Here is a 107,840-nt window from a genome sequence, read left to right on the forward strand (position 1 = left end):
CCGCAAACCCCCGACCCGCACCCCCGCCTCCCCCACCGCATAAGGCAACTTCAGCTCGTCCCGCGGCAGCCACATCCCCACCGCGCCCAGCCACCCCACCGGGGCGGCCCGCCAGTGCAACCGCCGCTCCCCCGGGCGCCACAGCGCCAGAGACTCCGCCCCGCCCGGGACTTCCGCCCGAAAGGCCACCACCGACGCCTCGGGCGCGAGGACGAGACCGGGCTGCGCGGTCACCGGCGTGAGCTGGACGCCGGGGACGCGCAGGGCGTCCGGGAAGCGCACCGGGTGCCGACTGCCGAGGACGCCCCAGCCGAGCCGCGCCTCGCCCGTCGCGTCGCTGCGCAGCACCAGCAGGCCGCTGTCGGGCTCGGCGAGCAGCAGCCGGTCGTCGCTGTCGTCGGTGAGATGGAGCAGCGGGCTGGTGCGCCCGGTGCCGAGGTCGGCGGCCACCGCCTTCGTACGGCCGCCGAGTTCGCGGTCGAGCGCGAGCAGCCGCCCGGTGCGGTCGAGCCAGACCCCGCCCGTGCAGCGGCCCTCGACGGTCATGACGGGCTGCGGGCCCTGCCCGTCCGCCGTGCCGTGCACGCGCCAGACGCCCGTACGGCCGGCAGCCGCGTCGTACGCGAGCGCGTACGCCACCGGCGGGGAGGCGGGGACGGGCGGCAGCAGCCGTACGTCGTCGCCGGTCAGCGAGCCGACCGGCAGCTCGCCGGTCTGCGGGCCCGAGGGGTAGAGCAGCACGAGGTCCCAGCGGTCGGCGACGCGGCGGCGTACGAGCACCCGCCCGTCGGCGAGCGGCAGCGCCTGCGTGTCGGCCTCCTCGGGTTGCCGTCCGGGCAGCGGTACGGCGTAGGGCTCGGGCCCGCCGAGGGTCCAGCGCTCGACGAGCAGGCCGCGCCCGGCGCCGTCGGGCGTGACGCCCTCGGCCAGGCAGGCCGCGTACGAGCCGTCCGCGGCGATCGTGAAGCCGGACCGGCGCACCGTCCGCGGCACGCCCGCCCCGGCTCCCGTCCCCGCGGCGCCGCCCTCGGCCCGCAGCACGCTCATCGCTCCCACAGCTGTGACGGTCATGTGAGTCGTCCACCTCCGGCGCAAGACCGTAGTTTTCGCACTTCCGGGCGATCAACGCGACCGGGGGTCATTCACCCGTAAGGGTGTTGGTGTGCACGATTCGCCCGCGGGGCGTACGCGGGTGTGCAAAACGGCGCCCGCCTGCGCGGAGGGGTCGCCGCCCGTGGAACGAGGGGGTGGGTGTACGGCGCACGAATGGATGAGGTTAGGCTCACCTAAGACAGCGTTTGAGCTTTGAACCACCAGCGCGGCCACGTGCACCGCCATCGGTCACGCGCACCTCCCACGGCCCCGCACGCCACCCACGCACCAGGAGTCCGCTCATGTCCCACCGGCGCCGCCGTACCACCGCCGCCGTCGCCCTCGCCGCAGCCGCCGGGCTCGCCCTCGCCGCGTGCGGCGGCTCCTCCGACGACGGGAAGGGAGCGGGCGGCACGGACGCGGCCGCCAAGGACAAGCAGGCGGTCGCCAAGGGCGGCAAGGACTTCGGGTCCGCGGGCGACAAGACCGCGCAGATGGGGACGGACGCGAAGCCCGGCCAGTGGCCGCGCACGGTCAGGCACGCGATGGGATCGACCGTGATCCCGAAGCAGCCCACCCGGGTCGTCGTCCTGGACGTCGGCGAGCTGGACAACGTCGTGTCGCTCGGCGTCAAGCCGGTCGGCTACGCGCCCACCGAGGGCTCGCCCTCGCTTCCGTCGTACCTGAAGAAGGACGGCGGCAGCCCGAAGAACATCGGCACGATCAACAACCTCAACCTGGAGGCCATCGCGGGCCTCCACCCCGACCTGATCCTCGGCAGCCAGCTGCGCGCGGCCACGCAGTACAAGGCGCTGGAGAAGATCGCGCCGACCGTCTTCTCCGTCCGCCCCGGCTACACCTGGAAGCAGAACTACCTGCTCAACGCGGCCGCGCTCGACAAGACCGCGCAGGCCGAGGCGAAGCTCGCCGAATACGACGGCAAGATCAAGGCGCTGGACGCGGCGCTCGGGGCGAAGAAGCCCACCGTGTCGATGGTCCGCTACATGCAGGACGGGAAGACGCGGCTGTACGCGAACCAGTCCTTCATCGGCACGATCCTGAAGGACGCGGGCATCCCGCGGCCCAAGAACCAGGACATCGACGACCTCGCCGCCGAGATCTCCGCGGAGAACATCGACCAGGCGGACGCGGACTACATCTTCACCGGCGTCTACGGCGACCCGAAGACGACGGACATGGCGCGGGCCCAGTCCAACCCGCTGTGGAAGAACCTGGGCGCGGTCAAGGCCGGCCACGCCTTCGACGTCCCGGACGAGACGTGGTACCTCGGGCTCGGCGTCACGGCCGCGGACCTGGTCGTGGCCGACCTCCAGCACTACCTGACGGCGTCCTGACCGCGTCCTGACACCGGCCCGAGAGGACAAGGCGTCCTCTGCGGGTAATCTTCGTAGACGTGCCACGTCTATCCGACCTCATCGACGCCCTCGACGCCCTGTGGCCGCCGGCCACGGCGGAGAGCTGGGACGCCGTCGGGCTGGTGTGCGGCGACCCGGCGGCGCAGGTCGGCCGGGTCCTCTTCGCCGTCGACCCGGTGCAGGAGGTCGTGGACGAGGCCGTCGCGGCCGGCGCCGACCTGCTCGTCACGCACCACCCGCTGTACCTGCGCGGGACCACGAGCGTCGCACCCGTGGGGCCCACCGGTTTCAAGGGGCGGGTGGTGCACGACCTCATCCGGGGCGGAATCGCGCTCTACGTCGCGCACACCAACGCCGACCGCGCCGACCCCGGCGTCTCCGACGCGCTCGCCGCGGCGGTCGGGCTGCGGGTGACCGGCCCGCTCGTACCGGACCCGGCCGACCCGGCGGGGCGCCGCGGGCTGGGCCGGATCGGTGTGCTGGACGAGCCGCTGAGCCTCGCCGAGTTCGCCGCGCAGGCCGCCCGCGGGCTGCCCGAGACGGCGACCGGGCTGCGGGTGGCCGGCGACCCGGCGGCCCCGGTCCGTACCGTCGCGGTGTGCGGCGGCTCCGGCGACAGCCTCTTCGCGCAGGTGCGGGCCGCGGGCGTGGACGCGTACCTGACCGCCGACCTGCGGCACCACCCCGCCTCCGAGGCGCGCCAGGCCGCGCCGCTCGCGCTGATCGACGCCGCGCACTGGGCCACCGAGTGGCCGTGGTGCCCGCAGGCCGCCCGCGAGGTCGACGCGCTCGCCGAGCGGCACGGCTGGGCGCTCAGCACCCAGGTCTCGTACGCCGTCACCGACCCGTGGACGGCACACGCACCCTCCGCTTCTCCCGTCCCTTCCAGCAGCCCAGGAGCCCCCCGCTGAACGCCGAGCCCGCCGACCAGATCCGCCTTCTCGAAGTCCAGGCCCTCGACTCGCGCATCGCGCAGCTGGACCACAAGCGCAAGACCCTCCCCGAGCACGCCGAGCTCGAACGCCTCGGCGCCGACCACGCGCAGCTGCGCGACCTGCTGGTGGCCGCGCAGACCGAGGAGAGCGACACCGCCCGCGAGCAGACCAAGGCGGAGCAGGACGTCGACCAGGTGCGCCAGCGGGCCGTACGCGACCAGCAGCGGCTGGACTCCGGCGCGCTCGGCGCGAAGGACCTGGAGAACGTGCAGCGCGAGCTGGCGTCGCTCGCCAAGCGGCAGTCCGACCTGGAGGACGTCGTGCTCGACGTCATGGAGCGCCGCGAAGCCGCGCAGGAGCGCGCCGCGGAGCTGAGCGGGCGGGTCGAGGCCGTGCAGTCCGAGACGGCGGCGGCGGAGGCGCGCAAGACGGAGGCGCTGGAGGCCATCGACGCCGAGGGCTTCACGGTCGCCAAGGAGCGCGAGGTGCTCGCCTCGGCCGTGCCCGACGACCTGATCAAGCTCTACGACAAGCTGCGCGCCCAGGGCGGCGGCATCGGCGCCGCCCGCCTCTACCAGAAGCGCTGCGAGGGCTGCCGGCTGGAGCTGAACATCACCGAGCTGAACGAGGTGCGCGCGGCGCCCGCGAACCAGGTGGTGCGCTGCGAGAACTGCCGCCGCATCCTGGTGCGTACGGCCGACTCCGGCCTGTAGGTCCGGTGACCGCGCCGGGTACGGGGGCGGCCCCGGATCTCGGGGCGCCGACCGTACTGCTCCTGCTCCGGCACGGGGAGACCGCGCTGACCGCCGGGCGCCGCTTCTCCGGGAGCGGCGGGGCGGATCCGGCGCTGTCCGCCCGCGGGCGCGAGCAAGCGGCGTGCGCGGCGCGGGCGTTGGCGTCGGCGCGGCCGCCGGTGGACGCCGTCGTGTCCTCGCCGCTCGCCCGCTGCCGGGAGACCGCCGCGGTCGTCGCGGGGCGGCTCGGTCTGCCGGTGGGGGTCGAACCGGGCCTGCGGGAGACGGCGTTCGGGGCGTGGGAGGGCCTGACCTTCGCCGAGGCCCGCGAGCGGGACCCGGCCGCGCTGGACGCCTGGCTCGCCTCCCCCGCCGCCGCACCGCCCGGCGGGGAGAGCTTCGCCGACGTCGCCGCCCGCGTCACCGCGGCCCGCGACGCGCTGCTGGCCGCGCACCGCGGGCGTACGGTCCTGCTGGTCAGCCACGTCACACCGCTGAAGACCCTGCTCCGGCTCGCGCTGGGCGCCCCCCACGAGGCGCTCTTCCGGATGGACCTCGACCCGGCGTCGCTGTCGGCGGTCTCCTGCTACGCGGACGGCAACGCGACCGTCCGCCACCTCAATTCGACCGCGCATTTGGCACCTTGGCCGTACGCGGGGGAGAGCGCCGGGCCACAATGACCGCGTGGACGGACGAGACGGGGAAGCGCGGGACGACACTGCCGCCCGGCGTGCGGGCACCGAGCGGCTCATGGAGCCGCTGCGGGCGAACATGCCCGCGGACAAGGACATCAGCTTCGAGGGCATCCGCAGCATGGGCAACCCCGTCCCCCTCCTGGTGCAGAACGACGGCACGGGCGTGCTCCAGCTGTGGCTCGAACCCTTCGGCCAGGACTACTGGTTGAACCCCGGCGAGTCGGTGTACGTGACGTCGTACGGCATGTGGAACGACCACCCCTTCGAGGTCGTCCACGAGCAGGACTGCATCACCGTGTGGGCGACGTCCTGGTTCGCGACCGTCTCCGACCTGAGCGGTGCCGAGTTCCCGGCGGGCAGCCGGAGTTAGCGGCCTGCGCGGGCCCGCCTCACGGCGCGAGCGCGGCCGCCTCCTTGGCGAGGGCGGTGATGCCCTCCCAGTCGCGGGCGGCGAGCAGATCCTTCGGGATCATCCAGCTGCCGCCCACGCAGGCGACGTTCGGCAGCTCCAGATACCGCGGGGCGCGGGCCGCGTCGATCCCGCCGGTCGGGCAGAAGCGGGCGCGTGGCAGCGGCGAGGCGAGCGACTTCAGGAAGGGCGCGCCCCCGGCGGGTTCGGCCGGGAAGAACTTCATGTCGGTGATGCCGCGCTCCAGCAGGTTCAGCACCTCGGAGGCCGTGGACACCCCCGGCAGGTACGGCAGTCCCGTCCCGCACATCGCGTCCAGCAGCGACTCCGTCCACCCCGGGCTGACCAGGAACCGCGCCCCCGCCGCGGTCGCCGCGGCCGCGTGGTCCGGCGTGAGCACCGTCCCGGCCCCCACGACCGCGCCGGGCACCCCGAGCGCCACCGCCTGGATCGCCTCCAGCGCGGCGGGCGTCCGCAACGTGATCTCGATGGCCCCGAGCCCCCCGGCGAGGAGCGCCCGCGCGAGCGGCACGGCGTCGTCGGCGTCCTCGACGACGACGACGGGTATCACGGGGGCGAGCCCGAACACGGAATCCATGCGCACATCCTGGCCGGAGGCTCCACTCCCTGCAACGCGCGTTGCACATGGCGCAACGCCACGATGGTCGCAGGGGCGAACGGGGGTGCCTCTTACGGTGGGATGCGCAGCTTTCCGCCGGTGAGTGGCTGGTCGCGCGGTTCTCCCCCAGAGCTTCGCCTGGGAGGTGCCCCCGCGCACGGGAGATCGCGCAAAGCACCCCCCGGGGGCACCCCGGAGCGGAACGGCGCACCCCGCGGGAGCTACACCTCGTGGACGAGGATGTCGAAGCGGGGCCCGTCCGTCTCGACGGCGAAGCCGAGGTCGCGGAGGTCGGAGGCGAGGGCCTCGGGGGTCCGGGGCCGGGCCCCGGCGGTGAGGAGGGCCCGCACGACACGGCCCTTCGTCGCCTTGTTGAAGTGCGAGACGACGGCGCGCCGCTCGACCCCCTCCACGACGGTGACCTGGAGCACCCGCACGGAGACCGTGCGCCCCGCGACCTCCCCCCGCGGCCGCCAGGCCGCCGCGTACGCAGCCGACCGCAGGTCGAGCACGAGCCCGCCCCCGGCGAGATCGGGCAGCGCCCGCTCCAGGTGCGGCTTCCAGTACGCGGCGAGCCCGCCCGCCCCGGGCAGCCGGACGCCCATGGAGCAGCGGTAGGCGGGGATGCGGTCGGCGAGCCGCACCGCGCCCCACAGCCCGGAGAAGACCAGCAGGGACTGCCCGGCGCGGCGCTTGGCGGCGGCGTCGAGGGTGCCGAGGCCGAGCGCGTCGTAGAGGACCCCCGTGTAGAGCCGTCCGGCGGCCACCGCGGGGGCGGTGCGCAGCGCGGCGTTGCGGGCGATCTCGCCGCGCAGCCCGGGGGTGAGCCCGAGGACGTCCGCGGCCTTGTCCTCGTCCCCCTCGCACAGCGCGACCAGCTCGTCGAGCACGGCCGCGCGCGGTGCGGCGAGCTCGGGCAGCGACAGTCCGTCGAGCGCGAGCGGCCGCCCGCGTACGGCGCCGGTCTTGCCCTCCGACGGCGGCAGCAGGACGAGCACGGTTTCTCCTTCACGGCGTGGGGTCCCGGCCAGCCTACGCGGCCGGGGCGCGGGTCCCGCGGACTGATCCACTACGATGGCGGGTACGGCAGACGAGCCGGGCGGACGGCCGCGTCGGGATCCCCGGATCCCGCCGAGGAAGGTCCGGGCTCCACAGGGCAGGGTGATGGCTAACGGCCACCCGGGGCGACCCGCGGGAAAGTGCCACAGAAAACAGACCGCCGGGGATCTCGGTCCCCGGTAAGGGTGAAACGGTGGTGTAAGAGACCACCAGTGCCCAGGGTGACCTGGGCAGCTAGGTAAACCCCACCTGGAGCAAGGTCAAGAGGACGGTACGGCGACGCACCGTCCGCGCGGACGTTTGAGGGCTGCCCGCCCGAGTCCGCGGGTAGACCGCACGAGGCTGCCGGCAACGGCAGCCCTAGATGGATGGCCGTCGCCCGGGCCGCCGCGAGGCGCCCGGTGCACAGAACCCGGCCTACAGCCCGACTCGTCTGCCGCCCCCTCCCTTCCCGGTCGGAGCGGCTTGCCGCCCGCTCCGACCGGATCCGCCGGGTCCGACGGCACCCGCGGGACCCGGCCGGGCGCCTGCCCCGCGGCCGAAATCGCGCGGAATCGTCGACGGCCGTCGCCGGCTCGTGCTGACGTAGGCCCTGCCCGAACGGCCGTGTTGCGGGCGGCACCAGGCGTGCTTCCATGGAATGGCCGGGAAGAAGCGCGGCCGCCTGCCTTCGCGGGTCCGCGGCCCGGGACCGAGTCACCGACCCCTCGGGGGGCGGAGGACTGCACCATGACCAAGGTCGTTCGGCACCCGGACGGAAAAGAGCGCCCGCGCAGCGCACCCTGGTACACGCTGTACCCGCGCCGCCTGGCGGCCCGCGCCGGCGGCGCGCTGGGCCGCCGCTGGCGGTGGTGGCTGACCCGCCGCGAGGCCCGCCGCAGCATCGTGCCCAACCGCCACTGGCGCAGGTGGCGGCTGTCGTTCGGCCGTGTGCTGCGGATCTACGCCTACGTGGGCACACTGCTGCTGGCCGCGTGGGTGGCGGCGATCGTCTACGACGCGGTGAACGGCGAGCACACCTTCTTCCACCGTCTGACGGACGAGACCTGGTTCTCGACGCTCATCGGCTACGCCGGTCCGTTCCTGGTGGCCGCCTTCGTGCTCACCCTGTTCCTGCTGTACTGGTTCCACAGGACGAAGCGGCCCCTGGTGAAGAAGGCCAGGACGGCCCCGCACGAACTGGTGCCCACCTCGGGCACCCTCGTCGACCGGATCGTCGGGCGCCACGAGCTGGCGCAGGTCATCGCGCAGACCCTGCGCGACCACCGGACCCGCAAGCCCTATCTGATCGTCGGTGGCGTGGGCGTGGGCAAGACCGCGGTCCTGGTGGAGCTGACCCGCATGCTGGCCCGGCAGGACGCCGTGCCGGTGCCCGTCCGGCTGCGCGACTGCGACGGCGGGGGCGAGCTGGACTTCGAGAAGCTGGCCCGGCGCCGTTTCGCCGAGGAGGCGGACCCGGGCGTGCTCGCCGAGGGCCAGATCGACAAGACCTGGCGGCAGCTGCGCCTGGACGACAAGGTCGTCGTCCTGGCGGACGGGCTGGAGGAGGCCCTGCTCGACGACGAGCACCGCGACGACCGCGACAACATCATCCGCCGGGCCATCGACCGGGCCGACCGGCAGCACCTGCCGGTCGTCATCGCGTCGCGCCCGCACGCCCCGCTGGAGGGCACCCGCGCCGCCATCACCGAGCTGGAGCCGCTGAGCGAGGAGGCGGCCCTGGAGTACCTGGCCAAGGATGCCGCCGAGGCGGACGAGCGGCGGCTGGACTGGATCGTGGAGACCGCCGACATCTCCGACTCACCGATCTACCTGCAGGTCGCCCGGGTGCTCGGACAGCACAACCTGCTGGACCACGCGTCGGCCGGCAGCCGGCGCGGCGCCCTCGACACCCGCAGCCACGATCGCTCGACCCTGCGCCTGTGGCTGCTGGACACCTACCGCGAGGCCGTGGAGGACGGGCGGCTGTTCGACCGGCTGGTGATGAGCCGCGAGGAGCGGCAGGACACCTTCTGGGTCGTCTCCGCGCTCGCCTGCCTGGGGCTGCTGGAGGACAGCCTCGACGTGAGCTTCGACAGCTTCGTCGGGCCGGACCGCCAGGAGCGGTCCCGGCAGATCTGGGCGGTCATGAGCCGGCATTTCGGAGACCGCCTCACGCACCCCCGCGGCCGCCCGGGCGGCGGCGACGCGCACTGGCTGGACCCCGAGCGGCACGCGGAGGAGTGCCGGACGGCGCTGGCCCGTTTCGCGGCGGGCGCCCAGCAGCTCGGTCTCGTCAAGAGCTACCGCAACCGGGTCCGCTTCCCGCACAGCATCATCCAGGCCTACCTTGGCCACCGCCTGCTGGACGGGATGGGCGACGGGGAGCTGTGCCGCGTCGTCGAGCCCGCCCTGCGCATGCCCGGCCCCAGTCGCGAACTGCTCATCGCCCTCGTCCTGCTGTCCCGTCGGCGGGCGGCCGGGGCCGGGGACGGGTCTCCCCGGTCTCCGGAGCCGGACGGCGCGGTAAGCGGGCTGTTCCCGCGCAGTCTGGTGCGGGCGCTGCGCGAGAACGCGGACGACCGGCAGGACGTGAAGTTCTTCGACTTGTACGCCACCGCCCTGGAGATCGGCAGTGTCGATCCGCACGAGGATCTGAACGACGTGGCCGTGTCGCTGCTGGGCAGGTGGCGGACGTTGGCCGTCGAGGGCGACCAGCAGTCGGTGGAGGAAGCGAAGCTGCGGCTGGTCGGCCGGTTCGGGGCCGCCCTGCACGCGGCGGACCGGCGCGCCCGCGGGAGGACCGGGGGCGACGGCTCGCCGGCGGTGTCGCAGCCGTACGACACGTTCTTCGACATCGGCACCTACGAGTCGTCGCACTCGGTGCGCTTCGCGATCGTGCGGGAGCTGGCCGCGGGAGGCGACGCGTCCTTCGACGTCCTGATCCGGCACTTCCCGAAGGGGGACGACCCCGTCGAGCTCTACCTGGGGTGGGTCCAGCAGCTGGCACGCAAGCGGGGGGAGGAGTACCGGGCGTGGCAGGAGGGCGGTCGCCGGGCCGACCCGCGCGACACGGCCAGCGCCGCCAGACGCGACGCGGAGCACCTGATGGCCGTCGAGCGCTACGACAATGAGCGGGCCCGCATCTGGCGCTACTGCGTCATGCGGACCTGGGTGCTGCCCATGTTCGTGGGGTCGGTGTCCGGGACCTACCGCGACGAGGCCAAGGAGCGACTGGAGAGGTGGCTGACGCACCTGGCCCCTGGCACCGGCCAGGGCGGGGCGGTGCCGTCCGGCGCCGGCGGTGCGGCACCCGACCTGCCGCTGTCGCTGGAGAACGCGCTCGCCCAGGGGCTCAAGAACACGGCCAACCGCAGGAGGCGACACCCCGACTCCCGCGACGAGACCCGCGCCTACCTGGTCAAGCAGGCCGAGCGGATGCTCGCCTGCAGCCGCTACTGGCACGCGCAGGTGATCCTGCTCCAGGCGCTGTGCCTGTGGCAGCTGCCGGAGGACGGCAGCGGGTGCGCGGCGCCGCCCGGGGGCAGTGGCGGACACGCCCCGGGCCGCGCGGCAACCGACGACCCGATGCGGTCGGTGGCCCGCTGGCTGTCCATGGCGGGCACCGCGCACGACCACCCGGCCGAGGACGGCACGGGCCGGCACGGGGGCGACCGGCTGCTCCACCCCTTCGTGGCCGAGACCGGGGACCTGGTGACGCTCGCCCTGGAGACCGGGCATCCCGAGCGGTTCCTGTGGATCGACGAGAAGGGCGCGGTCGGCAACGTGGGCTCCGCTCCCGCCGACCCGGAGCGCTATCGCAAGCACAGCCTGTGGATCGCGCCCTCGGTCGGGTGGAGCGTGCTGCACCCGCGTGCCCAGAGGCTGGTCGCCGACGTCCTGGTGATGCTCAACCTCACCGAGCGCAACAGCGGCCCCGACGACATCGAGGACCGGCTGGCGCGGGCCCACACCCATCTCCTGCCCCCGTGTGTCACGCACGACCGCACCCCGCTGCACCCCGAGCGCAGTGTCGGCCGGGCGGACGAGGACGAGCCGGGTGCCACCTGCGTGGCCACCTGCCGCTTCCGGCTGTGCCCGTACCCGCCCAAGGCCGGCAAGGCGCAGACCGAGATCGAGGAGCCGTTCTGCCGCCAGCAGCAGGCCCTCCTGCACAGCCGCTTCCGCTGGCGCCCGCCCGCGATCAGCCGGCGCACCGCACCCTGGGTGAGTATCCCCGTGCGGGAACTGCACTCGTTCTGGGAGGAGATGGCCAACCGCAACCGGACCACGTCCGGGGACGAGCCGCCCATGATCTGAGGCCTGCCGCGGACCGGTGGCGGCCGGCGCCCGTTCTCAGCCCGCCACCGTCCACTGCGGCGTCCACGTCCCCGGGGCTCCGTACCCGGGGGTCGTGGCGGCCAGGTGGGCGCGCAGCAGCGGGAGGGCGGGGTGGGGGTTGTCGCGGTGCCACAGGAGGGCGTGCGGGTAGACGGGGGTGGGGTCGGTGACCGCGACCAGGCGCAGGCCGCGGGGGTCGGGGTCGGTGGCCTGCGCCAGCCGGGGCAGCGCGGACTCGCTCATGAAGGTCGCCAGGTCGGGGGTGCCGGCGATGGTGTCCAGGAGCGCGTCGGAGCCGAAGTTGGGGCCGGTCGCCTCGATCGTGAGGCCGAACTCGGCGACCAGGTCGTCGTAGTACGCGGCCCACTCCGTGCCGGGAACGATGCCGGGCATCCAGATGCGGTGGCCGGCCAGCTCGGCGAGGGGCACCGAGCGGGCGGCCGCGAGGGCGTGGGCGGGGCCGGTCGCGAGCTGGAGCGGCTCGTCCAGCACACGGGCGTACGCGATGTCCTCGGGGAGCGGGCGGCCGGGCGCCGCGACGGCGCGGAAGGACGCGTCGACCGTGCCGGAGCGGATCGCGGCGACGGCCGCCTCGATCTCGAACAGCATCACCACGTCCAGCTCGACCCCGGGGTGCGCGCCGTGGAAGGCGCGCATCGCCCGGGAGGCGGCGCTGCGCGAGGCGATGATGTCGACGCGCAGCGGGCGGCGGCCGGGGCGGACGGACGCGGCCGCGCGCTCGGCGGCGCGCAGCAGCTCGCGCGCGTGGGGCAGGAACGCCTGGCCGTCGACGGTGAGTTCGGCGCCGCGCGGGGTGCGGGTGAAGAGCCGCACGCCGAGGCCGCGCTCCAGGGCGGCGATGCGCTTGGAGACGGCCTGCTGGGTGAGCGACAGCTCCGCGGCGGCCTCCTGGAAGCGCCCCGCGTCGGCCGCGGCGACGAAGGTCCGGACGGTGTCGAGGTCCATGCCTTCACCCTAGGGACACAACCACGGGTTGTGGCCCGGCGGCCCGCCGGTTGTTTGCGCCCCGCCGACCGCGCCCGCTTGGATGCTGCGCACCACGGACCTGCACCGATGCGGCACCGATCCGGCGCGCCACTGATCCGGTGCGGGCCGGCCCGCGTGCGGGCGGGCGTGGCACATCGGCGTACGCGGGCGGAGACGGGGAGGCGGACGGGTGGGCGTGGCGGGCACTGCGGGCGGACGGGGCGGGCAGCGGCTGGGGCGGCGGTTCGGTTGGCTGTGGGGGGCGTACGGGACGAGCGCGCTCGGGACGTGGCTGGCCTTCGGCGCCTTTCCGCTCATCGCCGTCCGGGTGCTGCACGCCGGGCCCGCCGCGGTCGCCGCGCTGTCCGCGACGGGCGCGGCGGTGGGGGCGGCGGTGGCGGTGCCGCTGGGGCCGTGGGTGGAGTTCCGCCGCAAGCGGCCGGTGCTGGTGGGGCTGGACCTGGTGCGGTGCGCGGCGTTGCTGACGATCCCGGTGGCGTACGCGCTCGGGGCGCTCACGTATCCGCAGCTGCTCGCGGTGTCGGTCGTGGTCGCCGCCGCGGACATCGGCTTCCGCACCGCCTCGGGCGCGTATCTGAAGACGCTGCTGCGGCCCGAGCAGCTGCTCACCGCCAACGCGCGCTTCGAGTCGACGGCGTGGTCGACCACGATCGTCGGGCCGCCGCTGGGCGGCATGGCGATCGGGCTGCTCGGGCCGGTGGCGACGGTGATCGCCGACGCGGCGAGCTACCTGCTGTCCGCGCTCGGCATCCGCGCGAGCGGCGGGCGCGGCGGCGAGGAGGAGCCGCGCCCCGAGCGTGGGAAGGCGCCGCGGACGCGGGCGCGCGACCTGCTCGACGGCTGGCGCTACATCCTCGCCGACCCGGCGCTGCGGCCGCTGTTCTTCTGCGCCGCCCTCTTCAACGGCCTGGTCATGGCCACCGAGCCGCTGCTGGTCGTGCTGATGCTGGGCCGGCTCGGCTTCACGCCGTGGGAGTACGGGCTGGCCTTCGCCGCGCCCTCGCTCGCGGGCCTGCTGGGCTCGCGGCTGGCCCGGCGGTTCGTGACGCGCTTCGGGCAGCACCGGGTGCTGGTCGCGTCCGGCACGCTGCGCGCGGTGTGGCCGGTCGGCCTGGCCTTCATCGGGCCGGGGACGGGCGGGCTGCTGCTGGTGATCGGCGTGGAGCTGGGGCTGATCTTCTGCTGCGCGGTCTTCAACCCCGTCTACGCCACGACCCGCCTGGAACGCTCCGCCCCGGACCGGGTCGCCCGCGTCCTGTCGGCGTGGGCGGTGACGACGAAGGTCTCGGCGGCGCTGCTGACGGCGGTGTGGGGCGTGCTGGGCGCGCTGATCGGCCTGCGCCCGGCGCTCGCACTGGCCGGCGTCCTCGTCCTGGCGACCCCGCTGCTGCTCCCCCGCACCGAGCCGGAGCCGCTGCCCGTACCGGCGTGAGGCACCGGCGGGAAGCGCCCTGGACGTCGGCACCCGCCTGAACCACCGGCGGGAGGTGCCGCCGGGAGGCACCCCGCGGGAGGCACCGGCCGGAAACGCCGGCCGGGTGGGAGCGCGGCTACCCGCGGGAGGCGCCCCGCGGCCAGACCACGTCCACGGGTATGCCCAGCGCCCGCGCCTCCTGGACGGTGTCGGCGGTGCCGCCGCCCCGGCCGGTGGGGGGCTCGCCGTTCCACACCGCGACCAGGCGCTGGGCGCGGTGCAGCAGCGCGCGGTTGGCGGTCTCGTACGCGCGCCGGTCGGCGGTGGCGTGGTCCATGACCTCGACCTCGGCGGCGGCGCCGAGCAACCGGTCGAAGCGCGGGGCGTGCTCGGGACCGACCTTGGCGGTGCGGTAGTCGCGGGAGGGTACGACGACGACGAGCCGGCCGCCCACGGCGAGCACGGCCTCGGCGAAGACGCTGTCGGCACCGGCCGCGATGCACGACACCCCCGTCAACTCCGGCCCGGTGTAAGGGGCGAGGAGGTCGTCGAGGGCGGCGCGCACGAGCGGGACGGACGGCGGTGTGAGGTCGATGTGCCCGGTCACGGCCAGCGTCACGGCGCGATTCGTCATGGCGTTCGCTCCCCTCGGTGGGTTCGGTTCGGTCCGGTCGGTCCGGTCGGCTCGGTCAGTTCGGTCGACCCAGTCCGCTCGGTCGGTTCGGTCGGCTCGGTCGGTCCGGTCGGTTCGGTCGGCTCGGTCGGTCCGGTCGGTCCGGTCGGCTCAGTCGGCTCAGTCGGCTCAGTCGGCCAGTTGCTCGCGGAGCCTAGCGCGCGCCTCCCGTACGGGCGCCGAGTGCCCGTGCCCGACGGTGCAGGAGTAGAGCCACTCCGCGCCCTCGCGGACCCGGCCGGAGCGCACGCCGGCCGCGGCGTCCACGGCGGCGTGCGTCTCGGCGACGGCGGCGGACAGGTCGCCGAGCAGGAAGTAGGTCTCGGCGAGGCCCAGCCGGTCGAGGGCGACGGCCCGCCCGGCGCCCTCGCCGCGGGTGGCGAGGGCGTGCCGGATCTCCTCGCCGGCCCGCTCGGCGTGCAGATGCGGGTCGTTGCGGGCCAGTTCGAGGTGCCGGCCACCGGTGGTGCCGGCGAGTTCCGCCTCGTCGAAGTAGCCGATCCAGTACGGCTCCTGGCCGCTGCCGGCCGCCGCGGACAGGGCGTGCCGGGCGTGCCCGGTGGCGCGGGTGAAGGCGGCGGTGCGGCCCATCGCGGCGAGCGCCCAGGCCTCGCGGGTGTGCAGCATGGCGCGCAGCCGAGGTCCGGCGACCTCGCGGGAGCCGTCCTGCGCGAGCCGGATCAGCTCCAGCGCGTCCGACGGCCTCCCGGCGTAGAGGAGTTGGCGGGCCATACCGGCCAGCACGTTGGCGCCCCACAGCCGGTCGCCGCCGGCGTGCGCGGCGCGCAGGCTGAGCCGGTAGTAGTCCTGGGCGCGGCGCTGCAGGCCGGAGTCCCAGGCCATGCCCGCCGCGGTGCCGGCCAGCAGGGCGAGCACCCGGTAGAGGCGCTCCTCGACGGCCGGGGCCTGGTGCTCGCCCAGCAGGGCGGTCACCTCGGAGAGCTGGCCGAGGACCGCGCGGCGCCGCAGGCCGCCGCCGTCATCGTGGTTCCAGGCGCGGAACGCCCGGGCGGTCTCCTCCAGTTGCCCGATGTCGCGCAGGCCGAGCCGGCCCGGGCGGACGCGCCGCCGCCCGGCCTCACCGGGGTGCATCCAGCCCTCCAGCGAATCCAGCAGGACGGGCCCGCTCATCGCGGTGGCGGCGAGCGCGCGGGCCAGTGCCCGGCGGTCCGTCGCGAGGTCCGCGTGGGTGAGCCGGGCGGCGAGGTCGACGGTCGCGGCGGCCTGCCACGGGGTGTCGACGCGCAGCGGCATCTCGGGATCGGGCGCGAACTGCGGTGCGCGGGCGCGCTCCCAGGGCCGGGAGGCCAGGCCGAGCAGATCACCGGGGACGCGCAGGCCGTCGGCGATCCGCCGCAGCACCTCGATGGAGGTGATCCGGGCGCTGCCGGACATGATCGTCGAGACCTTGCCGGGCGTGAGGCCGCACGCGAGGGCGATCTTGTTCTGGGACAGGCCCGCGTACTGCTTCAGCAGCCGGAAGGCGGCGGCGAAGTCGTGCTCGCGCAGGGCGTGCCGGAGATCCGGCCTGGCCAGGACGCGGGAGGGGATGGGCGGGGGGCTCACGGTGACCTCGGCGCTTCCTCGTACTCGTCGGGGCTCGTGGAAGCCGGCTGGGGCTTCGTGCACGGGGGTTACCGCCTCGGGAACCCATGACGGTACTACCCCCGTTCGCCCCGCTCCACGACTCTGGGTACATGCCTGATCACGAGACGGCCCCGGGGACCGCCGCGCACCGGGGTGCGCCCTCGGCCGCGCTGCCCGGCGCGGCGCGCCGCTGCGACCACTGCGGGCGGACCACCACCGAGTGGGCGGTGCGCGAGCGCGCCGACGACCGCGGTCCGGTGGAGCTGGTGTGGTGCCGCGACGCGCGGTCCTGCGGCACCGCCCGCCGCGCGATCCGCACCCGGCCCCGGACGTGGGGCAGGTGAGTTGAGCCGGGCCCCCGGCGGTTCGCCGTGCCGCCGGGGGCCCCGCCTGCGGGACCCGTGCTCCCCCGCGCCGGGTCACGCAGGCACCCATGACCGTCAGGGCACGGGCGGCGGCGCTCAGTCCTCGTCGGGGAGGGCCAGCCACAGGTCGACGTTGGACTGGAAGATCCGGCCGGGGCGCTGGTCACCGCTGTCGGGGATGGTCACCTTGACGTAGGGGAGGTCGCCGCCGTCGACGGTCACCTTGCTGCCGCCGTAGAGCTTCGGCTTCTTCGCGGCGGCCGCCTTCAGCCGGCCGGCGACGTCGTCGGCGGTGTCCTGGTCCTTGGTGACCACGCACATCACCTCGGTGTTCTTGCCGCCGTCGTCCGCCTGGCCGAGCACGGTCAGCTGCACGGCGTCCTTCGTGCTGAGCGTGTTGAAGTCGGCGCGGTAGACGTCGCCGAGGCAGTCCGCGGCGCGCCCGAACTGCTCCGAGCCGGCGAGGGAGTCGCCCTTGTCCGGGTCGGCGGCCAGGAAGGTCTTCGGGTTGCCGGAGTAGCGCACCTCGTCGTCGGTGACCAGGATCGTCAGTTCGCCGCTGTGGCTGTCGCCGTTGCCCTCGTACGTCAGGACGTCCTTGCCGTCCTTCTTCGTCGCCTTGTAGCCGGCCGCCTTGAGCTTCGCGATCACGGCCGCGGCGTCGAAGTCGCCCTTCCAGACGCCGAGTTCGCCGGAGTCGATCTCGCTCGTGATCTGGTCGGGCTTGAGCGTGTCGCCCCACGGCGGGCCCGCGTAGCTGTTCAGCAGCATGCTGGGCGGGTTCGCGACCGCGCTGTAGCGCTTCTTGTCCGACGCGCTCAGCTTCCGCACGCGGACCTGGTCGACGTAGCTCACCTGCTTCGACGCGGCGCTCTTCGGCAGGTGCCGGAGCGCGTCCTCCGTCGCCGAGCCACCGCCCGAATCGGACGAGCAGCCGCTGACGGCGGCTGCGGCCAGCAGGACGGCGGCGAGCGCGGGGGCGGAACCGCGGGTGACCGCGGAGACGGACGGGGCAGCGGATCTGTGTGGTCCTATGTGCATGGCAGAGCAGCCTAGGGGGAGTTGTCAGTCCAGGGCGGCGATTGCCTTGTGCACACGGGACGCCAGCGCGTCGGGCAGCGGGCCGAAGCCGACAGCGGCGGCGTCCTGCGCGCCGGGGGCGCCCGTCGCGTACGCCAGGAAGGCCCGCAGCGTGGTGAGGGTCCCGGCGGCGTTGCCCTTGGCGCACACGACGGCGTAGCTGACGGCGGTGAGCGGGTAGGCGCCCGGCGCGGTGCCGCCGTAGTCGGGGGTGAGCACGAGGTCCCCGCCGGGGCCGCCGCTCGCGGCCGCGTGCGCGACGAAGGCGGTCGCGGTGGCGGGGCCGACCGCCACCGGGTCTCCCGCACCGGTCGCGATCCGCGCGGTGGCGAGCGGGTCGGCGGACCCCGCGACGGAGTAGCCGATCGAGCCCGCTACCGTCCCGACCTCGTGCTCCTGGGCGATCGCGCCGGTGCTCCCGACACCGCCCTTGCCCGGCCACGAGCCGTCGGGGGTGTGCGGCCAGGCGGATACCGCGGCGGTATGCAGATAGGTGGTCAGGGCCAGGGTCGAACTGCTGTAGTCGGCTCGGTGGACGGCCCGGACGGCGGTGGAGGGGAGGGTGGCGCCCGGGTTGAGTCTGCCGATCGCCGCGTCGTTCCAGCGGGTGATGCGGCCGTCGAAGATCTTCGCGAGCGTGGCCGCGTCCAGGACCAGGTCCCGCACGCCGGGCAGGTTGTAGACGACCGCGATCTGCGTGGCGGCGAGCGGCAGGTCGACGGCCTGCCCGCCGCCCCGGCTCTGGCAGCGGGCTCGCGACCGGTCGAGGCCCTGCTGGTCGAGCGGGGCGTCGTCCACCGCGAAGTCCGCCTGCCCCGACAGGAAACTCGTGAGGCCCGCGTCCGGGCCCGTGCCCGTGTAGACGACCGTGGCGCCGGGGCACCGCGCCTGGAAGCGCGTGGTCCACCGGTTCATGAGCGGGCCGACGAGGTTCGAACCGTCTGCCCGGACGCGGCCCTGGGCGCCGGCGCAGGAGAAGGGGGCGGCGGAAGTGGAGGAGGAGGAGGACGGGGCGGCCGGGGTCTTCGGCTGCTGGGAGGCCGCCCCCTTGCCGGGGCTGTCGGCCGAGGCGTGACCGCCGCCGCGGTCGTGCAGGACGACCAGGGGTACGGTCACGGCCGCCGCGAGGGCGAGGACGGTGGCGCTGACGACGACCGCGGTGCGCTTCCGCTTCGGGGGCCGCGCGCCGGGGAGCGCGGCGCCGGGCACGAGGCGGGGGGCGGGGGGTACGGGCGCGGGTACGGGTACGGGGGGCGTGTCCGGCCTGGTGGGGGCGGCGTCTCGGGAGGTCGGGACGTCCCGGCGGGTCGGGGTGTCGGCGGCCGCGGGTACGGGTGCGGGTACGGGCCCGGCGGAAGAAGGTTCGGCGGGCACGGGCCCGGCGGAAGAGGGCGTCGGAACCGCGGGCGGCTCGCCCGTGGGCGCCGACAGCGCCGCGAGCAGCTCCTCCACCGTCGGCCGCCCGCCGGGCTCCTTCGCCAGGCACGCCGTGACGAGCGGGCGCAGGGTGCCGGGCAGCCCTGTCAGATCGGGGTCCTCGTGGACGACCCGGTAGCCGATGCCGTCCGAACTCATCCCGTCGAAGGGGCCGTGGCCGGTCGTGGCGAAGACCAGCACGGAGCCGAGCGCGAAGACGTCGGCCTCGGGGCCGGTGCCGCCGGTGCGCAGTTGCTCGGGGGCCATGTAGCCGGGCGTACCGATGGCGACGCCGGTCGTGGTGAGGGGGGCGGCGGCGACGGCGCGGGCGATACCGAAGTCGATGACGCGCGGGCCGTCGTCGGCGAGCAGGACGTTGCCCGGTTTGAGGTCGCGGTGGACCAGGCCCGCTCGGTGGATGTCGCGCAGCGCCTCGACGAGTCCGGCGGCCAGGCGGTGCGCCGCCGCGGCGGCGAGCGGGCCCGCGGAGGTGACGTGCTGGTGCAGCGTGGGGCCGGGCACGAAGAGGGTGGCGAGCCAGGGCTGCTCGGCGTCCGGGCCGGCGTCCACGACGGGCGCGGTGAAGGCCCCGCTGACCTGCCGCGCTGCCTCGACCTCGCGCCGGAAGCGGACCCGGAAGCCCTCGTCGGTGACCAGTTCCGGCCGGATGACCTTGACCGCGAGCCGCCGCCCGGACACCGAGCGGCCGAGGTAGACCACGCCCATGCCCCCGGCGCCGAGCCTGCGCTCCAGCCGATACCCGCCGATGACCGACGGGTCCCCCTCCTGCAGCGTCACCGTGCGCTCCCTCCCCTGTTCCCAGAGCAACTCCAGGATAGGGACGCCGGGCCCACCCGGCGGCCGCACCGAAAGACAGTCGACTTGTCCGTTTTACCGGTTAAGGCATAAATGACTTCTTCGGGAACTTAAGGACTTATTCATGGGATAAGACCGTGGAACGGGAGCCCACCAGGGCGTGACGCGCGTCACAGGACGCACATCACTTACTAACCCGCCTAGTGGAATCCCACCCCCTCTTCCGGGCCCATTCCGCAGGGAGTGCCCGCGTCCACCGCCTCCGCTTTCTACTAAGCCGCTTAGAACACCAGGTAATTGTCGCGTCAAATTCCAGCTGATACCAATGTGCTCGCCGCAGCGCACCGCAATGGAAAAGCGGGTCGGATTGGCATCGGCGGGGGCCGGCGTCTGCGGACAGGTAATAACTGGAACGAGGTCCGCACCATGCCGAAGCACGCCCGTAACCGCTCGCTCGCGAAGCGTATGGTCTCCGTGCGCGGAGCCGTCGTCGTCGGAACGTTCGCCGCGCTGTCCTGCGGGATCGTCACCGGTACGGCGAGCGCCGCCACCCCGGAAAAGGCTCCCGCCAAGTCGACCGTGACCGCGAAGCAGAAGGCCGAGCACAAGGCCGCCAAGCGCACGTACACGGTCAAGAAGGGCGACACCCTGATCGGCATCGCCCGGCACCACAAGGTGACCGGCGGCTGGAAGGGCATAGCCGCCCGCAACCACATCCACAGCCCGTACATCATCCACCCGGGCCAGGTGCTCCACCTCCCGCACGCCCCGGCGGCGAAGGCCCCCGCGGCCAAGGCCCCGGCGCCCGCCGCGAAGGCGTCCACCACGACCACCGCGCAGACGGCGAGCACCGCCACCGCCTACCCGGACAACCTGGACGGCTGGATCAACCACTCGCTGGCCATCATGAAGCAGCGGGGAATTCCCGGCAGTTACGACGGCATCTACCGCAACATCATCCGCGAGTCCTCCGGCAACCCCAACGCCATCAATCTCTGGGACTCCAACGCCGCGGCCGGCACCCCGTCCATCGGCCTCCTCCAGGTGATCCAGCCGACGTTCGACGCCTACCACGTCCCGGGCACCTCGACGAACATCTACGACCCGGTCGCGAACATCACCGCGGCGTGCAATTACGCGTACCACGTGTACGGCTCGATCGACAACGTCAACGGCCCTTACTAGGCCGCGATTTCGCAATAGCCCCGGCGCACCCGCGCCGCCCGTCGCAAAGACGGGCGGCGCGGGTGCGGCGGCTGTGGTCGGGAAAGGCCGCCGGGTCGGTCGGGTCAGTTCAGTTGAGGTCGGTTCAGGTCACGCCTGTCGGTTCAGGAGCAGGCCGTGCCGTTCAGCGTGAAGGCGCTGGGGGACGCCGTGCTGCCGGACGAGGTGCCCTGGAAGCCGAAGGACTGCGAACCGCCCGCCGGGATGGAGCCGTTGTAGGCCAGGCTGCTGGCCGTGACGGCGCCGGAGGTCGGGCTCACCGTGGCGTTCCAGGCGCTGGTGACGGTCTGGCCCGAGGGCAGGGTGAAGCCGAGCTTCCAGTTGCTGACCGCGCTGGAGCCGGTGTTGGCGATCGTGACGTTGGCGGTGAAGCCGCCGGACCAGGTCTGCGTCGCGTAGGTCACCTTGCAGGCCGAGCCGCCCGTACCGCCGGTGCTGCCGCCGCTGGTGGTGCCGCTGGACGTACCGCCGTTGCTGGTGCCGCCGTTGGTCGAGCTGCCGCCCACGTTGACCGAGGACGAGAAGCTCGTGACCGCCAGGCCCGCGCCGTTCTGCCAGGGCTCGAAACCGGCCTGGACGCTGGTGAGGTACCAGTTGTTCTGGGCCAGCCCGCGGCTGATCGTCTCGTTCGCGAAGGCCTTGACGTCGAAGCTCCAGCTGCTGATCGCCGAGGGCGCGACGAAGGAGATCACGTCGTTGCCGCCGTTGTTGCCGGTCCACACGTCCCAGCTGCGGCCGGCGACGTTGGCGGTGCCGACCTTGGAGCCCACCGGCTGGACCGACCCGACGTGGTTGAACCACACCATGATCTCGGTCTTGTTGACGCCGTCCGTCTTCGGCGTCGGGTCCAGCCAGATGTCGTAGGCCGCGTCGAACACCGCGTTGTTCACGAAGCTGTACGAGATGCTCGTCGGCGCGCTGCTGATCCCGCTGAGCTGCGCGGGCAGGTTGGTGCCGGGCGAGCAGTTGGTGTAGTGGCAGCCGTTGAAGATCGACGGGTACGACTTCGGCGCGCCGTTGGTCGCCACCGAGCCGTCGGCCGTGGTGACCTGGAAACCGCTGCTGGTGACGTTGATGCACTGGGTCGCGGATGTGCCCCAGCGGTTGTTCTGCACGACGTACTTGCCCTGGATCGTCGTCGACCCGTACTGGTCGCAGATCTGGGTGTCGGCGTGCGCGGCCGGCGCGGAGGCCAGCGTGACCAGGCCGCCGATGCCGAGGCCGAGCGCCGCGAGCGCGGCGACGGCGGTTCTGCGCGTGGAGCGGAGGGCTTGCTGTAGCGACTTCATGCTTGTCCCTTCGATGACAGGCACGGAGGTGGGGGGACCGAGCAAGCGCGGTGCGGGCGGGCTCCTTTCGACGCGGTTCGATCGTGGTTCGATTCGATTCGATCCGCATGGGAGCGCTCCCACAACTGCTTCGGAACAAGGACGGTAAGGGCGCCGTCCCACGCGTGGCAAGAGTCCCGTCCGACCCACGAGAGTAACCGCAGGTCGGCGCCCCGGCCGTCGCGGGACACTGCGCTGGACGGGGGCCGTACGGGCGCGTCGCGGAAGGGGTGCGCGGGCCGGGCGCTGCCCGCGGGTTGACTGGGCCGCCGGACGGGAGCGGGCGGAGGTGGCGCGGTGGCGGCGGGCGGTCAAGGGAGCGGCGACGGCGGCGCGGCCGCGGGGCGCGGAAACGGCGGCGGGGACGAGGGCGACGGCGGTACGGCCGCGGGGCGCGGCGGCGCGGGCGGGAGCGAGGGCAGGCCCTGCGGCCCGCACGGCCACGCGCCGGGCCCCCACCCCACCGCCGGCGAACTGGACTACGCAGCCCTCTTCGCCGCGGTCCCGGCCGCCTGCGTCGTCCTCGACCCCAACCTCACGATCATCACCTGCAACAACGCCTACACCGAGGTCACCGGCCGCACCGCCGCCGAACTGTCCGGCCGCAGCTTCTTCGACGCCTACCCGCCCGACCCGGACGAGCCGACGTCCCACGCTGCCGAGGTCCAGCGCCACGGGCTGGACCTGGCACTGCGGACCGGCGAGCCCAACATGCTGCTGCTGCACCGCTTCGCCATCCCCCACCCCGGCAAGCCGGGCACCTTCGACCCCCGCTGGTGGAACGTCACCAACCGCCCGCTGGTCGGCCCGGATGGTCAGGTGGAGCTGATCATCCACCGCATCGACGACGTCACCTCCTTCGTCCGCTGGGAGCGCGAGGGCGTCGAGCCCGTCCCGGACGGCGAGCTGATGAAGGCGCCGCGCGCGGAGCTGTTCACCCGGGCGCGCGAACTCCAGCAGGCCAACGCCCGGCTCCAGGAGATGACCAGCCGCACCCGCGACCTGGCACTGACCCTGCAACGCGCGATGCTCTCCACCCCCGACCTCGACACCCACCCCGAGATCGCGGTGCGCTACCGCCCCGCGATGCGCGACCTCAACGCGTGCGGCGACTGGTACGACGTGGTGGACCTGCCGGAGGGGCGGCTCGGCCTGACGGTGGGGGACGTCGTCGGCCACGGCGTGGACGCGGCGGCGGTCATGGGCATGCTGCGCAGTGCGCTGAGCGCGGCGATGCGCGTCGCGGACGGGCCGAGCGGCGCGCTGGAGACGCTCGGCCTGTACGCGCGGGCGCAGCCGGGCGCGATGTCGTCGACGACCTTCGCGTGCCAGGTCTACCCGGCCAGCACCCTCCTCACCTACAGCAACGCCGGGCACCCGCCGCCGGTGCTGATGCGCCCGGACGGCTCCTCCTGCTTCCTGGACCAGGCGACCGACCCGCCGCTCGGGGTGCGGCTGGAGCACGTGCCGCGCCCGCAGGCGACCGTGGAGTACGGGCGGGGCGACACCCTGGTGCTGTACACGGACGGCCTGATCGAGCGGCGGCACGAGGACATCGACGTCGGCCTGGACCGGCTCGTGGACGCCGTCCGCGAACTGCGCACCCTCCCGCCGGAGGAGATGGCGGACGGCCTGCTGGCGGCGATGGCCGATCCGGGGGGCCAGCAGGACGACGTGTCGCTCATGGTGGTCCGGCTGTGAGCAGGCCCCTCCGGGGCGGTGCCGCTCGGCCCGCGCCATGCACGCCGGGCAACGAGCCCGCCTGTCGCAGCACCTGACCGCGAAACCGTGGTTCCGATGCCATGGTCCTGTGTCCATGGTTGGTGTGCCATACTGCGGCCATGGCCACCCGTACGCGCAGGCGCAGGAAGCCCGCCGAGGAACACCCTGACTTCGACACCCCCGCCATGCGACGCGTAGCGGCGGCTCAGGCCGTGATCGACGAGCTGACCGAGAAGCTGGACAAGGCCGAAGCCGAGAAGGAAGCGGCCGTTCACGAGGCGATGGCGGGCGATACGCCCTACGGCCGCGTCACGCGCATCGCCCACCTGCTCCGGTTCAAGGACCCCAGCGGCGTGTACAGGATCCAGAAACGCGAGGCGGCCCGCCGGGACGCCGAGCGGGAGGAAGCCGCCTGACCGAGGCCCCGCCAGGGCCCCGCGCCGCGCACCGAAGCCCAGGAGACCGCCGCTCATGACCACAGCACCGCGCAACCCCGCCGAGCCGCTCATTCCCCTGCCCGAGAAGACCCCCGCCGCGCTCCGTATCGCCGTCGCCCAGCTCGACCCCTCCGCCGTCGCCACTTTCGACCGGCAATGGGACGAAGCGATGCGGCAGGCCCGCGACGAGTACACCCTCACGCCGCCCCGCGCCTTCGTCGAGAAGTGGGCGTCCTGGGTCGGCATCGCCCGCTTCCCCGAACGTCTCGCCCGCTTCCGCGAGTGCGAACGCATCGTCAGCGAATCCGGCGACCGTACCGCACGCCGCGCCGCCGCCGCCGAACTCGCCGCACTCCTCGCCCAGGCGGAGGCCAACGCCGCGTGAGTGACTGGACCTGGGAATACCTCCCCGATGCCGAAAACGTCGTCAGCGGCCTGACCGGGAAGCAGCGGGAAGACGTCGAATTGGTCGCGCAACGCATCGCGGATGCCGTCGGCGTGCGTCGCATCGGCAAACCCTTCGACATCACCGAAGCCGCCTCCGGCGTCATGACGTTCGCCGAGGGCCCCGTCATGGTCTGGTATCAGGAGGACTACCGCGATGACGTCGTGCTGATCCTCCGCGCTCAGCATTTCGGTGCCTGACACCCGTCCCGTGCCTCATCCCGCCCGGCGCGAGCTGCGCGGTTCGCCGGTCACGCCGGCGACCGTACGGACGGGTACGTGCCGAGGGCGGCGCGGAGGGCGGGCTCCCGGCCGGTACGGGCAGGCCGTTCAGGCGTCCCACTCCCAGGTGTGGCGCCCCGGGTGCGCCGCGAAGAGGGCGCAGCCGGTGGTGGGGCCGTGCGCGGGGCAGTCCGGGAGGACAGCGACCTCGCGCGGGCGGCCGCGCGTACCGGGCCACACAAGACAGGATCGAGGCGCTGGTCGCCGCACGGATGGCGCGACAGGCGATCTTCAGGGGAGAGGAGCCACCGTACTTCTGGGCCGTCCTGGACGAGTCCGTATTGCACCGCCGGGTCGGCGGGCCCGAAGTAATGGAGCGGCAGCTGGAGCGATTGCTGAAGGATTCCGCAAGCCCGAACGTGACGATCCAGATCCTGCCGTTCACGGCTGGTACCCAAGCCGCCATGAGCGGTGACTTCACCCTCTGGTCGTACCCCGATCGCTCGGACGTGCTCTACGTGGAAGGCCTCGCGGTGACGGCCCTGAAGGAAAGCGTGGCCGACGTCGAGAGCGCCCGACCGACATATGATCTGCTCCAGGCCGCCGCATCCTCGGGTGAGCAAATCGGCGGAGATGATCCGCAGTGCTCTGGAGGGCTATACCTCATGGCCAACCTCACCAGCGCGGCCTGGCGCAAAAGCTCGTACAGCACTGGCCAGGGCGGCGAGTGCATCGAGGTCGCCGACGGCCTCGACATCATCCCCGTACGGGACTCCAAAGACCCCCACGGCCCCGCCCTCACCTTCGCCCCCGCGGCCTGGACCGCGTTCATCGACGACGTCAAGGCGGGGCGCTACCCCGGGGCCTGACCCTCGCGCCAGGCCGCTGCTTTGGCGAGGACGGCGCGGGTGTCGGGGTGGTCCGCGCCCAGCACCCGCGTCATGTCGTCCACAAGTGCGGCGTAGGCGGCCAGCGCCGCCTCCGTGTCGCCCGCCCTGCCCAGGCTCTTGGCCAGGTCCTCGCGCAGGACGAAGGCGTTGCGGTGGTCGGGTCCGAGGACCCGCACCACATCGCTCAGCAGCTCGGTGAATGCTGCCACCGCCCCCTCCACGTCGCCCGCCCTGCCGCGCCACCGGGCGAGGATGTGGCGCAGGGCGAGGGTGCGCCGGTCGTCAGGGCCGAAGACCCGCACCACGTCGGGCAGCAGCCCGGTGAACGCCGCCACCGCGCCCTCCGGGTCTCCGGACTCACCCCGCCACCGCGCCAGGCCGAGCCGGGCGGAGAGGGTGTTGTGGTGGTCCGGGCCGTGGACGCGCCGGGTGTCGTGCAGCAGCTCGGTGTACGCCGCCACGGCCCCTTCCCCGTCACCGGACTCGCCGCGCCACTCGGCGAGGTCGAGCTTGGTGGCCAGCGTGCTGTAGTCGTTGCGGCCCAGGACCCGCGTCCGGTCCTCGAGCAGTTCCTCGTACGCCACTGCCGCGCCCGCCGCGTCACCCGCCCGGCCCCGCGCCTGGGCGCCGAGCTGCCGGGCGACGAGCGTGCACCAGTGGTCGCGCCCCAGGTGCCGGGTGGTCGCCTCGGTCAGCGCGCGGTAGAACTCCTCGGCCTCGGCGGCCTGCAAGGCGTCCTCCAGGCTCATGCCGTAGCGGAACAGCACCATATGGGCGCCGCTGCGCTCGTAAAGGCACCCGGTGGGCTCGCCCAGGGCGATGAGCGCGGCGGCGTTCGCGCGCAGTGCGGCGGCGAGGGCGATGTCGCGCTCGTTCTCCGGCCAGGCCTCGGCGAGCGCGTCCGCGGCCGCCCGGAGGCACGCGGCGAACCGCCGCGGGGTGAGGGCGTCGCGGGTTGTGCGCTGCACCAACGCGTGGACGTGGAGCGCCCGTTGCGGCTCCTCCGGGGTGTGGTCGACGAGGCTCAACCGGTGCAGGAGCCGCAGCGTCTCGTGGACCTGCCCGGCGGTGACGCGGCGGGTGCGGCCCCGCAGGAGACGCCCGCGGCCCTTCCGGGCGAGGAAGGCGCGGGTGGCCGGGGCGGTCAGGACGTCCGCGGGGATGCCGTTCGGGTCCAGCATCGCCGTCAGCGCGAGCAGCGAGCGGGCCAGGCCGCGGGGCTCGCAGGTGTCGGCCAGCTCGGCGGACAGGGACCACGCCGCCGCGACGGGGACGCGCTGGTCGTCGGGGAGGGCGTCCGGGGCGGGCAGGGCGTGCGCGAGGGTGCGGGTGCGGTCGGCGAGCAGCGCGCGGTACGCGGCGGCGCCGAGGGCCTGGTCCGCGAGGTACGCCGCCGCCTGCGACAGGGCCAGCGGCAGGCGGCCCAACTCCGCCGCGAGGGAGGCGAGTTCGCCAGCAGGCTCGGTACGCCCGTGGGCCGCGAGAACCCCGGCGAGGTAGGCGCTCGCCTCGTCCGGCGTGAAGGGGCCCACGTCGATACGGCGGCGGCCCGTACCGGTCAGGGCGGCGTCGCGGCGGCGGGTCGTGACGAGGGTGCGGCCGGCCGGGCTGTCCGGCGGCCACAGGCCCCTGAGGTCCGCCGGGTCGGCGACGTCGTCCAGCACGACGAGCCAGCGGTGCGGTTTGGCCCGCAGCCAGGCGAGGAAAGCGGCAGCGGCCTGCTCCGGCTCCGCCGGGTCCGCCCCGCACAGCTCGGCGGCGGCCTGCGCGTAGGACGCGACGACGGCGGGGCGGCCGGTGGCCGTGACCCACACGAGGACGTCCAGCTCGCGGGCGTCCCACGCCCGGTGCGCGTGCGCGGCGGCGAGCTGCGTCTTGCCGACGCCGCCCAGGCCCGTCAGGACGTGGCAGGGGCCCGGCGCCCGCAGCTCGGCGGATTCCGGCCGCGTCTGGAAGGACTGGGCCGGTGCGGGCACGACCCCGACCTGGTGCGGCAGCGTCGCGGGCTGCCGGGGCGCGGCGTACAGCGTGACGTGCTCGGCCGTCCCGACCGCGAAGCCGCCCCCGGCCGCCCGGACCTCCACGTCCCGCCCGGCCCTCAGCCCGTATCCGCGGTCCCGGCCGCGTCCGCCCCCGTGCCCGCGTCCGCCCCCGTGCCCGCCGGGCACCGTGTCCACCACCCCGCACCACCTCCGGCACCGATTCTCCCGCCGGGGGCTTCTCGGGGCGAAGGTTTCACAGGGGCCGGGTGGACCGATTAGCTCACTTATTGCCCATCCGAGTCATCATCTGCGCGTATTGCTCAAAAATTTGGCACAAAAGGGGATCTCTTTACCACGGGCTCGAACATACGAGCCCGACCCGCACAGAAAAAGGACCCTCACTCATGCGCGCACCCGCACGCCTGGCCAAGCTCGCCCTGACCCTCGGCTCGGCGGCCGTACTGGCCGTCGGCATGACGACCGACGCCCACGCCGCCACGGGGGCGATCCGGTACTTCGACTTCGCCCAGCACGAGTTCCGGATCGACAACCCGCCGGACAACGTCTGCCTCAACCTCCAGTTTCACGCCTGGCTGCTCGCCAACGACACGGACAAGACGCTGAGTTACTTCTTCGGCGCGAACTGCACCAACTTCACCGGGAATCTCGACCCGGGCCGGGCGGTGACCAACCAGAGCCCGCTGTCGGTGCGGATCATCGGCTGACGCCGCCCGTGGTCGGGGCCCGTGAGGTCCCGACCACGGCACACCGCCGGGAGCCGCCGGTTCAGCGCCGCCAGAACAGGTGGTGCACGACGCCGCTCGGGCTCGGGATCACCTCCAGGTGGAAGCGGTCCTCCAGGTCGTGCGGGGACTCCCACAGCGGCAGCCCCTCCCCCAGCTCCACCGGCGCGACCGCCACGTGCAGCGAGTCGACGAGGTCGGCGTCCAGGAACTCCCGGACCGTCGTGACTCCGCCGCCCAGCCGTACGTCCTTGCCGTCCGCCGCCTCGCGGGCCTGCGCGAGGACGGTCGCCGGGTCGGCGTCGACGAAGTGGAAGGTCGTGTCGGAGAGCGAGAACGACGGCCGGGGGTGGTGCGTCATGACGAAGACCGGCGTACGGAACGGCGGCTCGTCACCCCACCAGCCCTGCCACTCGTAGTCCTCCCACGGCCCGCGCTGCGGCCCGAACTTGTTGCGCCCCATGATCTCGGCGCCGATGTTGTTCAGGAAGTCCCGCGTGAAGTAGTCGTCAAGACCCCTTGTGCCGCCGGACTCCGTGCGGCCCACCCAGCTCGCCGTCGCCCCGGCCCAGCTGAACAGCCGCTCGGGATGCGGCAGCCCGAACGGCAACTCCAGACTCTGGTTCTCCGCGGCCGCGAAGCCGTCCTGCGAGACGCAGAAGTTCATGACCCTCAGTAGCTGACCCATGGCGTTGACCTCGCCGTTCCTTGTCGTGTGCGGTGTGCGGGACGGATGCCCCACACGTACATGCGTCGAACGGCGCGGCCCGGGATCGACACGGCACCGAAAGAGTTTTCCCGGCAGCGCGGACTGCAGGCCCGCAACCGGAATGCCCCGTTCCGACGTGACGACCCGTGTGTTCGCGCGTTGTCCCGTTCGGATGGCCCGTCGTTCTGTCCCACGATCTCGGCCTGCGGTCTCCGGGGCGAGTCGGACGGCGTCACCTTAGGCTTCCGTCTTCGCCAACTACGGCTCCAGGGGCGGGAACCCGTCGATTCGAGCAGGACAGCCGCAGCCGGTACATGGGAGCGGCTGCCCCTTCCGCGCCCCGTACTGAGTAGAAGCCCTTTGCGTACGCAGCGGCATCGGGCGGGTGAACGAGATCATGTGCGCCCGCCGCGGGAAGAGAGTCAGGCGCTCGCAGCGGTGAAGTGCTCCTCGATGAGTTCAAAGGAGCGAACGCGGGCGCGCAGGTCGTGGGTCGGTGTGTACAGCATCAGTTCGTCCGCCCCGGTCTCTACTGCTGGCTGCGCAAGGCGCCGCGCAACCTTCTCGGGAGCTCCGACAGCCTGCCACGTCCGACACAACCAGGCTTCCGGCAGGGGTCCGGAGCGACCTCATCGACCAGCGAAGGCAGGATCCCCGCCAGGTCTTTCCGGTATTCCGCATCTGTCTCCGGGCCAGCTCCGCGACGCAGGGCCCTTGCGGTGGCCTCGTCGAAGGTGCCGGAACCGGGACGGATGGCCGAAGTGGCGGCGCTGGCGGCCAGGGTTGCCTGGGCCTACATCCGTGACCTGCCTCTGTCGTCGAGGACTACTGCGGTCTGACGGATGAAGGTGCCTCCCACGGCAGAGCGGAGGAGGAAGTCGGCGACGTTCGTGCGAGAGGTCGAGGGGAAGATCGGCGTCTTCTTGACGTCCTCGAGCACAGCGGTGCTATAGCGCGTGCTGTCACCGTTGTTCAACGCTCCGGGATATTCGAGGGTCCACTTCAGATCGCTGGCCTTCAAGAGCACTTCCGAGGCGGCCTTGTCCGCGTAGGTTTTCCGGAGCACGGTTCGGAAAAGAGGGCCCACGAGGAATGAGGCCTTGGCGAGGGAGTCGCCGACTCCGAACGCGGACAGCACAACGAAACGGTCGACGCCAGAAGTCTTCGCGGACGTGATGACCGCGCGGACCATGTCGGTGATCAGGGTCGGGGTCTCGCCGGCGCTCTTCACCCCGAGCGTGCTGACGATCGCGTCGTGGCCCTGGGCCGCCTTCGCAATCACGGCGGCAGCGGTGACGTCACCGATGACGTTTTGAGCGCGCTGGTCGACGGAGGAACCAGCTCGCCGAACGAGGGCAGTGACTTGGTGTCCCTCGTCGAGTGCCTTCTTGACGAAGAGGACGCCGGTGCGCCCGGTTGCTCCAAGGACAAGAAACTTCACGGTACTTCCCTCTCTGGTGAAGGACGAATGGGTGTGCCGGTATTGCGGCCGAGCGGCAGGAGCCCAGTTCCCGCCCATGCCGTGTCGGAGCCGCCCCTGTCTCTGCCGGCGCCTGCCTGCGCATCGCGGCAGCCGCCTACCATCGCCGGAATATCGTCAGGATCATTCACAAATGTAGTCAGCTGAACTGACTATGTCAAACGGGAGTCGAGTGCCCGCCGACGCCGCACGCGGAGCGCTGGTACGCTCCGCAGGCTCGACCTGCACCACGACAAGCTCGCACCCGCCGCCGTTGCCATCAGTTCGGATGCATGACTATAGTAGTCACTAAAGCTGACTAGTTTGCATGGCGGATCCGCTGAAGGAGCGGGCGGTGCAACCCAAGGACTGCACACATCCAGAGGACTGAGAGAGAAGGGACCGATACTCATGATCTTGATTACCGGAGCCACCGGCACTGTCGGTTCGGAAGTCATCAAAGCGCTGCTCCCCGCCCAGGCCGGTAACCTGCGGGTCCTCACCCGCGATCCTGGCGCGGTCTTCCCCGACGGCGCCCAGAAGGTCGTGGCCGATCTCGGTGACAGCGATCTGGCACCCGCGCTGGACGGTGTGCACGCGGTGTTCTCGATAACCCACGGGCTCAACATCGCCGCACACGATCACCGGCTCGTGGCTGCGGCACAGCGAGCGGGCGTGGAGCGAATCGTCAAGCTGTCCGTGCGCAACGTCGGGCACGACGGCACCGACCCGATCACCACCTTGCACCGGGCCGGCGAGGAAGCGATCCGCGACAGCGGCATCGGGTGGACGTTCCTGCGTCCCACCGCGTTCATGTCCAACGCACTCAATTGGGCGGGAATGATCGCGGCCGGTCAGGTCGTGTATGCACCGTTCGCCGCCGGCCGGGCCGCTGTCACCGGCCGCCCGGCACACAGCTTCACCGACTGGGCGAAGGCCCACCGCGCCGAGTTCCCCATCCCCGACGTCGTCCAGGACGCCGCAACCATCGAGGAGTCACGATGAGCGCCTCCGGACCCCGCGTCGACACCCACGAGATGGTTCTGATCCACCGCGTCCTCCGGCGCGAGTTCGGTCAGCTACCCCGGCTGTTCCGCTCCGCGGCCGATGACCGGGCCCGATCCAAGGTCATCGGCGCGCATGCCCGCGAGATGTTGGACTTCCTTCACACGCACCACACCGGCGAGGACGAACTGCTCTTCCCCCTGCTGCGTGAGCGAGCGGCGCTCGACCCGGAGCTGATGGACCGGATGGATGCGCAGCACATGAAGGTCGACGAGGCCGTCAGGGCTCTGGAGGCGGAACTGCCGGCGTGGACCGCGAGCGCTGACGCCGCTGCCGGCGAGCGGATGGCGACCCGCGTCGAAGCCACGACGCCGACGTTGATCGCCCACCTGGCCGAGGAGGAGCAGCAACTGCTTCCCATCGTCTCGGTCACGGTGACGCAAAGTGAATGGGACGCGCTCGCCAGGCACGGCATGAGCGCGATCCCGCTCACCCGGCGGCTGGTCATCCTCGGCCACATCACCGAGGAGGCCAGTGACACCGAACGGCAGAAGTTCATGCAGGTCATACCGGCCCCAGCCCGTTTGGCCTACAAGCTGATCGGCCACCGCCAGTTCATCCGCGAAACCACCGCGATCCGCGGCTGACCGACCCGCGACCCGACACCACACCCTCTGGTGACGCGCCAGGGCCAGTGGGGGCGGCAGCACTGCTGGCTTGTCGAAGCCGCGTCGCGTCGTGCGGAACGCGACGCGGTGGTATTCGTGGGGCAGATCCAGCTCGTGGCCACGCTTGTCGCGGGGTGCCCGGTGCGGCCCGTCTGGCACCGCGCATTGTGGCAATCCCCCGTCCACGTCTGAGCATCGTCAGAATCATTGATGAAATGAGTCAACAGATCCGACTACGACAAAACGGGTTCGGACCTGCCGACCGCGCCGGCCCGGGTGGCTGGGGATGGGCGGGTCGAGTCCATCAGGCGTAGGGGTCGGTGATCTCGCGGAGTTGATCGAGGATCTGGTGCAGCAACGTGAAGTTGCGGGTGCCGAGGTAGGTCTTCCACTCCTCGTAGATCTCATCGAGCGTGGCCATGGCCACCTCGACCGCGCGCCGACCGCGTTGCTCGATCATGATCAGCCGGGCACGACCGTCCGTGGGGTCGGGGATTCGGCGGACGTAGCCCAGGCGTTCGAGCTGGTCGACCATCACACTCGCGCTCTGTTTGGTCATCTGCGCCTGGTCGGCGAGGTCCTTTAGGCGCGAGCCGTTCGGGGCGATGCGTTGGAAGACTCGGCACTGGGCGAGCGTCCAGTCGTCGAACCCGGCATCCTGCAGGGCCCGGAAGAGCCGGTCCTCGGTGTATCGGTACGGAATGAACAACGACACCCCTAGATCAACCCGTTGTCCGTCGTCCATGCCGCCCTCGGCTCCATCGCTCGCCCAGACCCACCAGCCTCACACCCTATGGCAACGCTGCCGTCAGCCTCTGGTCCCGCCGGGAACGGTTGGTCCTGTCACGCATCACGCGAACTAGTCAGGCATCGTTACTACTGCAGTGTACGGTAGCACCGACGGCAAATAGTCATGAACCCCGGTTCGCCGGCCGGAAGGCACGTGATGTCGCCGCACCACTTCGCCTTCGGGCACGCCGGCCCTCGAAGCCGCGTCCGAACAGGGGACGGTCCGGGTCCTGATCAACATTGCCGAGCGCAAAGGCGACTGCCCGCTGAGCAGACGTGCCACGCCAGCGGGCCCGGCTGCTCGTCGCGGCGGCCGCGGAGGAGGGGCGCGTGCGGACGCGGGCCACCGCAGCCCCGTCCTGCGCGTCGCCGCGACCGACGTGCTCGTGGCCGCACTGCTCGGCAGCGTCGTGCTCGCCGGGCTGCTCAAGCTCGTCCCGGTGATGCCCGAGGGACTGCGCCCGGCGGCGTACGAGGCGCTCGGCATGGTCCCCGGCGGGACGCTGGTGCCGCACCAGAAGGATCCCAAGGGCCGTACGGGCGTGGCCGTCACCTACGACGACCCGACGCTCCCGGACGAGGGCACGGGCTTCGGCAGCTACCTCACCTTCGACCCGAAGACCTACGCCTTCCTCGGCTTCCGCGACGAGCGCACCACTGGTGACGGCGCGCGGAATAAGGAGTTCGTCCAGCTCTCCTGCCTCGACAGCTGGGCGATCGTCGACAGGGCCAAGCAGCGGCCGTAGCCGAAGAGCTGCCGCCGCGGCCCCGGAGGGGGGTCGCGGCGGTGGCGGGGGTTGGCGTGGTGCTGCGGCCGGCTCTTCCGGGGCCGCCCGTGACATTTGTACCGGCCCCCCGGGGACATTCGGCGCTGCCCCCGCCAACCCCCGTGCCCATAGCGTCAGTTGCATGACAGATGCCGCGCGGCTGCGCGCTGTACGGAAGAGGTTCGGGAGCGTCGAGGCCGTCGCCGGGCTCGATCTGGCGCTCGCCGCGGGCGGGACGTGCGCGCTGCTCGGGCGCAACGGCGCCGGGAAGTCGACGACGATCGCACTGCTGCTGGGGCTGGACCGCCCGGACGACGGGGAGGTGCGGGTGTTCGGCGGGAGCCCGCGGGAGGCCGTGCGGGCGGGCCGGGTGGGGGCGATGCTGCAGGCGGGCAGCCCCGTGCCGCGGGCGACCGTACGGGAGCTGGTGGGCTTCGTCGCCGCCACGTACCCGCGGCCGCTGCCGGTGGGCGAGGCCCTGGAGCTGGCCGGGATCGGCGAGCTGGCGGGGCGGCGGGCGGACCGGCTCTCCGGCGGGCAGGCGCAGCGGCTGCGGTTCGCGCTCGCGGTCGCGGGCGGGCCCGAGCTGCTGGTGCTGGACGAGCCGACGGCGGCGCTGGACGTGGAGGCCCGGCGCGCGTTCTGGCGCTCGATGCGCGGGTACGCGGCGCGCGGCAACACCGTGCTGTTCTCGACGCACTACCTGGAGGAGGCGGACGGCAACGCGGACCGCGTCGTCGTCCTCGACCAGGGCCGCACCGTCGCCGACGGCACCGGCGAGGAGATCAAGCGGCGGGTCGGCGCGACGCTCGTGGCCTTCGACCTCGCGGGCGGCGGCACGGCGGGGCTGCGCACGCTGCCGGGCGTGCTGTCGCTGGAGGTGCGCGGCGACCGCGCGGTGCTGCGCAGCGCCGACCCCGACGCGACCGTCCTCGCGCTGGCCGCCGCCGGACGCGTGCGCGGGCTGAGCGTGACGCCCGCGAGCCTGGAGGAGGCGTTCCTCACCCTGACCGCCCACGACACCGCTGACGAGCCCGCCACCGCTCCGTACGAGGAGGCCGTCCGATGATGTTCGCCTACGTCCGCCTGGAGGTTCGCCGCACACTGCGCGACACCGGCTTCGTCGTCGTCGGGGTCGCGACCCCGCTGCTGATGTACCTGCTCTTCACCAACCTCGGCACGGGCGGGTCCGCCGAGGACACCATGGACTACGCCCGCTACTCGATGATCGGCATGGCCGCGTACGGGGCGATGGGCGCGGCCCTCGGCGTCGGCCCGGGAATCGCGGACGACAAGGCGCGCGGCTGGCTGCGGCAGCTGCGCGTCACCCCGCTGTCCCCGCTCCAGGTGGTGATGGCGCGGGCGCTGACCGCCGGGGTGACGGTGCTCCCGGCGATCGTGTCCGTCTTCACCGCGGGCGCGCTCGTCAACGGTGTGCGGCTCGCGGCGTGGCAGTGGGCCGCGGCGGCGGTGCTGATGTGGCTGGGCACGATCCCCTTCACGCTGCTGGGGCTCGGCAACGGCTACGGGCTCACCGCGCAGACCGCCGGTGTCGTGAGCATGATCAGCATGACGGGGCTCTCGGTGATCGGCGGGCTGTGGCTGCCGGCCGACGTCTTCCCGGGCTGGCTGGCCGCGATATCGCGCTGGACGCCGACCGCCCGCTTCGGCGACCTGGGCTGGAGCGTGCTGGACCGGCACGCCCCCGGCCCCGGCACGGTGGCGGTGCTGGGCCTGTGGCTGGTCGTTTTCGCCGGTTACGCTGTGTTCTCCTACCGGCGGAGCGCCCGGACCGTATGACCGCAGGAGCGTACGGGCCGGCGCCGCCCCCCGGCGGGCGCAGGACGCAGCGCACACGACGGGGGACGGGGACGGCCATGGCGAGGACGAGGACGAAACAGGCAGGCACCGCGAAAACGGACACCGAGGACGCGGACAAGGCGTGCCGCCGCATGTGGTGGCGGCGCGGCCCGGAGGACTTCGAGCAGGAGATCGAGCACCTCAAGGCCCCGGACGGCGGGGCGCTCATCCCGTGGCTGCTGATGGTGCTGGGCCCCGGCACGGACATCCTCAAGGGCGAGGTGGCCCTGCCGTGGCTCGCCGGCACCGGCCTGGTGCTCTTCTGCGTGCTGTACGTGGCCACGGTCCGGTCGGCGTTCGGCGAGCGGTGGCGGCGCGGCCCGGTGCCGTACCAGCTGCTGTGGGCGCTCGCCGCGCTCACGCTCGCGCTGTCGATCGGCTACGGCGGCAACTTCATGCTGCTGTTCGTGCTGGTGGCGCTGGGCGCGGGCTGTGTGTCGCGCAGCCGCCGCTTCATGGGTGTCACGCTCGCGGTGCTGAGCGCCTCGGCGGGCACGGTGTCGAGCCTGCACCACGAGGGCTTCTGGAGCACCACCAGCCTGGCGTACGGGACGTTCCTGTCCGGCTTCGTCGTGTCGCTGATCATCACGCTCTTCCAGGCGGTGGCGCAGCTCAAGGCCACTCGGCAGGAACTGGCGCGCAACGCGGTCGCGGAGGAGCGGCTGCGCTTCTCGCGCGACCTGCACGACCTGCTGGGGCACACGCTGTCGGTCGTCGTGGTCAAGGCGGAGGCCGCGCGGCGGCTCGCGCCGCGCGACATGGAGGCGGCGCTGACGCAGGTCGGCGACATCGAGGCGGTCGGGCGGCAGGCCCTCACCGAGATCCGCGAGGCCGTCACCGGCTACCGCGAGGGCAGCCTCGCGACCGAGCTGGACCGCGCGCGCTCGGCGCTTGCCGCCTCCGACATCGAGGTCGTGGTGCAGGAGTCCGGCCCGCCGCTGCCGCCGCAGACCGAGGCACTGCTGGGGTGGGTGGTACGCGAGGGGGTCACCAACGTCGTACGGCACAGCGGCGCGGCGCGGGCCCGTATAGAGCTGCACGCGGCGGAAGGCCAGGCCCGCCTGACGATCACCGACGACGGCTGCGGCCCCGCCCCCGCCGACCCGCCGCGCCCGGCCGCCGGGACCACCGCGACGCTGCCCCGTACGGGCACGGGCCTGCGCGGCCTGACCGAGCGCCTCGCCGCGGCGGGCGGCTCCCTGACCACCGGCCCGGCCCCCTCCGGCGGCTTCCGCGTCACCGCGGTGCTGCCGACCGGCGAGGACGCGGCGGGCTGAGCCCGGCGCGCGGCGTACGGGGGGGGCGGGTCCGGCGTGCGGGAGCGGGGCCCGCGGGGGGCGCAGGTGCGGCGTACCGGAGCGGGGCCCGCGGGGGTGCAGGACCGGGCCGCCTACGCCCCGGCGTCGGGCGTGCGCAGGTCGGCGACGACGCGGAAGCGCTCCAGCACCACCGGCGTGCTGTCGTCGACCGTGAAGTGCGGGTCCTCCAGTGCCTCGCGCATCTCGGGGCCGTGCCAGAAGGCCTCGTGCCCGCGGCGCCACTGCTCGACGGTGGTGTAGCCCTCCCCCTCGTCCACGGCGTGCGCGAGGTCCACGTCGCCGAGCGGCACGACCCGCACCTCGGTGACCTCGACGACGGCGACCCCGCGCCCGGCGGAGTCCAGCACCACGGACCGCTCCCCGATCCGCGGCAGCTCCTCCCCCTCGTGCTCGTAGGCGGCGGCGACCCCGGTCGTGGCCGTCTTGCTGCCGTCCAGCACGGCGGCGACCAACTGGTCCCGCAATTCGCCGGGGAACCCCAGCTGCATGATCCCCGGCACCTCGGCGCCGCCCTCTGCTCCAGTCGTCATGCCACGGCACGCTATCGGCTCACCCCGCGGGCCACGCCCCGACGACGTCCGCGGCGGACCGGACGACGTCGTCGAACGCCGAGTCGGGCGGCCCCTGCGGGACTGCTCCCGCGCGGAGCGGAGTGCCGCGAGGTAGACCTTCCCAGGTCCCACTTCGGTAGGTCCCGTCTACGTAGTTTCCAGCTACGTAGACAGGATCTACCAAAGTTGTCCACAGCCCCGCCGGTCCCGTTTCAGCGGAGTACAGCCGACAGCAGGTCGCTGCCCAGCGCCGTCAGGTCGGGCAGGTTGAGGGTGTAGCGGACGTAGCGGCCGTGGCGGTGGGAGGTGAGGAGGCCCGCACGGCGCAGGACGGCGAGGTGGCGGGAGACCTCCGGAGGGGACAGCTCCCAGAAGTGGGCCAGCTCGCTGGTGGTGTGGGGGCCGCGGGCCAGGGTGCGCAGCAGGCGCAGCCGGACGGGGTGGGCGAGGGCCTCCAGCCGGCGGGTGACCGTCTCCACGGAGACCGGTTCGGGCGGGCGGGGCTCGGCGACGGGGTACTGCAGCACCGGATGCCACCCGGGCGCGTGGACCGCCACCAGGTGCGGGCGGCTGAAGACGCTGGGTATGAAGGTGACCCCGGCGCCGCGGGCGGCGGTCGCCTTGTCCTGGACCTTGTCCACGACGATGCAGTCGCCGTCCGGTGCCAGGGTGATCGCGCCGGAGACCGAGGCGAGCGCCGCCCCGAGTCCGTGGTGCCTGAGCAGCTCGTTCTTCAGCCGCAGGTCGGTGGCGAGCCGCACTGCGGCGCCCGCCCAGGCGTCGTCGAAGAACGCTCCGGCGCATTCTTCGAGGGTGCGGCGCACCCGCGCCCGCACCGCGGCCGGGTCGGCGAGCAGCCGTTCCGCGAAGGCCTCCTGGAGCGCGCCGCGGGCCTGGGCCACGTCCAGGGCCCGCTCGCGCGCCGCCGTGTCGGTGAGCGGGGACGCCCCGCGGAAGTGGACCCGGTTGCTGCCGCACGTGGTGACGAGCGCCGCGGTCACGTACGTCTCGTCGTCGATCCGGTCGACGTCGTCGAGCTCCTCGGCCAGCGTCGGCCTCGGCCGGGCGGGGATCAGGAAGTCGGCCTGCGTGTAGCGCCAGAGGAACTCCGCCTCCCGCAGCCGTTCGGCCAGCTCCGGCGGCAGCCCGGTCCAGACGTCCGCGGCCCAGCCGGCGAACTGCGGATGGTGGCCGGGCTCGGCCAGCACGTGCAGCATCGCGGTCAGTTCGGCCAGCGGGGAGGCGGCGAACCGCACCCGTTCGGACGGCAGGCCGCTGATGTCGATCCTCAGCATGCCCCCATCATCGCCGCGCGTACGGCCGGTCGGCGGCGCCGATTGACGATACGCGTCAACCGGCGTGCCCCGCCCCGCGGGCGGGCGCAGCGTCTGACGTCATGGCAACCACCACCGGAATCCGGCCCCGCGCCCTCGTCCGCGCCTCGGGAGGCCCCCGCTACGCCGCCGCCCTGGCCGTGGACGCGCTGGGCACCGGCCTGCTGCGGCCCTTCCTGATCCTCTACGGCATGACGGTGCTGGGACTGTCCGCGCCGGTCACCGGCACCGCCATGACGGCCGGCATCGTCGCGGGCCTGGGGTGCATGCCCGCGGTGGGACGGTGGCTGGACCGGGGCGCGCGCAGCACCGTCGTGGCCGCGTCGATGCTGGTGCGGGTGCTGGGTGTGGCGCTGCTGCTGGCCGCCCCGGCGGGACACGTCCAGCTCTTCGCGGCGGCGGCGCTCTTCCTCGGCATCGGCAACCAGGCATGGCCGGCCGCCCATGCCGCGCTCGTGGCCACGGTCGCCCGCGGCCGGGACCGCGACGCCGCCCTCGCCGGGGCCCGTGCCCTGCGCAACGCAGGCCTCGGCGTCGGGGCGCTCCTCGCCACCGCGTGCATGGCGGGCGGCACCGGCGCGCTGCGGGCGCTGGCCGCGGTCACCGCGCTCGCCTACCTCGCCGCGGGGGCCCTGGCGTGGTCGGTCCACGTGCACGCGGACCCGGCGGCCGCCGCCCCGGCCGGGGAGCCGGACGCCGTGCCCGCGCCCCGGATGCGCGCGCTGCTCGCCGCCAACGTGGTCTACGTCTTCTGCCTCAACGTCCCCGAGATCGCGCTCCCCCTGGTCCTGGTGACGCAGCTGGGCGCGTCCGCGGTGTGGCCGGCGGCCGTGTTCGTGGCCAACACCGTGCTGGTCGTCACCTTGCAGGTGCCGGTCACCGTCGCGCTGTCCCGCTTCTCCCGGCGGACCGTACTGGCCGCCTCCGGCGTGGTGCTGGCGGCGTCCTACGCCGGCTTCCTCGGGGCCGTCTCGCTGGGCGGCGGCTGGGCCGTCCCCACGGTCGCCGCGGTGTCCGTGCTCTGCACGATCGGCGAGATCGTCTACGCGGGCAGCGCCACCGCGCTCGTCACCGCCCTCGCCCCGCCCGCCGTCCTGGGACGCGCCCTGGCCCGCTTCCAGCTCTCCACGGGCTTCGGCCTCGCCGTCTCCCCCGCGGTCATCACCGCGCTCGCCCCCCACGGCCCGGCGGCCCTGTGGGGCGGCCTCGCCGCCGCGACGCTGGTGTCCGCGGCGGCCGTCGCGGCCGAGGGGGGTCAGGCCCGGCGCCCGCGTCCCTCCGGACACTCCCCCGTGGGCCGGGGCGTTGCGGGCCGGGGCGTCGCGAGCCGGGGCAGTGCGGGCCGGGGCGTCGGGGGCCGTGAAGCGGGCCGTAAAGTGGCGGGGTGACGGAGGACGGGGCGCGGTCCGTGCGGGTGCTGCTCGCGGAGGACCAGGGGATGATGCGGGGGGCGCTGGCGCTGCTGCTGGACCTGGAGGACGACCTTGAGGTCGTCGCGCAGGTCGGGGCAGGGGACCGGGTGGTGGCCGAGGCGCTGGCCGTACGGCCGGACGTGGCGCTGCTCGACATCGAGATGCCGGGGATGAGCGGGCTGGACGCGGCGGCGGAGCTGCGGGAGAAGCTGCCGGAGTGCCGGGTGCTGATCCTCACGACGTTCGGGCGGCCGGGGTATCTGCGGCGGGCCATGGAGGCGGGGGCGGCGGGCTTCCTCGTCAAGGACGGGCCCGTGGAGGAGCTGGCCGGGGCGATCCGGCGGGTGCTGCGCGGGGAGCGGGTCATCGACCCGGCGCTCGCCGCGGCCGCGCTCAGCGCGGGGGCGAGCCCGCTGACGGCGCGCGAGCGGGACGTGCTCAACGCAGCGGCGGACGGCGCGACCGTCGCCGACATCGCCGGCAAGCTCTTCCTGTCGGAGTCCACCGTCCGCAACTACCTGTCCGCGGCGATCGGCAAGACCGGCAGCCGCAACCGCATGGAGGCGGTGCGCGCCGCCCGCCAGAACGGCTGGCTCTGACCGGCGGCGCCCCGCCCCGTACGGCTCCCGGGAGCCGCTACGCCTTGGCCGGCTGCGGTTGCGGCTTCGGCAGCAGCACCGCCAGGGCGCTCGCCCCGATCAGGAACGCCGCGCTCACCAGGAACGCCAGGCCGTAGCCGGACGACAGCGCCACCGCGTCGCTCGCGCCCGCGTGGCCGCGCGAGGTGATGCGGGAGGCGGCGATCGTCGCGAGGATCGTCAGGCCCAGCGCACCGCCGAGCTGCCGGGAGGTGTTGAGCAGACCCGACACCAGGCCCTGGTCGGTGCGTCCGACGCCGGACATCGCCGCGGCCGCGACCGGCGTCATCATCAGGCCCGCGCCGAACATCGTGAGGATGCCGGGCCCGAGGATGATGTCGGCGAAGGTGCTGCCGGCGCTCACCCGGCTCTGCCAGGCCAGGCCCGCCGCCGAGATCACGCCGCCGGTGGCGACCAGGAGCCGCGCGTCGAAGCGGGCCATGAGGCGCGGGGCGAGCTTCGACCCGGCGACGATCGCCACGGTGTGCGGCAGGAAGGCCAGGCCCGTGCGGATCGGGCTGTAGTGCAGCACCTGCTGCATGTAGAGGGACAGGAAATACCACGTCGAGAAGGTCGCGGCGCCCGACACGAAGAGCAGCGTGTTCGACGAGGACACCGACCGGATGGTGAACAGCCGCAGGTGGATGAGGGGTTCGGCGGTCCGGGCCTCCACCGCCGTGAAGAGCGCGAGCACCACGAGCCCGCCGACCAGCGGGCCCAGCGACCGCACCGAGGTCCAGCCGTGCGACTCGGTCTCCGCGATGCCGTACGCGAGCGCTGCGACGCCGCCGGTCACGAGCACCGCGCCGGGGATGTCCAGCCGGCGGACCGTCTGGCCGCGGCTCTCGGTGAGGCACCACACCGCGCCGATCAGCACCAGCGCGCCGATCGGCACGTTGACCAGCAGCACCCAGCGCCAGGACAGCCAGTCGGTGAGCGCGCCGCCGACGAGGCCGCCCGCCGCGCCGCCGCCCGCGCCGACCGCGGTCCAGGTGGCTATCGCCCGGTTCCGCTCGGGGCCTTCGGGGAAGGAGGTGGTGAGGATGGACAGCGTGACGGGGGCGAGCACCGCCGAGCCGAGGCCCTGCACCGCCCGCGCGGTGATCAGCATCGTGGGGTTCTGCGCGAGCCCGCCGGCCAGGCTCGCGGCGGTGAAGAGGCCGAGCCCGGTCACGAAGGTGGCCTTGCGGCCCAGCAGGTCGGCGGCGCGTCCGCCGAGCAGCATGAAGCCCGCGAAGGTGAGCGCGTATCCGTTGACGACCCACTGCTGCGCGCTCTCGCCCAGCCCGAGCGAGTTGCGCATCGAGGGCAGCGCGACGTTGACCACCGACACGTCGAGGACGACGAGGAACTGCCCGGCGCACACCGCGAGCAGCACGGCCCAGGCAGGTGCCGTCCTGCGCGTTCCGCGGTCGGCCGGTGTGGTGCGCTCTCCGAGGATTTCACTCATGGGCTCCATGCTCCCGGTCCAAAGGCCCTCTCCGCATCGGGACTTGGGACTACGACCATGGCCCCGGACGCCTACGCCCGGCGGCCCGCGGGGGCTACGCCCGGCGGCCCGGGTGCCGTACGCCCCGCGGCCGCGTACGCCGATCCGCCCGCGCCCGCCGTACCTCCGCCACCAGCGGCTTCGTAAGATGCGGGGATGACGGAAACGGCACCTGGCGTGCTCGCGGCGTTCGAGGCCGCCAAGGGGTTCATGCCCGCGGACGAGGGCCTGGCCCTCCACGCGGCGGCGCGCGGTGCGGCCGCGCGGCTGGGGCTGCCCGTCCTGGAGATCGGCACCTACTGCGGGCGCTCGACGATCCTGCTCGCGGACGCGGCCCGGCAGGCGGGCACGGTCGTGGTCACCGTCGACCACCACCGCGGCAGCGAGGAGCAGCAGCCGGGCTGGGAATACCACGACTCGACGCTGGTCGACCCGCACACCGGGCTCATGGACACCGTCCCGCACTTCCGCCGCACCCTGCACGCGGCGGGCCTGGAAGACCACGTCGTCGCCGTCGTCGGGCGGTCGCCGCAGGTCGCGGCGCTGTGGGCGCGGCCCTTCAGCCTCGTCTTCATCGACGGCGGCCACACCGACGAGCACGCCGGCGCCGACTACGAGGGCTGGGCGCCGCACGTCGCGCCCGGCGGGCTGCTCGCGATCCACGACGTCTTCCCCGACCCGGCGGACGGCGGCCAGGCCCCCTACCGCGTGTACCTGCGCGCGCTGGAGTCCGGCGAATTCGCCGAGGAGTCGGTGAAGGGCTCGCTGCGGCTGCTGCGCAGAGTGACCGGCGGGGACACCGCCCGCTGACGTAGCGGCCGTACGGACGACGTACGGTAGCGGCCTCGTCGCGCCGGGTGCCCGTTGTGCAGGGGCGGTGCGAGGCGGTGAGCCGGGCCGATAGAGTCGCGGGCGTGTTCAGCAACGAGTCACACGGGGGCACTCGGAGCAGGTCGCTGGCCGTCGCGGCAGTCGTGGTGGTCGCGGCCCTGGCCGGGGGCTGGTTCGTGTACGACGCGCACCGCGGTTCCGACGCCGGTCCGGCGGACGGACGCGGGCCGGGAGCGGCGCCCGCCGCCGCCCGTACGACCCCCGCGACGGTCGCGCACGGTGACGCCTCCGCGGCCCCCGGCGCGACGTCGGCGGCGCCCCGCGAGGAGTTGACCGGCCGCACCGTCGTGCTCGACCCCGGGCACAACCTCGGCAACGCCGAGCACACCGCCGAGATCGGCAGGTCCGTCGACATCGGCACCAACCGCAAGGCGTGCGACACCACCGGTACCGCGACCGACGCGGGCTACCCCGAGGCGACGTACACCCTGGACGTCGCCCACCGGGCGCGGGCCCTGCTGGAGGCGCGCGGCGCGAAGGTGATCCTCACCTACGACGGCGACCGCCCGTACGGCCCCTGCGTCGACGAGCGGGCCCGGACGGGCAACGCGGCACACGCCGACGCCGCCCTGTCCATCCACGCCGACGGGGCGCCGGCCGACAAGTTCGGCTTCCACGTGATCGCGCCCAAGTCCCTGCACAAGGGCGCGGCCGACACCCGCGCCGTCGCGGCGCCCTCGCTGCGGCTGGCGACCACCCTGCGGTCGCACTTCAACGCCGTGACCGGCGAGCCGCTCGCCAACTACCTCGGCGGCAAGGGACTGACCGTCCGCGACGACCTCGGCGGGCTCAACCTCACGACCGTGCCGAAGGTCTTCATCGAGTGCGGCAACATGCGCAACGCGCACGACGCCGCCGAGATGACCGACCCGGCGTGGCGGCAGAAAGCCGCCGAGGGGATCGCCGACGGGCTCACCGCCTTCCTGGAAGGGAAGAGGTGACAGGGCTGTAGCAGTCCGGTATGGATCGTGCACCAATGCTCATACGAGGCCACCCGGTCAAGATCGTCCTCGTACCATGGGGCACCTCCCCGAACTCGACGGTGCCAGGGCGCACATGCCGCACCCGCGGCGGATGCGAGAGCACGACATTCACCAGCAGAAGCAGTACCGACAAAGGACAGGACCCTGACGTGAACATCCGCTCCCTGACCCGAGGAGACGGCGCGGTGATCGGAGCAGCGGCGCTGCTGCTCATCGCTTCCTTCCTGCCGTACATCAGCATCGACTCGCAGTACGGGTCCGGGTCCAAGAACCTGTGGCACTCGGACTTCTTCCCGACCATGCCCTCGGTCACGCTGACGGCCGTCGCTGCCGCCGGCGCCGTGTTCGCCTCCCGCGCGCCGCAGTTCAACGGCAAGCAGGTGCTGGGGCTGTCGTTCAAGCAGTGGTCGGTGGCGCTGGCGCTCTTCTCCGGCTGGACGGCCGTGTGGGCGGTGCTGTTCACCGACTTCGGTCCGTACGACAAGGGTGCGGGCGCCTGGCTGAGCCTGGTCTTCGGCCTGGTCATCGCGGTCGTCGCGCCGCTGTCGGACCGCCTGCCGGCCCTCAAGGCCCCGCTGGCGAGCGCGCCCGCCCCGGCCGGGCAGCAGCCCTACGCGGTGGGCGGCCCGTCCTACGGCGCCACCCCGCAGCAGGCCGGCTACGGCTACCCGGGCGGCGCGCAGTCCGTCGACCCGAACTTCGGCCAGCAGCCGTACGGTGCGCAGACCGCCGCCCCGCAGGCCCCGCAGCCGACCGCCGCGGCGTCGGACTTCAGCGCCTTCTGGTTCGCGGTGCCGGTGCCGCGCCCGCTGTACGCCGAGGACGGCTCCGGCGCGCAGATCGCCGAACTGACCCCGGGCACCTGGTACCTCGCGGTCGACCAGCGCGGTGCGCAGCTCATCGCGCAGACCCAGGACGGGCGCCGCGGCGTCCTCCAGGACAGCAGCGGCATCCAGCGCGGCTGAACCGTATCTCCTCCGGCACGCCACGACGGCCGGCCACCCCGCACCGGGGCGGCCGGCCGCCGTTCTCCCCCAGAGTTCCGCCTGGGAGGTGTCCCCACGCGCAGGGGCCGGGTTTCGAACGCCCGATCGCGGCAAGACGGCCGTCATGTACAGACGTTACGGCGGAAACCCCGCCGCGGCGATCATCCTCATCGCCGCAGACATCGCTGCGCTGATCCTCGTACTGTGGATCATCTTCTTCGTCTTCGACGCCAACCGGGCCAACGACCTGGTGAACTGGGTCCACCACTCGGCGAACTGGCTGGCCACGTGGTCGAGGGACCTCTTCACCCCGGACAACGCGAAGTGGCGCACCGTGCTCAACTACGGCCTGCCCGCCGTGATCTACCTGGCCGTCGCCCAGGCGGTAGCCGGCCGGGTCAACCGCTAGTGCTGTGACCGGGAGGCTTTGCCGGACACGGCCCGGGCGTCGGGTGGTTCAGCGGACCCGGGGCGGGCAGCAGCCGGGCGCAAGGCCGTTCGGCAGCCGCTCCGCCCCGAAGACGGCGGTGGTCGCCTCGTCCCCCCCGAGTGCGGCCACCGCCAACAGCAGCGCGCCCGCCGTCCAGGTGGTGCGCTCCACGGGCCAGAAGGCGTCGTCGTCGAAGACGTAGCCGGTCCAGTACAGGCCGTCGTCCGCGCGCAGGTGCTGGATGTCGGCGAGTATCCGCACCGCGCGGTCCGACTCCCCCACCGCCCACAGCGCCAGGGCCAGTTCGGCGCTCTCCCCGCCGGTCACCCACGGGTTGGGCAGCACGCAGCGCACCCCGAGCCCGGGCACCACGAAGCGGGACCAGCCCTCCTCGATACGCGCCAGCGCGCGCGGGCCGCGCAGCGCGCCGGACAGCACCGGGTAGTACCAGTCCATCGAGTAGCGGGACTTGTCGAGGAAGCGCTCGGGGTGCCGGCGGATCGCGTGGCCCAGCGCGCCGGTCGCCAGCTCCCAGTCCGGCTGCGGCTCCTCGCGGTGCTCGGCCAGGGCCAGCGCGCAGCGCAGCGCCTGGTGCACCGACGAACTCCCGGTCAGCAGCGCGTCGGTGACGACGGCGCCGCCGTCCCCCGCGTCGCCGGCCGCCTCCCGCTTCCAGCCGATCTGCCCGCCGGGCTGCTGGAGGGCGAGCACGAACTCCATCGCGGCCACGACCGTCGGCCACATCCGGTCGGCGAACGCGTCGTCGCCGGTGGACAGGTAGTGGTGCCAGACGCCGACGGCGACGTACGCGCAGAAGTTGGACTCGCGGGCCCGGTCCACCGGGCGCGCCGGGTCGCCGTCCTGGTAGGCGGCGAACCACCCGCCGTCCGGCTGCTGGTGGCGGGCGAGCCAGGTGTACGCGGCCTCCGCCGCGTCCCGCTCGCCCGCGGCGTCCAGCGCCATCGCGGCCTCGATGTGGTCCCACGGGTCGAGGTGGTGGCCGGGGAACCACGGGATCGCCCCGTCCGGCCGCTGCGCGGCGAGCACCGCGTCCACGGTCCGCTCGGCCTGCTCGACGGTGAGCACGCCGGGCAGCACCAGCCGTTCGGTGCCGCGCCGCCGCTCGGCCCTGGTCACGCGGGGGCGTCCAGCGACTCGTCGAACACCACGGCCGTGTCCGGCAGTTGGGGCTTGGTCGCGTAGGCCACGAAGCTCTTGCCGATCAGCGGGTTGAGCGCCTGCTCGGCCAGCCGGGTGGCCAGCGGCTTCTTCATGATGTCCCACACCAGCAGCTTGTGGTAAAGCTTCACCGGCAGCGCCTTGTCGTTGTCGACGCCGACCGCGCACTTGATCCACCAGTACGGCGCGTGCAGGCCGTGCGCGTGGTGCGTGCCGTACGGGCGCAGGCCCGCCTCCCGCATCCGCTCCAGCAGTTCGTCGGCCTTGTAGATGCGGATGTGGCCGCCCTCGACCTCGTGGTAGGCGTCGGAGAGCGCCCAGCAGACCTTCTCCGGCCCGTAGCGCGGCACGGTCACGGCGATACGGCCGCCGGGCCGCAGCACCCGCACCATCTCGGCGAGCACGCCCTTGTCGTCGGGGATGTGCTCCATCACCTCGGAGATGATCACGACGTCGAAGCTGTCGTCGGGGAACGGGAGGTGGTGGGCGTCGCCCTCCATGGCCACCGCGCTCGCCCCCGCGGGCGCCTCGCCGGCCTCCCGCATCGCCGCGAACCACTTCGCGACCTCGCGGATCTCGTCGCCGTTGCGGTCCAGCGCGACGACCCGGGCGCCGCGGCGGTAGCACTCGAAGGCGTGCCGGCCGCCGCCGCAGCCGAGGTCCAGCACGCGGTCGCCTTCGGCAACGGGGAAGCGGGTGAAGTCGACGGTCAGCATGTGCTGCTCCCCGTTCCGGGTGCGTTGGCGTTTCCGGGCCCCCCGTGCGGGGAGCTGCGCTCTGCGGTGGGGGCCGAGCCACCAGGGGCGCGGCGGGCCCCCACCGGGGCGAGGGGCGCCGCCGACCCGAGGGGGCTGTTGCTGTCGATGCCGGACCACCGGCCGGTGGGTGGTTGCTCGCTCCGCTCTCCCCCAGAGCTTCGCCTGGGAGGTGCCCCCACCCCAAAGCTTCGCCCGGGAGATGCCCCCACGCGCCCCTGGTGGTGGGGGCCCTCCGCGGAGTTGCCGTACGCCGCGATCGCCTCGCGGTACAGCTCCGCCGTCCGGGCAGCGGCGCGGGCCCAGGTGAAGTGGGTCAGGACGCGGGCGCGGCCCGCGGCGCCGAGGCGGCTGCGGAGGGCGGGGTCGGCGAGGGCGCGGTCGAGGGCCGCGGAGAGGGCGGGGGCGTCGCCCGGCGGGACCGCGAGGCAGGTCTCCCCGTCGGGCCCGGCGACCTCGGGGACGGCGCCGCCGGTGGTGGCGACCAGGGCCGTACCGGTCGCCATCGCCTCCGCGGCGGGGAGCGAGAAGCCCTCGTAGAGCGACGGCACGCACGCGACCTGGGCGCTGCGGATGAGGTCGACCAGCTCCGCGTCGCTTATGCCCTTGACGAAGTCGACCGCCCCTTCGAGCCCGTAGCGCCCGATCGCCTCGGCGACGGGCCCGGCTTCGGGGCGCTTGCCGACGACGACCAGGTGCGCGTCCGGGTGCGCCGCCCGGACCTTCGCGAGCGCCTCGACGAGGAAGACCAGGCCCTTGAGGGGCACGTCGGCGCTGGAGGTCGTGACGATCCGGCCGGGCACCTCGGGCACCGCCGGGTCGGGGCTGAAGAGCGCGGTGTCGGCGCCGATCGGCACGGTGTGCACACGCTCCGGCCGCACCCCGAGGTCCGCGGTGATCTCGGCGCTGGACGAGCCGGAGACGGTGAGCACGGACGGGAGCCGCCGGGCCACCCGCTTCTGCATCCGCGTGAAGCCGTACCAGCGGCGTACGGACGCGCGCCGCCGCCAGTCCTGCGCGGCGGCCAGTTCCAGCCGCCGGTCGACGGTGACGGGGTGGTGGATCGTGGTGACGAGCGGCATCCGCAGGCCCAGCAGCCCGTAGCCGAGTGTCTGGTTGTCGTGGACGACGTCGAAGTCGGCGCGGCGGGCGGCGAGATGGCGGCGGGCCCGCAGGCTGAAGGTGAGCGGCTCGGGGAAGCCGCCGGTCCACATGGTGGCGACCTCCAGCGCGTCGATCCAGTCGCGGTATTCGCCGCGCGAGGGCGTACGGAACGGGTCCGGCTGGCGGTAGAGGTCGAGGCTGGGCAGCTCGGTGAGGGTCACGCCCGCGCCGACCGCGTCGAGGACGGGGTAGGGCTGGGCGCCGATCACCTCGACGCCGTGGCCGAGCGCCGCCAGCTCGCGGGACAGGTGCCGTACGTAGACGCCCTGGCCGCCGCAGTACGGGTTGCCCTTGTAGCTCAGCAGCGCGATCCGCAGCGGTCTGGAATCTGCCGTCACTCCGGCCCCCTTCGCAGCGATTGAGCCGGAGCGTAACCGGTCGCGCTAATCTAGAACAAGTTTCAGACTCGATGGTACAGAGGGTGGATCACCCGGCAACCGGACGGCCCCCCGCGGGCCCGCCCGGGGCGCGCGGGGCCGCCTGCGTGACGGACGGACGTGCCCATGGACCGCATGACCGGCGGTGTGACCGGCGGGACCGGCGTGCCCGGTGGAACCAGTGTGACCGGTGCAGCCGGTGTGTCCAGTTTGTCGCGGCTGACCGTACGGCAGGAGGCCCGCCGGCGGCGCATCCTGGAGGCCAGCACCCGGCTCGCCGCCGGGGGCGGCTTCGACGCGGTCCAGATGCGGGAAGTGGCCGAGGAGTCCGGGGTCGCGCTCGGCACGCTCTACCGCTACTTCCCGTCCAAGATCCATCTGCTGGTCGCGGTCATGCAGGACCAGCTCGGGCGGCTGCACGGCACGCTGCTGGACCGCCCGCCGGCCGCCTCGACCCCCGGCGAGCGGGTGGCCGAAACACTGCTGCGCGCCTTCCGCGCGCTGCAGCGCGAACCGCTGCTGGCGGAGGCGATGGTGCGGGCGGTGATCTTCGCCGACCGGTCGGTGCGCGAGGACGTCGACACCGTGTCGGTGCTGACCCGGGCGATCATCCTGGACGCGATGCGGCTGCCCGGGGAGCCGAGCGCGGAGTGCCTCTCGGCCGTTCGGGTGGTCGAGCACACCTGGCACGCGGCGCTGGTCAGCTGGCTGACCGACCGCGCGGCGGTGCGGCAGGTGCAGACGGACATCAGGACGGTGTGCCGGCTGGTCCCGGCGGAGTGAAACGGCGGGCGCGGTGTCACCCACACGGGTGGCGCGAAGCGCTCGGCGGCGCGCGCCCCCCGAAAGCATCTCATCCACCCCTGTCTGCCTCCGAATGACGTGAATCAGGGTCCTCCTGGACAACTCGCCAGGGTAGGAATGGACCGCTCCCTTCCGGTCCCGCCCGTGAGGACCGGTATGCGCCGAGACAAGGGGAAGGCCGAGTTGATACACGTTCTGGTGGCCCATGACACCAGCCTGATGCGGTCCGCACTGGCGGCGCTGCTGGGCAACGAGCCGGATTTCGTGGTGACCGACACGGGGTGGTGCCAGATGGGTGAGCCGGGGCGATGTCCCGGCTCACAGGTGTCCGTGGTGGACGCGGACTGTCCCGGCTGGCGCCGGCACACCGACCTGTACGCGACCCCCGGCGCCGGAGTGCGCGGGCTCGCGGACGGCGCCGGCGGCGGGCGCAGCGCGGTCATCGTCCTGACCAGCAGCGGCAAGCCGGGCAACCTGCGGCGGGCGTACGCGGCGAACGCGCTCGGCTTCGTCAACAAGGACCGCTCCGCGGACCGCTTACCGGCGGCGATACGCCGCGTCGCGGAGGGGAAACGGTTCGTCGACGAGTCGCTGGCGGTGGAGTTCCTGCAAGCCGCGGACATGCCGCTGACGCCGCGCGAGCTGAGCGTGCTGTCGCTCAGCGCGGAGGGCGCGTCCGTGACGGAGATCGCGCGCAGCCTGCACCTGTGCAACGGCACGGTGCGCAACTACCTCGCGGCCATCACCCGGAAGACGGGGGCGCGCAACAGGGTGGACGCGATCAGGATCTCCCGCTTCGCGGGGTGGGTGTGAGCGGGACCGCCTCCGGGGCGGGCGCGGGGGCCGGGGCGGGGGCCGGGGCCCAGGCGGCGGCGAGGTCGCGGTAGAGCGGCGAGAGCGCGAGCAGCTCGGCGTGCGGGGCGCACACGGTGTGCGCGCCGTCCAGCACGAGCGTGCGGGCGGCGCGGCGCGCGGAGCTGATGCGGTGGGCGACGACGACAAGGGTTGTTTCCGGCCGCGCCGCGAACGCCCGCTCCGCGCGGGCCTCCGCGTCCGCGTCCAGATGACAGGTCGCCTCGTCGAGCAGCACGATGCGGCCGGGGGCCGCGTACGTCCGGGCGAGCGCGAGCAGTTGCCGCTCCCCGGCGGAGAGGGCGGCCGGGTCGACCCGGCCGCCCAGCCCCCCCAGCGCCGCGACCAGCCCCCCGGCCCCCACCGCCGCGACGGCGTCCGCGACGGCCCGCTCCCCGGGCTCGCCCGGCTCTCCCGGCTCTCCCGGCAGCAGGTAGCCGACGTTCTCGGCGACCGTGCCGCGGAAGACGTACGCCTCCTGCGGCACGAGCACCACCTCCCCGCGGACCCGCACCTCCCCCGCGCCGGCCCGCAGCACCCCCGCGACCAGCCCCGCGAACGTCGACTTCCCCGCCCCGCTGGGCCCGACGACGGCCAGGTGCTCCCCGTCCACGACGGCCAGGTCCACCGCGTCGAGCACCGGCACGGCGCCGGGCCCGTACGCGAAGCTGACCCCGCGCAGCTCGACGGCGACACCGCGCGGGGGCACCCCGCGGCCGCGTGCCGGAGAGCCGTCCGTGGCGGAGCCGTCCGCCCGCGCGGCACCCGGGGCCGCGGCCGGCGGGGTCAGTCGGGTCAGGATGACGCCCAGTCGGGTGCCCGCGGCGCCGAGGGTGTGGACGAGGTTCTGCAGGGCGGGCTGGAGGGACTGCGTCAGGTAGGCGAAGGCTCCGAGCAGCGCGCCCGGGGTGATGCGGTGCGAGGACAGCAGCCAGGGCGCCGCCAGCAGCAGCAGGACCAGCGGGAGCTGGCCGCCGACCGCGAGGGCCGCGGTGCGCACCACCCCGAAGCGGGCCAGTGAGCGGGCGGCCCCCAGCGCGGCCCCGATCCGCTCGTCGGCCCGCGCGGCGACGGGCTCGCGGGCCCCGCACGCCGTGATGTCCCGCAGCCCCGCGGCGAGCGCCCCGCACTCCTGCGCGACCGCCTCGTCCGTCGTGAGGTAGCGGTTCTGCCGCCGGGCCAGCGGGCGCAGCGCCGCCACGAACAGCCCGACGCCCGCCGCGAGCGGCGGCAGCACCACGAGCAGCAGGACGGGCGCCAGCGCGACCATGCCGGCCAGCGCGCCCGCCGCCGTGAACGCGAAGGAGCGCAGCACCATGACGATGCCGCCGAAGGCGTCCCGCGCGATCTCCACCTGGTGCGTGAGCCGCGAGACGACCGCGGAGTCCGCCGTACGCCCACCGCCCCCGGCCCGTACGGCGTCGCGCAGCCCGCGCCGTACGACCCCGCGCACCAGCCGGTCCCGCAGCGGCTCGACGAGCGCGGCGACCCCCCCGAAGACCCGCGCGGTCCCGTACGCCCCCGCGGGCACCCCGGCGGCGGCGAGCGCCAGCCACCACAGCCCGGTGCTCTCGCGCCCGCGCAGGAAGCCGTCGTCCATCGCCCGGGCGAGCGCGTACCCGAGCAGGAACGTCTGCCCGGCCTCCAGCACGGACCACGCCAGGAGCACCGCGACAACCCGGCCCCGCCCCCGGAAGGCGTCACGCAGCCGCATCCCCCCTCCCGTGTCCCCGCCCCCGCCCGGGCCGCCGTCGGCGTGCGGCCCGGGCGGGCGGTGGGCGGCGGGAGGCTCAGGCATCGGACGCTCCGAAGAGGGTGCGGTAGGCGGGATCGGGCCAGAGGTCGGTGTGCGGGGCCAGAGCCCGGAGGCGGCCCCCTTCCAGCCAGGCGACGAGGTCGGCGCGGGCCGCGGTGGTGGCGCGGTGGGTGGTGAGCAGGCGGGTGCGGTGCGGGTGGTCGTGGAAGAGGGCGCGGGCGACGCGCAGTTCGGTGACCGTGTCGAGGCTGGACGTCGCGTCGTCCAGGACGAGCAGCCGCCCCGGGTGGGCGAACGCCCTTGCCAGGCCGAGGCGTTGGTACTCCCCGCCGGAGAAGGGCGCGTCCTCGCGGAGGGTCGCGTAACCGGCGGGGAGCAGCGTCACGAAGCCGTCCGCCTCCGCGGCGCGCGCGGCCCGCGTGACGTGCTCGGCCGGGAGGGGGCGGGGCCCGAAAGCGACGGCGTCCGCGATCGTCTCGCCGAGCAGCACGGGACGTTCGAAGGCGTAGCCGACCGCGTCCCGCAGCTCGCGCTCCGCGAGGTCCGGCAGCGGGCAGCCGTCGAGCAGCACGGTGCCGCCGTCCGGGTCCGCCAACCGCCCGGCGAGCGCGGCCAGTACGGACTTGCCCGAGCCCGAGCGCCCCACCACGGCGACACAACTGCCGCCCGGCACGGTCAGGTTCAGCCCGTCCAGCACGGTCTCGCCGCCGCGGCACGCACGCACGTCGCGCAGTTCGAGCGTGCCCGGCCCCTGCGGGGGCAACTTCCGCTTCCCGTACGCCGGTACGGGCTCGGCCAGCACGTCGGCGACCCGCGCCGCCGCGGCCCGGCCGCGTACCAGCGCGCCCAACTGGCCGACGACCACGCCGATCCCGGTGGCCAGCAACACGTAGCGGCCCGCCGCGAGGAGGTCGCCGGGGCTCAGCGCGCCCTGCGCCAGGCGGACGCCGCCCACCGCGAGCACGGCGATCTGGAGCAGCGGCACCAGCACCATCGACTGCGCCGTGGCCCGGCCCTGCACCTGCCACATCTTCCGCCCGTGCTCGCCCAGTTCGGGCAGCGGCCCGAGCACGCGGGCCGTCTCGCGGCGCTCGGTCCCGGCCGCGGCGATGGTGCGGGCCCCACCGAGCGCCTCGACCAGCAGCGTCGCGATCCGGCCCTGCGTCTCCTGGTAGCCGGTGACGCAGTCCGCCGACGCGCGGGCGAAGCGGTGGACGAGCAGTGTCAGGAGCGGGGCGCCCGCGAGGAAGACCGCGGCGAGCCACAGGTCGGTGAGGCCCAGAGCGACGATGCCGCCGACCGGTGCGGCGAGGGCCGCGGGCAGGGCGGCGGCGGCCGCGGGGGTGCCGGCGGCGTCGGCGGCGTTGCCGACCAGCCGGGTGACGAGGTCGCCCTCGCCGTGCCGGGCGGCGGCGCGCGGTCCCGCGGCGAGCATGTGCCGCAGGGTGCGGCGGCGTACGAACGCGGTGGCTCGCGCCGTCGTCACGCCCGTGAGCAGGTCTTCCGCCGCGGCGGTCGCCGCCTGGGCGGCGACGATCGCCGCGCACAGGGCGACCCAGCGGGTCGCGGATTCGCCGCGCAGCAGGAGGTCCAGGGCGTGGCCCAGGGCGGCGGGCAGCCCCACCGCCCCCGCGGCGGACGCGAGCCCCAGCACGCTCAGGGCGGTGACCCGCCCCACGTCCCGCCGTGCGGCCTCTGCGACGAGTCCCATGGCCTCTCCCTTCCGAACGCTCCGACCTGCCACGTGCGGTGTCCCGCACGACCTCCCGCCGGTGGTGGGTTGCGCACGCAGTTCTCCCCCGGGCTTCGCCTGGGCCGTGCCCCCACGCGCCCCCGGGGCATTGCCACTCGGCGTGGCATGTCGCCCTTCCCCCGGTGGGGGCTGGTCGCGCAGTTCTCCCCCGGGCTTCGCCTGGGCCGTGCCCCCACGCGCCCCCGGGGCATTGCCACTTGGCGTGGCATGTCGGCTTTCCCACCGCTGTGGCCGAGCGCGCAGTTCCCCGCGCCCCTGAAAACGCTCACCCCGCGCGGTGAGGGGTCGCTTCTGCCGCGCAGGGCAACCCCCAGGGGCGCGTGGGGGCACCTCCCGGGCGGAGCCCGGGGGTGAATTGCGCTCCCCCGGCGCTCCGCCCGGGCGGTGCCCCCAGCCACAGCGGCGGGGAGGTCGCGCGGACCGCACGGGGCAGCCCGGGGCGCAACGGGGGCCCACCCCCGTGGGTGGGGTACGGGGTCGGCCCCGGGGGGCGGTTGGGGCCGCCGCCCGGGGCCGCCGCCGCGGGGGCTAGAGGCAGATCAGGAAGCTCACGGAGCTGATGCAGCTCAGCAGGCTCAGAGAGCTCGCGGCCCCGCCGCCGTGGTTGTTCTCGGTCTCCATGTTCTGCAGGTCGAGGAGCGCCATGACATGTCCCTTCGTCGGTCGTGCGTGGATGGGTGGTGCGCGGTCCCGGCCGCGAGTGGCCGGGCCCGGTTCAGGAGCCGCCCGTGAAGGGCGGGAGGAAGGGCAACCCCGCGGCGGCGGCGCCGCCGGTCGCGGCTCCCAGGGCGAGCAGGCAGCCGGCGGTGCCGGTGCCGAGGTCCATGGAGAGCCGCATCATCTGGTTGCCGGGGAAGGCGAGCCCGCCGCCGTACGGCATGCCGTACCAGCCGAGCGCGCCGGTCTGCTCGGCGAGCGCCCCGGCAGGCACGGGGGTGCGCGTGCGCGCGAGGTGCAGCAGCGTGCCGGCCCGGCCGGCGAGGAGGCCGGGCTGGGCGTACAGCCGGAGCGTGGCGGCGCGCACGATGTCGGTGCGGGCCTGCTCGAAGCGGACGGCGTCGTCGGGGGTGAGGGTCCCGGCGTGCCGGGCGAGCGGCAGCAGGTCGTCGAGGACCATGCCGATGCCCGCGCTGCCGTCGCCGAGGTACGGCATGGTGCGCCAGCCCTCGTCGACGTCGAGGCCGCCCGCGGCGGTGTGCACGCAGCGGTCGAGGTCGAGGGACAGCGCGCGGGCGGCGTGCACGAGCAGGCCGCGCGCGCCGGTGCGCTCGTAGAGGCGTACGAAGAGCAGCGCGGCGCCGGTCGCCCCGTGCATGAGCCCGGCGCGCGGGGTGCCGCCGGAGAGCCGGGCGGCGACGATGCCGGCGGCCTCCAGGGCGCGGTCGCGCAGCGAGATGTCGCCGGTGCTGCGGGCGAGGCCGTCCAGGACCAGGCCGAGGCCGGCGAGGCCGCCGTACAGGTCGGAGGCGAGGTGCTGCCACTTCTCGGCGAGCAGGGTGTGGACGAGGTCGAGCGCGCGGTCGGTGTGGCCGAGCCGGTCGAGGACGTACGCGATCCCGGCGACGCCGTCGTAGAGGCCGAGCGGGGTGCCGTTCGGGGGCGGCGCGGTGCGGTCCAGGAGCCAGCGCTCGCCCTCGGGGTAGCGGGGCAGCCCGGTCTCGGCGAAGGCGAGCAGCACGCCGGCGGCGCCGTGCGCGATCCCGAGGCCGCCGCCGTCGCCGAACTGTGCGATGTCGCCGGGGAAGAGCCGGTCGTCGCGCCGCGGTGTCGCGGACGCGAGGATCGCGTGGGCCATGGCGTCGCGTGCCGCGGGCCAGTCCCCGACGTCGACGGGCAGGTAGCCGCGCGAGCGGCCGACCGCCGTGCGGGCGGCCCCGGTCGGCGCCGGCCGGGCCGCGGGCCCCTGCTCGGGGGCGTCCTCCCGCCCGGACGGCGCCACCGCCCCCGGCCCGGCCGCGGGTCCCCCGCCCGCAGCCTCCCCCGGGCCTTCCTCACGGGTGATCTCGTGTACCGCCTCCGCCAACCACGCGTGGGGCACCGGGAATTGCCCGGCGATCACCTCCGCCAGATGGGCCGCCTTCGTACGGTCGATCGGCAGGAGGGTGGTGACGGGGAGGAAGAGGGCCAGGCGCAGGCACGCGAGGGCGTAGCGGTCGACGGCCGTGCCGCGGCGGTCGGGGGGCGCCATGAAGCCGGGGTGGGCGACGGACTGGCCGCGCCCGTCTCCGGCGTCTGTCGCCGCCTCGAAGTCCAGGAGGCGGACGGACTCGTCGTCGGGGCCGACCATGACGTTGTACATGTGCAGGTCGTTGACGACGAGGCCGCGCGCGTGGACCGCGGCGACGGCCCGCTCCACGCCCTTGTGGATCCGAAGCGCCCAGCGCGTGTAGCCGGCGACGGCCTCCGGGTCGGGCTCGGGCGTGAGCAGCGGGTGGCGGTGGCCGAAGTAGCTGTTGAGCGGCTTGCCTTCGAGGAATTCCATGACCAGGAAGCGGTGGTCGCCGAGGGTGAACCAGTCGCGTGCCTCGGGCGCGACGCCCGACCCGCCGAGCGCGCGCAGCACGTCGCGCTCGCGCTCCAGGCGGGTGACGGCGTCGGCGCCGTCGGAGGCGAGCCCGGCGTGCGGGCGGCCCTCCTTGAGGACGACCTTCTCCCCGGTGCGGGTGTCGATCGCGGTGTAGACCCCGCCGCCGTTGGAGAAGTGCAGTGCCTTCTCGATGCGGTACGGGAGTTCGCCGACGGTCGTGGCGTTGCGCGCCTTCAGGTGCGGGCGCAGGAAGTCCGGCAGCGTCACCCACTCCGGTACGTGGAAGGCGGGCGCGCGGCTGTCGGGGACGAGCCGGCCCTCGGCGTCCTCGATCGCTGAGACCAGCGTGCCGTGCTCGCCGACGCAGAAGCGTTTGGCGAAGGCCCCGTAGCGCACGTAGAGCGGGCCCTCGCGCCAGCGCAGGTCGGTGAGGATGTACGGGCCGGGTTCGCCGTCGAGGAGTTCGCCGAGTTCTTCGAGGATCTCGCGCAACTGCGGTTCGCCGTCCGGGTAGATGGTGACGAACTTTCCGCTGGTGTCGCGCCCGGCATATTTCGAATTGCGCAGGTGCAGCAGCTGCGGGCTGGGCACGAATTTAAACGGAATGCCACGGGGCACGCAGTGGTCCCACACCTTGGCGGCCACCTTGTCGGCGTTGCCGAGGCCGGCGGAGACATGGATCTTCCAGCCCTGCAGGGGGCGTTCGCCCCCGCCGGAGCTGGCGTCCGCGCCGACGGCCGGGCCCGGGTCGAGGTGCAGCCAGTCCCCGACCCGGAGGGTGCGCCAGCCGTCCGGCACATCGCGCTGCGCGGTCTCGAAGGCGGCGACCGGCGTCCGGACCGGCCCCTCTCCCGAGACCGCGCCCGACACCGCGCCGCCCACCGCACCGGATGCCGAAGCGGAATCACCGGACACGGCCATGGGAAGCCGGTCGAGGCTTTCGTAGAAATGCCGGTCCGCGAGGCAGAAAACCTCGTAGCGGTTGTCCATCGATCCCCCTTGTGGCGGTGACGGACACGAGATTTCCATATCGGCGGGCGGGCGGAGAAGTCACTGTTGTCACCTCCTGGCCGTGCGGAACGCACGGGTCCGGCGGGCGCGTCGGCGTAGTCCGGGGGCGGGGTCGGCGTAGTCCGGCGGGCGTGCCGGAGAGGGCGCGCGGCCGCTCAGTTGCCGAAGGAGGCGGGCGTGAGCTTGAGCGCGGACAGCAGCGCCCGGTCGCGGACCGCGGTGGGCAGCCGCCGGGCGACGCGGACGGTGCGGGCGTCCGGCCCCACGAGGTAGCGGGTACGGGGGCGGCGCGCGGTGAGGGCGTGCCGGACGGCGTCGACGGCCGCGTCCACCGGGTGCAGCTTGCTCGCGGCGACGGACGCGGCCGCGGCCTCCACCGCGCGGGCGTAGCGGCGTTCGACGTCGGGCCCGCCCGCGAGGCCGTCCGCCTGCGCGGAGCGGACGGCGCGGTCGAAGATCCCGGTCCGCATCGCGCCGGGTTCCACGAGGGCCACGCGCACGCCCTGGTGCCGCAGTTCGATCCGCAGTGAGTCGGTGAGCGAGGCGAGTGCGGCTTTGGAGGCGGCGATCGGGCCGAAGAAGGGGAGGGCGACGAGCGAGCTGAGGGCGCCGATGTTGACGATCCGCCCGCCGCCCGCCCGGACGGCGGGCAGCACCGCGCGGGTGACGGCCATCAGCCCGAGGACGTTGACGTCGAACTGCCGGCGCAGCGCGTCGCCGGGCACCTGCTCCCAGAAGCCCTGCACGATCAGGCCCGCGCTGTTGACCAGCCCGTCGAGGCGGCCTCCGACCTGCTCCGCGGCGCCTCGCACGCTCGCGTCGTCGGTGACGTCGAGGACGACGGGGCGTACGTCGCCGGGGAGTTGGGCGAGCCGCGGCGCGTCCTGGGGGGCGCGGTGGGCCGCGTGGACCGTCCAGCCCTCGGCGGCGAGCCGCCGGGTGACGGCGAACCCGAGGCCGCCGGTTGCTCCCGTGACCAGCACGGACCTGGCGGGCGGGGTGGCTGTGTGCGACAAGGGACGTGCCTTTCGGTGGGAGTGGACTCCCTTTCACCCTCGGCCGGTTGGCGGCAGCCGTGAAGAGTGGGGTTCCTACTGGTGGCGCCGGCACCAGGATCGGCGGCGGCAACCGCCGGGCCCCGCCTCCGCGTCGACCGCCGGACCCCGCCTCCGCGTCAACCGGACGCCCGCCCGACCCGACGCCGTCCGACTGATGCTCTTCGGCCATCCGGGGGCCTCCGGGCACCCGGCGCGGCCCGCACCGCGCGAAAAGACCGCGACAACCCGTACCCCGTCAACACCCGTACGCCATAAGGGAGTTGACTGTCCGAGAACATATGTACCGCCGAACCTTATGGGGCAATACTGCCCCTCTGCAACCTTGTCGCCGAAATTTCCAGAAACGATCTGGACCCGGCGTGAGCGGAACGGCACACTCGAACCAGAGTCAAGAAGGGACACCATGCCGCTCAGAAGCACCGCAACCGCCCGTCAGGAGCGCCTCGGTGCGGAGCTACGGAAGATGCGCGAGGCAGCCGGAATCACCGCCCGCGACACCGCCCGTCTGCTCGGCACCGACCCGGCCAAGGTCAGCCACATCGAGGCCGGGCGGCTCGGCGTCAGCGAGGAGCGGCTGCGGCGCCTCGCGTCGTTCTACCAGTGCGGTGACGAGGCCCTCATCGACGCGCTGGTGGTGATGGCCAACGGCATCGGCCGCAAGGGCTGGTGGGAGGCCTACCGGGGGATCGTGCCGGCCCCGATCCTGGACATCGCCGAGCTGGAGTTCCACGGCACCTCGATGCGCGCCGTCCAGATCACCCACATCCCCGGGGTGTTCCAGACCGAGGACTACACCCGCACGATGTTCAGCAACACGGTCCTGCCGCTGCCGCAGGCCGAGCTGGAGGCCCGTATCGCCCACCGGCTGGAACGCAGCGGCGTCCTCTACCGGGATTCGGCGGCGCCGTACGAGGCGGTGATCCACGAAGCGGCGCTGCGGATGGGCTACGGCGGCCCCAAGATCGCCCGGGCGCAGCTCGACCACCTGGTGGAGCTGAGCCACCTGCCGCGGATAAGCGTCCGGGTCGTACCCTTCGCCACCCACGCGTACTTCAGCTCCGGCCACGTCCACCTGTACGTGTGCGGCGCCGTGCCCGCCCTCGACACGGTGCAGATGGACTCCTCGCCCGGCCCGATCTTCCTGCACGCCGCGCCGCACCTGGCCAACTACCGCGTCATTCACCAGCGTCTCGCCGCAGCCGCGCTCGACGAGTCCCAGTCGCGGGACTTCATCCACGCCGTCGCCCGAGACCTCTGACATCCGAAGGCAGCCGATGACCGCGCATACCACGACCTGGCAGAAATCCACGTACTCGAACGATTCGGGCGATTGTGTGGAGGTCGCCGCCACGGCGGGTGGCACGGTGCTGATACGGGAGAGTGACGATCCGGGCGTCGTGCTGTCCACGACGCCCGGCGCGCTGGCCCGCTTCCTCCAGGCGATCAAACGGGGCTCGGCCGCCGGCTGACACTCCGGCGCCCGCCCGGCGCCGGAGCCCGCCACGGCCGGCCGAAGGCCGCACGTTAGGGTGAGGGATCCCCCGTCCCGGAAAGGCCCGCTCCCATGTCCCTGCGCCGCCGCGCCGCCCTGCTGGTGACCGCCGCCTCGACGCTCACGGCCCTGGCCGCGCCCGCCGCGCTCGCGGACACCACGCCGCCCGCCGCGCCGAGCACCCCGCCCGTCACACGCGCGGACCTCTACGGCGCGGGCGACCCGACGTACGACGGGGTGTGGCGGCAGGGCTACGCGGAGATAGCCGTGTCCATGGGCGGCTACTTCGTCAACGGCCGGGCTTCCTCCTGGCTGCTCGCCCAGCAGTGCGCGGACGGCGGCTGGCCCTCCTACCGCGCGGACACGGCCAAGCCCTGCGACCCGAAGACCGAGGACACCAACGCCACCGGCATGGCCCTCCAGGCGCTCCAGCTGACCGGCGCCGGGAGTCCCGCGGTCAAACGCGCGCGTGACTGGCTGGCCAAGGTGCAGAACGCCGACGGCGGTTGGTCGTACAACCCCGGCGGCCCCTCCGACCCCGACTCCACCGCAGTCGTCATCGCCGGAATCGGCGCGGACGCCGCCCGCAAGCCCAACGCCAAGGGCAAGTCGCCCTACGACGCGCTGCGCGGCTTCCAGTTCGGCTGCTCGGCCGCGCCCGCCGACCGCGGCGCCTTCGGCTACCCCGGCACGGACGGCAAGCTCGTCCCGAACGCGAAGGCCACCGCCGACGCCCTGCGCGGCCTGGCCGACGCACGCCTCGCCGGCCGGCAGGTCACCGAGACCGCCACGACCACGCCCACCGCCCCCGACTGCGCCGCGGACCCCGACGCCTACGCCTCACTCGACCCGGTGGGCACGGCGGCGGCGGCCGGCACCTGGCTGGCCGCCCAGGTCGCCAAGGGCGGCGGCCACCTCACCGCCGTCACCCCCGGTGCGACGGCGCCGGTCCCGGACTACGGCACCACCGCCGACGCCGTCGTGGGCCTCGCCAACGCCGGCCACGTGACGGAGGCCCAGCGGACCTACACGTGGCTTGCCGCCAACTCCGCTGCCTGGGCCAAGGGAAACCCCGCCGCCCTCGCGCAGCTGGTCCTCGCCGCGAACGCCGCGCAGTCCCCCCGCGCCTCCGGCGCCGACGACCCGCTCCCCCAGCTCATCGCCCTCGGCCCGGCCGCCACCAAGCGCGCGACCGGCGCCGAACTGCGCTCCGACGACAAGAAGGACGACGGCCTGTCGTCCAGCGCCACGACCTGGATCATCGTCGGCGTCGTCTTCGTCGCGAGCGCCGGTTTCGGCCTCCTCCTCAGCGGCCGCAAGCGACGCCGTCCATGACCCCCGACCACCCCGCAGGGGCTACACCCGACCGGTCCGCCACCCCGGCGGAGGGGGAACGCCGCCGGTCCCCCGCCCCCGCGGGACCGCCCCGTCCCGCCTCCCCCGCGGAGGCCGTACGCCGCCGCGCCGCCCTCCCGGCACGGACCGCGCGCCGCCGCTTCGCCGTCCTCCCCGCCGCCGCGGCGACCGCGGCGCTGCTGCTGCTCGGCCTCGCCGCGCCCGCGCACGCCGCCGGCTACCGCTACTGGTCCTACTGGCTGCGCTCGGGCGCGACGTGGACGTACGCGCAGACCGGCCCGGCCATGCACATACCCGCCGACGGCAGCGTGGAGGGCTGGCGCTTCGCGGTGAGCAAGGACGCCGCCGCCAAGGCCGTCCAGCCGCGCGGCACCGCGGACTTCGCGACCATCTGCGCGGACACGCCCGCGGTCGCGGGCCGCAAGCGCGTCGCCCTCGTCATCGACCCGGGCACCGGTGCGGACGCCCCCGACCGCGGCACGCCCCCGCCCCCCGCCCGCACCGCCTGCGCGCAGGTCCCCACCGCGGCCTCCTCCGCCGACGCCCTCGCCGCCGTGGCCAAGCCGCTGCGCTACAACTCCGCCGGCGTCCTGTGCGCCATCACCGGCTACCCCGCCGCGGGCTGCGGCGACGAGGTCACCTCCACCTCCGCGTCCCCCACCTCCAGCCACTCCGGCCCCTCCCTCGGCCTCCTCGCGGGCGCCGCCGCCGTCGCCGCCCTGGCCCTGGCAGCCACCTGGCAGTTCCGCCGCCGCCGATGACCGCGTCGCCCCACCCGGAGGACCGCACCCCGCAGGGGCGCGAGCCCGACACCGACCGCCGCGCGGAGCCGGCAGCACCCACACCCGGGACGCCTGGGGGCACCTCCCGGGCGAGGCTCCGGGGGAGAACCGCGCGCCCGGCCGAAGGCACGGGGAAGATCCCGTCCCGACGGGACGAGGCACCCCCCGGGGAATCCGCCCCCGGCGGGAAGGTCCCGCCCCACCGGGCCGCCCCCACCCGGCGGGGGGAGTCCGCGGCCCCCGGCAGCGCAGGGCCGCCACCCCGGACCCCCGCCCCCGGCGGAAGGAACAGGACGCCTCAGGGCCCCGCCCCCGGCGGAACCCCCACCCGGCGGGAAACCCTTCATGCCGGGGCCTGGTGGATCTGGGCCCTCGGCCTGGCCACCGCGGCGAGCCGCACGACGAACGTGCTGCTCCTCGCCCTGGTCACGGCGGTGACCGCCTACGTGGTCGCCGCCGCCCGCACCGACAACGCCCCCTGGTCCCGCTCCTACGGGACCTTCCTCCGCCTCGGCCTGCTCGTCCTCGCGATCCGCGTCGTCTTCGCGGTCGTGCTCGGCTCGCCGATCCCCGGCACGCACACCCTCGTCACACTCCCCGAGGTCCCGCTGCCGGGCTGGGCGCAGGGTGTGCGGCTGGGCGGGCGGGTCACCGCCGAGGCGGTGGTCTTCGCGCTGCGCGACGGCCTGAAGCTCGCGACGCTGCTGGTCTGCCTCGGCGCCGCGAACTCCCTCGCGAACCCCGCCCGGCTGCTGAAGTCGCTGCCGGGCGCGCTGTACGAGGCGGGCGTCGCCGTGGTCGTGGCGATGACCTTCGCCCCGCACCTGGTCGCCGACGTGGCGCGGCTGCGCGCCGCACGCCGGCTGCGCGGCCGGGACGACCGCGGGGTGCGGGCACTGCTCCAGGTGGGCCTGCCGGTGCTGGAGGGCGCGCTGGAGCGGTCCGTCGCGCTGGCCGCCGCGATGGACGCGCGCGGCTACGGGCGTACGGCCGACGTACCGCCCGCCGTACGCCGGGCCACCGCCGCGCTGACCGTCGGCGGCCTGCTCGGGGTGTGCGCGGGGACGTACGGGCTGCTCGCGGCAAGCGGCAGCGGTGCGGACTACGGGCTGCCGGTGCTGCTGCTGGGCCTCGCGGCGGCCCTGGCGGGACTGCGGCTGGGCGGGCGCCGCTCGCCGCGCACGCGCTACCGCCCCGACCCGTGGGGCACCCGCGCATGGCTGGTGGCGGGCTCGGGCGCGGCGGTCGCGGCCGCGATGATCGCCGCGGCGACCTACGCGCCCGACGCGCTGGACCCGCCCGCGGTGCCGCTGACCGCGCCGACGCTGCCGCTGTGGCCCGCGGCGTGCGTCCTGCTCGGCCTGGTCCCGGCCGTGGTGGCGGCCCCGAGGAGCGCGAGGCGCCCGGAAGGAGAGACGCGGTGATCCGCTTCGAGCAGGTGTCCTTCCGTTACGCGGAGGGCGCGGAACCCGCCCTGAGCGGGGTCGACTTCGAGGTACCCGAGGGCGAGATGTGCCTGGTCGTCGGGCCGTCCGGGGTCGGCAAGTCGACGCTGCTGGGCGCGGTGAGCGGCCTGGTGCCGCATTTCACCGGCGGGCACCTGGGCGGGCGGGTGAGCGTCGCCGGGCGCGACACCCGTACGCACCGGCCGCGCGATCTCGCGGACGTCGTCGGCACGGTGGGGCAGGACCCGCTGTCGCATTTCGTGACGGACACCGTCGAGGACGAACTCGCCTACGGCATGGAGTCGTTGGGGGTGCCGCCGGAGACGATGCGGCGGCGCGTCGAGGAGACCCTCGACCTGCTGGGCCTGGCCGAGCTGCGCGACCGCCCCATCGCGACACTGTCCGGCGGGCAGCAGCAGCGGGTGGCGATCGGCTCGGTGCTGACCGTGCACCCGAAGGTGCTGGTGCTGGACGAGCCGACGTCCGCGCTGGACCCGGGCGCGGCGGAGGAGGTGCTCGGGGTGCTGCAGCGGCTCGTGCACGACCTCGGCACGACGGTGCTGCTGGCGGAGCACCGCCTGGAGCGCGTCGTCCAGTACGCGGACCAGGTGGTGCTGCTCCCCGCGCCGGGCGCCCCGCCCGAGGTGGGCGACCCCGCCGCGATGATGGCCGTCTCCCCCGTCCACCCCCCGGTCGTCGCCCTCGGCCGCCTCGCGGGCTGGTCCCCCCTCCCCCTCTCCGTCCGCGACGCCCGCCGCGCGGCGGCCCCCCTGCGCGCCCGCCTGGAGGGCCTGGCCCCGCGGAGCGAGCCGGCACGGGGGGCGTCGGGCAGTACACCCGCAGTGCCGGAAGGGCCGGGCAGCACACCCGCGACGCCCGCCACGCCGGGTGCGGGTCGTACCGCCGACGCCCCGGGGGCCGTACGCGTCCGGGGGCTGCTGCGGCGCACGGACGGCGCGGGTCGCAGCGGCCTCGGCGGGGACGTGCTCGTACGGGCCGAGGCGCTGGCCGTACGCCGTGGGCGGGTCGAGGCACTGCGGGGGGTGGACCTCACCGTACGGGCCGGGGAGACGGTCGCCCTCATGGGCCGCAACGGCGCCGGGAAGTCCACGCTCCTGTCCACCCTCGTCGGCCTGCACGCCCCGTCCGGGGGTTCGGTGACCGTCGGCGGCGCCGTACCCCACCGGACGCGCCCCGCGCAGCTGCTGCACCGCGTCGGGCTCGTCCCGCAGGAGCCACGCGACCTGCTGTACGCGGACACCGTCGCCGCCGAGTGCGCCGCCGCTGACCGGGACGCCGCCGCGCCGCCCGGCAGTTGCCGCGCGCTCGTCGCGGACCTGCTGCCCGGCGTACCGGACGACGTCCACCCGCGCGACCTCTCCGAGGGCCAGCGGCTCTCCCTCGCGCTCGCCGTCGTCCTCACCGCGAACCCGCCGGTGCTGCTCCTCGACGAGCCGACCCGCGGGCTGGACTACGCGGCGAAGGCCCGCCTGGTGACCCACCTGCGCGCGCTCGCCGCCGCGGGCCACGCGATCGTGCTCGCCACGCACGACGTGGAACTCGCCGCAGACCTCGCCGACCGCGTCGTGATCCTCGCCGACGGCGAACCGGTCGCCGACGGCCCCACCCCCGACGTCGTCCTGTCCTCCCCGGCCTTCGCCCCCCAGACGGCGAAGATCCTCGCCCCCTCCCCCTGGCTGACGGTCGCCCAGGTCGCCCGAGCGCTGGAGGCGACGCCATGAGCCGCCGTACCGACCCCGTACGACTCGGGCCGCGTGCGGTCGTCGTCCTCGGGCTCGTCTCGCTCGTCGGCGTCGCCGCCTTCTGCTGGCCGCTGCTCGCCGCGCACGGTTCGGCCGTGGCCGCGCACAGCGCCGACGCGCCCTGGCTCTTCGCGGCGCTGCTGCCGCTGCTCGTCGCCGTCGTCATCGCCACGATCGGCGACAACGGCATGGACCCCAAGGCCGTCGCGATGCTCGGCATGCTCGCCGCCGCCGGTGCGGCGCTGCGGCCCCTGGGCGCGGGCACGGCGGGCATCGAGCCGATGTTCTTCCTGATGGTGCTCTCCGGCCGGGTCCTGGGTCCCGGCTTCGGCTTCACCCTCGGCTCCCTCACGATGTTCGCGTCCGCGCTGCTCACCGGGGGCGTCGGACCCTGGCTGCCGTTCCAGATGCTCGCGATGGGCTGGGTGACGACGGGGGCGGGGCTGCTGCCCTGGCCATCCCTGCGCGGGCGCCGCGAACTCGCACTGCTCGCGGGGTACGGGGCGGTGGCCGCGGTGGCGTACGGCACGGTGATGAACCTCCAGGGCTGGCCCTACATCGGCGGCCTCGCCTCGGACATCAGCTACTCCCCGCACATATCGCTTGCCGCGAACCTGGCGAGGTTCACCACCTACTGCCTCACCACTTCCCTGGGCTGGGACCTCCCGCGGGCCGCCCTCACGGCCGTCCTCTCCTTCACCCTCGGCCCGCCCGTCCTCGCCGCCCTCCGCCGCGCAACGCGCCGCGCGGTCTTCTCCCCCGAACTCACCTTCACGCCTCCGGCGCGGTAGGGGCCTCCCGCGCCTGCGGCGCGGGGTGTTTTCCCACCCCTACCACCCGTGCAGACAGGACGTCGGCTGACGGCCACCTGTGGGGGTGACCCGCCATCGGGGCGAACCGCAGTCCCCGAAACAGCCCCCACCGGCAGGCAACCGCCGACGAAACCCACGAGGAGGGGGACGACTACCCCACCCACCCCACCGGACGGAACGCGACCAACGCAACGCAGGAGGAGGGGGGACGATCACCCCACCCACCCCCACCCCCCACGGGCGGGCGGCCGCCGACACGACGGGGGAGGGGGACGATGCGCCACCCACCCCCGCCCCCACCGGCGGGCAGCCGCCGACGAGACGTCGGGAGGGGGGCGATCCGGGGGTGCCCCCGCAGGAATGCGCTTCCCAGCCCCTCAGCCACTACGGAAGAGGGCGAACGCGCATTCCGAGGAGGTACCCCCGGAGTGGCACCCGACCCCACCCACCGAAGCAGAAGCGCGATGCCCCGCCGGGCAACAACAGGGGCGCGAGGCTGCATCCGATGTGCGGCCGACGCCGCGCGGGCGCGACCAGCCCCCACCCACCGCAAGGTCCCGGCACGGACGGCCGCCCGGCAGGGCGAGGGCACCCGCCGGGCCGAGCGGCCGAACGCCAAGGCTCACGGCGTGGGCAGCGCCAGAAGGTGAGAGGTCAAGGCGCGATACCGGCGCAAAGCCAAGCGCAGCGCTTCCGTGTCGGTGCCGCCCTGCGCGACCGCGGCCCGCGCACCGGCCACCGCGCGCTCGGCGCGGTCGAGGGCCTCGGCGAGAACCTCCTCCGCCTCCCCCACCGCACCCTGCGGCTCGTCGACGAAGGCGAGCACCGCCTTCTCCATCCGCTCCTCCAGCTCGCCCCCCGCACCGCGCGTACTGCCCGCACCACCCGTACCGCCCGGCAGGGCAGGCAGCGCCCGCGCGGCACGCGGCCCGCCGGAAGAGGGAGCGGAAGAGGTTGAGGGAGCGGAATCAGCTCCCTCCGGCGTCTCCCGTACCTCCGGCGTCTTCCGCACCTCCGCCGCCTCCGGCGTCTCCGCCGCCTTCCGCACCTCCGGTGTCTCCCGTACCTCCGGTGTCTTCCGCGTCTCCGACGCCTCCCGCACCTCCGGCGTCTTCCGCGCCTCCGCCGCTACCCGCGCCTCCGGCGCCACCCGCTTCGTGTCACTCACCGCTCCGCCCCCGTCGTCGTCCGCCCCCGCGCGGTCAACGCGGCGAACCGCTTGCCCAGCGGCACCTTCGCGGAGCCGTCCGCGCCCGCCACGCCCCCGGCGGACTCCGCGGACTCCGCGGACTCCGCGGACTCCGCGGACCCCGCAGGCGTGGCCGCCCCGAGCAGCTGCTCGAAAAGGCCCCGCGCGCCGAGGAGGGCGGCGCGCCGCCCCTCCGTGTCGAGGGAGGCGTCGGTCGCAGCGGCGTGCGCGTCCCGGTAGCCCTGGACGTGGTACGGGTGGTGGACGGAGAGCGCCTCGACGTGCTCGGGCGAATCCGCCGCCGGGTAGCCGCATTCCACCGCGAGTTCGCTGACCACCGCTTCCGCCTCGGCCAGCGCGGCGCCCGGGTCGTCGACGAACCGCCCCTGGATCGCGGTCCAGCGCCCCGCGTACCGCTGCCGCGCGTCGTCGTCGAGCGTCGCCCGCTCCATGCCTCGGTAGCGCTTGACGCGCCCGGCGAGTTCCCGGCGGGCCGCGCGCGCGTCGCCGTCGTGCACGGCCAGCGTCCGCTCGTACTCCGGGCCGAAGCGCCGCTTCACGCCGGGGCCCGCGCCGCCGCCCTGGAGGAGGACGACCGCGACCGCCGCGACGATGACGACGACCGCCACCGCGAGGGCGATGATCGTTCCTGTGGACATGGTCTGCTCCCGTCTGTCCCGATGTGGGCCTCAGACGTTCGGCTTGCCGCCAATCCGCCGCGCAAACCCGTGACACCCCCAAGGCGCCACCGCCGCACGGGGGTTACGTCTGTGTGCGGGAGGAGCCGGTACGGGCGGCGGCCCGCGGTTCGGGGCGGTCGGCGTCGCCGCCGCACAACTCGCTGCTGAGCTTGCGGACGAGCGTGGCCAGTTCGGCGTGCCCGGCGGGGTCCCAGTCGCCGAGCAGCCCGGCGAGGACGGAGCGGCGGGCCTCGGTGAGCTGCTCGCTGAGGGCGACGCCGGAGGCGGTGAGGACGAGCGGGTTGCCGGACCGTACCGCGTATCCGCCCGCCTCCGCCTCGACCGCGGCGGTCTCGATGAGCTCGGCGGGGACGGTGGTGCGGCGGGCGAGCTCGACCGGGTCGGCGCTGCCGTCGTGCGCGATCCGCAGCAGCAGCCAGCTGGTGGCGGGGTGGATGTCGACGCCCGCGAGCCGGGTGATGCGCTGGTAGAGGTCGCGCCGCGCGTCCCGGCTGCCGAGCAGCGACAGGCAGCGGGCGATCTCGTCGAGCGAGGAGCGCTCCACGGGGTTGACGCCGACCGTCTCGCCCCCGTCGGGCACGGTGACGCTGCCGCGCAGCGGCTGCTCCTTGAGCAGCCAGGCCATGACGAAGCCGAGCGCGGCGACCGGGATCGCCCACAGGAAGACGGTCGTGATGGCCTGCGAGTACGCGTGCAGCACGGGCCCCTTGACGCTCTCCGGCAGCCTGCCGATGGCCGTGGGGTCGGCCTGCAGCCGCCCGGGGTCGAAGCCGGGCGGTACGGGCAGGCCGCGCAGCGCCGCGGCGAGCTTGTGGGAGAGCTGGTTGGTGAAGACCGTGCCGAAGACGGAGACGCCGAAGGAGGCCCCGATGGAGCGGAAGAAGGTGGCACCGGAGGTGGCGGAGCCGAGGTCCTCGTAGCCAACGGCGTTCTGCACCGCGAGCACCAGCACCTGCATGACCATGCCGAGGCCGAGGCCGAAGACGAAGAAGTACAGGCTCATCACCCAGGTGGCGGTGTGCTCGTCGAGGGTGTGCAGGAGCAGCAGGCCGATCGCGGTGACGGCGGTGCCGAGGATGGGGAAGATCTTGTAGCGGCCCGTGCGGCTGACGATCTGCCCGGAGCCGGTGGACGCCAGCAGCAGACCGACGACCATCGGGATCATGTGCACGCCCGACAGCGTCGGCGAGTAGCCGTGCACGACCTGGAGGAAGGTCGGCAGGTACGTCATCGCGCCGAACATGGCGAAGCCGATGATGAAGGAGATCACCGAGCAGACGACGAACGTCCGCACCCGGAACAGCTTCGGCGGCAGCACCGGCTCCTGCGCCCGCCGCTCGATGACGACGAACGCGACGACCAGCAGCACCCCGGCCGCGCCGAGCGCGATGATCGACGGCGACCCCCAGGCGAGCGTGCTGCCGCCCAGCGAGGTGACCAGCACCAGGCAGGTCGCGGCGGCGGCGACCGTGGCCATGCCGAGGTAGTCGATGCGGTGTGTCGTGCGGCGGGCGGGGATGTGCAGGACGGCGGCGATGACGGCGAGCGCGACGGCGCCGATGGGCAGGTTGACGTAGAAGACCCAGCGCCAGGACAGCTGCTCGGTGAACACCCCGCCCAGCAGCGGCCCCAGCACGCTCGCCGCGCCGAAGACGCCGCCGAAGACGCCCTGGTAGCGGCCGCGGTCGCGGGGCGGCACGATGTCGCCGACGATCGCCATGGACAGCGCGATCAGCCCGCCGCCGCCCAGGCCCTGGAGCGCACGGAAGGCGATCAGCTCGCCCATGCTCTGCGCGACGCCGCACAGCGCGGAGCCGATCAGGAAGATCACGATGACGGTCTGGAAGAGCCGCTTCCGGCCGTACATGTCACCGAGCTTGCCCCACAGCGGGGTCGCGGCGGTCGAGGCGAGCAGGTAGGCGGTCACGACCCAGGACAGGTGGTCGATGCCGCCCAGCTCGCTGACGATGGTCGGCAGCGCGGTCGACACGATCGTCTGGTCGAGGGCGGCGAGCAGCAGTCCGAGGGCGAGGGCCCCGATGGCGATCCGCACCTGCCGCCGGTCCTGGCCTTCCCCCGGCGCGACGGCCGCGGTGCTGGTGTCCTGCGCCATCAACGGCTCCTCGCGTCGCCCCCCGACGGTCGGACTCCCATATTCACACCATTCGTACGGCTACGGCCTGCGGGAGTGCGCCACTGGGGAGGGACCGGCTGCGCGGCGGCATGGTGTGTCGGCATAATCACTGACACGTCTTTGCGAACGCGCGAACGACGGCAGGAGGGGAACCCAGTGGCGCCGCAGCAGCCGCACCGAGCAGCCGGTTCGTACGAGCCCGTGGAAGACGGTGTGACCGATGTGACGAGGGGGCCGGGCGGTGCGCACGGCCAGGTCATCAAGGGCACGGTGGTCGCCGGTGGCTCCGGTGGCTCCGGTAGCTCCGGGGAGTACGGCGCGGGGCGGGCCGCCGAGCGGTCGGCGGAGCGCGCCGCCGCGCTCGCCGTGACCGAGGGCTTCCACCCGCTCCGGGTACGCCCGTACGTCGGCCCCTCCGACGACGGCACCCTCGGCGGTACGACCGCGCGCCCGCTCATAGACGTCGATCCGGACGGCGGGCCCGCGACCACCGACCTCGGCCTCTTCCCCACGGCGTACGCGGAGATGGAGGCGGCGGAGGAATATCCCGCCGAGCACGGTCCCCTCGCCGGGGAGCTGTCCGGGGGCGGCGGGGGCGAGCGGTCCGCCGCATCCGCCACTGCGGGCGCGGCTGCGGCCGCGGCGGCGCACGGGCGGCACCGGCGCAGGCGGCGCGGCATCGTCGTGGCCGCGGCCGCGGTCGCCGCGTCCGCGCTCGCCGCCGGGGCGGTCGCCGTGACCGGCTCCGTCATGGGCGAGGAGAACGCCGGGACGCGGGCGCTGCCCGAGCCGTCCGCCGCGACGCCCGACGTCACGCTGCCCGCGGACGCCGCGCCCGGGGCCGTCACCGAGCCCGTCGCCGTCACCCACCACCCGCCCATGCGGGCGACGACGTCGCCCGCGCCCACGGCCCCGCCGAAGGCGTCGGCGACGCCCACGGTCACGGCCACGGCCACGACCGCGCCGCCCTCCGCCACGGCGACCGCGACGCCCTCGCAGAGCGCCTCGCCGCCCGTCGCCTCGCCGTCGGACGACGGCACGCTGCGGCTCGGCGCGAGCGGGGCGGAGGTCAGGGACCTCCAGCAGCGGCTGACCCAGGTGTGGGTCTACGCCGGGCCCGTCAACGGCACGTACGACCAGGCCACTCAGCGGGCTGTGGCGACGTTCCAGATCTGGTACGGCGTCCAGGGCGACCCCGCGGGCGTCTACGGCCCCGCCACGCGTGCGGCGCTGGTCGCGGCGACGTCGCCCTCCGACAACGGTCACCATCACCGTTAGCTCTCCCGGGGGGGGCGCCCCGGGGTGCCTGTTGCGGTGTCCCGCGCGACCTTCCCTGCGTGGGGGCTGGTCGCGCCGTTCTCCCCCATAGCTTCGCCTGGGGGTACCCCCACGCAGCCCCTCTTGTCACCCGGCGGGGCATCGCGCTTCTGCTTCGGTGGGTGGGTCGGGTGCCACTCCGGGGGTACCTCCTCGGAATGCGCGTTCACCCTCACCCGTAGCCGTGAAGGGACTGGAAGCGCATTCCTGCGGGGGCACCCCCGGATCGTCCCCCTCCCGACGTCTCGTCGGCGGCTGCCCCGCCGGTGGGGGTGATGTCCCGGGGACGGCGGGTCAGCCCCCGACGGTGGTGCACCCCCGCAGGGGGCCGTCAGTCGACGTCCCACCCGCACGGGTGGTGGGGGTGGGAAACACCCCCGCGCCGCCAGGCGCGGGCACCACCGCGGCGGGGCAGCCGCACGCCCACCGCAACCTCCCGGCGCCGGAGGCGCCGCACGCCGGGTGCGGGGAGGACGGGGTCCGGCTCCCGGGGGGCGGTTACGCTCAACCGGATGCCGCCCTACGGAGTACGAGAGTTCCAGCTCATGCTGTTGCGCCGCATGGCGGACCACCATCCGGAGCTGGTGGACGACGCCCTGCGAGAGCTGGGCGCCTCGCACGCCGAGCTGCGCGCGGCGCACAACGCGTGGCAGGCCCGCCTGCGGTCGCGGACGCATCCGGGGGGCGCCCAGCGGTATCGGATGGCCCTGGGCCCACCCGAGCGCGAGCTCGAAAGGCGGGTCGGGGATCTGACGTGCAGGGCCGTGCAGTGGCCTCTTCCGTTGTGGCCGGACCTGCGGTTCGAGGTGCTGTGCGGGCCCGGCGGGCGCTCCGTGTGGAACGAGTGGCTGGTCCGCGCGCCGGGCGCGGCGCCTCCGCCGCTGGGCGGCACGGAGGATCTGGCGCCGTGGTCCTGCGTCGTCGAAGACGTCGTGCGCGCGTTCCCGCCGACCGCGCCGCTGCCCCCGGACGCCCCGAGCCGCGCCCGGCTCGCCCTGACCGCGCCGGAGACCGGCGAGCGCCTGGTCGCGCACTTCACCTGGGGCCTGCTCCAGTACGTAGCGGATCGCTGAGCAGCGCGTTTGTCGTACCGCCCGTCCGTTTGTATCGTGTGGGAACAAAGTGGTTCCGCCCGCTTCCCCTGACCGGCGGGCGGAGCCACTGAGTGCACACGCGTGCCCACTCCGAGGGAGTCCCATGCCGTCCGTCTTCACCGTCCGCGCCCTGCTCCTCGACATGGACGGCACGCTGGTCGACTCCGGCGCGGTGGTGGAGCGCTGCTGGACGCGCTTCGCGCACCGGCACGGGCTGGAGCCCGCCGCCGTCCTCGCGGTCGTGCACGGGCGGCAGGGCCACGCCACCATGGCCGAGCTGCTGCCGCACCGCCCGATGGAGGAGAACTACGCGGAGAACGCGGTGATGCTCGCCGAGGAGACCGCGGACCTCGACGGTGTCGTCCCGGTCCCGGGCGCCCCGGCCTTCCTCGCCTCGCTCGCGGGACACCCGCACGCGCTGGTGACGTCGGCGAGCGACGGGCTGGCGCGGGCCCGGATGACGGCGGCCGCGCTCCCGCTGCCGCCGGTGACGGTGACCGCGGAGCAGGTGGGCGCGAGCAAGCCGGACCCGGAGGGCTTCCTCAAGGGCGCGGCCGAGCTGGGCTTCGCGCCCGCCGAGTGCCTGGTCTTCGAGGACGCCGAGGTCGGTGTCGCGGCGGCCCGCGCCGGGGGGATGCCGGTCGTCGGCGTCGGCCCGCGCGCGGCGGCGTACGGGCCGGACGCCCTCGCCGCCACGCTGCTGGACGTGACGGTCACCGCGGGGCCGGACGGCCTGCTCACGGTGACCGTGGCCTGAGGCCTCAGCCGGCGATCGCCTCGTAGAGGCTGAAGACCGCGAGCGCGGCCATCGCCGTCGCGGCGACCTTGGTGATGAGCGACAGCGGCACCTTCTTCATGAGCATCTGCCCGCCGAAGATGCCGAGCGCGCCGACCGCCCACAGGCCCAGGACCGCGCCGATGCCGACGGAGACCGGGTTGTCGTAGCGGGCGGCGAGGTTGGCGGTCATGATCTGCGTCAGGTCGCCGAACTCGGCCACCAGGATCAGCGTGAAGCCCGCGCCCGCGACCTTCCAGAAGCTCTGGTCGGCGGGCGCCTTGACGTTCTCCTCGTCCTCCGGCTTGGACCGCAGCAGCATCACCGCGCCGCCCAGGAAGAGGACGCCGACGATCGCCTGGAGCAGGCGGTGCGGGAGCAGCGTGAGCAGGCTGCCCGCGGCGATGGCGAGCGCGACATGGACCAGGAAGGCCGCGGCGACGCCCGCGAAGACGTACGACGCCCGGTAGCGGGTGCCGAGCATGAGACTCGCGAGCGCGGTCTTGTCGGGGAGTTCGGCCAGGAAGATCACGCCGAAGACGACGGCGACGACGGTGAGGCTGAGCACGGGTCGGATTCCTCGATCGGTAGGGGATGCCCTGCCGAGAGACCGCGGGGAGGGGTCGCTTCGGCACGGCAGCGTCAGGACACTGCGGCCGAAGGTCTCGCTGGCGGTGCCACGTCGCATCACCTGCGACGCTTCACCGCTCCGGGCGCCGGCCCGGTCCGTTGCCGCGCCTTTCGGCGCCGCGCGAACCCGGCAGTATGTCGACGGTCCGGCGAAGAGCTACTCCCCTTCTGCTGCCCACCAGTGTACGGGACCCCGGACCTGGGCATATCCCGGGCACGGGCATGTTGATGCGGCCGCACACGCCGTAACGATGCGGTATCGGCGGCACTTCGGGCCGGGCGGGAACGTTGCTTCAGGAGGTATTCCTGTCGTGACAAGGTCGTGATTGTCTCGTACGTCACTCACCCCGACCGGTACCGCTGAGCCATGCTGGCGTACGCTGTACGGCTGACGGTGGATGAAGATCCGCCGGCGTTGACGCAAGACCGGCACTGAGCGTTCACAAGGCCCTGACCTGTGCGAATGGTCAGGATCGAATCGTCATTGCAGGACCTGACAGGACCCGGAAGCAACATGTAGGACCGGCAAGGACGAGGAGGCGCGGTGCTGCAAGGCCTGGGCTCTCTTTTCGAGTGGCCGTGGATCTACCTGCTCGTCGCGCTGTCCGTCCTGCTCGACGTCTTCGTCCCCGTGCTGCCCAGCGGTGTGCTGGTGGTCAGCGCGGCGACCGCCGGATCGTCCGGCTCCAGCGACGACATACTCGACGTGGTGGCGCTGCTGGCCTGCGCCGCCATCGCGTCCTGCCTCGGCGACCTGCTGGCCTACCGGCTCGCCTTCCGCGGCGGGGAGTGGTTCGCCCGCCGGATGGCCTCCTCGCGCCGGCTGACGGCCGCGCACGACCGGCTCGGCCAGGTGCTGGCGAGCGGCGGCGGCGCCCTGGTCGTCCTCGCCCGCTTCGCGCCCGCGGGCCGCAGCGTCGTGAGCCTCGGCGCCGGTACGGCCCGCCGCCGGCCGCGCGAGTTCCTGCCGTGGTCGGCCCTCGCCGGGGTCTGCTGGGCCACCTACAGCGTCGGCCTGGGCTGGATCGGCGGCGAGTGGCTGGGCGCGAGCTGGCTCGGCACCCTGATGTCCTTCGTCGCGCTGCTGGGCGCGGGCGTCTTCGCCGCGTACGTCTTCCGGCGCGAGCGGCGTACGGCGCTGGCCGCCGCGAGCTACGCGGCCGTACCACTGGCGATCCCGCCGCAGAGCGCCGCGGGCCCGGACCGCGCCTCGGTCGTCGAAGCGCTGTAGTCCCTGCCGCGCGCCTGCCGTTCACGCCCCCTCTCCACCTTTCACCACCCGCCGCCGCCCCTCGCACCACCCGCGCACGGCTGCCTCCCAGGGGCAGCCGTGCAGGTGTTTTCCCTGCCTCTGCCCCACCCGCCGCCAAAGTATTCTCACTCGATACGGCAATAGTCAGCACACACCGTCACCGAAAGAATGCTCCCGTATCACCCCCATACGGGAAGGACGGGCACCATGTCGGTTGATGCGGGCCAGGACACCGCACTCGGCAACTCCCCGGATGACGCGCGGACGAGCCTTGACACGGCCGCCGCGCGGAATCTGGCCACGACCACGAAGTCCGCACCCCAGATGCAGGGGATCTCGTCCAGGTGGCTGCTGCGCGCGCTGCCCTGGGTGAACGTCAACGCGGGCACGTACCGCGTGAACCGGCGGCTGAGCTACGCCGTCGGGGACGGGCGCGTGACCTTCGTCAAGACCGGGTCGCAGGTCCGGGTCATTCCGCAGGAGCTGGGCGAGATCGCCGCCCTGCGGACCTTCACCGACGAGGAGGTGCTGACGGCCCTCGCCGAGCGCTTCGTCCAGCGCGAGTTCGCGCCGGGCGACGTGCTGGCCGCGGCGGGCGAGCCCGCCGACACGGTGTATCTCATCGCCCACGGCAAGGTCGACAAGCTCAGCGAGGGCTCCTACGGCGAGGAGAACCGTCTCGGAAGCGTCGCCGACGGCGGGTACTTCGGCGAGCAGGCGCTGCTGTCCGCCGACGCGGCCTGGGATTTCACCGCCCGCGCCGTGACCACCACAACCGTCCTCGCGCTGACACGGCAGGATCTGGAGCAGCTCATCGCCCAGGCCGAGCCGCTGCGCACGCATCTGGACGCCGTCCGCGCGGTCCCGCAGCAGCGCACCAACCGCAAGGGCGAGGCCGACATCGCGTTCGCCTCCGGCCACCGCGGCGAGCCCAGGCTGCCGGCGACCTTCGTCGACTACGAGGTGAAGCCGCGCGAGTACGAGCTGAGCGTCGCGCAGACCGTGCTGCGGGTGCACAGCCGGGTCGCCGACCTCTACAACGAGCCGATGAACCAGACCGAGGAGCAGCTCAAGCTGACGGTCGAGGCGCTGCGCGAGCGCCAGGAGCACGAGCTCATCAACAACCCGGAGTTCGGCCTGCTCCACAACGCGGAGTACGACCAGCGCATCCAGCCGCACGCCGGCCCGCCGCTGCCCGACGACCTGGACGAGCTGATCAGCCGCCGCCGCGGCACGCGCTTCCTCTTCGCCCATCCGCGCACGATCGCCGCCATCGCCCGCGAGTGGACGCGGGCCGGCATCTACCCCACCCCGGTCGAGCTGCACGGCCACTCCGTGCCCGCGTGGCGCGGCATCCCCATTCTGAGCTGCAACAAGATCCCGGTCACCGAGGCCCGTACGAGCTCGATCATCGCCGTCCGTACGGGCGAGGACAACCAGGGCGTCGTCGGCCTCAACCAGACCGGCCTGCCCGACGAGTATTCACCGGGGCTCAACGTCCGCTTCATGGGCATCGACGAGAAGGCGGTCATCAGCTACCTCGTCAGCACGTACTTCTCGGCGGCGGTCCTGGTGCCGGACGCGCTGGGCGTGCTGGAGAACGTGAACGTGTCGAACTGGGGTTAGAGGCTGGGCATGCCCAGGTGTGAACCGCGGGCGTGAAGCCCGAAGGGGGAGGCCCCGCCGCCGGTCCGGGCGGCGGGGCCTCCCCCTTCTCGTGCTCCCCCTCGGTCAGCCGAGGATCTCCCGGAGCGCGTCCGCCGAGACGGCGAGCCCGCTGCCGAAGGGCGCGTCCAGGTCCCAGATCAGGAAGAGCAGGAAGGCGATGAGCGCGCTGAAGAGCCCGGCGAGCAGCAGCTCGCGCGCCGACCGCCGGATCTGCAGCGTGAAGATCAGCCCGACCGTCACCAAGGCCCCGGTGATGAGCCCGAACCACACCACCGGCGGCATCGTCGAGCCCGCGCTCTGCCCGCGGGCGGTGCGTGCCGCGTCCGCCGCCGCGACCTCGTCCACGAGCGGCTGGTAGGCCTGCGCCTCCAGGTCGGTCTTCGGGTCGTACTGCGTGATGTCGGTGCGCACCCGGTCCAGCAACTGCGTACCGCGCGGCGCCAGATCGCCGTGGTGCCGCATGTACGGCCATTCCTTCTCGGCGGCGAAGGACGCGTAGGCGTCCACGTCGGCCCGCACCTTGTCGCGGATCGCGGGCGGGTAGACCTGCACCCGCTCCTTGACCTCGTGCAGCGCCTGGGCCTCGGCCTGGACGGTGGACTGCGCCCCGCCCTGGCCCTCCCACACCCCGGCGATCGCCAGGCCCAGCACGATCGCGTAGATCACGCCGATCATCATGACCATGTACTCGATGACGTCCGGCGTCTCGTTCGGGTCGTCGTCCTCACCGATCCTGCGCTGCCGCAGCACCACGACCACGATCACGACCGCGCAGACCGCGACCATCGCGATCAGCAGGGCCACCCATTGCGTCATGTGAACTCCCCCTCGCGTCCTACCGGTTGTTCCTGCGATACGCGCCCGATCCGGGCTTGAGCACGGCTGCGGCCAGCAGCCCCGGCACCGTCGTGACAAGCAGCACGGTCGTGAGCTTGCGGCGGTGCTGCACGGGCGCCGCGGCGGGCACGGGCGGCCGGTCGGGCCAGTGCACGGCGGGCGGCGCGGGCTTCGGCGCCGGCTTCGGCGCGGGCGGTGCCGGCTTCGGCGGCGGCTTGGGCGCGGGCTTCGGCTTCGGGGCGGGCGGAGGCTCGGGTATGGCTCTCACCACCGGTTTCTGCGTGGGTTTCGGCTTCGGTTTCGGTACGGGAGTGGGTGTGGGTTTCGGCGCCGACGTGGTCGGCGGCGGGGGCGGGGGTGTCGTAGGAGGCGGTGTCGTAGGGGGCGGTGGTGTCGGCCGGTGGCAGTGCAGCGGCGGGGGCCACTTCCACTCGCGGTGCCAGTGCCCGCACCAGTGGGCGGGCCGCGGCAGCCGCGGCGGTTTCGGGAGATGCGGCGGATGCGGCGGTCCCGGCGAGTGCGCCTGGTGCGTCGGCCGGGGCTTCGGCGTGTGGTGCGGGGCCGGGGCCACGGGGTCCGGCACCTGCACGCGGACGTTCACCTGCCCGCCGGAGACCCGTACGGAGACGTGTGCGGGGATCCGCACGGAGACGGCGCCCGGGTCGCGCGCGGGAGCGCGTACGGGCGAGGACGACCTGTCGGCGAGATCGGGCGCGCGAACGGACCCGGGCGGGCGGGGGCGCCCCGGCGCGGCCTCCGCCGCACCGCTGACCCCCCACGCCCCGGTGGCCGCCGTCACCACGGCGACCACCGTCCAAGCCCGCAAGCGCCTCCCTCTGGGAGTGCTCACGCATTCATGGTCAGCACCGCGCAAGCCGCCGCACAGGGACATCGGCGGCATTCCCCGTAAGGGGTAACAAGGCCGCTAAACATACGATCACCTGCTCGAATCCCCCGGCGGGGCACCTTCCAGCCCGGCCGCCTTGCGCAGCAGCAGGGACCGCTCGCGGGCGTTGCCGCACAGCCGTGCGGCGAATTCCAGCTCCTCCCGGGCCTCGGCGGTGCGGCCGAGCCGGGCGAGCAGCTCGCCGCGCACGCTGGGCAGCAGGTGGGAGCCCGACAGCCGGCCGGAGGCGGCCAGCTCGTCCACCATGCGCAGCGCGGGCTCCGGCCCGCTCGCCATGGCGACGGCCACGGCCCGGTTGAGCTGGACGACGGGCGAGGGGGCCACCCGGCCGAGCGCCTCGTAGAGGAGGACGACCCGCTCCCAGTCCGTCTCCCGCACCGAGGGCGCCGTCGCGTGGCAGCCGGCGACGGCGGCCTGGAGGCCGTACGGCCCGAGGCCCCGCCCGGCGGCGGTCGCCCGGCCGAGGGCAGCCAGGCCCCGGCGGATCGCCGAGCGGTCCCAGCGGCGCCGGTCCTGGTCCTCCAGGAGCACCGGCTCCCCGTCGGGCCCGGTGCGCGCCGGAAAGCGCGCGGCGGTCAGCTCGAACAGCGCGAGCAGCCCGTGCGCCTCCGGCTCGGCGGGCAGCAGCGCGGTCAGCGTCCGGGCCAGCCGGACCGCCTCGTACGCGAGGTCCCGGCGTATCAGCTCGTCGCCGGCCGTCGCCGTCGAGCCCTCCGTGAAGATCACGTACAGCACGCTCAGGACGGCGCCGAGCCGCTCGCGGCGCTCCTCGGGCGGCGGCAGCTCGAAGGGCACGTGCGCGGCCGCGATCGTCTTCTTCGCCCGGGTGATCCGGGCCTGGACGGTCGCGGTGGGCACGAGGAACGCCCGCGCGACCTCCTGGCTGGACAGGCCGCCCACCACGCGCAGCGTGAGCGCCACCCGGGCCTCGGGCGAGAGCACCGGGTGGCAGGCGGTGAACATCAGCGCGAGGACGTCGTCGTCCACCCGGTCGGGGTCCCACGGCAGATCGTCCGGCTGCCCGGCCCTGGCGTGCCCGCCCGCGCTGAACTCGCCCTCGGCCAGCTGCCCCGCGAGCAGCGCGTACCGCTCGTCGAGCGCCGACCTGCGGCGGAAGGCGTCGACGGCCCGCCGCCGCGCGGTCGCGAGCAGCCAGCCGACCGGGCTGTCCGGCACCCCGCCGCGCGACCAGCTGACGAGCGCCTCGGCCAGCGCCTCCTGGGCGACGTCCTCGGCGAGCGCGAAGTCCCCGGTCCAGCGGGCGAGCGCGCCGACGATCCGCGCGGACTCGATCCGCCACACGGCCGAGGCGGCCCGCCGCGCCGCCTCGGCGCCCGGCGGGCCGCCACCGACCTCAGCCATCAGAGCTGGCCGGTCCGCTCACGCCAGGCCCGCTCCTTGACGATCCACTCGTTGTCCTGCGGAAATTCGTCGATACCCGGCACCCGGCGGATCTCGACCTTCGAACCGGCCGTCGCCGGGAGGCGCTTGGCCCACTCCACGGCCTCCTCCTTCGAGGCGACGTCGATCAGGTAGAAGCCCCCGAACAGCTCCTTGGTCTCCCCGTACGGCCCGTCGGTGACCACCGGCGTCTCCGCGCTGAAGTCCACCACCACTCCCTGCCCCGGGTCGTCCAGCCCCTCCGCGGCGACGAGCACGCCCGCCCGGATCAGCTCCTCGTTGAAGCGCCCCACCGTCTCCAGCATCTCGTCGAAGGGCGTCTCCATCATCTTCGCAACGGATTCGTCGGTGCCGCGCATGATCAGCATGTATTTGGCCATCGTCGCTCTCCTTGACCGGGGTCGTCTGTCGACCCTCTCTATCCCAGGTCGAACGGCGAGCGCGCGGATCGACACAGGACGCGGACACGGAGGAGATTTTTTTCCGGCGTGCGGGCGGGCCGCCGTCCGCACGCCCCGGCGCGGGGTTCAGCGCAGTGCGAGGCCGCTGCCGTGGCGGAGCAGCGGGAGGTCCTCCCGGGTCGGCAGGCCCTCCCAGTCGCCGTGGGCTCCGACGCAGCAGGCGCCGGCCGCAGCCGCCCGGGCGAGGCGGTCGGCGTGCGGGAGTGCGTCGAGGACCGCGGACAGGTAGCCGGCGACGAAGGCGTCACCCGCGCCGATGCTGTCCACCACCGTGACGGGAAGGGCGGGTTGGAAGAGGCTCCCCCCGGACGTGTGGCAGTGGGCGCCGGCGGCTCCCGCGGTGACGACGACCTCCGCGACGCCCCGCGCCAGCAGGTCGGCGGCCGGGCGCTCCGCCGGGCCGAGGAGGTCGAGCTCGTCCTGCGAGGCGAAGACGGTGTGCACCCAGGGCAGCAGTTCGCCCAGCGCCGCCGCGGCGTCCGCCCTGGACCACAGGCGCTCGCGGTGGTTGACGTCGAGCGTGACGCGGACTCCCGCCGTGTGCGCGGTCCGCGCCGCGGTCAGGACGGCCTCGCGTGCCGTGGCCGACAGAGCGGGGGTGATACCGGTGAGGTGCAGCAGCTCCGGGGAGAGGGCGGTCAGCGCCGCGACGCACTCCGCCGCCGTCAGGGTGGACCCGGCCGAGCCTGCCCGGTGGTAGCTGACCCGGGTGATGTCGGGGGCGGGCTGGTCGAAGGCCACGAAGCCGGTGAACGCCCCCGCCGCGGACCGGACGAAGCGGGTGTCGACGCCCTCGGCCCGCAGCGTCCTGCGGATCAGGGCGCCGGGCTGGTCCTCGCCCACCACCCCGGCCCAGCACACCTCGTGGCCGAGCCGGGCCAGGCCGATGGCCACGTTGCTCTCCGAGCCCGCGACGGACAGCTGCGCCGTACCGCCGAGCCGCAAGGGGCCCGGGGTGCGTATCGAGGCCATCGCCTCGCCGATCGTCAGTACACCGGTCATGGCGCTGCTCCCGTCACGCGGCCCGGTGGTCGCCGGGCGCCGGTACGGGCGGCGGCGGTACGGGCGCCGGTGCGACGGCGGCGAGCAACGCGGCCGCCCGTGCGGCGAGTCCGGCCTGCGCCCCGCCCGTACCCGCGTCGCCCAGCAGCGGGGAGCCGACGCCGACGGCGCGTGCCCCGGCCGACAGGTAGGCGGCAGCCGTGTCCGCGCCGACGCCGCCCACGGCGACCAGCGGCGCGTCCGGCAGCGGCGCGAGCAGCTCGCGCAGGTAGCCGGGCCCGTGTGCACCGGCGGGGAATATCTTCACCGCCGCCGCGCCGAGGTCCAGCGCGCCGACCACCTCGGTCGGTGTCAGCGCGCCGCACACCAGCGGGAGGCCGATCTCCACGCTGCGGCGGGCTCCCCGGGTCGCCGCCGGGGTGACGGCGAATCCGGCCCCGGCCGCCGCGGCGGCGTCGGCGTCGGCTGCCGTGCGGACGGTTCCCGCCCCGATCAGGACCGTGGCCGGGCACTCCCGGCGCGCCTGCGCCACCGCCTCCAGGGCGCCCGGAGTGGTCAACGACACCTCCACCGCGGTGACTCCGGCGTCGACCAGTGTGCGGACGCAGGCCACGGCGCGGCCGGGTCCGTCGGCCCGGACGATGGCGAACACCCCGCGCCGGGTCAGTTCCTCCAGCAAGTTCACAGCGTCTCCGTGGTGGGGTCGAGGACAGCAACATGGTGGATGCTAGTTTCAATATGCGCAATGACCAAGTCATCATGCGAATAGCCAACCCCGAGGAGCGTGCATGCGCATCACACAGGTGACGACCCACGTCATCAAGCAGCCGACCGAGTCGGCCTATCTCGGGAAGCTGGACGACGGGACCGCACCGCGCGCCGACGACGGCTACTTCGTCCGGCCCCCCTGGCGCAGCCTCTACTCCGCCCGCATGGAGACCCTGCTGGTCTGCGTCACGACCGACGAGGGGATCGAGGGATGGGGCGAGGCGCTGGCCCCGGTCGGGCCCGAGGTGGTCGCCGCGATCGTCGACCGCATGCTGGGCCCGTGGCTGATCGGCCGCGACCCCCGCGCGGTCCGGCCGCTGTGGGACGGCATGCGCGATCTCATGCGCGAGCGCGGCCACCTGGTGGGCCATCAGGCCGACGCCCTCGCCGGACTCGACATCGCCCTGTGGGACCTCGCGGGCAAGGCGGCCGGACTCCCCGTGGCCCGGCTGCTGGGCGGGGCCTACCGCACCGGCATCCCGGCGTACGTCTCCGGCCTGCCCGAACCCACCGACGAGGGCCGGGCCGAGCTCGCCGCCGGCTGGGCGGCCAAGGGCGCCCGCGCGGTGAAACTCGCCGCCGGCAAGGGGGTCGAGGCCGATCTCGCCACCTACGACGCGGTGGCCGCGGCCGCCCCCGGCCTGCGGATCGCCGTGGACGCGCACTGGGCGTACAGCCTGGCCGAGGCCCTGGAGCTGGGGCGCGAACTCGACCGCAGGCGCGCGCTGTTCTTCGAGGCGCCGATGGCGCCCGAGGACACCGAGGGCCACCGCGACCTGGCCTCGCGCATCACCACCCCGGTGGCGGTCGGCGAGGCCCTGCGCAACCGCTACGAATTCCGCGACTGGCTCTCCCGCCGGGCCCTGGGCCTGGCCCAGCCGGACGTCGCCAGGACCGGCATCACCGAGGCCGTCACGATCGCGGCCCTCGCCGACGCCCACCACGTGCCCGTGGCCTGCCACCACTCGGTGGGCCTCGGCGTGTCCCTGGCCGCCGGCCTGCATGTCTCCGCGGCGGTCCGCGACAGCCCCTTCTTCGAGTTCCAGCCCACCACCGTTCCCTTCGCCCAGGCGATCCTCCGTACGCCGCTGACCGCGGGCCCCACCGGCTTCACGCTGCCCGAGGGTCCGGGACTCGGTGTCGAGATCGACCGCGAAACCGTCCTCGCACTCGCCAAGGAGAGCTGACCGTGCCCAGCGACGTCGCACCCACCGGGCTGATCCCCATCCTCGCCACGCCGTTCACCGACTCCGGGCGGCTCGACACCGCCTCGCTGCGCTCCCTGGTGGAGTTCCAGCTCCGGTGCGGTGTCGACGGGCTCGCCGTCTTCGGCATGGCGAGCGAGGGCTTCGCGCTGACCGCCGAGGAGCGGGCCGTGATCCTGCGCGTCGTCCGGGAGGTGGCCGGCAGCGGCTTCCCCGTCGTCGCCGGCGTCAACGGCACCGGCACCGTGGTCGCCGTCGAGCAGGCCCGGCAGGCCGCCGCGGGCGGCGCCGACCACCTCATGGTCCTTCCCCCCTTCCTCGCCAAGCCCGACCGGCAGCAGACGATCGACTTCTTCGCCGAGGTCGCGGCCGCGAGCGGGGCGGGCGTCATGATCCAGGACGCGCCCGGCGTCACCGGCGTCCCGATCGACGCGGCGGCCGTCGCGACGCTCGCGGGCGTCCCCGGCATCACCTCCGTCAAGGTGGAGGCGCCGCCGACCCCGCTGAAGGTGGCAGCGGTGGCCGAGGCCGTACCGGACGGCTTCGCCGTTCTCGGCGGCCAGAACGCGCTGTCACTGATCGAGGAGTACGACAACGGCAGCGTCGGCACCATGCCCGCGTGCGAGTTCGCCGACCTGCTCCGGGGGGTCCTGGACGACCTCGCGGAAGGGCGCAGGGCCGAGGCCCGTGCGGGGTTCGGCCGGCTGCTGCCGCTCATCCAGATCGGCATGCGCCCGGGCCAGGCGTGGGCGGTGCACAAGGAGGTGCTGCGCAGGCGCGGCGTCATCGCGTCCGGCGCCGTACGGCTGCCCGCCCAGGAGCTCGACCCGCTGACCGCCGAGGCCCTCGGCGAGATCCTGGACGAGCTGCGGCTCACCGGCCGGCCGGAGGTCCTCGCGTGAGCCGCGCCGTCCTGCTGGTCGGCAGCTCCTCGCCGATCGGCCACGCCGTCGCCGAGGCCTTCGCCCTGGCCGGGGACCGCGTCATGGGCGTCTCGGTCGGCGGGCCCGCCCCCGCCTGCCTGACCGAGGACCTCCGCCTCGACGTCAGTACGGCGGCGGGCGCCGACGAGGCGGTCGGCCGGACCGTGGAGCGGCTCGGCGGGCTCGACGTCCTGGTGCTCGCCGCCGCCGTCATGGCACCGGCGCCCGCCCACCTGGCGACGCCCGACGAATGGCACCGGGCGATCGACAACACCCTCCACACCGCCTACTTCCCGGCGCGCGCCGCCCTGCCGGTCATGCCGGGGGGCGGCAGCGTCGTCGCGGTCAGCTCCGTCAACGCCACGCTCGCCGCCCCCTGGCTCCCGGGCTACGCCGCGGCCAAGGCAGGTGTCGAGGGCCTGGTGCGGCAGCTGGCGCTCGACTACGGCCCGCGCGGCATCCGGGTCAACGCCGTCGCGCCGGGCATGATCGGCAACGACGACCTGCCGAAGGTCACCGAGGGCTATCCGCTCGGCCGGGTCGGGGAGCCGTCCGACGTCGCCCAGGCCGTGCTGTACCTGGCGTCGGCGGGCTTCGTCACCGGCGTGGTGCTCCCGGTCGACGGAGGGCTCTCCATCGCCTCCCCGGCCGCCTTCCTGCGCCCCGACCTGCGCGAGAAGCTCTTCGGCGCCGACGAGCCGGAAAGCCGCTGACGGCGCCGCGGCCGCTTCCCGCGCGGGTACGCCGGTACGCCCGCGGTACGGGTAGGGGCCGGCGGTCTCAGCCCGGCTGCTCCTGCGACGACAGGGGCACCCGGGGCTGGGCGGCGAAGGCGACGGTGAAGCCGAGGGCGACCGACAGCTCGTCGGCCGCCTCGATCACGGTCAGCGCCAGCTCCCGCTGCCGGCCCGGCTGGTCCAGGTCCAGGTCCGACAACGGGCCGCTCAGCGAGAGCGCGGCCACCACCTGGCCGCCCCGGGTGCGGATCGGAGCGGCCAGGCAGGCCCGGCCGAAGGCCAGCTCCTCGACCTCCGTGGCGTAGCCGCGGCTGCGGATCTCGGCGAGCACCGCCTCCATGGCGGCGGGCTCGGTGATCGTGTGCGGGGTGTAGGCGTGCGCGAAGCCCCGGTCGAAGTACGCCCGGACGTATGCGGCGGGCTGCTCGGCCAGGACGGCCTTGCCCATGCCCGTGGCGTGCAGCGGCGCGGTGCGCCCGGCCATGGTGAACGACTTGGGCGACCTGGCGCCCTCGAAGTTGCACAGGTAGAACAGCCGGTCGTCGCGGAACTCGGCGAGATTCACCCCGAGGTCCGTCGCGTGGGCGAGGCTCTGCGCGATCGGCCGCGCCGCGCGGAAGAGGGACGAGCTGTTGAGCGCCACCGAGCCCAGCGTCACGGCCGCCGGGCCCAGCCGGTACAGCCCGGTCCTGGCGTCCGGCACGACGTAGCCGAGACGGTCCAGCGTCGACATCATCCGGGAGACCGTGGACTGGCCCAGTCCCGTCTGTGCGCACAGCTCGGTGACCCGCAGCTCGCTGTGCTCGTCGGTGAAGCAGGCGAGCAGCGACATGGCCCGCTCGACGGCCTGCGTCCCGGCGCCGGATTCGGCTGCCATGATTCTCCTGTTCCGCCGCGGCCACCCGCCACTGCGTCATCCGCCATCCACCACGTGCAACGTGCTTGCACATCCTGGTGAGACGGTAGCGCATCCCCGGGTCGGTCCGCCCCCCGCACGCGACCGGCCGACGGCACGCCGGGAGTCGCGGAGGCCCTTTTTCGCGCCCCGGTGAAGGAGAATCCGGCACGGGAGGGGGTGCGAGGGGAAGGGGTACAGGGGGACGAGGACAGGACGAGGGAAGGAACGCCGGTGGCCGTGCTCGGACTGGGGTTGGCCGCGCTGGGCCGCCCGGAGTACCTGACCGTCGGTCACGGCCCGTCCCTGGGAGCCGACCGCTCCGTCGAGGGCCTGCGCAGACGCTGCGAGGAAGTGTGCGACGCCGCATGGGCCGGCGGGATCCGGTGGTTCGACGCGGCCCGCTCGTACGGGCTGGCCGAGGAGTTCCTGGCCGGGTGGCTGAGCAGCCGTGCGATCGGGCCGGAGGACGTCACCGTCTCGTCCAAGTGGGGCTACACCTACACCGCCGACTGGCAGCCCGGCGCACCGGTCCAGGAGGTCAAGGACCACTCCGCCGCCGCGCTGGCCCGCCAGTGGCCGCAGTCCCGGGAGCTGCTCGGGGGGTGGCTCGGCCTCTACCAGGTCCACTCGGCGACCGAGGAGTCCGGCATCCTCGACGACGAGGCGGTCCTGCGCGACCTCGCCGGCCTCGGCCTCCGGGTCGGGCTCAGCCTCAGCGGTCCGCACCAGGCCCGCACGCTGCGCAGGGCACTGGCCCTCCGGGTCGACGGCCGCCCCCTCTTCTCCGCCGTGCAGGCCACCTGGAACGTCCTGGAGCCCTCGGCCGGCCCCGCCCTGGCCGAGGCCAAGGCCGCGGGCTGGACGGTGATCGTCAAGGAGGCCCTGGCCAACGGCCTCCTCGCCGCCCCGGGCCCGGCCACCGCCCCGCTCGGTCCCGACCCCGCGGTCCCGGCCCTCTCCGCCGCCCTCGCCCAGCCGTGGGCGGACGTCGTCCTCTCCGGCGCCGTGACCACCCCCCAACTCCTCTCCAACCTCACCGCCCTCACCACCCCGCCCCCCACCCCCGACGTCTACGCCCCCCTGGCCGTAGCCCCCCAGGCCTACTGGACCCGCCGCGCGGCCCTGCCGTGGACCTGAGAGCAGGACGTCCGGACGTCGCCGGCCCCGGGACATGAGTGGGCGCTGTCCGAGCTGCTGTGACATCCCGACACCATCGGGCGGTGTGATGCCGGTTACTTCACTGTGCCAACCGTTGCCGCAGGTGCCATGACCAGGCCGCCCCGGCTTTTCGACCGCCGCGCGGCCATGCTGCCGCGACCTGCCCACGACGGTCCGGCGCCTCCGGCGGAGAGGCCGAGAGCGGTCGTGCCGCGGAGCGCCCACCGCGAGCGGGTCCCGCAGCGTACGCCGCCCGAACGCGGCGCCGAGCCCGCCCACGATCCGCGTCGGGTCGCGGCGGGCGGCCGGCGGCCGGGCGTCGAGGACGGGCTGCGCGGCGTCCCTCGCCCCGGCGACGACGTCGTACGGGTCTTTCAGCGGCCCCGGCGGCCCGCGAACGGGCGCCGAGCGTCGCGCAGACGACCGCTCCGAACAGCAGCCCGGCCCAGGACGCCGCGCCGACCCGATGGCCCGCCGTCAGCGCGTAGCCGAGGAGGCCCGCCGCGCCGCCCAGCGAGAAGACCAGAAAGCTCCGGAGCGCCCACCGCCACCGCGGGGGGTGGGCCGTGCCTGACGTCATGCGAAGGAGTATCCGCCGCGCGGGCCCCGACGCGGCCCGCCGGGTGGCATCAGCGGCTCACCGGGCCGCGGGGGCCGCCCGCCGCCGGCAGCGGCTGAAACACTTCCGCCGCCGGTATCGAAGTAGAGACGAAAGGATTCACCGGAGGAAGGAGAGCTTGTGCCGTCGAGTGAACGGGTGCCGAGGTCGCGCGGTGGTCCCGCCGCGGGTGTGCTCGACAAGGAGAGCTTCGCCGAACTCTATCGGCGTCATGTGGACGCGATCACCCGCTTCATGGCTCGCCGGGTGGACGACCCGCACACGGTGGCCGACCTCACCGCGGACGTGTTCGTGGCGGCCATCGACTCCGCCCACACCTTCAAGCTGTCGGCGGGCAGCGAGGTCGGCTGGCTTTACGGGATCGCGCGGCACGTTGTCGTCGACGAGCTACGGCGTGCCGGTCGTGAGGCCCGAAAGGCGGGCCGGATCGCCGGACGCCGACTGCTCGACGAGGACGACATCGGCCGGCTGGAGGAGAAGCTCGACGCCGAGAGCGCCGGACGGCGGCTCCGTGCCGCGATGGCCGGGCTCCAGGAAGGTGAACGGGCGGCGATGGAGCTCGTCGTCGTGGACCAGTTGACCGTCCGGGAGGCCGCGCAGGCTCTCGGCATACGTCAGGTCAGCGTCCGGGTGCGGCTGCACCGCGCCCGCAAGACGCTGCGGGCATCAACCAACACCAGCACTGACGACAACCGCGCAAGCCTGGCGATCGTCCAGCACACGAGGGGGATGCTGTGATGACATTCGAGGACCGCCTCATGACCGAGCTGATGAACGACAGCGGGTGGGAGACCCAGGAGCCGCCGGTCGAGGCCCGTCGGCGGCCGCTCCACCGTTCGCGGGTGGTGTGGGGCGCGACGGCCGCAGCCGCCGCGACAGCGGTGGCGGCAGTGGTCGTCGTCGCGGGGCCGGCTGACACGCCCGCATACGCGGTCACCAAAAACCCCGATGGCACGGTGATCCTGCGGCTGAACGAGGTGGGTCTGGACCGCGCCGCGCAGAAGCCGCTTACCGCGAAGCTGCGCGCGGCGGGCATCCAGGTGGTCGTCGACACCGTACCCGCGGGGAAGGCCTGCGCAGAGGACCGCGGGCGTGCGGTGAACAACCTGTGGAAGAGGGAGGGCCGAAGTGCCATGACCGCCACGCTGAAGCCGGGAGACACGCTGGCACTCACCTACAGCAGGACCAAGTCCTCGTCGGCCGGCGCGGTCAGCCTGTTCTCCGGTCCGGTCTCCAGGTGCCGGCTGGTGGATGACGGCGTGACCGACGGGGGCACTGTGCCGTTCAGCCAGTTGCGGGCGGGCTCGCCCAGCACAGCTGACGCCGCCGGCTGATGGGCTGTACGGGGTCTCGGTGAGCGTTTGATTCCCGGTCGTCTGTTTCGTGCGGCTGAGCGGTCGCGCGGACAGGCCTGCGGGCATGGTTGGGGGCTCGGGCGTTCGTCTCGGCGGCGAGTGGTCCGTGCCCGTGGGATCAGGGGGACGGAGTCGTCCACGGCGATCTGGTCGAGGACGAGGCAGACGATCCGGACGTAGGAGTCCGGGGCGATCTGCTCGACAGCCCGTCCTGTTGCCCGTGTCCCCCGCCACGCCTATCCGCGCGACCTCTTAAAGGCCCACCTTGCCGTACTTCACCCCTTTTGCCCGCCTCTGTGGTTGAGTGAGCCTCTGAGGAGTGACCTCCTCCTCGGCGAACGGCGAAAGGACAAGCGGGATGTCGAACCACTTCACCGGTCTCAGCCTCGGCCCGCCGCTCGGGGACCAGCGGCTCGACCTGTGCGACCTGTACGCCTTCCAGGCGCCCGCCGACCCGACGCGCACGGTGATCATCCTCAACGCGAACCCGAACGCCGACGCCCTGCACCCCGACGCCGTCTACCGGGTGAACATCGACAACGACGGGGACGCCCTCACCGACATCGCGGTGAGCTACGTCTTCGCACCGCCGCAGAACGGCCGGCAGACCTTCAGCGTCTTCGTCGCGCACGGCGAGGAGGCCCGGTCGCCCGAGGCGGTCGGCGAGAAGGTCGTCTCGGACGCGGAGGTCTCCTTCGGCCCCCAGGCCAAGCCCGTACGCGCCGGCTCGGCCGCCTTCTTCGCCGGCGCCCGCAGCGACGCCTTCTTCTTCGACTTCGACGGCATCCAGAAGCTCTACGACACCAGCGGCGGCCGCAACTTCACCGCCCCCCACCTCGGCGGCGACTCGCCGTGGACAGGCGTGGACTCCAACGCGACGGCCAACGTCTTCTCGACGGTGATGGAACTGCCGACCGCCGACCTCCTCGGTGCCGGCCCGGGAATCCGGATCTGGGGCCGCTGCAGCCTGCGCAAGGACGGCCGGCTGGAGCACGTCGACCGCGCCGGCCACCCCTCGGTCAGCAGCTTCTTCAACACCGACGAGACGAAGGAGGAGTACAACGCGAGCGAGCCGGTCAACGACCGCGAGCGGTGGACCGACCAGTTCGTCCACCTCATGGGGCACACCGGCGGCTACTCGCGCGAGGAGGCCGTCGCCGCCATCGACGCCGAGGGCCTGCTGCCCGACATGCTGGCGTACGACCCCTCCCGGCCCGCCCGCTACCCCAACGGCCGGGTCTTCACCGACGACGTCATCAACCACCGCCTGGCGTTCCTGTCCAAGGGCGACATCCCGCCCACCGGCCTCGCGCCCCACACCGACGTCCTCACCGTCTTCCCCTACCTCGGCAGCCCCCACCCCGCGACGGACTGACCGCCGGCGCCCCGTCCGCGGCGCGCCGCCGTCCCCGCGCAACGGTCGGCCACCACCTCCCGGCGTCGCATCCGAGGTCAGTACGCCAGCAGCGGGCCCAGGGGGCCGAGGTCGAGGTTGAGGTCTTCGCGGCGCAGGCCGTGGTGGGCGCAGAGGTCGTTCATCGCGCGGTCGAGGTGCATCAGGGCGGTGCCGAGCCGCTCCTCCTGGTCGGGGGTGAGGTCGGCCTGGTCGAGGCGGCGGACGGCCTGGCGTTCGAGGAGCTGGCGGACCAGCTCGACCAGGGTGAGGACGAGGGACACCAGGTCGCGGGCGGTGTTCTCGGGGTCGAGGTCGACGCGCGTGCCGGTCACAGGGGGCCTCCGTCGGCCCAGGGAGCGGGGACGCGTTCGCTGACCGAGGCGAGCAGGGCGTGCAGCGAGAGGCGGACGAGCGGGACGTCAGCGACGGCGATCACGAGGTCGCCGCTGATGACCACGCCGGTGGCGAGCACCCGGTCGAGCAGGTCGACGAGCGGCACCCCGAGGGGAGCGCCGCTCTCCGGGCCGAGCCAGGGCACGACGTCGGTGGTCGTCACGGGCCCGCCTCCGCGCACTCGCCGGTGAAGGAATACGGCACCCAGGGCCCGGACACGTCGATGTGCAGGCCGAGCCCGGCGTGCGTGCCGTTCAGCGCGTGAACGGCGGCGACCAGGTCCGGCGCCCTGCCGTCGTCCACGAGGAAGGCGGCGTTGAGGATCTGGTGGCGGTCCTTGCCGGTGACGGCGGTGCCGTGCGGCGGCCGGCGCACGGCGGCGACGGCGAAGGCCGCAGCGGCGTGGTGGACGTGCGCGGCCACCTGCCGGATCGCCTCCTGCCGGGCCTGCCGGTCGCGTTCACGGCCACGCACCCGGGCCAGATACGCCGCGCCCGAGACGTCCGCCCCCCGGCCGGCGCCCTCGCCGCCGGCCGGGACGGAGTCCGGTGCCCGCACCTCGGCCTTGACCGACCACTCCGCGCGCCCCGTCACGCGGTCGAGCGCAGCCCGCAGCCTCGGCACCTGCTCGGCCAGGGCGGCGACGGCCCTGTCCCGATCGGTGAACAGGGTGGCGAGCGGCATCGGTACGACGGGGCCCGCCCCGGCCGCCGCCGTCACCACGGCGTGGTGGGTCCGCGCGCAGGCTTCCAGCGCGGCAGGGTCGCCGAGCCGGTGTTGCAACGCCTCCTGGGTGAAGTCTGCGGCGGGCACCGCCTGGACGACGGCGGACAGGCCGGTGCCGGGCAGCGGGAGCAGTTCGAGCGGGCTCCCGCCCGGATGGCCGGCGGCGTCGGCGGGCATTCCCGGCCCACCTTCGCGGCGGACGGCGAAGACGCAGGTGGCGGTCGCCGCTTCGGCAGGAGCACCGCTCGGCTGCCGCAGGCCCGCGGCCGTCATGCGCCCGCCTTCGCCCGGTCGCGCTTGGGAGTGCGCGAGGGCGTACCGCCCTCCAGCTCCGCCAGGCGCTCGCGCAGTTCGCGGTTCTCGTGGGCGAGGGCGTTCTCGGCGGCCCGGGAGGAGAGCGCCGGGTCGGTCTCCCACCAGTCGATGCCGGCCTTCTTCGCCGTCTCCACCGACGAGACGAACAGCCGCAACCGGATGGTGAGCAGCTCGATGTCGAGGAGGTCGATCTTGATGTCCCCGGCGATCACGATGCCCTTGTCGAGGATCCGTTCCAGGATGTCGGCGAGGTTCGCCGTGGACGGGGTGGGGCTGTAGGGGGCGACGGATTCGAGGTGGTCGAGCGTGGTCATCTGCGGCTCCGGGATTTCCGGGGCGCGTCCTCTTCGTCCTCTTCGTCGTCTTCCTCGCCGTCCTCGTACTCCTCGTCCTCTTCGAGCTCGGGCTCGGGCTCGTCCTCCGCGTACTCGTCCTCGTCCTCGTAGTCGTCGCCCTCGTTGTCGCCCTCGCCGTCCTCCGCGTACTCGTCCTCCGGACCCTCGTCGTCCTCCAGGCCCTCCTCGTGGGAGCGCACGACCTCGCCGTCGCGGACCTCGCCCCGCCAGCCCTCCAGTTCCTCGTCCGCGTGGAGGGTGATGTGCCGGCCGACATGCTTGAGGTCGAGGCGGAGCCGCCTGCCCTGGGCACGCCAGAGGTTGGCGGTCTTCTCGAAGAAGCCGGCGGGGGTGTACTCCACCACGACCAGGATCCGGGTGAGCTGGGGGCCGAGTTCGTGGAAGCTCACGCAGCCCGTCGTACTGCCCTTTTCGCCCTCCGAGGTCCACACGATCCGCTCGTCGGGGATCTGCTCCTGGATGGTCGCCTTCCAGCTGCGGCTGGACGGGCCCACCTTGAGATTCCAGGTGGTCTCGGTGTCGTCCTCCTGCGAGACCCCGCGCACCCCCTTGGTGAAGTCGCTGAAGTCCTCGAACTGCGTCCACTGGTCGTAGGCGGTACGCAGCGGCACCCCGACGTCGAGGGACTCCACGATGTTGACGGCCTTGAGGTTGCCGCCCTTGCCCGCGCCGCCCCCGCCGCCTCCGACTGCGCTCTTCACCTTGCCGACCACCGAGTCCTTGGCGTCCTTGGCCTTCTGACTCACCGTCGCCTTGAGCGGTGAGTCGCCGTGCATGACGCGGCTGCCGATGCCCAGCAGGCCGCCTCCGCCGTCGTCCTTGCCCTCGGCGACGTCGGACAGCCGGTCGGTGAGGTCGGACACCTTGCCGCTGGCCTTGTCGACCCAGCCCTGTGTCAGGTCGTTCAGGAAGTGGCCGAACTGCTCGCGGAAGTCGTCGAGTCCCGTGGGACCGTCCGGCTTCTCTTCTTCTTTCTGCTTGGCCATGCCCGCCTACCTCCCGCTGCGGTGTGTCGTGGACCGAGACGACCTGCCCGACGCGGTCTTCTTGGCGGGCCTGGCCTTCTTCCCCGCCGGCGCCGCCTTCTTCGCCGGGGCGGCCTTCTTCGCCGCGGTCTTCTTGGCCGCGGCCTTCTTCGCGGGCGCCTTCCTCCGCTTCTCGTCGGATCCGCGCTCGCGCCCGGACGGCTCCTCGTCCGTCTCCTCCTCCGCCTCCTCGTCCGTCTCCTCGTCGTCCGCCTCCTCGTCCGTCTCCTCCTCCGCGATGTCCTCGCGTACCCGCTCCCGGAGCGTGTCGGCGAAGACGGAGAAGCGGCGGTCCGCGGTCGTGGCAGCGGCCGCCCGGGCGGCGTCGAGAAGCTCACCCCCGATCTGCCCGCGCAAGCCCGCCAGTTGGGGGCTCTCCCGCAGATGGCGCAGGCCCTCGGCGGCCAGCGCCGTGGGAGAGAGACCGAAACGCCGGCCGGCGAGGAAGGTCCCGATGGCAAAGGCCATCCGTGCCTTCCGTGTGCGCCCGAGGACGTATCCGCCCGCCACTGCCGCGGCGACCGCGGTCCTGCATGTGCTGTTCATCAGCAAGTGCCCTTCGAGAGGTGAACCGCCTTCAGCCGTACGGGAGCCGGCCGGTCGAGCAGGTCGAGCAGCCGCTCCTCCGCGGCCTCGAACTCCTCGTCGTCGATCTCGCCGTCGTCGTAGGCACGGTGGAGGGCGACCAGCCGGTCCCGAAGGACCGCCGGGTCGTACATCTCGGCGACCGCCGCGTCCTGCAGCACGGTGGTGATCCAGCTGACGCCCTGCACCGGAGCGAGCGGCAGGAACAGCAGCGCCTTGAAGATGCCCATGTCAGATCCCCGCGGGGGCGGGGAGCCCGGAGAAGCTGTAGCAGGGCAGGGGGCCGGTGAGCCGCAGGTCCGCGCGGCCCGCGAGGCGTTCGGCGACACCGTCGAAGGCGGCCCGGCACTCCGGCACGCGGTCGGCGGCGACGAGGAAGGAGAGGTTGAGGACGCAGCCCGGCACGTCCGGTCCCGGCTGCGTCTCGTCGGCCAGCGCGGTGAGGGGCGCCGCCGCCGCCTGCGCAGCCTCCACGGCCCGGCGCCGCAGCCCGGCCACGACGGCCTCACCGAGCCTGATGCTCACGTCGTACGAAGGGCGCCGCCGGCTCTCCTCCCGGAGCTGCCGCAGCCGCGGGTCGTCGCGTACGAGGTCGGCGAGGCCGTGCTCCGCGGGCGAGACCTTGAGGTTCAGCTCGCACCGCCCCGCCACCCGGTCCAGGGCCGCCGCCCAGCCGCCCGCGTCCCCCCGCAACCAGCCGGTCACGGCGTCCTCGTCGGCCACCACGGCGCCGAAGCGCATCGGCAGCAGCGGCCCGCCGGCGCCCACCGCGAGCAGCACGCCCTGGTGGGCCCGGAGGTCCCTGCGGCGGGCACGCAGCCCCTCGGGCGCCGTGCCGACCACGGCGGCGAGGTCTCCGTCGACCAGCGTGCGCACCCGGCCCGGCGGGTTGCCGACCCCGCGGGTGCCGTGCGGGACGCGCACCCCCTTGCGGGTCACTCCGTAGAGGTACACACTCACGTTCCGTCAGCCTTCCTCGTCTCGGCGCCGGGACTTGGAGCGGGTGCCCGAACCGCTGCCGGACGCCGCGCGGTGCCGGGGCCGCTTCCCGTCCTTCTTCTCCCGGTCGTCCTCGTCGTCGCCGTCGTGGTCGTCGCCGTCGTGCTCGTCGCCGAGGCCGAGCGCTTCCTTGACCCTGCCGCCGACCGAGTGCGCCGCCTTCTTCGCGCCCGCCCGGCCGACCGAAGCGGACGCGCCGCCGAACAGCTCCGGCACCGTACGGCTGGTGGAGTCGTGGTCCAGGTCGAGCCGGTTGCAGATCTCGGCGAAGCGCAGGTAGGTGTCCACGCTGGCCACCACGATGCGGGCGTCGACCTTCAGGATCTCGATCCCGACCAGCGACACCCGCAGGAAGACGTCGATGACCATGCCCCTGTCGAGGATCAGGTCGAGCACGTCGTAGAGGGTGCCCGCACGGGGGGCGCAGACGACTTCTTCGTTTATGACGGTCACGGCTGCACGCTCTTCCTTCGGTCGGGGTCACGCGGGGTGGGTCGGGGACGGTCGGGGGGACGTGGCAAGGTCACTGGTCGGCGGCGCCCCGCCGGTACCTGCGGACCCGGCGGTAGCCGCGGAGTGCGCCGTCGGCTCCGAGGTCCACCTCGTACGTCGCCAGCAGGCTGGTGGTGTCGGGGATGCGGGGGACCTCCACGACGTCGACGCACACGCGCCAGCCGTCGTCGTCGCCGCGCGTGACGCCGGAGCAGCCGTCGGGCCGGTGGTCGATCAGCTTGCTGAGACTGCGGGCGGCACGCAGGGCGGCGTCTTCGGCGTCTTTGACGGGCGCGGTACGCGTACCGGTACGCCGGGCTGCGGTCCTGGACGGCCGGGAGCGTTCTTCTGCCATGGCCCCAGCCTCGGGTGGAGCGGCGGGATCCGCACCCGCGCTTGGCCCACCCGGGGGTGCCCGTCGCGGGTGGGTGCTCCGCTCAGGGCATCCGCACGGCCAGCAGCGCGACGTCGTCGTCCGCGCCGGTGCCCATGCCGTGCAGCAGTTGCTCGACAAGGGCCTCCACCGGCTCGCCGGCGCGGGAGGACACCTCGCGGCGCAACCGGGTCATGCCGCGGTCGAGCACCTCGCCGCGGCGCTCGACGAGGCCGTCGGTGTAGAGCAGCAGGGTGGAGCCGGCGGGCAGCGGGGTCCGGTGCTCGGTGCGGTCGATCTCGACGCTGACACCGAGCGGCAGGCCGCCGGACGCGTCCAGGTAGCGGCTGTCGCCGTCGGCGGTCACCAGCAGCGGCGGCGGGTGGCCCGCCCGCGACCACTCGACCGCCCACTGCCCGCCCGGCTCCTCCGTGAGCAGGGCGTACACGCAGGTGGCGGTGGTGCCCGGATGCAGGGTGTGGCTCGCGCGGTCGAGCCGGGACAGGATCCGGCCCGCCGGTTCCTGCCGGTCGCAGGCCACGCCGCGCAGCATGTTGCGCAGCTGGCTCATCATGACCGCGGCCTGGAGGTCGTGTCCGGTGACGTCGCCGATGATCAGCGCGATGTCGCCCTGCGGCAGGACGAAGCAGTCGTACCAGTCGCCGCCGACCTCGGCGGTCGTCTGCGAGGGCTGGTAGCCCGCCGCGATCCCCAGCGGGGCGATGGCGGGCAGCGGCGGCAGCAGCGAGCGCTGGAGCCGTTCGGCGATGCGCTGGGTCTCGCGGTGCAGCCGGGAGTTGTCCAGGCTCAGCCCGATGCGGTGGGCGAGGTCCTGCAGCAGCGACAGGTGCTCGGGCCCGAACGGCTCCCGCCCGCGGCCCCGCCCGAGCATCAGCGCCCCCAGCACCTCCCTGCGCACCAGCAGCGGCGCGACCAGCAGCGTCTCCGTGTCGAAGCGGTCGTACGGGGCCGGTTCGCGCTCGTGCGCGCCGCCGGGCTGCTCGGGGGACGGGAATTCCGCGCGCGGCACCAGCAGCGGCCCCTCGCCCCGCAGCGCCCGGGCGAGCGGGCCCCGGCCCGCGGGCGCGGCGACGGGCAGCGCGAACGAGGCGTCGCCCACCCCGGCGTCGGCGAGCCGGTCCGGGTCCCGGTGCACCACTGCTACCTCGCGGACCGTTTCGCCGGCGACCGCGTGCACGGCGCACCAGTCCCCCAGCTGCGGCACCAGCGTGCGGGCCACCCGGCGCATCCCGGCGTCCGCGTCCAGCGTGCTGGCGAGTGCCGTGGTGGCCGCGGACAGCAGCGCCAGCCGGTCGAGTGCCTCCTGGAGGGCCCGGTCCGTGTCCTCGTCCATGTCCAGCACCTGCTCCCGTGCCGTCCCGGCACCTTCCGGCGCCGGCTCTACGCCTACCCCCGGGCAGGCCGGCCCAAGCGCCGCCGACCGGGGGTCAGCGCGCGGCGGGCGCCGCGGCGCGCAGCCGTACGTGCAGTTCGCCGTCCCGGATCCGGGTGTCGAAAGCGGGCTGGGGGGCGGTGGCCGGGCCTGCGGCGTTCCAGCCGTCGGCGAGCCGGAAGGCGCTGCCGTGCCAGGGGCAGCGCAGGCAGCCGTCCTCGACGCGCCCCTCCGACAGCGGGCCGCCGTCGTGGCTGCACAGGTCGGCGAGGGCGGTGCAGGAGCCGTCGGCGTCGCGCACCACGGCGAGAGCCACGTCGCCCACCGTGCGGCGGACGGGGCGCCCGTGCGGCAGGGCGTCGACCGGGCCGACGGTGTGCCATCCGGGCGGCACCCGGCGGGCCGCGGCCTCGGCGTGGTTGGCGCCGGACGCCTGGCGGTAGGCCATGTGGCCGCCCGCGGCCGCGGCGGCACCCACCGAGCACAGTCCGGCGAGCGCGTAGGCCCTTCCGCGCAGCCGGTGGCCGGACAGCCGCGCCGCGAGCGACGCCGCGTACCAGCCCACGGCCGCGCAGTTCAGCGTGGCGTGCAGCAGCCCGACCCGGGCCTGCTCCGGTTCCAGTTCGGCCCAGTCGACGAGTCCGGCGACCGCGGCGGGTGCCGCGCCGCACAGTCCGGCGGCGACGAGCAGTCCCGCGGTACGGCGGCCGCCCGGCGTCCAGTCCAGCAGCGCCGCGGACGTCCACGCGCCCACCGGCAGCTCCACCATGACAGGGTGCAGCGGATGCCCCAGCCAGCGGCCGTGCAGCGCGTCCCGGTAGCCGCCGAGCGGGACGGCCCGCACCGCGCGCCGCAGCAGCTCGGCGGGGGCGTCCAGGGCCTCGGCCCGCTCGACGCGGTCCATCAGTGCGAGGACCCGCCCGGGGCCCTCCGGGTCCGGCAGCGCGCGGCGGAGCAGCTCCGTCACCGCTGTGGCCTTGCCACGCTTCATCTGCGGTCACCCCTTTCCGGCCTCCGGTCCGACCGTCCCACACGACCGCCGCGGCGGCCCGTCCACCGCAGCCACCCTCGTGGTGCGGCCGCCGAACGGATGAACACCGGTGGGGCGACCCGCCCGCCGGAATCGCGAGGCCGTGGGCTTTGACGGCACGAGACGGGGCAGACGGCACCGCGGAGGTGTTCACAATGGCTGCATTGCTTCTCGTCCTGCTGCTGGCCGTGGTCCTCTTCGGGCTCGGCTTCGCACTGAAGGTCCTGTGGTGGATAGCCGCGGTGGTCCTCGTCGTCTGGCTGCTCGGTTTCGTCTTCCGGGCCGCCGAGGGCGGGGGACGCCGCCGATGGTATCGATGGTGATCTCCGCCGGAAGGCCCCGCGCCCCCGTCACCGGACGGGGCGCCGCGGGGCCTTCCCACGCCCGCGGGCGGTCCGCGGCCCCTACGCGCCCGGGACCCGTCGCACACCGGCGTCGCGCAGGAGTGCGGGTCATCCGGCCGCGAGGCCGCGCTGGGCGCGGCTGAGCAGGGCGCTCACCGGGGGGAGCGCCAGGGCCGCCCGGGCGGCGTTGGCACCGGGGGCGCCGTGGACCGCGCCGCCGGGGTGGGCCGAGGCGGAGGCCAGGAAGAGGCCGCGCACCGGGGTCTCCGGGCGGCCGAGTCCGGGCACCGGGCGGAAGAGCAGTTGCTGGTGGAGTGCGGTGGTGCCGCCGTTGATCGCGCCGCCCTGGAGGGCCGCGTCCCTCGCCTGCAGCGTGGGAGGGGCGAGGATCCGCCGGGCGCGGACGAGTGCGCGGAAGCCCGGCGCGCAGCGTTCGACGTGGCGCTCGATCCGGTCGGCCATCGCGTTGCGCTCGCGCTCGTCCCAGCCGCCGGTGATGCCGTCGGCGCCCGCGTCGCCCGCGACGGTCTGCGGTACGTGCGTGTACGCCCAGGCCGACTCGGTGCCGGCCGGGGAGCGGCTCGGGTCGGCGGTGGTCATCTGGCCGAAGAGCGCGAAGGGGCGGTCCGGTACGTGGCGGGTGGCCAGTTGCGCGGCGAAACGCGTCAGGTCGTCCACGCCGTCGGCGAGGTGCAGCGTGCCCGCGCGGGTGGCGGGCCGCGCCGTCCAGGGCACGGGGCCGTCGAGTGCCCAGTCCACCTTGAAGGTCGAGAAGTCCCACTGGAAGCGCAGCAGCCGGCGCAGCAGCCCGGCCGGCAGGTCCGCCGGGCGCAGCATGCTCCCGTACAGCAGCGGCGCCGGAACGGCGGCCAGCACCGCGCGGCGGGCGGGCACTTCCTCGCCGCTCGCCGTGCGCACCGCCACCGCGCGCCCGGAGCGCACCACGACGTCGGCGACGCGCTCGCCGCAGCGCACCGTGCCGCCGTGCCGCTCCAGCCGTCCGGCCAGCGCGGTGGAGAGCGCGCCGGCGCCGCCGACGGGCACGGGGAAGCCGAATTCCTGGCCGAGCATCGACATCAGCCAGCCGAAGGCGCCGCCGCCCGCGCTCTCCGGTGCGAGGTCGGTGTGCAGGGCGTTGCCCGCGAGCAGCAGCCTGCCGCCCTCCCCCGCGAACTGCTCCTCGGCCAGCCGGCGGGCGGGCAGCAGCATCATCCGCGCGAAGTCCAGCCCGCCGGACGCCCGCAGCCGCGCCGCCAGCCGCGCTCCGGCGCGCAGCGGCGGGAAGGGGGTGAAGAGGGAGTCGAGCAGGCTGCCGCCGACGCGCTGCCACAGGGCGTACCACTCGTGCCAGGCCGCTCCGTCGCCCGCGGCGAAGGAGTCGACGCTCCCGGCCGTGACGTCCGGGTCGCGGTCGAGCACCGCGCAGCGGCCGTCGGGCAGCGGGTGGGCGAGGGCGCAGGGCGCGTGGCTCCAGCGCAGCCCCTCCTTCTCCAGCTCCAGGGCGTGCAGGACGGGCGAGGCGGCGGCCATCGGATAGAACGCGCTGAAGACGTCGGACACGAAGTCCGGGTCCACGCCCCGGTCGCTGCGGACGGCTCCGCCGGGCTCGTCCTGCTCCTCCAGGACCTCGACGCTCCAGCCCGCGTCGGCCAGCACGTTGGCGGCGACCAGGCCGTTGGGCCCGGCCCCGACGACGACGGCGTCAGCCATGGACCGCACCCCCCTCGGTCCTGTCCTCCACGACCTGCGCGAGCCGCGCCAGCATGCGGCGGTGCCGCCAGTGCAGGACGGCGTCCAGGGCCGCGTTGTGCGCTCCGCCGGCGAAGCCGGTCAGTGGGTGCTCGTCCACGATGACCAGGCTGTCGCGGCCCCACGGGCGCACCTCGATGTCGACACGCGCGGTGCCGAGCGCGCCGCTGTCGATCTCCAGCGCGAGCCGCGACGGGCGGTGCTGCTCGCGGACGACCGTGCTGCCGGTCAGCGACCAGGGCCCCAGCTTGACGTCGTAGTCCAGGCTCGCGCCCTCCTGCGGCCAGTCGCCGCTGCCGCGGTGGGACTCGGACGTCCCGGCGACCCATTCGGCGTAGGCGTCCCGGTCGGCGAGCACCTCCCACACGTCCTCGCGGGGGCGTCTGACGAGCTGGTGGCGTACGGCCATGTCCGGCCTCCTGGGCTGCGGGATCTCACAAGGAGCGCATTTCCTCCGCTGTCGCCGCAAAACACCCAGGTGTCCCGTTTCGCGGCGGGCGTTGAGGGCACCCGCACCTGGGGCCGCCCGCGTCCGGCGACGGGCCGGGCACGGCCGGAGAGCGAGCACGTCCGAAGGGAAGGTGCATGCGTATGCGCGCCACCGTGTGGCACGGCAAGCGGGACGTCCGGGTGGAGCACGTCCCCGATCCACGGATCGAGGAGGACACCGACGCCGTCATCCGCGTCACGTCCTCGGGGCTGTGCGGATCCGACCTGCACCTGTACGAGGTCCTGACGCCGTTCATGACGCCGGGCGACATCCTCGGGCACGAGCCGATGGGCATCGTCGAGGAGACGGGCCCCGCGGTCCACGACCTCCGGCCGGGCGACCGCGTCGTCGTCCCCTTCCAGATCGCCTGCGGGACGTGCTGGATGTGCTCGCGCGGCCTGTACACGCAGTGCGAGACCACCCAGGTCACCGAGCACGGCATGGGCGCGCGGCTGTTCGGCTACACCAAGCTGTACGGGGCGGTGCCGGGCGCCCAGGCGGAGTACCTGCGCGTGCCGCAGGCGCAGTTCGGCCCGGTGAAGGTGCCGCACGGCCCCGACGACGACCGCTTCGTCTACCTCTCCGACGTGCTCCCGACCGCGTGGCAGGCGGTCGCGTACGCCGACGTGCCGGACGGCGGCAGCATCGCCGTGCTGGGCCTCGGTCCGATCGGCGCGATGTCCTGCCGGATCGCGAAGCACCTGGGCGCCGGCACGGTCATCGGCGTCGACCTGGTGCCCGAGCGCCTGGAGCGGGCCCGCGCGGACGGCGCGACCGTCCTCGACCTGCGCGAGTACGACTCGCAGGACGAGCTGCTGGACGCCGTCAAGGACCTCACCGCCGGGCGCGGGCCGGACGCCGTCGTGGACGCGGTCGGCACCGAGGCGCACGGCAGCCAGGCCGCCCGGCTCGCCCAGACCGCGGCGGGCATGCTCCCGTCGGCGTGGGCGGAGAAGCTCATGCAGGTCGCCGGGGTCGACCGGCTGGCCGCGCTGGACCTGGCCATCGCGCTGGTACGGCGCGGCGGCACGATCTCGATCAGCGGCGTCTACGGCGGCGCGGCCGACCCGCTGCCGCTGCTCACCATGTTCGACAAGCAGGTCCAGCTGCGCATGGGGCAGGCCAACGTCCGCCGCTGGACGGACGACATCCTGCCGCTGCTCACCGACGACGACCCGCTGGGCGTGGACGGCTTCGCCACGCACCACGTACCGCTCGACGAGGCGCCGGACGCGTACGCGACCTTCCAGAAGAAGGAGGACGGCGCCATCAAGATGCTCTTCCGGCCGTGAGGGGCGGGCCGGCGCCGGAACAGCCGTCCCGCCGGTCACCGTGTGCTCCCCGCGCGGGGAGCACACGGTGACCGGCGGGACGTGCGCGGCGTCCGGCGGGACGTGCGCGGCGTCCGGGCCCCGTGCGCGCGTTCGGCGTGGTCAGATGGAACCGCCGGCGGACAGTGCGCCGATCGGGCTGCCGTCGAGCCGGTCGAGCAGTTCGGCGGGTGAGCGGTAGACCTCCGCGGCACCGGCGTCCAGCAGTTCCTGGGACGAGTAGCCGCCCCCGGTGAGCACGCCGAGCCCGGTGACGCCGGCCTTCCGCGCGGAGTGCAGATCCCACACCGCGTCCCCGACGAAGACGGCCCGCTCGGGCGGGGCCTCCGCCCGTTCGAGCGCCTGCCGCACCACGTCGGGCGCGGGCTTGCCGGCCGCGACGTCGTCGGAGGTGGTCACGGCGTGCACGGCGTCACCGGCGCCCAGGGCGCGGACCATCACGTCCGCCTCCCTGCCGGACGCCGACGACGCGAGGACGACCCGCAGGCCGCGTGCGGCGCACGCCCGCAGCAGGTCGGCGGCGCCCTCCAGCGGGGCCAGGCGTTCCCAGAACTGCGCGTAGAGCGCGTCGTGCGCACTCTTCAGTCCGCCGTCGCCCTCCCGGTCGCGGTCCTCGCCCACGAGCGCGTCCAGCAGATGTGTGCCGTCCATCCCGACGGCCCGCTGGACGTCCCTCATCGCGACGGTCCGCCCGCTCTGCCGCAGCGCCTCCCACCACGCCACGGTGTGCAGGTGCACCGTGTCCATCAAAGTGCCGTCGACGTCGAAGAGCACCGCGGCGGTACGGCCGGACGACCCGCTGCCCGTCATGAACGCCTCCCTGTGTCGCCTGTCCCGGAGCGTCGTGTCCGGCCCCCGTCGGTTCCTCCCACGGCTACCCGGTGGGAAATACCGCATTCCTGTCCGCGGTGGTGACCGGAGGACCGCGCGGTCCGGCCCGCGGATCCCGCCGGGTACGGGCGGCACGCCGCCGGGCTCAGCAGCGCAGTGCCGAGCGGCCGGAGCGCCAGGCGGCCAGCAGGTGGGAGGAGAAGCGGTCCTCGGTGAAGGTCGTGGCGTCCGCGCCGAAGGCGACGTCCGCGGCCAGGTCCGGCTCCGCGGCGAGCAGGCCGTCCACGACCCGGTGGCGCACCACCTGCTCGTGGACCGCGTCGGCCTCCACGTGCTCGTCGTAGAAGCGCTGGGCGGCCGGCCCCGCGCCTGCCCGGCGCAGACCCGCCGCGAGCCGCCGCGAGCCGGGCGAGGAGGTGACCTCGACCCAGGCGAAGTGACCCACCAGCGCGCCGCGCAGCGCGCGGTGCAGGCCGAGCAGCGACATCAGGTTCACCACGGCGAGCATCTGCGCCGGGGCGCGGTCGAGGTAGCGGCCGTAGGAGGGGTCGAGGTCCAGGTCGGCCATGAGGTCGGCGAAGAGCCGGGCATGCACCTGGTCGGCCCGGCCGGCGCCGAACTCGTCGTACTCGATCGCGGCCATCGCCGCCTTCGCCTCTCCGTGCAGGCGCGGCAGCACCCAGGCGTGCGGGTCCGCCTCCTTGAGGTGGTAGAGGGAGCGCAGGGCCGCGTACTGGCGGAAGAGGTCCAGATCGGCGTGGCGGTGCAGGTGGTGGGCGACGGAGCCGGAGGTGTCGGCGGGCTCGACGAGCAGTTCGGCGAGGACGTCCGCGGGGTCGCGCGGGCACGGGACGTCGCGGCGCAGCGCGCCGAGGAAGCGGTCCTCCAGCGCGGCGCGGACGGCCAGCAGCCCGGGGTCCCACTCCCGGTCGTCGGGAACCCCGGCGAAGCCGCGGTAGTGCAGCTCGTAGAGGACGTACAGGGCGAGCTGCAGATCGTCACCGTAGGGTTCGGCTTGCGCGGCCGACTCCCGCACCTCCGGGGCGGGGCCGTGACCGGGGCGCATCGCCCGGAGCACCGCGTGCGAGAGCGGCCCCCGCGCCGCGGGCAGCTCCGGCGGCGCGTGCGGGGGCGCCGTCGCGGTCACGGCGTGCCGCCCTTGCGGCGGGGGCGATCGTGCGCGCGGTGGCTGGTGTCGCACCACGGGTACGTGGCGCTCCGGCGGCAGGTGCAGATCGCGACGGCGAAGCGGTGCGAGACCGCGACGGTGCCGTCCTCGGCGACGACCTCCACCGGGCCCTCGACCACGACGGGACCGCCGCGTTCGACGGTCACCCGGCGCGGCCGTGCGGCGGAGCCCCGGTCCTCGTACGGCTCGGCGGCCTTGCGCTCATCGTCGTTCGGCACGGATCACCACCAGCTCCTCCTGGTCGTCGGCCTCCGCCAGCAGGCCCGAGGCGCGCAGCCAGGGCAGCCGGGAGCGAAGTACGGGGCCCAGCGGGACGCGGGCGCGGGTGCGGACCTCGGCGGACAGGCCGAGGCCGGTCAGGCGGTCGACGGTGAGCTGCGGACCGCACAGCGCCGAGTGCACCATCAGCAGCACCCCGCGCTGCCGCAGCAGCCCGGCGGAGGCGGCGCACAGCGAGTCCACCACCTGCCGTCCGTCGGGTCCGGCGTCCCAGGCGCGGGCCGCGCGGTGCGCCGTGGCGGGACCGTCCGGCGGCGCGGGCACGTACGGCGGATTGCTGAGGACCAGGTCGTACGCGCGCCTGTCCGCCCGGCCCGCGGGGCGGCAGATGTCGCGGCGGTGCACCTCGATCCGGCGGCCGGCGCGCAGCGCGTTGACGCGGGCCGCCGCGAGCGCGCGCCAGGAGACGTCGACGGCCTCGACGCGGGCGCCGAGCCGGGAGGCGTAGAGCGCCAGCGCGCCGCTGCCGGTGCCGACGTCGAGGACGTCGCTGCCGGGCACGGCCTCTCCGTGCAGGGCGGCGGCGAGCAGGGCCGTGTCGGCCTGCGGACGGTAGACGCCGGGCAGGCGCCACACCCGGTCCAGCACGGGCAGGGGCGGTACCGCCGGGACGGCGGCGGTGGCGGGGACGGCGGCGGCCTGGTTCGGCACGACGGCCTCCTGTCGGTCGGGGACGGTGGCCCGGGCAGGTCAGACCGGCGGGCAGGGCGCGCCGCGCGGGACGCGCGCGAGGTGCGCGGTGGTGGCCGCGCCGCGCGGGACGCGCGCAAGGTGCGCGGTGGTGGCCGCGCCACGCGGGACGCGCGCAAGGTGCGCGGTGGTGGCCGCGCCACGCGGGACGCGCGCAAGGTGCGCGGTGGTGGCCGCGCCGCGCGGGACGCGCGCGAGGTGCGCGGTGGTGGCCGCGAGCGTCGCGGTGGTGGTCCTGGCGCGGTCCCGTGTCCGGTCCAGGGCCTGGACGTCGGTGCCGTGCACGACGCGCACCCTCCCGCCCCCGGCGCCGCGCCCTTCCAGCGCCTCCGGCACCTGCTCGGCCGGCAGCCGGGGGCCGGACCGCGCGGGGCGAGGCGTGGGGGTGCATACCGGGGCAAGAGCCCGCAATCCGATATCGGCCATACCTCGCGGGTAACCCGGTGGGGCGACCTGAAACACCGGCGGCGGCGCGCGGCCCCCGCGAGCGCCCGACGGCGGCCCCGCCTTCAGTGGGGCGGCTGCGGCAGTGGGGCGATCAGGTCGAGGAGGCCGTCCGCGCCGGCGGCGGCGAAGGCGGCACGCTGACGGGCGGCCCCGGTGCCGGCGTCGAGGATGCGGCGGACCCCCGCGGTGACCCGTTCGGCGTCGCCCAGCTCGTCCAGCGCCGGGGTGAGGTGGCGCAGCAGGGCGGCCACCACCTCCGGCGCGGGGACGGGGGCGCCGCGGCGGGGGTCCACCAGCGTGCCGGTCAGCCCGTGCCGGGCGGCGTGCCAGGAGGCGGCGTCCAGGACGCCCGGCGGCGGGTCGAGGGGGCGCGCTCCCCCGCGGGCCCGGCGCAGCCCGGTCGCCACCAGGGCGCGGACGACCCCGGCGAGCGTGACGGCGTCGTCGAGGTCCAGCTGCACGTCGGGGGCGCGCACCTCCAGCGTCGGGTAGTCCTCCGAGAGCCGGGCGTGCCAGTAGAGCTGGTGCCGGTCGGGGATGACGCCGGTCGCGAGCAGCGCCCGCACCCGCCGGTCGTACCCGGCCGCGTCGGCGGTGAAGGGCGGTGGGCCACTGACCGGCCAGCGCCCGAAGACCACGGTCCGCCAGCTCGCGTAGCCGGTGTCACCGCCCTGCCAGTACGGCGAGTTGGCGCCCAGGGCGATCAGCACGGGCAGCCACGGCCGCAGCTGCCCCAGCGCCGCGGCCGCCGCTCCCCTGTCGGGTACGCCGACGTGCACGTGCATACCGGCGATGAGCTGCTCCCCCACCAGCTGCCCGGCGTCCGCGCGCATCTCCCGGTAGCGCCGCCCGCCCGTGACCGGCACCTCGACGCGCGCGGCCAGCGGCGCCGCGCCGCTCGCGGCCAGCCGGCACCCGCACGCGGACGCGGCCTCCGTCAGCGCCTGACGCAACCGGAAGAGCTGGCCGGTCACCTCGTCCAGGCCCGTGCACACCGGCGTGGCGACCTCCACGAGCGCCTGGAGCAGCTCGTTGTCCACCTCGTCGCCGCCCAGCACGGGCCCGTGCCGCGCGGCTGCCCGCACCGCGCCGATCCGCGGTGCGGGCAGCCCGGTGTCCGCGTCGAGCAGGACGAACTCCTCCTCCACCCCGAGCGTCGATGGGGTCGCCGACCTCACGTACGTCGGCTACCCCGCACGATCCGGATCACCGCAAGGCGCGGGCACCCGCGCGTCAGTCGGCACCGCTGCCCGCCACCGACACCCGCACGGTCTCCAACGAGGGGTCGGCGGCGTCCGGCACCACCATGCCCGCGGCGACACCGGACCCCAGGTAGTCGAGGACCGCGGCGTTCGGCCGCTCACCGGGGAGCGCGGCGGGAATGCCGGGCGGGTACGGGGTGAGCATCTCGGCGGCGATCCGGCCCGCCGCCTCCGACCTGGGCACCTGTTCCACCGGCCCGAAGAAGGCGTCCCGCGGCAGCACGGCCTGCTCCAGGCGCAGGTCGGCGGGGCTAGGGCCTGTTTCGAAAGTCCCGTCTGCCCGGAGGGGTCTGGCACGCACGCTTGCTGCGTTGTCGGTCGTCAGCGCAGCCCGCTGCGCTTTCCTCC

At 74.3% G+C, this 107,840-nt stretch carries 104 protein-coding genes, 1 other RNA gene and 2 pseudogenes; 51 read left to right on the forward strand and 56 right to left on the reverse strand.

What is annotated here, in order from left to right; all coding sequences use genetic code 11:
• On the reverse strand, positions 1-1,071 hold a 1,071-nt coding region (locus IH54_RS0117160), incomplete at its 3' end, for a hypothetical protein (protein ID WP_159011897.1).
• Positions 1,072-1,394: 323 nt separating this feature from the next.
• On the opposite strand from IH54_RS0117160, the gene IH54_RS0117165 reads away from it, so the two are divergent.
• From IH54_RS0117165 to IH54_RS0117185, 5 genes and pseudogenes are all read left to right on the forward strand, one after another.
• Positions 1,395-2,447: an iron-siderophore ABC transporter substrate-binding protein gene (locus tag IH54_RS0117165; RefSeq protein ID WP_031517661.1), complete on the forward strand. Its 1,053-nt coding sequence runs from the start codon at positions 1,395-1,397 to the stop codon at positions 2,445-2,447.
• Between the two features lie 59 nt (positions 2,448-2,506).
• On the forward strand, positions 2,507-3,379 hold the full coding sequence (locus IH54_RS0117170) for a Nif3-like dinuclear metal center hexameric protein (RefSeq protein WP_031517662.1): 873 nt from the start codon (positions 2,507-2,509) through the stop codon (positions 3,377-3,379).
• Complete coding sequence (locus IH54_RS46925) at positions 3,376-4,116, forward strand: zinc ribbon domain-containing protein (protein WP_031517664.1); 741 nt, start codon at positions 3,376-3,378, stop codon at positions 4,114-4,116. Before IH54_RS0117170 ends, IH54_RS46925 begins: the two co-directional genes overlap by 4 nt.
• Positions 4,008-4,817: pseudogene (locus IH54_RS0117180) on the forward strand (histidine phosphatase family protein); the annotation flags it as partial. The gene IH54_RS46925 and the pseudogene IH54_RS0117180, both read left to right, overlap by 109 nt.
• A gap of 4 nt (positions 4,818-4,821) precedes the next feature.
• Complete coding sequence (locus tag IH54_RS0117185; RefSeq protein WP_159011900.1) at positions 4,822-5,202, forward strand: hypothetical protein; 381 nt, start codon at positions 4,822-4,824, stop codon at positions 5,200-5,202.
• A 19-nt stretch (positions 5,203-5,221) separates the two neighbouring features.
• Here the strand turns inward: IH54_RS0117185 and eda are convergent, their stop codons facing one another.
• Both eda and yaaA read right to left on the reverse strand, forming a co-directional pair.
• Positions 5,222-5,839, reverse strand: a complete 618-nt coding sequence (gene eda, locus IH54_RS0117190; RefSeq protein ID WP_031517670.1) for a bifunctional 4-hydroxy-2-oxoglutarate aldolase/2-dehydro-3-deoxy-phosphogluconate aldolase — start codon at positions 5,837-5,839, stop codon at positions 5,222-5,224.
• A gap of 242 nt (positions 5,840-6,081) precedes the next feature.
• Entirely contained in the window at positions 6,082-6,858 is a 777-nt protein-coding gene (gene yaaA / locus IH54_RS0117195) for a peroxide stress protein YaaA (protein WP_031517672.1), read from the reverse strand.
• Positions 6,859-6,951: 93 nt separating this feature from the next.
• Here yaaA and rnpB point away from each other — a divergent pair.
• Together rnpB and IH54_RS0117200 are read left to right on the forward strand one after the other, a co-directional pair.
• Positions 6,952-7,355, forward strand: an RNA gene (gene rnpB, locus IH54_RS41720) — RNase P RNA component class A.
• Positions 7,356-7,648: 293 nt separating this feature from the next.
• Positions 7,649-11,218: an ATP-binding protein gene (locus IH54_RS0117200; protein WP_031517674.1), complete on the forward strand. Its 3,570-nt coding sequence runs from the start codon at positions 7,649-7,651 to the stop codon at positions 11,216-11,218.
• A gap of 36 nt (positions 11,219-11,254) precedes the next feature.
• On the opposite strand, the gene IH54_RS0117205 is transcribed toward IH54_RS0117200, so the two are convergent.
• Positions 11,255-12,205 (reverse strand): LysR family transcriptional regulator, encoded by a 951-nt coding sequence (locus IH54_RS0117205; RefSeq protein ID WP_031517675.1) that lies wholly within the window; start codon positions 12,203-12,205, stop codon positions 11,255-11,257.
• Between the two features lie 217 nt (positions 12,206-12,422).
• Between IH54_RS0117205 and IH54_RS0117210 the strand changes: the two genes are divergently transcribed.
• Positions 12,423-13,679 carry an MFS transporter gene (locus IH54_RS0117210; protein WP_031517676.1) on the forward strand — a complete coding sequence of 419 codons (1,257 nt, stop codon included), beginning with the start codon at positions 12,423-12,425 and terminating at the stop codon, positions 13,677-13,679.
• 118 nt (positions 13,680-13,797) lie between these two features.
• Here IH54_RS0117210 and IH54_RS0117215 read toward each other — a convergent pair whose 3' ends face one another.
• A complete protein-coding gene (locus IH54_RS0117215) occupies positions 13,798-14,295 on the reverse strand; it encodes a hypothetical protein (RefSeq protein ID WP_031517678.1) in 498 nt (165 codons plus the stop codon).
• A gap of 168 nt (positions 14,296-14,463) precedes the next feature.
• Positions 14,464-15,900 (reverse strand): helix-turn-helix domain-containing protein, encoded by a 1,437-nt coding sequence (locus IH54_RS0117220; RefSeq protein WP_031517680.1) that lies wholly within the window; start codon positions 15,898-15,900, stop codon positions 14,464-14,466.
• 131 nt (positions 15,901-16,031) lie between these two features.
• Here IH54_RS0117220 and IH54_RS46190 point away from each other — a divergent pair, with 131 nt between their 5' ends.
• Positions 16,032-16,265, forward strand: coding sequence for a hypothetical protein (locus IH54_RS46190; protein WP_031517683.1), 234 nt, complete (start codon positions 16,032-16,034; stop codon positions 16,263-16,265).
• Between the two features lie 117 nt (positions 16,266-16,382).
• On the opposite strand, the gene IH54_RS0117230 is transcribed toward IH54_RS46190, so the two are convergent.
• Both IH54_RS0117230 and IH54_RS41700 read right to left on the reverse strand, forming a co-directional pair.
• Complete coding sequence (locus IH54_RS0117230; RefSeq protein ID WP_052397555.1) at positions 16,383-17,327, reverse strand: hypothetical protein; 945 nt, start codon at positions 17,325-17,327, stop codon at positions 16,383-16,385.
• A 24-nt stretch (positions 17,328-17,351) separates the two neighbouring features.
• Positions 17,352-19,580, reverse strand: coding sequence for a serine/threonine-protein kinase (locus IH54_RS41700; RefSeq protein WP_052397556.1), 2,229 nt, complete (start codon positions 19,578-19,580; stop codon positions 17,352-17,354).
• 444 nt (positions 19,581-20,024) lie between these two features.
• Between IH54_RS41700 and IH54_RS0117240 the strand changes: the two genes are divergently transcribed.
• Positions 20,025-20,783, forward strand: coding sequence for a LysM peptidoglycan-binding domain-containing protein (locus IH54_RS0117240; protein ID WP_031517688.1), 759 nt, complete (start codon positions 20,025-20,027; stop codon positions 20,781-20,783).
• Between the two features lie 143 nt (positions 20,784-20,926).
• Here IH54_RS0117240 and IH54_RS0117245 read toward each other — a convergent pair whose 3' ends face one another.
• Positions 20,927-22,111, reverse strand: coding sequence for a GH12 family glycosyl hydrolase domain-containing protein (locus IH54_RS0117245; protein ID WP_031517829.1), 1,185 nt, complete (start codon positions 22,109-22,111; stop codon positions 20,927-20,929).
• A gap of 336 nt (positions 22,112-22,447) precedes the next feature.
• Here IH54_RS0117245 and IH54_RS0117255 point away from each other — a divergent pair, with 336 nt between their 5' ends.
• The 5 genes from IH54_RS0117255 to IH54_RS0117280 all read left to right on the forward strand — a co-directional run bounded on the left by IH54_RS0117255 (position 22,448) and on the right by IH54_RS0117280 (position 25,844).
• Positions 22,448-23,851 (forward strand): SpoIIE family protein phosphatase, encoded by a 1,404-nt coding sequence (locus tag IH54_RS0117255; RefSeq protein ID WP_234343571.1) that lies wholly within the window; start codon positions 22,448-22,450, stop codon positions 23,849-23,851.
• A gap of 140 nt (positions 23,852-23,991) precedes the next feature.
• The gene (locus IH54_RS0117260; protein ID WP_159011902.1) at positions 23,992-24,288 is read left to right on the forward strand and encodes a hypothetical protein; all 297 of its coding nucleotides are present in this window, start codon (positions 23,992-23,994) and stop codon (positions 24,286-24,288) included.
• Between the two features lie 55 nt (positions 24,289-24,343).
• Positions 24,344-24,694, forward strand: coding sequence for a DUF6247 family protein (locus tag IH54_RS0117265; RefSeq protein ID WP_031517694.1), 351 nt, complete (start codon positions 24,344-24,346; stop codon positions 24,692-24,694).
• The gene (locus IH54_RS0117270; protein ID WP_031517696.1) at positions 24,691-24,954 is read left to right on the forward strand and encodes a hypothetical protein; all 264 of its coding nucleotides are present in this window, start codon (positions 24,691-24,693) and stop codon (positions 24,952-24,954) included. The genes IH54_RS0117265 and IH54_RS0117270 overlap by 4 nt, the downstream gene beginning before the upstream one ends.
• A gap of 17 nt (positions 24,955-24,971) precedes the next feature.
• Positions 24,972-25,844: a DUF397 domain-containing protein gene (locus IH54_RS0117280; protein WP_267965200.1), complete on the forward strand. Its 873-nt coding sequence runs from the start codon at positions 24,972-24,974 to the stop codon at positions 25,842-25,844.
• Here the strand turns inward: IH54_RS0117280 and IH54_RS0117285 are convergent.
• Positions 25,829-28,045, reverse strand: coding sequence for a tetratricopeptide repeat protein (locus IH54_RS0117285; protein ID WP_052397558.1), 2,217 nt, complete (start codon positions 28,043-28,045; stop codon positions 25,829-25,831). The two genes, IH54_RS0117280 and IH54_RS0117285, sit on opposite strands and share 16 nt — an antisense overlap.
• 206 nt (positions 28,046-28,251) lie before the next feature.
• Between IH54_RS0117285 and IH54_RS0117290 the strand changes: the two genes are divergently transcribed.
• Positions 28,252-28,572, forward strand: coding sequence for a hypothetical protein (locus tag IH54_RS0117290; RefSeq protein WP_031517701.1), 321 nt, complete (start codon positions 28,252-28,254; stop codon positions 28,570-28,572).
• Between the two features lie 61 nt (positions 28,573-28,633).
• On the opposite strand, the gene IH54_RS0117295 is transcribed toward IH54_RS0117290, so the two are convergent.
• Entirely contained in the window at positions 28,634-29,278 is a 645-nt protein-coding gene (locus tag IH54_RS0117295) for a dihydrofolate reductase family protein (RefSeq protein WP_031517703.1), read from the reverse strand.
• Positions 29,279-30,092: 814 nt separating this feature from the next.
• Complete coding sequence (locus tag IH54_RS0117305; RefSeq protein ID WP_031517704.1) at positions 30,093-30,740, reverse strand: NAD(P)-dependent oxidoreductase; 648 nt, start codon at positions 30,738-30,740, stop codon at positions 30,093-30,095.
• Between the two features lie 429 nt (positions 30,741-31,169).
• Here IH54_RS0117305 and IH54_RS0117310 point away from each other — a divergent pair, with 429 nt between their 5' ends.
• Together IH54_RS0117310 and IH54_RS0117315 are read left to right on the forward strand one after the other, a co-directional pair.
• The gene (locus tag IH54_RS0117310) at positions 31,170-31,763 is read left to right on the forward strand and encodes an SDR family oxidoreductase (RefSeq protein ID WP_052397559.1); all 594 of its coding nucleotides are present in this window, start codon (positions 31,170-31,172) and stop codon (positions 31,761-31,763) included.
• Positions 31,760-32,410 (forward strand): hemerythrin domain-containing protein, encoded by a 651-nt coding sequence (locus tag IH54_RS0117315; RefSeq protein WP_031517707.1) that lies wholly within the window; start codon positions 31,760-31,762, stop codon positions 32,408-32,410. The genes IH54_RS0117310 and IH54_RS0117315 overlap by 4 nt, the downstream gene beginning before the upstream one ends.
• A 325-nt stretch (positions 32,411-32,735) precedes the next feature.
• Here IH54_RS0117315 and IH54_RS0117320 read toward each other — a convergent pair whose 3' ends face one another.
• Entirely contained in the window at positions 32,736-33,146 is a 411-nt protein-coding gene (locus tag IH54_RS0117320; RefSeq protein WP_234343573.1) for a MarR family winged helix-turn-helix transcriptional regulator, read from the reverse strand.
• Positions 33,147-33,606: 460 nt separating this feature from the next.
• On the opposite strand from IH54_RS0117320, the gene IH54_RS39875 reads away from it, so the two are divergent.
• From IH54_RS39875 to IH54_RS0117340, 4 genes are all read left to right on the forward strand, one after another.
• Positions 33,607-33,966 (forward strand): hypothetical protein, encoded by a 360-nt coding sequence (locus tag IH54_RS39875; RefSeq protein ID WP_031517711.1) that lies wholly within the window; start codon positions 33,607-33,609, stop codon positions 33,964-33,966.
• A gap of 163 nt (positions 33,967-34,129) precedes the next feature.
• Positions 34,130-35,056, forward strand: a complete 927-nt coding sequence (locus IH54_RS0117330) for an ABC transporter ATP-binding protein (RefSeq protein ID WP_043181315.1) — start codon at positions 34,130-34,132, stop codon at positions 35,054-35,056.
• Positions 35,056-35,787 carry an ABC transporter permease gene (locus IH54_RS0117335; RefSeq protein WP_031517713.1) on the forward strand — a complete coding sequence of 244 codons (732 nt, stop codon included), beginning with the start codon at positions 35,056-35,058 and terminating at the stop codon, positions 35,785-35,787. The genes IH54_RS0117330 and IH54_RS0117335 overlap by 1 nt, the downstream gene beginning before the upstream one ends.
• Before the next feature lie 77 nt (positions 35,788-35,864).
• Positions 35,865-37,124 (forward strand): sensor histidine kinase, encoded by a 1,260-nt coding sequence (locus tag IH54_RS0117340; RefSeq protein ID WP_234343575.1) that lies wholly within the window; start codon positions 35,865-35,867, stop codon positions 37,122-37,124.
• A 113-nt stretch (positions 37,125-37,237) separates the two neighbouring features.
• Here the strand turns inward: IH54_RS0117340 and IH54_RS0117345 are convergent, their stop codons facing one another.
• Together IH54_RS0117345 and IH54_RS0117350 are read right to left on the reverse strand one after the other, a co-directional pair.
• Complete coding sequence (locus IH54_RS0117345; protein ID WP_031517716.1) at positions 37,238-37,696, reverse strand: ASCH domain-containing protein; 459 nt, start codon at positions 37,694-37,696, stop codon at positions 37,238-37,240.
• Positions 37,697-37,929: 233 nt separating this feature from the next.
• Positions 37,930-39,012 (reverse strand): DUF5937 family protein, encoded by a 1,083-nt coding sequence (locus IH54_RS0117350; RefSeq protein ID WP_031517717.1) that lies wholly within the window; start codon positions 39,010-39,012, stop codon positions 37,930-37,932.
• Between the two features lie 101 nt (positions 39,013-39,113).
• Between IH54_RS0117350 and IH54_RS0117355 the strand changes: the two genes are divergently transcribed.
• Positions 39,114-40,439, forward strand: coding sequence for an MFS transporter (locus IH54_RS0117355; protein ID WP_078862293.1), 1,326 nt, complete (start codon positions 39,114-39,116; stop codon positions 40,437-40,439).
• Entirely contained in the window at positions 40,436-41,062 is a 627-nt protein-coding gene (locus IH54_RS0117360; protein WP_031517722.1) for a response regulator transcription factor, read from the forward strand. Before IH54_RS0117355 ends, IH54_RS0117360 begins: the two co-directional genes overlap by 4 nt.
• Positions 41,063-41,099: 37 nt before the next feature.
• Here the strand turns inward: IH54_RS0117360 and IH54_RS0117365 are convergent, their stop codons facing one another.
• The gene (locus IH54_RS0117365) at positions 41,100-42,551 is read right to left on the reverse strand and encodes an MFS transporter (RefSeq protein WP_043181321.1); all 1,452 of its coding nucleotides are present in this window, start codon (positions 42,549-42,551) and stop codon (positions 41,100-41,102) included.
• Between the two features lie 195 nt (positions 42,552-42,746).
• On the opposite strand from IH54_RS0117365, the gene IH54_RS0117370 reads away from it, so the two are divergent.
• The 4 genes from IH54_RS0117370 (at position 42,747) to IH54_RS0117385 (ending at position 45,859) form a co-directional block, all read left to right on the forward strand.
• Entirely contained in the window at positions 42,747-43,400 is a 654-nt protein-coding gene (locus IH54_RS0117370; protein ID WP_031517725.1) for a class I SAM-dependent methyltransferase, read from the forward strand.
• Between the two features lie 104 nt (positions 43,401-43,504).
• Positions 43,505-44,422, forward strand: coding sequence for an N-acetylmuramoyl-L-alanine amidase (locus IH54_RS0117375; protein ID WP_031517728.1), 918 nt, complete (start codon positions 43,505-43,507; stop codon positions 44,420-44,422).
• A 191-nt stretch (positions 44,423-44,613) separates the two neighbouring features.
• The gene (locus IH54_RS0117380) at positions 44,614-45,429 is read left to right on the forward strand and encodes a hypothetical protein (RefSeq protein WP_031517729.1); all 816 of its coding nucleotides are present in this window, start codon (positions 44,614-44,616) and stop codon (positions 45,427-45,429) included.
• Positions 45,430-45,574: 145 nt separating this feature from the next.
• Entirely contained in the window at positions 45,575-45,859 is a 285-nt protein-coding gene (locus IH54_RS0117385; protein WP_031517731.1) for a hypothetical protein, read from the forward strand.
• A gap of 48 nt (positions 45,860-45,907) precedes the next feature.
• Here IH54_RS0117385 and IH54_RS0117390 read toward each other — a convergent pair whose 3' ends face one another.
• Genes IH54_RS0117390 through IH54_RS0117400 form a run of 3 tightly spaced genes read right to left on the reverse strand, consistent with a single transcriptional unit; the run spans position 45,908 to position 49,316 of the window.
• Positions 45,908-47,017, reverse strand: a complete 1,110-nt coding sequence (locus IH54_RS0117390) for a prenyltransferase (protein WP_031517732.1) — start codon at positions 47,015-47,017, stop codon at positions 45,908-45,910.
• The gene (locus tag IH54_RS0117395; protein WP_031517734.1) at positions 47,014-47,775 is read right to left on the reverse strand and encodes a class I SAM-dependent methyltransferase; all 762 of its coding nucleotides are present in this window, start codon (positions 47,773-47,775) and stop codon (positions 47,014-47,016) included. The genes IH54_RS0117390 and IH54_RS0117395 overlap by 4 nt, the downstream gene beginning before the upstream one ends.
• Complete coding sequence (locus IH54_RS0117400; RefSeq protein WP_078862294.1) at positions 47,769-49,316, reverse strand: glycosyltransferase family 4 protein; 1,548 nt, start codon at positions 49,314-49,316, stop codon at positions 47,769-47,771. The genes IH54_RS0117395 and IH54_RS0117400 overlap by 7 nt, the downstream gene beginning before the upstream one ends.
• Positions 49,317-49,481: 165 nt before the next feature.
• Here IH54_RS0117400 and IH54_RS0117405 point away from each other — a divergent pair, with 165 nt between their 5' ends.
• Both IH54_RS0117405 and IH54_RS0117410 read left to right on the forward strand, forming a co-directional pair.
• The gene (locus IH54_RS0117405) at positions 49,482-50,138 is read left to right on the forward strand and encodes a TetR family transcriptional regulator (RefSeq protein ID WP_234343576.1); all 657 of its coding nucleotides are present in this window, start codon (positions 49,482-49,484) and stop codon (positions 50,136-50,138) included.
• A 240-nt stretch (positions 50,139-50,378) separates the two neighbouring features.
• Positions 50,379-50,972 carry a response regulator transcription factor gene (locus tag IH54_RS0117410; RefSeq protein WP_043181352.1) on the forward strand — a complete coding sequence of 198 codons (594 nt, stop codon included), beginning with the start codon at positions 50,379-50,381 and terminating at the stop codon, positions 50,970-50,972.
• Here IH54_RS0117410 and IH54_RS0117415 read toward each other — a convergent pair.
• The 5 genes from IH54_RS0117415 to IH54_RS0117435 all read right to left on the reverse strand — a co-directional run bounded on the left by IH54_RS0117415 (position 50,941) and on the right by IH54_RS0117435 (position 59,074).
• Positions 50,941-52,725, reverse strand: a complete 1,785-nt coding sequence (locus IH54_RS0117415; protein WP_031517740.1) for an ATP-binding cassette domain-containing protein — start codon at positions 52,723-52,725, stop codon at positions 50,941-50,943. The two genes, IH54_RS0117410 and IH54_RS0117415, sit on opposite strands and share 32 nt — an antisense overlap.
• A 76-nt stretch (positions 52,726-52,801) precedes the next feature.
• The gene (locus IH54_RS0117420) at positions 52,802-54,478 is read right to left on the reverse strand and encodes an ABC transporter ATP-binding protein (protein WP_052397560.1); all 1,677 of its coding nucleotides are present in this window, start codon (positions 54,476-54,478) and stop codon (positions 52,802-52,804) included.
• Positions 54,479-55,048: 570 nt separating this feature from the next.
• A complete protein-coding gene (locus tag IH54_RS0117425; protein ID WP_031517743.1) occupies positions 55,049-55,165 on the reverse strand; it encodes a SapB/AmfS family lanthipeptide in 117 nt (38 codons plus the stop codon).
• 70 nt (positions 55,166-55,235) lie between these two features.
• Positions 55,236-58,037, reverse strand: a complete 2,802-nt coding sequence (lanKC, locus tag IH54_RS0117430) for a class III lanthionine synthetase LanKC (protein ID WP_031517745.1) — start codon at positions 58,035-58,037, stop codon at positions 55,236-55,238.
• A 176-nt stretch (positions 58,038-58,213) separates the two neighbouring features.
• Entirely contained in the window at positions 58,214-59,074 is an 861-nt protein-coding gene (locus tag IH54_RS0117435) for an SDR family NAD(P)-dependent oxidoreductase (protein ID WP_043181324.1), read from the reverse strand.
• A 445-nt stretch (positions 59,075-59,519) separates the two neighbouring features.
• Between IH54_RS0117435 and IH54_RS0117440 the strand changes: the two genes are divergently transcribed.
• The 7 genes from IH54_RS0117440 (at position 59,520) to IH54_RS0117470 (ending at position 66,745) form a co-directional block, all read left to right on the forward strand.
• Positions 59,520-60,374 carry a helix-turn-helix domain-containing protein gene (locus tag IH54_RS0117440; RefSeq protein WP_031517749.1) on the forward strand — a complete coding sequence of 285 codons (855 nt, stop codon included), beginning with the start codon at positions 59,520-59,522 and terminating at the stop codon, positions 60,372-60,374.
• 16 nt (positions 60,375-60,390) lie between these two features.
• Complete coding sequence (locus IH54_RS0117445) at positions 60,391-60,585, forward strand: DUF397 domain-containing protein (protein ID WP_031517751.1); 195 nt, start codon at positions 60,391-60,393, stop codon at positions 60,583-60,585.
• A gap of 95 nt (positions 60,586-60,680) precedes the next feature.
• Entirely contained in the window at positions 60,681-61,943 is a 1,263-nt protein-coding gene (locus tag IH54_RS0117450) for a prenyltransferase/squalene oxidase repeat-containing protein (protein WP_031517753.1), read from the forward strand.
• The gene (locus tag IH54_RS0117455) at positions 61,940-62,725 is read left to right on the forward strand and encodes an SCO2322 family protein (protein ID WP_324607801.1); all 786 of its coding nucleotides are present in this window, start codon (positions 61,940-61,942) and stop codon (positions 62,723-62,725) included. The genes IH54_RS0117450 and IH54_RS0117455 overlap by 4 nt, the downstream gene beginning before the upstream one ends.
• Before the next feature lie 383 nt (positions 62,726-63,108).
• The gene (locus IH54_RS39880; protein ID WP_052397572.1) at positions 63,109-64,170 is read left to right on the forward strand and encodes a CbiQ family ECF transporter T component; all 1,062 of its coding nucleotides are present in this window, start codon (positions 63,109-63,111) and stop codon (positions 64,168-64,170) included.
• Positions 64,167-65,933, forward strand: coding sequence for an ABC transporter ATP-binding protein (locus IH54_RS0117465; RefSeq protein WP_031517757.1), 1,767 nt, complete (start codon positions 64,167-64,169; stop codon positions 65,931-65,933). Before IH54_RS39880 ends, IH54_RS0117465 begins: the two co-directional genes overlap by 4 nt.
• Positions 65,930-66,745 (forward strand): ECF transporter S component, encoded by an 816-nt coding sequence (locus IH54_RS0117470; protein ID WP_031517759.1) that lies wholly within the window; start codon positions 65,930-65,932, stop codon positions 66,743-66,745. The genes IH54_RS0117465 and IH54_RS0117470 overlap by 4 nt, the downstream gene beginning before the upstream one ends.
• Before the next feature lie 643 nt (positions 66,746-67,388).
• Here the strand turns inward: IH54_RS0117470 and IH54_RS45590 are convergent.
• From IH54_RS45590 to IH54_RS0117485, 3 genes are all read right to left on the reverse strand, one after another.
• The gene (locus IH54_RS45590; RefSeq protein WP_159011904.1) at positions 67,389-67,604 is read right to left on the reverse strand and encodes a hypothetical protein; all 216 of its coding nucleotides are present in this window, start codon (positions 67,602-67,604) and stop codon (positions 67,389-67,391) included.
• Positions 67,605-67,930: 326 nt separating this feature from the next.
• Positions 67,931-68,614, reverse strand: coding sequence for a hypothetical protein (locus IH54_RS0117480; RefSeq protein ID WP_031517763.1), 684 nt, complete (start codon positions 68,612-68,614; stop codon positions 67,931-67,933).
• Positions 68,615-68,717: 103 nt separating this feature from the next.
• Positions 68,718-70,769, reverse strand: a complete 2,052-nt coding sequence (locus IH54_RS0117485; protein WP_052397563.1) for an MFS transporter — start codon at positions 70,767-70,769, stop codon at positions 68,718-68,720.
• Positions 70,770-71,003: 234 nt separating this feature from the next.
• Here IH54_RS0117485 and IH54_RS0117490 point away from each other — a divergent pair, with 234 nt between their 5' ends.
• The 3 genes from IH54_RS0117490 to IH54_RS0117505 all read left to right on the forward strand — a co-directional run bounded on the left by IH54_RS0117490 (position 71,004) and on the right by IH54_RS0117505 (position 73,958).
• Complete coding sequence (locus tag IH54_RS0117490) at positions 71,004-72,068, forward strand: peptidoglycan-binding domain-containing protein (RefSeq protein ID WP_159011906.1); 1,065 nt, start codon at positions 71,004-71,006, stop codon at positions 72,066-72,068.
• 551 nt (positions 72,069-72,619) lie between these two features.
• Positions 72,620-73,180, forward strand: coding sequence for a hypothetical protein (locus IH54_RS0117500; RefSeq protein ID WP_031517767.1), 561 nt, complete (start codon positions 72,620-72,622; stop codon positions 73,178-73,180).
• A 124-nt stretch (positions 73,181-73,304) separates the two neighbouring features.
• Complete coding sequence (locus IH54_RS0117505) at positions 73,305-73,958, forward strand: HAD-IA family hydrolase (RefSeq protein WP_031517769.1); 654 nt, start codon at positions 73,305-73,307, stop codon at positions 73,956-73,958.
• Positions 73,959-73,962: 4 nt separating this feature from the next.
• Here IH54_RS0117505 and IH54_RS0117510 read toward each other — a convergent pair whose 3' ends face one another.
• Positions 73,963-74,544 carry a TMEM165/GDT1 family protein gene (locus tag IH54_RS0117510; protein ID WP_031517770.1) on the reverse strand — a complete coding sequence of 194 codons (582 nt, stop codon included), beginning with the start codon at positions 74,542-74,544 and terminating at the stop codon, positions 73,963-73,965.
• Between the two features lie 606 nt (positions 74,545-75,150).
• Between IH54_RS0117510 and IH54_RS0117515 the strand changes: the two genes are divergently transcribed.
• Both IH54_RS0117515 and IH54_RS0117520 read left to right on the forward strand, forming a co-directional pair.
• On the forward strand, positions 75,151-75,837 hold the full coding sequence (locus tag IH54_RS0117515) for a DedA family protein (protein WP_043181327.1): 687 nt from the start codon (positions 75,151-75,153) through the stop codon (positions 75,835-75,837).
• Between the two features lie 228 nt (positions 75,838-76,065).
• Positions 76,066-77,484, forward strand: coding sequence for a family 2B encapsulin nanocompartment shell protein (locus IH54_RS0117520; RefSeq protein WP_031517773.1), 1,419 nt, complete (start codon positions 76,066-76,068; stop codon positions 77,482-77,484).
• Between the two features lie 105 nt (positions 77,485-77,589).
• Here IH54_RS0117520 and IH54_RS0117525 read toward each other — a convergent pair whose 3' ends face one another.
• From IH54_RS0117525 to IH54_RS0117550, 6 genes are all read right to left on the reverse strand, one after another.
• Complete coding sequence (locus IH54_RS0117525; RefSeq protein ID WP_031517775.1) at positions 77,590-78,342, reverse strand: DUF4239 domain-containing protein; 753 nt, start codon at positions 78,340-78,342, stop codon at positions 77,590-77,592.
• Positions 78,343-78,361: 19 nt separating this feature from the next.
• Positions 78,362-78,631, reverse strand: coding sequence for a hypothetical protein (locus IH54_RS41710; protein ID WP_159011908.1), 270 nt, complete (start codon positions 78,629-78,631; stop codon positions 78,362-78,364).
• Between the two features lie 669 nt (positions 78,632-79,300).
• The gene (locus IH54_RS0117535) at positions 79,301-80,632 is read right to left on the reverse strand and encodes an RNA polymerase sigma factor (protein ID WP_031517777.1); all 1,332 of its coding nucleotides are present in this window, start codon (positions 80,630-80,632) and stop codon (positions 79,301-79,303) included.
• A complete protein-coding gene (locus IH54_RS0117540) occupies positions 80,632-81,051 on the reverse strand; it encodes a YciI family protein (protein WP_031517780.1) in 420 nt (139 codons plus the stop codon). The genes IH54_RS0117535 and IH54_RS0117540 overlap by 1 nt, the downstream gene beginning before the upstream one ends.
• Before the next feature lie 147 nt (positions 81,052-81,198).
• Entirely contained in the window at positions 81,199-82,134 is a 936-nt protein-coding gene (locus IH54_RS0117545; RefSeq protein WP_031517781.1) for a sugar kinase, read from the reverse strand.
• Positions 82,135-82,147: 13 nt separating this feature from the next.
• The gene (locus IH54_RS0117550) at positions 82,148-82,819 is read right to left on the reverse strand and encodes a bifunctional 4-hydroxy-2-oxoglutarate aldolase/2-dehydro-3-deoxy-phosphogluconate aldolase (RefSeq protein ID WP_052397565.1); all 672 of its coding nucleotides are present in this window, start codon (positions 82,817-82,819) and stop codon (positions 82,148-82,150) included.
• Positions 82,820-82,922: 103 nt separating this feature from the next.
• Here IH54_RS0117550 and IH54_RS0117555 point away from each other — a divergent pair, with 103 nt between their 5' ends.
• Genes IH54_RS0117555 through IH54_RS0117565 form a run of 3 tightly spaced genes read left to right on the forward strand, consistent with a single transcriptional unit; the run spans position 82,923 to position 85,743 of the window.
• The gene (locus tag IH54_RS0117555; RefSeq protein WP_031517784.1) at positions 82,923-84,089 is read left to right on the forward strand and encodes a mandelate racemase/muconate lactonizing enzyme family protein; all 1,167 of its coding nucleotides are present in this window, start codon (positions 82,923-82,925) and stop codon (positions 84,087-84,089) included.
• A 2-nt stretch (positions 84,090-84,091) separates the two neighbouring features.
• A complete protein-coding gene (locus IH54_RS46935) occupies positions 84,092-85,009 on the forward strand; it encodes a dihydrodipicolinate synthase family protein (protein ID WP_031517785.1) in 918 nt (305 codons plus the stop codon).
• Complete coding sequence (locus IH54_RS0117565; RefSeq protein ID WP_043181330.1) at positions 85,006-85,743, forward strand: SDR family NAD(P)-dependent oxidoreductase; 738 nt, start codon at positions 85,006-85,008, stop codon at positions 85,741-85,743. The genes IH54_RS46935 and IH54_RS0117565 overlap by 4 nt, the downstream gene beginning before the upstream one ends.
• 67 nt (positions 85,744-85,810) lie before the next feature.
• Here the strand turns inward: IH54_RS0117565 and IH54_RS0117570 are convergent, their stop codons facing one another.
• Entirely contained in the window at positions 85,811-86,644 is an 834-nt protein-coding gene (locus IH54_RS0117570) for an IclR family transcriptional regulator (protein WP_052397566.1), read from the reverse strand.
• 252 nt (positions 86,645-86,896) lie between these two features.
• Between IH54_RS0117570 and IH54_RS0117575 the strand changes: the two genes are divergently transcribed.
• From IH54_RS0117575 to IH54_RS0117590, 4 genes are all read left to right on the forward strand, one after another.
• On the forward strand, positions 86,897-87,802 hold the full coding sequence (locus IH54_RS0117575) for an aldo/keto reductase (RefSeq protein ID WP_043181332.1): 906 nt from the start codon (positions 86,897-86,899) through the stop codon (positions 87,800-87,802).
• A gap of 760 nt (positions 87,803-88,562) precedes the next feature.
• Entirely contained in the window at positions 88,563-89,180 is a 618-nt protein-coding gene (locus tag IH54_RS0117580; RefSeq protein WP_234343578.1) for an RNA polymerase sigma factor, read from the forward strand.
• Complete coding sequence (locus tag IH54_RS41715) at positions 89,180-89,776, forward strand: hypothetical protein (RefSeq protein ID WP_052397567.1); 597 nt, start codon at positions 89,180-89,182, stop codon at positions 89,774-89,776. Before IH54_RS0117580 ends, IH54_RS41715 begins: the two co-directional genes overlap by 1 nt.
• Before the next feature lie 379 nt (positions 89,777-90,155).
• Complete coding sequence (locus IH54_RS0117590; RefSeq protein WP_031517795.1) at positions 90,156-91,172, forward strand: DUF4331 family protein; 1,017 nt, start codon at positions 90,156-90,158, stop codon at positions 91,170-91,172.
• A 77-nt stretch (positions 91,173-91,249) separates the two neighbouring features.
• Here the strand turns inward: IH54_RS0117590 and IH54_RS0117595 are convergent, their stop codons facing one another.
• From IH54_RS0117595 to IH54_RS0117650, 12 genes are all read right to left on the reverse strand, one after another.
• Entirely contained in the window at positions 91,250-91,525 is a 276-nt protein-coding gene (locus IH54_RS0117595) for a gas vesicle protein K (protein WP_031517797.1), read from the reverse strand.
• Positions 91,522-91,749 (reverse strand): gas vesicle protein, encoded by a 228-nt coding sequence (locus tag IH54_RS0117600; protein ID WP_031517799.1) that lies wholly within the window; start codon positions 91,747-91,749, stop codon positions 91,522-91,524. Before IH54_RS0117600 ends, IH54_RS0117595 begins: the two co-directional genes overlap by 4 nt.
• Positions 91,746-92,585 carry a GvpL/GvpF family gas vesicle protein gene (locus tag IH54_RS0117605; protein ID WP_031517800.1) on the reverse strand — a complete coding sequence of 280 codons (840 nt, stop codon included), beginning with the start codon at positions 92,583-92,585 and terminating at the stop codon, positions 91,746-91,748. Before IH54_RS0117605 ends, IH54_RS0117600 begins: the two co-directional genes overlap by 4 nt.
• The gene (locus IH54_RS0117610) at positions 92,582-92,941 is read right to left on the reverse strand and encodes a gas vesicle protein (RefSeq protein ID WP_031517801.1); all 360 of its coding nucleotides are present in this window, start codon (positions 92,939-92,941) and stop codon (positions 92,582-92,584) included. Before IH54_RS0117610 ends, IH54_RS0117605 begins: the two co-directional genes overlap by 4 nt.
• Positions 92,938-93,969 (reverse strand): SRPBCC family protein, encoded by a 1,032-nt coding sequence (locus IH54_RS0117615; protein WP_031517803.1) that lies wholly within the window; start codon positions 93,967-93,969, stop codon positions 92,938-92,940. Before IH54_RS0117615 ends, IH54_RS0117610 begins: the two co-directional genes overlap by 4 nt.
• Before the next feature lie 6 nt (positions 93,970-93,975).
• Positions 93,976-94,476 (reverse strand): hypothetical protein, encoded by a 501-nt coding sequence (locus IH54_RS0117620; protein ID WP_052397569.1) that lies wholly within the window; start codon positions 94,474-94,476, stop codon positions 93,976-93,978.
• Positions 94,477-94,553: 77 nt separating this feature from the next.
• Entirely contained in the window at positions 94,554-94,823 is a 270-nt protein-coding gene (locus IH54_RS0117625; RefSeq protein ID WP_052397570.1) for a gas vesicle protein GvpG, read from the reverse strand.
• 1 nt (position 94,824) lies between these two features.
• Complete coding sequence (locus IH54_RS0117630; RefSeq protein WP_031517807.1) at positions 94,825-95,553, reverse strand: GvpL/GvpF family gas vesicle protein; 729 nt, start codon at positions 95,551-95,553, stop codon at positions 94,825-94,827.
• A gap of 6 nt (positions 95,554-95,559) precedes the next feature.
• Positions 95,560-96,045 (reverse strand): gas vesicle protein GvpJ, encoded by a 486-nt coding sequence (gvpJ, locus tag IH54_RS0117635; protein WP_031517808.1) that lies wholly within the window; start codon positions 96,043-96,045, stop codon positions 95,560-95,562.
• 70 nt (positions 96,046-96,115) lie between these two features.
• On the reverse strand, positions 96,116-96,439 hold the full coding sequence (gene gvpO / locus IH54_RS0117640) for a gas vesicle protein GvpO (RefSeq protein WP_031517809.1): 324 nt from the start codon (positions 96,437-96,439) through the stop codon (positions 96,116-96,118).
• An 82-nt stretch (positions 96,440-96,521) separates the two neighbouring features.
• Positions 96,522-97,811 carry a PP2C family protein-serine/threonine phosphatase gene (locus tag IH54_RS0117645; protein ID WP_031517810.1) on the reverse strand — a complete coding sequence of 430 codons (1,290 nt, stop codon included), beginning with the start codon at positions 97,809-97,811 and terminating at the stop codon, positions 96,522-96,524.
• A 94-nt stretch (positions 97,812-97,905) separates the two neighbouring features.
• Positions 97,906-98,841: a Rieske 2Fe-2S domain-containing protein gene (locus tag IH54_RS0117650; protein ID WP_078862299.1), complete on the reverse strand. Its 936-nt coding sequence runs from the start codon at positions 98,839-98,841 to the stop codon at positions 97,906-97,908.
• 194 nt (positions 98,842-99,035) lie between these two features.
• Between IH54_RS0117650 and IH54_RS0117655 the strand changes: the two genes are divergently transcribed.
• Positions 99,036-99,203: a hypothetical protein gene (locus tag IH54_RS0117655; protein ID WP_031517814.1), complete on the forward strand. Its 168-nt coding sequence runs from the start codon at positions 99,036-99,038 to the stop codon at positions 99,201-99,203.
• 129 nt (positions 99,204-99,332) lie between these two features.
• On the opposite strand, the gene IH54_RS0117660 is transcribed toward IH54_RS0117655, so the two are convergent.
• Both IH54_RS0117660 and IH54_RS0117665 read right to left on the reverse strand, forming a co-directional pair.
• On the reverse strand, positions 99,333-100,934 hold the full coding sequence (locus IH54_RS0117660; RefSeq protein WP_043181335.1) for a phytoene desaturase family protein: 1,602 nt from the start codon (positions 100,932-100,934) through the stop codon (positions 99,333-99,335).
• A complete protein-coding gene (locus IH54_RS0117665; RefSeq protein ID WP_031517816.1) occupies positions 100,927-101,382 on the reverse strand; it encodes an SRPBCC family protein in 456 nt (151 codons plus the stop codon). Before IH54_RS0117665 ends, IH54_RS0117660 begins: the two co-directional genes overlap by 8 nt.
• A gap of 182 nt (positions 101,383-101,564) precedes the next feature.
• On the opposite strand from IH54_RS0117665, the gene IH54_RS0117670 reads away from it, so the two are divergent.
• Positions 101,565-102,755 carry an alcohol dehydrogenase catalytic domain-containing protein gene (locus IH54_RS0117670; protein ID WP_031517818.1) on the forward strand — a complete coding sequence of 397 codons (1,191 nt, stop codon included), beginning with the start codon at positions 101,565-101,567 and terminating at the stop codon, positions 102,753-102,755.
• Positions 102,756-102,896: 141 nt separating this feature from the next.
• Here IH54_RS0117670 and IH54_RS0117675 read toward each other — a convergent pair whose 3' ends face one another.
• From IH54_RS0117675 to IH54_RS0117705, 7 genes and pseudogenes are all read right to left on the reverse strand, one after another.
• The gene (locus IH54_RS0117675; protein ID WP_031517820.1) at positions 102,897-103,604 is read right to left on the reverse strand and encodes an HAD family hydrolase; all 708 of its coding nucleotides are present in this window, start codon (positions 103,602-103,604) and stop codon (positions 102,897-102,899) included.
• Positions 103,605-103,770: 166 nt separating this feature from the next.
• Positions 103,771-104,772 carry an iron-containing redox enzyme family protein gene (locus IH54_RS0117680; protein ID WP_031517821.1) on the reverse strand — a complete coding sequence of 334 codons (1,002 nt, stop codon included), beginning with the start codon at positions 104,770-104,772 and terminating at the stop codon, positions 103,771-103,773.
• Positions 104,769-104,960, reverse strand: coding sequence for a CDGSH iron-sulfur domain-containing protein (locus IH54_RS0117685; RefSeq protein WP_031517822.1), 192 nt, complete (start codon positions 104,958-104,960; stop codon positions 104,769-104,771). Before IH54_RS0117685 ends, IH54_RS0117680 begins: the two co-directional genes overlap by 4 nt.
• A gap of 55 nt (positions 104,961-105,015) precedes the next feature.
• A complete protein-coding gene (locus tag IH54_RS0117690) occupies positions 105,016-105,744 on the reverse strand; it encodes a HemK2/MTQ2 family protein methyltransferase (RefSeq protein WP_078862301.1) in 729 nt (242 codons plus the stop codon).
• Positions 105,745-105,783: 39 nt separating this feature from the next.
• Positions 105,784-106,068: a hypothetical protein gene (locus tag IH54_RS0117695; protein ID WP_159011910.1), complete on the reverse strand. Its 285-nt coding sequence runs from the start codon at positions 106,066-106,068 to the stop codon at positions 105,784-105,786.
• A gap of 224 nt (positions 106,069-106,292) precedes the next feature.
• Positions 106,293-107,408, reverse strand: coding sequence for a carboxylate-amine ligase (locus IH54_RS0117700; protein ID WP_031517826.1), 1,116 nt, complete (start codon positions 107,406-107,408; stop codon positions 106,293-106,295).
• 55 nt (positions 107,409-107,463) lie between these two features.
• Positions 107,464-107,840: pseudogene (locus IH54_RS0117705) on the reverse strand (hypothetical protein); the annotation flags it as partial.

The organism is Streptomyces sp. NRRL F-5123 (genome assembly GCF_000721495.1).
GTDB lineage: Bacteria > Actinomycetota > Actinomycetes > Streptomycetales > Streptomycetaceae > Actinacidiphila.

Bases quoted from the DNA above. Each gene is read 5' to 3' on its own strand.
- IH54_RS0117525 (WP_031517775.1), bottom strand. From the start codon at position 78,342: ATGACGCAATGGGTGGCCCTGCTGATCGCGATGGTCGCGGTCTGCGCG.
- IH54_RS0117340 (WP_234343575.1), top strand. From the start codon at position 35,865: ATGGCGAGGACGAGGACGAAACAGGCAGGCACCGCGAAAACGGACACC.
- IH54_RS0117570 (WP_052397566.1), bottom strand. From the start codon at position 86,644: ATGGCAGCCGAATCCGGCGCCGGGACGCAGGCCGTCGAGCGGGCCATG.
- gvpO (WP_031517809.1), bottom strand. From the start codon at position 96,439: ATGGCAGAAGAACGCTCCCGGCCGTCCAGGACCGCAGCCCGGCGTACC.
- IH54_RS0117265 (WP_031517694.1), top strand. From the start codon at position 24,344: ATGACCACAGCACCGCGCAACCCCGCCGAGCCGCTCATTCCCCTGCCC.
- IH54_RS0117350 (WP_031517717.1), bottom strand. From the start codon at position 39,012: ATGCTGAGGATCGACATCAGCGGCCTGCCGTCCGAACGGGTGCGGTTC.
- IH54_RS0117260 (WP_159011902.1), top strand. From the start codon at position 23,992: ATGGCCACCCGTACGCGCAGGCGCAGGAAGCCCGCCGAGGAACACCCT.
- IH54_RS0117395 (WP_031517734.1), bottom strand. From the start codon at position 47,775: ATGCTGACCGTCGACTTCACCCGCTTCCCCGTTGCCGAAGGCGACCGC.
- IH54_RS0117645 (WP_031517810.1), bottom strand. From the start codon at position 97,811: ATGGACGAGGACACGGACCGGGCCCTCCAGGAGGCACTCGACCGGCTG.
- IH54_RS0117245 (WP_031517829.1), bottom strand. From the start codon at position 22,111: ATGAAGTCGCTACAGCAAGCCCTCCGCTCCACGCGCAGAACCGCCGTC.
- IH54_RS0117605 (WP_031517800.1), bottom strand. From the start codon at position 92,585: ATGACGGCCGCGGGCCTGCGGCAGCCGAGCGGTGCTCCTGCCGAAGCG.
- IH54_RS0117445 (WP_031517751.1), top strand. From the start codon at position 60,391: ATGACCGCGCATACCACGACCTGGCAGAAATCCACGTACTCGAACGAT.
- IH54_RS0117200 (WP_031517674.1), top strand. From the start codon at position 7,649: ATGACCAAGGTCGTTCGGCACCCGGACGGAAAAGAGCGCCCGCGCAGC.
- IH54_RS0117505 (WP_031517769.1), top strand. From the start codon at position 73,305: ATGCCGTCCGTCTTCACCGTCCGCGCCCTGCTCCTCGACATGGACGGC.
- IH54_RS0117485 (WP_052397563.1), bottom strand. From the start codon at position 70,769: ATGGCGCAGGACACCAGCACCGCGGCCGTCGCGCCGGGGGAAGGCCAG.
- IH54_RS0117365 (WP_043181321.1), bottom strand. From the start codon at position 42,551: ATGAGTGAAATCCTCGGAGAGCGCACCACACCGGCCGACCGCGGAACG.
- IH54_RS0117470 (WP_031517759.1), top strand. From the start codon at position 65,930: ATGAGCCGCCGTACCGACCCCGTACGACTCGGGCCGCGTGCGGTCGTC.
- IH54_RS0117420 (WP_052397560.1), bottom strand. From the start codon at position 54,478: ATGGGACTCGTCGCAGAGGCCGCACGGCGGGACGTGGGGCGGGTCACC.
- IH54_RS0117455 (WP_324607801.1), top strand. From the start codon at position 61,940: ATGACCCCCGACCACCCCGCAGGGGCTACACCCGACCGGTCCGCCACC.
- IH54_RS0117410 (WP_043181352.1), top strand. From the start codon at position 50,379: ATGCGGTCCGCACTGGCGGCGCTGCTGGGCAACGAGCCGGATTTCGTG.
- IH54_RS0117425 (WP_031517743.1), bottom strand. From the start codon at position 55,165: ATGGCGCTCCTCGACCTGCAGAACATGGAGACCGAGAACAACCACGGC.
- IH54_RS0117555 (WP_031517784.1), top strand. From the start codon at position 82,923: ATGCGCATCACACAGGTGACGACCCACGTCATCAAGCAGCCGACCGAG.
- IH54_RS0117345 (WP_031517716.1), bottom strand. From the start codon at position 37,696: ATGACGACTGGAGCAGAGGGCGGCGCCGAGGTGCCGGGGATCATGCAG.
- IH54_RS0117615 (WP_031517803.1), bottom strand. From the start codon at position 93,969: ATGGCCAAGCAGAAAGAAGAAGAGAAGCCGGACGGTCCCACGGGACTC.
- IH54_RS46190 (WP_031517683.1), top strand. From the start codon at position 16,032: ATGCCTGATCACGAGACGGCCCCGGGGACCGCCGCGCACCGGGGTGCG.
- IH54_RS45590 (WP_159011904.1), bottom strand. From the start codon at position 67,604: ATGGAGAAGGCGGTGCTCGCCTTCGTCGACGAGCCGCAGGGTGCGGTG.
- IH54_RS0117405 (WP_234343576.1), top strand. From the start codon at position 49,482: ATGGACCGCATGACCGGCGGTGTGACCGGCGGGACCGGCGTGCCCGGT.
- IH54_RS0117500 (WP_031517767.1), top strand. From the start codon at position 72,620: ATGCCGCCCTACGGAGTACGAGAGTTCCAGCTCATGCTGTTGCGCCGC.
- IH54_RS0117590 (WP_031517795.1), top strand. From the start codon at position 90,156: ATGTCGAACCACTTCACCGGTCTCAGCCTCGGCCCGCCGCTCGGGGAC.
- IH54_RS0117665 (WP_031517816.1), bottom strand. From the start codon at position 101,382: ATGGCCGTACGCCACCAGCTCGTCAGACGCCCCCGCGAGGACGTGTGG.
- IH54_RS0117440 (WP_031517749.1), top strand. From the start codon at position 59,520: ATGCCGCTCAGAAGCACCGCAACCGCCCGTCAGGAGCGCCTCGGTGCG.
- IH54_RS0117330 (WP_043181315.1), top strand. From the start codon at position 34,130: ATGACAGATGCCGCGCGGCTGCGCGCTGTACGGAAGAGGTTCGGGAGC.
- IH54_RS0117535 (WP_031517777.1), bottom strand. From the start codon at position 80,632: ATGGCTGAGGTCGGTGGCGGCCCGCCGGGCGCCGAGGCGGCGCGGCGG.
- IH54_RS0117620 (WP_052397569.1), bottom strand. From the start codon at position 94,476: ATGGCCTTTGCCATCGGGACCTTCCTCGCCGGCCGGCGTTTCGGTCTC.
- eda (WP_031517670.1), bottom strand. From the start codon at position 5,839: ATGGATTCCGTGTTCGGGCTCGCCCCCGTGATACCCGTCGTCGTCGTC.
- IH54_RS0117240 (WP_031517688.1), top strand. From the start codon at position 20,025: ATGCCGAAGCACGCCCGTAACCGCTCGCTCGCGAAGCGTATGGTCTCC.
- IH54_RS0117230 (WP_052397555.1), bottom strand. From the start codon at position 17,327: ATGCACATAGGACCACACAGATCCGCTGCCCCGTCCGTCTCCGCGGTC.
- IH54_RS0117660 (WP_043181335.1), bottom strand. From the start codon at position 100,934: ATGGCTGACGCCGTCGTCGTCGGGGCCGGGCCCAACGGCCTGGTCGCC.
- IH54_RS0117315 (WP_031517707.1), top strand. From the start codon at position 31,760: ATGAGCGCCTCCGGACCCCGCGTCGACACCCACGAGATGGTTCTGATC.
- IH54_RS0117310 (WP_052397559.1), top strand. From the start codon at position 31,170: ATGATCTTGATTACCGGAGCCACCGGCACTGTCGGTTCGGAAGTCATC.
- IH54_RS0117520 (WP_031517773.1), top strand. From the start codon at position 76,066: ATGTCGGTTGATGCGGGCCAGGACACCGCACTCGGCAACTCCCCGGAT.
- IH54_RS0117450 (WP_031517753.1), top strand. From the start codon at position 60,681: ATGTCCCTGCGCCGCCGCGCCGCCCTGCTGGTGACCGCCGCCTCGACG.
- IH54_RS0117355 (WP_078862293.1), top strand. From the start codon at position 39,114: ATGGCAACCACCACCGGAATCCGGCCCCGCGCCCTCGTCCGCGCCTCG.
- IH54_RS0117480 (WP_031517763.1), bottom strand. From the start codon at position 68,614: ATGTCCACAGGAACGATCATCGCCCTCGCGGTGGCGGTCGTCGTCATC.
- IH54_RS0117290 (WP_031517701.1), top strand. From the start codon at position 28,252: ATGCGCGCACCCGCACGCCTGGCCAAGCTCGCCCTGACCCTCGGCTCG.
- IH54_RS0117205 (WP_031517675.1), bottom strand. From the start codon at position 12,205: ATGGACCTCGACACCGTCCGGACCTTCGTCGCCGCGGCCGACGCGGGG.
- IH54_RS0117370 (WP_031517725.1), top strand. From the start codon at position 42,747: ATGACGGAAACGGCACCTGGCGTGCTCGCGGCGTTCGAGGCCGCCAAG.
- lanKC (WP_031517745.1), bottom strand. From the start codon at position 58,037: ATGGACAACCGCTACGAGGTTTTCTGCCTCGCGGACCGGCATTTCTAC.
- IH54_RS0117165 (WP_031517661.1), top strand. From the start codon at position 1,395: ATGTCCCACCGGCGCCGCCGTACCACCGCCGCCGTCGCCCTCGCCGCA.
- IH54_RS0117215 (WP_031517678.1), bottom strand. From the start codon at position 14,295: ATGACGAATCGCGCCGTGACGCTGGCCGTGACCGGGCACATCGACCTC.
- IH54_RS0117610 (WP_031517801.1), bottom strand. From the start codon at position 92,941: ATGACCACGCTCGACCACCTCGAATCCGTCGCCCCCTACAGCCCCACC.
- IH54_RS0117385 (WP_031517731.1), top strand. From the start codon at position 45,575: ATGTACAGACGTTACGGCGGAAACCCCGCCGCGGCGATCATCCTCATC.
- IH54_RS41715 (WP_052397567.1), top strand. From the start codon at position 89,180: ATGACATTCGAGGACCGCCTCATGACCGAGCTGATGAACGACAGCGGG.
- IH54_RS0117675 (WP_031517820.1), bottom strand. From the start codon at position 103,604: ATGACGGGCAGCGGGTCGTCCGGCCGTACCGCCGCGGTGCTCTTCGAC.
- IH54_RS0117625 (WP_052397570.1), bottom strand. From the start codon at position 94,823: ATGGGCATCTTCAAGGCGCTGCTGTTCCTGCCGCTCGCTCCGGTGCAG.
- IH54_RS0117540 (WP_031517780.1), bottom strand. From the start codon at position 81,051: ATGGCCAAATACATGCTGATCATGCGCGGCACCGACGAATCCGTTGCG.
- IH54_RS0117335 (WP_031517713.1), top strand. From the start codon at position 35,056: ATGTTCGCCTACGTCCGCCTGGAGGTTCGCCGCACACTGCGCGACACC.
- IH54_RS0117650 (WP_078862299.1), bottom strand. From the start codon at position 98,841: ATGAAGCGTGGCAAGGCCACAGCGGTGACGGAGCTGCTCCGCCGCGCG.
- IH54_RS0117545 (WP_031517781.1), bottom strand. From the start codon at position 82,134: ATGACCGGTGTACTGACGATCGGCGAGGCGATGGCCTCGATACGCACC.
- IH54_RS0117655 (WP_031517814.1), top strand. From the start codon at position 99,036: ATGGCTGCATTGCTTCTCGTCCTGCTGCTGGCCGTGGTCCTCTTCGGG.
- IH54_RS0117295 (WP_031517703.1), bottom strand. From the start codon at position 29,278: ATGGGTCAGCTACTGAGGGTCATGAACTTCTGCGTCTCGCAGGACGGC.
- IH54_RS0117415 (WP_031517740.1), bottom strand. From the start codon at position 52,725: ATGCGGCTGCGTGACGCCTTCCGGGGGCGGGGCCGGGTTGTCGCGGTG.
- IH54_RS0117670 (WP_031517818.1), top strand. From the start codon at position 101,565: ATGCGCGCCACCGTGTGGCACGGCAAGCGGGACGTCCGGGTGGAGCAC.